Source organism: Myroides odoratus (genome assembly GCF_965118575.1).
GTDB lineage: Bacteria > Bacteroidota > Bacteroidia > Flavobacteriales > Flavobacteriaceae > Flavobacterium > Flavobacterium odoratum_B.
This window is the reverse complement of sequence record NZ_CBCPHW010000007.1, coordinates 1-115,343: the sequence shown is the minus strand read 5'-3', so window position 1 is coordinate 115,343 and position 115,343 is coordinate 1. Positions and strand designations below refer to the sequence as shown.

Annotated in this window: 105 protein-coding genes and 1 pseudogene (1 of these 106 running past the window's edge); 66 read left to right on the top strand and 40 right to left on the bottom strand. The window is 34.0% G+C overall.

Annotation, left to right across the window (positions count from 1 at the left end; genetic code table 11):
- From ACMHJ2_RS07760 to ACMHJ2_RS07745, 4 genes are all read left to right on the top strand, one after another.
- A protein-coding gene (locus ACMHJ2_RS07760; protein ID WP_413512384.1) for a thiamine pyrophosphate-dependent enzyme crosses the window boundary here: on the top strand, positions 1–1,040 show its end. Its footprint begins 1,366 nt before the window's first position; only the last 1,040 of its 2,406 coding nucleotides appear in the window; the start codon falls outside the window, past its left edge; its stop codon occupies positions 1,038–1,040.
- Between the two features lie 233 nt (positions 1,041–1,273).
- Positions 1,274–2,539 (top strand): aminotransferase class I/II-fold pyridoxal phosphate-dependent enzyme, encoded by a 1,266-nt coding sequence (locus ACMHJ2_RS07755; RefSeq protein ID WP_413512383.1) that lies wholly within the window; start codon positions 1,274–1,276, stop codon positions 2,537–2,539.
- 377 nt (positions 2,540–2,916) lie between these two features.
- Positions 2,917–3,921, top strand: coding sequence for a quinone oxidoreductase family protein (locus ACMHJ2_RS07750; protein ID WP_413512382.1), 1,005 nt, complete (start codon positions 2,917–2,919; stop codon positions 3,919–3,921).
- 418 nt (positions 3,922–4,339) lie between these two features.
- Positions 4,340–4,828 (top strand): hypothetical protein, encoded by a 489-nt coding sequence (locus tag ACMHJ2_RS07745; RefSeq protein WP_413512381.1) that lies wholly within the window; start codon positions 4,340–4,342, stop codon positions 4,826–4,828.
- A gap of 116 nt (positions 4,829–4,944) precedes the next feature.
- Here ACMHJ2_RS07745 and punC read toward each other — a convergent pair whose 3' ends face one another.
- A complete protein-coding gene (gene punC, locus ACMHJ2_RS07740; RefSeq protein ID WP_413512380.1) occupies positions 4,945–6,129 on the bottom strand; it encodes a purine nucleoside transporter PunC in 1,185 nt (394 codons plus the stop codon).
- A 337-nt stretch (positions 6,130–6,466) separates the two neighbouring features.
- Here punC and ACMHJ2_RS07735 point away from each other — a divergent pair, with 337 nt between their 5' ends.
- Complete coding sequence (locus tag ACMHJ2_RS07735; protein ID WP_413512379.1) at positions 6,467–8,893, top strand: YfhO family protein; 2,427 nt, start codon at positions 6,467–6,469, stop codon at positions 8,891–8,893.
- Positions 8,894–8,925: 32 nt separating this feature from the next.
- A complete protein-coding gene (locus ACMHJ2_RS07730) occupies positions 8,926–10,221 on the top strand; it encodes a glycosyltransferase family 4 protein (protein WP_413512435.1) in 1,296 nt (431 codons plus the stop codon).
- Positions 10,222–10,254: 33 nt separating this feature from the next.
- Here the strand turns inward: ACMHJ2_RS07730 and uvrA are convergent, their stop codons facing one another.
- Positions 10,255–13,065, bottom strand: a complete 2,811-nt coding sequence (gene uvrA, locus ACMHJ2_RS07725) for an excinuclease ABC subunit UvrA (protein ID WP_413512378.1) — start codon at positions 13,063–13,065, stop codon at positions 10,255–10,257.
- 224 nt (positions 13,066–13,289) lie between these two features.
- On the opposite strand from uvrA, the gene ACMHJ2_RS07720 reads away from it, so the two are divergent.
- Both ACMHJ2_RS07720 and ACMHJ2_RS07715 read left to right on the top strand, forming a co-directional pair.
- Positions 13,290–13,874, top strand: a complete 585-nt coding sequence (locus tag ACMHJ2_RS07720) for a sigma-70 family RNA polymerase sigma factor (protein WP_413512377.1) — start codon at positions 13,290–13,292, stop codon at positions 13,872–13,874.
- A 48-nt stretch (positions 13,875–13,922) separates the two neighbouring features.
- Entirely contained in the window at positions 13,923–14,078 is a 156-nt protein-coding gene (locus ACMHJ2_RS07715) for a hypothetical protein (protein ID WP_413512376.1), read from the top strand.
- An 18-nt stretch (positions 14,079–14,096) separates the two neighbouring features.
- Here ACMHJ2_RS07715 and ACMHJ2_RS07710 read toward each other — a convergent pair whose 3' ends face one another.
- A complete protein-coding gene (locus ACMHJ2_RS07710) occupies positions 14,097–14,768 on the bottom strand; it encodes an endonuclease III domain-containing protein (protein ID WP_413512375.1) in 672 nt (223 codons plus the stop codon).
- A gap of 325 nt (positions 14,769–15,093) precedes the next feature.
- Between ACMHJ2_RS07710 and ACMHJ2_RS07705 the strand changes: the two genes are divergently transcribed.
- A complete protein-coding gene (locus tag ACMHJ2_RS07705; RefSeq protein WP_413512374.1) occupies positions 15,094–16,188 on the top strand; it encodes a hypothetical protein in 1,095 nt (364 codons plus the stop codon).
- Between the two features lie 90 nt (positions 16,189–16,278).
- On the opposite strand, the gene ACMHJ2_RS07700 is transcribed toward ACMHJ2_RS07705, so the two are convergent.
- Positions 16,279–17,001, bottom strand: coding sequence for an FAD-binding oxidoreductase (locus tag ACMHJ2_RS07700; RefSeq protein WP_413512373.1), 723 nt, complete (start codon positions 16,999–17,001; stop codon positions 16,279–16,281).
- Between the two features lie 382 nt (positions 17,002–17,383).
- Between ACMHJ2_RS07700 and ACMHJ2_RS07695 the strand changes: the two genes are divergently transcribed.
- Together ACMHJ2_RS07695 and ACMHJ2_RS07690 are read left to right on the top strand one after the other, a co-directional pair.
- Positions 17,384–22,513, top strand: coding sequence for an MBG domain-containing protein (locus ACMHJ2_RS07695; protein ID WP_413512372.1), 5,130 nt, complete (start codon positions 17,384–17,386; stop codon positions 22,511–22,513).
- An 85-nt stretch (positions 22,514–22,598) separates the two neighbouring features.
- A complete protein-coding gene (locus ACMHJ2_RS07690; protein WP_413512371.1) occupies positions 22,599–23,459 on the top strand; it encodes an outer membrane beta-barrel protein in 861 nt (286 codons plus the stop codon).
- A 145-nt stretch (positions 23,460–23,604) separates the two neighbouring features.
- On the opposite strand, the gene ACMHJ2_RS07685 is transcribed toward ACMHJ2_RS07690, so the two are convergent.
- Positions 23,605–24,771: an MFS transporter gene (locus ACMHJ2_RS07685; protein ID WP_413512370.1), complete on the bottom strand. Its 1,167-nt coding sequence runs from the start codon at positions 24,769–24,771 to the stop codon at positions 23,605–23,607.
- A 97-nt stretch (positions 24,772–24,868) separates the two neighbouring features.
- Here ACMHJ2_RS07685 and ACMHJ2_RS07680 point away from each other — a divergent pair, with 97 nt between their 5' ends.
- On the top strand, positions 24,869–25,714 hold the full coding sequence (locus ACMHJ2_RS07680; protein WP_413512369.1) for a helix-turn-helix domain-containing protein: 846 nt from the start codon (positions 24,869–24,871) through the stop codon (positions 25,712–25,714).
- Positions 25,715–25,779: 65 nt separating this feature from the next.
- Here the strand turns inward: ACMHJ2_RS07680 and ACMHJ2_RS07675 are convergent, their stop codons facing one another.
- The 4 genes from ACMHJ2_RS07675 to ACMHJ2_RS07660 are packed head-to-tail and all read right to left on the bottom strand — an operon-like array spanning position 25,780 to position 30,453.
- Positions 25,780–27,354 carry a DHA2 family efflux MFS transporter permease subunit gene (locus tag ACMHJ2_RS07675; protein ID WP_413512368.1) on the bottom strand — a complete coding sequence of 525 codons (1,575 nt, stop codon included), beginning with the start codon at positions 27,352–27,354 and terminating at the stop codon, positions 25,780–25,782.
- A 10-nt stretch (positions 27,355–27,364) separates the two neighbouring features.
- Positions 27,365–28,510: an HlyD family secretion protein gene (locus tag ACMHJ2_RS07670; protein ID WP_413512367.1), complete on the bottom strand. Its 1,146-nt coding sequence runs from the start codon at positions 28,508–28,510 to the stop codon at positions 27,365–27,367.
- Position 28,511: 1 nt separating this feature from the next.
- Complete coding sequence (locus tag ACMHJ2_RS07665) at positions 28,512–29,834, bottom strand: TolC family protein (protein ID WP_413512366.1); 1,323 nt, start codon at positions 29,832–29,834, stop codon at positions 28,512–28,514.
- The gene (locus tag ACMHJ2_RS07660) at positions 29,821–30,453 is read right to left on the bottom strand and encodes a TetR/AcrR family transcriptional regulator (protein WP_413512365.1); all 633 of its coding nucleotides are present in this window, start codon (positions 30,451–30,453) and stop codon (positions 29,821–29,823) included. Before ACMHJ2_RS07660 ends, ACMHJ2_RS07665 begins: the two co-directional genes overlap by 14 nt.
- Positions 30,454–30,762: 309 nt before the next feature.
- Here ACMHJ2_RS07660 and ACMHJ2_RS07655 point away from each other — a divergent pair, with 309 nt between their 5' ends.
- The 5 genes from ACMHJ2_RS07655 to ACMHJ2_RS07635 all read left to right on the top strand — a co-directional run bounded on the left by ACMHJ2_RS07655 (position 30,763) and on the right by ACMHJ2_RS07635 (position 35,619).
- On the top strand, positions 30,763–31,473 hold the full coding sequence (locus ACMHJ2_RS07655; RefSeq protein ID WP_413512364.1) for an FAD-binding oxidoreductase: 711 nt from the start codon (positions 30,763–30,765) through the stop codon (positions 31,471–31,473).
- A gap of 105 nt (positions 31,474–31,578) precedes the next feature.
- The gene (locus ACMHJ2_RS07650; RefSeq protein WP_413512363.1) at positions 31,579–32,043 is read left to right on the top strand and encodes a hypothetical protein; all 465 of its coding nucleotides are present in this window, start codon (positions 31,579–31,581) and stop codon (positions 32,041–32,043) included.
- A 38-nt stretch (positions 32,044–32,081) separates the two neighbouring features.
- Complete coding sequence (locus ACMHJ2_RS07645) at positions 32,082–32,927, top strand: helix-turn-helix domain-containing protein (RefSeq protein ID WP_413512362.1); 846 nt, start codon at positions 32,082–32,084, stop codon at positions 32,925–32,927.
- A 92-nt stretch (positions 32,928–33,019) separates the two neighbouring features.
- A complete protein-coding gene (locus tag ACMHJ2_RS07640) occupies positions 33,020–33,670 on the top strand; it encodes an NAD(P)-dependent oxidoreductase (protein ID WP_413512361.1) in 651 nt (216 codons plus the stop codon).
- 599 nt (positions 33,671–34,269) lie between these two features.
- On the top strand, positions 34,270–35,619 hold the full coding sequence (locus tag ACMHJ2_RS07635; RefSeq protein WP_413512360.1) for a sigma-54-dependent transcriptional regulator: 1,350 nt from the start codon (positions 34,270–34,272) through the stop codon (positions 35,617–35,619).
- A 117-nt stretch (positions 35,620–35,736) separates the two neighbouring features.
- Here ACMHJ2_RS07635 and ACMHJ2_RS07630 read toward each other — a convergent pair whose 3' ends face one another.
- On the bottom strand, positions 35,737–36,150 hold the full coding sequence (locus tag ACMHJ2_RS07630; protein ID WP_413512359.1) for a hypothetical protein: 414 nt from the start codon (positions 36,148–36,150) through the stop codon (positions 35,737–35,739).
- A gap of 532 nt (positions 36,151–36,682) precedes the next feature.
- On the opposite strand from ACMHJ2_RS07630, the gene kdpF reads away from it, so the two are divergent.
- From kdpF to ACMHJ2_RS07595, 7 genes are all read left to right on the top strand, one after another.
- Positions 36,683–36,760: a K(+)-transporting ATPase subunit F gene (kdpF, locus tag ACMHJ2_RS07625; RefSeq protein WP_413512434.1), complete on the top strand. Its 78-nt coding sequence runs from the start codon at positions 36,683–36,685 to the stop codon at positions 36,758–36,760.
- Between the two features lie 102 nt (positions 36,761–36,862).
- Positions 36,863–38,557, top strand: coding sequence for a potassium-transporting ATPase subunit KdpA (gene kdpA / locus ACMHJ2_RS07620; RefSeq protein WP_413512358.1), 1,695 nt, complete (start codon positions 36,863–36,865; stop codon positions 38,555–38,557).
- 3 nt (positions 38,558–38,560) lie between these two features.
- On the top strand, positions 38,561–40,576 hold the full coding sequence (gene kdpB / locus ACMHJ2_RS07615) for a potassium-transporting ATPase subunit KdpB (RefSeq protein WP_413512357.1): 2,016 nt from the start codon (positions 38,561–38,563) through the stop codon (positions 40,574–40,576).
- A gap of 7 nt (positions 40,577–40,583) precedes the next feature.
- Entirely contained in the window at positions 40,584–41,144 is a 561-nt protein-coding gene (gene kdpC, locus ACMHJ2_RS07610) for a potassium-transporting ATPase subunit KdpC (protein WP_413512356.1), read from the top strand.
- 1 nt (position 41,145) lies between these two features.
- The gene (locus ACMHJ2_RS07605; RefSeq protein ID WP_413512355.1) at positions 41,146–42,237 is read left to right on the top strand and encodes a porin; all 1,092 of its coding nucleotides are present in this window, start codon (positions 41,146–41,148) and stop codon (positions 42,235–42,237) included.
- Positions 42,238–43,368 (top strand): sensor protein KdpD, encoded by a 1,131-nt coding sequence (locus tag ACMHJ2_RS07600; RefSeq protein ID WP_413512354.1) that lies wholly within the window; start codon positions 42,238–42,240, stop codon positions 43,366–43,368.
- Positions 43,365–45,077 carry an ATP-binding protein gene (locus ACMHJ2_RS07595; protein WP_413512353.1) on the top strand — a complete coding sequence of 571 codons (1,713 nt, stop codon included), beginning with the start codon at positions 43,365–43,367 and terminating at the stop codon, positions 45,075–45,077. The genes ACMHJ2_RS07600 and ACMHJ2_RS07595 overlap by 4 nt, the downstream gene beginning before the upstream one ends.
- Before the next feature lie 58 nt (positions 45,078–45,135).
- Here the strand turns inward: ACMHJ2_RS07595 and ACMHJ2_RS07590 are convergent, their stop codons facing one another.
- Entirely contained in the window at positions 45,136–45,495 is a 360-nt protein-coding gene (locus ACMHJ2_RS07590; protein WP_413512352.1) for a winged helix-turn-helix transcriptional regulator, read from the bottom strand.
- An 87-nt stretch (positions 45,496–45,582) separates the two neighbouring features.
- Here ACMHJ2_RS07590 and ACMHJ2_RS07585 point away from each other — a divergent pair, with 87 nt between their 5' ends.
- A complete protein-coding gene (locus ACMHJ2_RS07585; RefSeq protein WP_413512351.1) occupies positions 45,583–46,977 on the top strand; it encodes an MFS transporter in 1,395 nt (464 codons plus the stop codon).
- Between the two features lie 138 nt (positions 46,978–47,115).
- Here the strand turns inward: ACMHJ2_RS07585 and ACMHJ2_RS07580 are convergent, their stop codons facing one another.
- Positions 47,116–48,075 carry an LLM class oxidoreductase gene (locus tag ACMHJ2_RS07580; RefSeq protein WP_413512350.1) on the bottom strand — a complete coding sequence of 320 codons (960 nt, stop codon included), beginning with the start codon at positions 48,073–48,075 and terminating at the stop codon, positions 47,116–47,118.
- 80 nt (positions 48,076–48,155) lie between these two features.
- Entirely contained in the window at positions 48,156–48,455 is a 300-nt protein-coding gene (locus ACMHJ2_RS07575; RefSeq protein WP_413512349.1) for an ArsR/SmtB family transcription factor, read from the bottom strand.
- 577 nt (positions 48,456–49,032) lie between these two features.
- On the opposite strand from ACMHJ2_RS07575, the gene ACMHJ2_RS07570 reads away from it, so the two are divergent.
- From ACMHJ2_RS07570 to ACMHJ2_RS07560, 3 genes are all read left to right on the top strand, one after another.
- A complete protein-coding gene (locus tag ACMHJ2_RS07570; RefSeq protein ID WP_413512348.1) occupies positions 49,033–49,488 on the top strand; it encodes a DUF1801 domain-containing protein in 456 nt (151 codons plus the stop codon).
- Between the two features lie 16 nt (positions 49,489–49,504).
- The gene (locus tag ACMHJ2_RS07565) at positions 49,505–49,951 is read left to right on the top strand and encodes an SRPBCC family protein (RefSeq protein WP_413512347.1); all 447 of its coding nucleotides are present in this window, start codon (positions 49,505–49,507) and stop codon (positions 49,949–49,951) included.
- A gap of 85 nt (positions 49,952–50,036) precedes the next feature.
- On the top strand, positions 50,037–50,474 hold the full coding sequence (locus ACMHJ2_RS07560; RefSeq protein WP_413512346.1) for a VOC family protein: 438 nt from the start codon (positions 50,037–50,039) through the stop codon (positions 50,472–50,474).
- A 68-nt stretch (positions 50,475–50,542) separates the two neighbouring features.
- On the opposite strand, the gene ACMHJ2_RS07555 is transcribed toward ACMHJ2_RS07560, so the two are convergent.
- The 7 genes from ACMHJ2_RS07555 to ACMHJ2_RS07525 form a co-directional block, all read right to left on the bottom strand.
- Positions 50,543–51,877: a T6SS phospholipase effector Tle1-like catalytic domain-containing protein gene (locus ACMHJ2_RS07555; protein ID WP_413512433.1), complete on the bottom strand. Its 1,335-nt coding sequence runs from the start codon at positions 51,875–51,877 to the stop codon at positions 50,543–50,545.
- Positions 51,878–51,917: 40 nt separating this feature from the next.
- A complete protein-coding gene (locus tag ACMHJ2_RS07550; RefSeq protein ID WP_413512345.1) occupies positions 51,918–52,541 on the bottom strand; it encodes a hypothetical protein in 624 nt (207 codons plus the stop codon).
- Positions 52,542–52,544: 3 nt separating this feature from the next.
- Positions 52,545–53,315, bottom strand: a complete 771-nt coding sequence (locus ACMHJ2_RS07545) for a M15 family metallopeptidase (protein WP_413512344.1) — start codon at positions 53,313–53,315, stop codon at positions 52,545–52,547.
- Between the two features lie 29 nt (positions 53,316–53,344).
- Positions 53,345–53,863, bottom strand: a complete 519-nt coding sequence (locus tag ACMHJ2_RS07540) for a DUF2589 domain-containing protein (protein WP_413512343.1) — start codon at positions 53,861–53,863, stop codon at positions 53,345–53,347.
- Between the two features lie 11 nt (positions 53,864–53,874).
- A complete protein-coding gene (locus ACMHJ2_RS07535) occupies positions 53,875–54,066 on the bottom strand; it encodes a hypothetical protein (RefSeq protein WP_413512342.1) in 192 nt (63 codons plus the stop codon).
- A 2-nt stretch (positions 54,067–54,068) separates the two neighbouring features.
- On the bottom strand, positions 54,069–54,647 hold the full coding sequence (locus ACMHJ2_RS07530) for a DUF2589 domain-containing protein (protein WP_413512341.1): 579 nt from the start codon (positions 54,645–54,647) through the stop codon (positions 54,069–54,071).
- A 103-nt stretch (positions 54,648–54,750) separates the two neighbouring features.
- Positions 54,751–55,413 (bottom strand): DUF2589 domain-containing protein, encoded by a 663-nt coding sequence (locus ACMHJ2_RS07525; RefSeq protein WP_413512340.1) that lies wholly within the window; start codon positions 55,411–55,413, stop codon positions 54,751–54,753.
- Positions 55,414–55,590: 177 nt separating this feature from the next.
- Between ACMHJ2_RS07525 and ACMHJ2_RS07520 the strand changes: the two genes are divergently transcribed.
- From ACMHJ2_RS07520 to ACMHJ2_RS07510, 3 genes are all read left to right on the top strand, one after another.
- Entirely contained in the window at positions 55,591–56,271 is a 681-nt protein-coding gene (locus ACMHJ2_RS07520; RefSeq protein WP_413512339.1) for a hypothetical protein, read from the top strand.
- Between the two features lie 557 nt (positions 56,272–56,828).
- Positions 56,829–57,638, top strand: a complete 810-nt coding sequence (locus tag ACMHJ2_RS07515) for a sensor histidine kinase (protein ID WP_413512338.1) — start codon at positions 56,829–56,831, stop codon at positions 57,636–57,638.
- Entirely contained in the window at positions 57,628–58,296 is a 669-nt protein-coding gene (locus tag ACMHJ2_RS07510; protein WP_413512337.1) for a response regulator transcription factor, read from the top strand. The genes ACMHJ2_RS07515 and ACMHJ2_RS07510 overlap by 11 nt, the downstream gene beginning before the upstream one ends.
- Positions 58,297–58,381: 85 nt before the next feature.
- Here the strand turns inward: ACMHJ2_RS07510 and ACMHJ2_RS07505 are convergent, their stop codons facing one another.
- Together ACMHJ2_RS07505 and ACMHJ2_RS07500 are read right to left on the bottom strand one after the other, a co-directional pair.
- Positions 58,382–59,395, bottom strand: a complete 1,014-nt coding sequence (locus ACMHJ2_RS07505) for an NAD-dependent epimerase/dehydratase family protein (RefSeq protein WP_413512336.1) — start codon at positions 59,393–59,395, stop codon at positions 58,382–58,384.
- 64 nt (positions 59,396–59,459) lie between these two features.
- Positions 59,460–60,035, bottom strand: a complete 576-nt coding sequence (locus tag ACMHJ2_RS07500; protein WP_413512335.1) for a Crp/Fnr family transcriptional regulator — start codon at positions 60,033–60,035, stop codon at positions 59,460–59,462.
- Between the two features lie 244 nt (positions 60,036–60,279).
- Between ACMHJ2_RS07500 and ACMHJ2_RS07495 the strand changes: the two genes are divergently transcribed.
- The 3 genes from ACMHJ2_RS07495 to ACMHJ2_RS07485 all read left to right on the top strand — a co-directional run bounded on the left by ACMHJ2_RS07495 (position 60,280) and on the right by ACMHJ2_RS07485 (position 62,408).
- A complete protein-coding gene (locus ACMHJ2_RS07495) occupies positions 60,280–60,843 on the top strand; it encodes a lipocalin family protein (RefSeq protein ID WP_413512334.1) in 564 nt (187 codons plus the stop codon).
- Positions 60,844–60,880: 37 nt separating this feature from the next.
- A complete protein-coding gene (locus tag ACMHJ2_RS07490; RefSeq protein ID WP_413512333.1) occupies positions 60,881–61,753 on the top strand; it encodes a helix-turn-helix domain-containing protein in 873 nt (290 codons plus the stop codon).
- 103 nt (positions 61,754–61,856) lie between these two features.
- Entirely contained in the window at positions 61,857–62,408 is a 552-nt protein-coding gene (locus ACMHJ2_RS07485) for a cysteine hydrolase family protein (RefSeq protein ID WP_413512332.1), read from the top strand.
- A gap of 366 nt (positions 62,409–62,774) precedes the next feature.
- Here the strand turns inward: ACMHJ2_RS07485 and ACMHJ2_RS07480 are convergent, their stop codons facing one another.
- From ACMHJ2_RS07480 to ACMHJ2_RS07465, 4 genes are all read right to left on the bottom strand, one after another.
- Positions 62,775–63,746, bottom strand: a complete 972-nt coding sequence (locus ACMHJ2_RS07480) for an alpha/beta hydrolase (RefSeq protein WP_413512331.1) — start codon at positions 63,744–63,746, stop codon at positions 62,775–62,777.
- 103 nt (positions 63,747–63,849) lie between these two features.
- Complete coding sequence (locus ACMHJ2_RS07475; protein ID WP_413512330.1) at positions 63,850–64,359, bottom strand: cupin domain-containing protein; 510 nt, start codon at positions 64,357–64,359, stop codon at positions 63,850–63,852.
- A 5-nt stretch (positions 64,360–64,364) separates the two neighbouring features.
- The gene (locus tag ACMHJ2_RS07470; RefSeq protein WP_413512329.1) at positions 64,365–64,718 is read right to left on the bottom strand and encodes a cyclophilin-like fold protein; all 354 of its coding nucleotides are present in this window, start codon (positions 64,716–64,718) and stop codon (positions 64,365–64,367) included.
- Between the two features lie 150 nt (positions 64,719–64,868).
- Positions 64,869–65,432 (bottom strand): sugar O-acetyltransferase, encoded by a 564-nt coding sequence (locus ACMHJ2_RS07465; protein ID WP_413512328.1) that lies wholly within the window; start codon positions 65,430–65,432, stop codon positions 64,869–64,871.
- Between the two features lie 178 nt (positions 65,433–65,610).
- Between ACMHJ2_RS07465 and ACMHJ2_RS07460 the strand changes: the two genes are divergently transcribed.
- Positions 65,611–66,507 (top strand): helix-turn-helix domain-containing protein, encoded by an 897-nt coding sequence (locus ACMHJ2_RS07460; RefSeq protein ID WP_413512327.1) that lies wholly within the window; start codon positions 65,611–65,613, stop codon positions 66,505–66,507.
- Between the two features lie 90 nt (positions 66,508–66,597).
- Here the strand turns inward: ACMHJ2_RS07460 and ACMHJ2_RS07455 are convergent, their stop codons facing one another.
- Together ACMHJ2_RS07455 and ACMHJ2_RS07450 are read right to left on the bottom strand one after the other, a co-directional pair.
- Positions 66,598–67,227, bottom strand: a complete 630-nt coding sequence (locus ACMHJ2_RS07455; RefSeq protein ID WP_413512326.1) for a class I SAM-dependent methyltransferase — start codon at positions 67,225–67,227, stop codon at positions 66,598–66,600.
- Between the two features lie 85 nt (positions 67,228–67,312).
- Positions 67,313–67,693 (bottom strand): Fur family transcriptional regulator, encoded by a 381-nt coding sequence (locus ACMHJ2_RS07450; protein WP_413512325.1) that lies wholly within the window; start codon positions 67,691–67,693, stop codon positions 67,313–67,315.
- 184 nt (positions 67,694–67,877) lie between these two features.
- Here ACMHJ2_RS07450 and ACMHJ2_RS07445 point away from each other — a divergent pair, with 184 nt between their 5' ends.
- Together ACMHJ2_RS07445 and ACMHJ2_RS07440 are read left to right on the top strand one after the other, a co-directional pair.
- On the top strand, positions 67,878–68,786 hold the full coding sequence (locus ACMHJ2_RS07445) for an NAD(P)/FAD-dependent oxidoreductase (RefSeq protein WP_413512324.1): 909 nt from the start codon (positions 67,878–67,880) through the stop codon (positions 68,784–68,786).
- Positions 68,787–68,854: 68 nt separating this feature from the next.
- Positions 68,855–69,907: a succinylglutamate desuccinylase/aspartoacylase family protein gene (locus tag ACMHJ2_RS07440; RefSeq protein WP_413512323.1), complete on the top strand. Its 1,053-nt coding sequence runs from the start codon at positions 68,855–68,857 to the stop codon at positions 69,905–69,907.
- A 296-nt stretch (positions 69,908–70,203) separates the two neighbouring features.
- On the opposite strand, the gene ACMHJ2_RS07435 is transcribed toward ACMHJ2_RS07440, so the two are convergent.
- Together ACMHJ2_RS07435 and ACMHJ2_RS07430 are read right to left on the bottom strand one after the other, a co-directional pair.
- Positions 70,204–70,725, bottom strand: coding sequence for a GNAT family N-acetyltransferase (locus ACMHJ2_RS07435; protein WP_413512322.1), 522 nt, complete (start codon positions 70,723–70,725; stop codon positions 70,204–70,206).
- A 142-nt stretch (positions 70,726–70,867) separates the two neighbouring features.
- Positions 70,868–71,479: pseudogene (locus ACMHJ2_RS07430) on the bottom strand (FMN-binding negative transcriptional regulator).
- On the opposite strand from ACMHJ2_RS07430, the gene ACMHJ2_RS07425 reads away from it, so the two are divergent.
- The 4 genes from ACMHJ2_RS07425 (at position 71,460) to ACMHJ2_RS07410 (ending at position 72,816) form a co-directional block, all read left to right on the top strand.
- On the top strand, positions 71,460–71,654 hold the full coding sequence (locus tag ACMHJ2_RS07425; protein ID WP_413512321.1) for a GntR family transcriptional regulator: 195 nt from the start codon (positions 71,460–71,462) through the stop codon (positions 71,652–71,654). The pseudogene ACMHJ2_RS07430 and the gene ACMHJ2_RS07425 sit on opposite strands and share 20 nt — an antisense overlap.
- A 526-nt stretch (positions 71,655–72,180) precedes the next feature.
- Positions 72,181–72,345: a lmo0937 family membrane protein gene (locus tag ACMHJ2_RS07420; RefSeq protein ID WP_413512320.1), complete on the top strand. Its 165-nt coding sequence runs from the start codon at positions 72,181–72,183 to the stop codon at positions 72,343–72,345.
- Between the two features lie 57 nt (positions 72,346–72,402).
- Entirely contained in the window at positions 72,403–72,534 is a 132-nt protein-coding gene (locus ACMHJ2_RS07415; protein ID WP_413512319.1) for a hypothetical protein, read from the top strand.
- A gap of 87 nt (positions 72,535–72,621) precedes the next feature.
- Positions 72,622–72,816: a CsbD family protein gene (locus ACMHJ2_RS07410; RefSeq protein WP_413512318.1), complete on the top strand. Its 195-nt coding sequence runs from the start codon at positions 72,622–72,624 to the stop codon at positions 72,814–72,816.
- A 194-nt stretch (positions 72,817–73,010) separates the two neighbouring features.
- Here the strand turns inward: ACMHJ2_RS07410 and ACMHJ2_RS07405 are convergent, their stop codons facing one another.
- Together ACMHJ2_RS07405 and ACMHJ2_RS07400 are read right to left on the bottom strand one after the other, a co-directional pair.
- Positions 73,011–73,892 carry a helix-turn-helix domain-containing protein gene (locus ACMHJ2_RS07405; RefSeq protein ID WP_413512317.1) on the bottom strand — a complete coding sequence of 294 codons (882 nt, stop codon included), beginning with the start codon at positions 73,890–73,892 and terminating at the stop codon, positions 73,011–73,013.
- Positions 73,882–74,016, bottom strand: a complete 135-nt coding sequence (locus ACMHJ2_RS07400) for a hypothetical protein (RefSeq protein WP_413512316.1) — start codon at positions 74,014–74,016, stop codon at positions 73,882–73,884. The genes ACMHJ2_RS07405 and ACMHJ2_RS07400 overlap by 11 nt, the downstream gene beginning before the upstream one ends.
- Before the next feature lie 331 nt (positions 74,017–74,347).
- Here ACMHJ2_RS07400 and ACMHJ2_RS07395 point away from each other — a divergent pair, with 331 nt between their 5' ends.
- Genes ACMHJ2_RS07395 through ACMHJ2_RS07385 form a run of 3 tightly spaced genes read left to right on the top strand, consistent with a single transcriptional unit; the run spans position 74,348 to position 78,064 of the window.
- Positions 74,348–76,039 carry an acyl-CoA dehydrogenase family protein gene (locus ACMHJ2_RS07395; RefSeq protein WP_413512315.1) on the top strand — a complete coding sequence of 564 codons (1,692 nt, stop codon included), beginning with the start codon at positions 74,348–74,350 and terminating at the stop codon, positions 76,037–76,039.
- A 22-nt stretch (positions 76,040–76,061) separates the two neighbouring features.
- A complete protein-coding gene (locus ACMHJ2_RS07390; protein ID WP_413512314.1) occupies positions 76,062–77,603 on the top strand; it encodes a class I adenylate-forming enzyme family protein in 1,542 nt (513 codons plus the stop codon).
- An 11-nt stretch (positions 77,604–77,614) separates the two neighbouring features.
- Positions 77,615–78,064, top strand: coding sequence for a thioesterase (locus ACMHJ2_RS07385; RefSeq protein WP_413512313.1), 450 nt, complete (start codon positions 77,615–77,617; stop codon positions 78,062–78,064).
- Between the two features lie 145 nt (positions 78,065–78,209).
- On the opposite strand, the gene ACMHJ2_RS07380 is transcribed toward ACMHJ2_RS07385, so the two are convergent.
- A complete protein-coding gene (locus tag ACMHJ2_RS07380; RefSeq protein WP_413512312.1) occupies positions 78,210–79,028 on the bottom strand; it encodes a ZIP family metal transporter in 819 nt (272 codons plus the stop codon).
- 397 nt (positions 79,029–79,425) lie between these two features.
- Between ACMHJ2_RS07380 and ACMHJ2_RS07375 the strand changes: the two genes are divergently transcribed.
- From ACMHJ2_RS07375 to ACMHJ2_RS07345, 7 genes are all read left to right on the top strand, one after another.
- A complete protein-coding gene (locus ACMHJ2_RS07375; RefSeq protein ID WP_413512311.1) occupies positions 79,426–81,045 on the top strand; it encodes a serine hydrolase in 1,620 nt (539 codons plus the stop codon).
- 56 nt (positions 81,046–81,101) lie between these two features.
- Positions 81,102–81,590: a GNAT family N-acetyltransferase gene (locus ACMHJ2_RS07370; RefSeq protein WP_413512310.1), complete on the top strand. Its 489-nt coding sequence runs from the start codon at positions 81,102–81,104 to the stop codon at positions 81,588–81,590.
- 220 nt (positions 81,591–81,810) lie between these two features.
- On the top strand, positions 81,811–82,497 hold the full coding sequence (locus ACMHJ2_RS07365) for a GNAT family N-acetyltransferase (RefSeq protein WP_413512309.1): 687 nt from the start codon (positions 81,811–81,813) through the stop codon (positions 82,495–82,497).
- A gap of 1,031 nt (positions 82,498–83,528) precedes the next feature.
- On the top strand, positions 83,529–84,785 hold the full coding sequence (locus ACMHJ2_RS07360; protein ID WP_413512308.1) for a hypothetical protein: 1,257 nt from the start codon (positions 83,529–83,531) through the stop codon (positions 84,783–84,785).
- 488 nt (positions 84,786–85,273) lie between these two features.
- Positions 85,274–86,584 (top strand): gliding motility-associated C-terminal domain-containing protein, encoded by a 1,311-nt coding sequence (locus ACMHJ2_RS07355; protein ID WP_413512307.1) that lies wholly within the window; start codon positions 85,274–85,276, stop codon positions 86,582–86,584.
- A gap of 12 nt (positions 86,585–86,596) precedes the next feature.
- A complete protein-coding gene (locus tag ACMHJ2_RS07350) occupies positions 86,597–87,529 on the top strand; it encodes a type IX secretion system membrane protein PorP/SprF (RefSeq protein ID WP_413512306.1) in 933 nt (310 codons plus the stop codon).
- A gap of 11 nt (positions 87,530–87,540) precedes the next feature.
- Positions 87,541–89,502, top strand: coding sequence for an OmpA family protein (locus ACMHJ2_RS07345; protein ID WP_413512305.1), 1,962 nt, complete (start codon positions 87,541–87,543; stop codon positions 89,500–89,502).
- Between the two features lie 127 nt (positions 89,503–89,629).
- On the opposite strand, the gene ACMHJ2_RS07340 is transcribed toward ACMHJ2_RS07345, so the two are convergent.
- From ACMHJ2_RS07340 to ACMHJ2_RS07330, 3 genes are all read right to left on the bottom strand, one after another.
- Positions 89,630–90,757, bottom strand: coding sequence for a hypothetical protein (locus ACMHJ2_RS07340; RefSeq protein ID WP_413512304.1), 1,128 nt, complete (start codon positions 90,755–90,757; stop codon positions 89,630–89,632).
- Between the two features lie 12 nt (positions 90,758–90,769).
- Positions 90,770–91,918: an AraC family transcriptional regulator gene (locus ACMHJ2_RS07335; RefSeq protein WP_413512303.1), complete on the bottom strand. Its 1,149-nt coding sequence runs from the start codon at positions 91,916–91,918 to the stop codon at positions 90,770–90,772.
- A 261-nt stretch (positions 91,919–92,179) separates the two neighbouring features.
- A complete protein-coding gene (locus ACMHJ2_RS07330) occupies positions 92,180–92,812 on the bottom strand; it encodes a helix-turn-helix domain-containing protein (protein ID WP_413512302.1) in 633 nt (210 codons plus the stop codon).
- A 611-nt stretch (positions 92,813–93,423) separates the two neighbouring features.
- Here ACMHJ2_RS07330 and ACMHJ2_RS07325 point away from each other — a divergent pair.
- Positions 93,424–95,550: a tail fiber domain-containing protein gene (locus ACMHJ2_RS07325; protein ID WP_413512301.1), complete on the top strand. Its 2,127-nt coding sequence runs from the start codon at positions 93,424–93,426 to the stop codon at positions 95,548–95,550.
- Between the two features lie 1,351 nt (positions 95,551–96,901).
- On the opposite strand, the gene ACMHJ2_RS07320 is transcribed toward ACMHJ2_RS07325, so the two are convergent.
- Positions 96,902–97,519: a hypothetical protein gene (locus ACMHJ2_RS07320; RefSeq protein ID WP_413512300.1), complete on the bottom strand. Its 618-nt coding sequence runs from the start codon at positions 97,517–97,519 to the stop codon at positions 96,902–96,904.
- Positions 97,520–97,991: 472 nt separating this feature from the next.
- Between ACMHJ2_RS07320 and ACMHJ2_RS07315 the strand changes: the two genes are divergently transcribed.
- The 5 genes from ACMHJ2_RS07315 to ACMHJ2_RS07295 all read left to right on the top strand — a co-directional run bounded on the left by ACMHJ2_RS07315 (position 97,992) and on the right by ACMHJ2_RS07295 (position 102,134).
- Positions 97,992–99,206, top strand: coding sequence for a hypothetical protein (locus ACMHJ2_RS07315; protein ID WP_413512299.1), 1,215 nt, complete (start codon positions 97,992–97,994; stop codon positions 99,204–99,206).
- On the top strand, positions 99,203–99,631 hold the full coding sequence (locus ACMHJ2_RS07310; RefSeq protein ID WP_413512298.1) for a hypothetical protein: 429 nt from the start codon (positions 99,203–99,205) through the stop codon (positions 99,629–99,631). Before ACMHJ2_RS07315 ends, ACMHJ2_RS07310 begins: the two co-directional genes overlap by 4 nt.
- 620 nt (positions 99,632–100,251) lie before the next feature.
- Positions 100,252–100,701, top strand: coding sequence for a hypothetical protein (locus ACMHJ2_RS07305; RefSeq protein WP_413512297.1), 450 nt, complete (start codon positions 100,252–100,254; stop codon positions 100,699–100,701).
- Between the two features lie 12 nt (positions 100,702–100,713).
- Positions 100,714–101,412 carry a hypothetical protein gene (locus ACMHJ2_RS07300; RefSeq protein WP_413512296.1) on the top strand — a complete coding sequence of 233 codons (699 nt, stop codon included), beginning with the start codon at positions 100,714–100,716 and terminating at the stop codon, positions 101,410–101,412.
- 8 nt (positions 101,413–101,420) lie between these two features.
- Positions 101,421–102,134: a DUF1266 domain-containing protein gene (locus tag ACMHJ2_RS07295; protein WP_413512295.1), complete on the top strand. Its 714-nt coding sequence runs from the start codon at positions 101,421–101,423 to the stop codon at positions 102,132–102,134.
- A gap of 87 nt (positions 102,135–102,221) precedes the next feature.
- Here ACMHJ2_RS07295 and ACMHJ2_RS07290 read toward each other — a convergent pair whose 3' ends face one another.
- The 3 genes from ACMHJ2_RS07290 to ACMHJ2_RS07280 form a co-directional block, all read right to left on the bottom strand.
- Positions 102,222–102,530 (bottom strand): hypothetical protein, encoded by a 309-nt coding sequence (locus ACMHJ2_RS07290; RefSeq protein ID WP_413512294.1) that lies wholly within the window; start codon positions 102,528–102,530, stop codon positions 102,222–102,224.
- Positions 102,531–103,235: 705 nt separating this feature from the next.
- Entirely contained in the window at positions 103,236–104,693 is a 1,458-nt protein-coding gene (locus tag ACMHJ2_RS07285) for an FAD-dependent oxidoreductase (RefSeq protein WP_413512293.1), read from the bottom strand.
- Between the two features lie 318 nt (positions 104,694–105,011).
- Positions 105,012–105,911, bottom strand: a complete 900-nt coding sequence (locus ACMHJ2_RS07280; protein ID WP_413512292.1) for a LysR family transcriptional regulator — start codon at positions 105,909–105,911, stop codon at positions 105,012–105,014.
- Positions 105,912–106,031: 120 nt separating this feature from the next.
- On the opposite strand from ACMHJ2_RS07280, the gene ACMHJ2_RS07275 reads away from it, so the two are divergent.
- The 9 genes from ACMHJ2_RS07275 to ACMHJ2_RS07235 all read left to right on the top strand — a co-directional run bounded on the left by ACMHJ2_RS07275 (position 106,032) and on the right by ACMHJ2_RS07235 (position 114,651).
- Positions 106,032–106,799, top strand: coding sequence for a type 1 glutamine amidotransferase domain-containing protein (locus tag ACMHJ2_RS07275; RefSeq protein ID WP_413512291.1), 768 nt, complete (start codon positions 106,032–106,034; stop codon positions 106,797–106,799).
- On the top strand, positions 106,796–107,857 hold the full coding sequence (locus ACMHJ2_RS07270; RefSeq protein WP_413512290.1) for an SDR family oxidoreductase: 1,062 nt from the start codon (positions 106,796–106,798) through the stop codon (positions 107,855–107,857). The genes ACMHJ2_RS07275 and ACMHJ2_RS07270 overlap by 4 nt, the downstream gene beginning before the upstream one ends.
- A gap of 229 nt (positions 107,858–108,086) precedes the next feature.
- Positions 108,087–108,380, top strand: coding sequence for a thioredoxin family protein (locus ACMHJ2_RS07265; RefSeq protein WP_413512289.1), 294 nt, complete (start codon positions 108,087–108,089; stop codon positions 108,378–108,380).
- A 510-nt stretch (positions 108,381–108,890) separates the two neighbouring features.
- Complete coding sequence (locus tag ACMHJ2_RS07260; RefSeq protein ID WP_413512288.1) at positions 108,891–109,589, top strand: hypothetical protein; 699 nt, start codon at positions 108,891–108,893, stop codon at positions 109,587–109,589.
- A 23-nt stretch (positions 109,590–109,612) separates the two neighbouring features.
- The gene (locus ACMHJ2_RS07255) at positions 109,613–110,248 is read left to right on the top strand and encodes a hypothetical protein (protein WP_413512287.1); all 636 of its coding nucleotides are present in this window, start codon (positions 109,613–109,615) and stop codon (positions 110,246–110,248) included.
- Positions 110,248–111,741: a lectin-like domain-containing protein gene (locus ACMHJ2_RS07250; RefSeq protein WP_413512286.1), complete on the top strand. Its 1,494-nt coding sequence runs from the start codon at positions 110,248–110,250 to the stop codon at positions 111,739–111,741. The genes ACMHJ2_RS07255 and ACMHJ2_RS07250 overlap by 1 nt, the downstream gene beginning before the upstream one ends.
- Before the next feature lie 10 nt (positions 111,742–111,751).
- Positions 111,752–113,251, top strand: a complete 1,500-nt coding sequence (locus ACMHJ2_RS07245) for a hypothetical protein (RefSeq protein ID WP_413512285.1) — start codon at positions 111,752–111,754, stop codon at positions 113,249–113,251.
- 410 nt (positions 113,252–113,661) lie between these two features.
- Positions 113,662–113,862, top strand: coding sequence for a phage integrase SAM-like domain-containing protein (locus tag ACMHJ2_RS07240; RefSeq protein ID WP_413512284.1), 201 nt, complete (start codon positions 113,662–113,664; stop codon positions 113,860–113,862).
- A 60-nt stretch (positions 113,863–113,922) separates the two neighbouring features.
- On the top strand, positions 113,923–114,651 hold the full coding sequence (locus ACMHJ2_RS07235; RefSeq protein ID WP_413512283.1) for a GNAT family N-acetyltransferase: 729 nt from the start codon (positions 113,923–113,925) through the stop codon (positions 114,649–114,651).
- The last annotated feature ends 692 nt before the right edge of the window (positions 114,652–115,343 follow it).

Genomic DNA, 115,343 nt, shown 5'->3' with positions numbered 1-115,343 from the left:
TTGCTCCAACCTATGATGCGAATGCAGAGGAAGTAGATGCGCGTATTATCTTGAAAGACAACTTTGATTATATCTTAGGGAACAATAAAAAAGTAACCATTTTTGGGGAGGATTCAGGTACTATTGGAGACGTGAACCAGGGATTGGAAGGTTTGCAAGAAAAACACGGTGTAGAACGTGTAACCGATACAGGAATTCGCGAGGCAACGATTTTAGGCCAAGGAATTGGGATGGCCATGCGTGGTTTACGTCCAATTGCAGAAATCCAATATTTAGACTATTTGTTGTATGCGATTCAAATTATGAGTGATGATTTGGCTACGCTTCAATATAGAACTGTTGGACGCCAAAAAGCACCTTTAATTGTTCGTACACGTGGACACCGTTTGGAAGGAATTTGGCATTCAGGTTCGCCAATGGGAATGATTATCAACGCGATACGCGGAATGCATGTTTTAGTTCCTAGAGATATGACTAAAGCCGCTGGTTTTTATAATACACTATTGGAAAGTGATGAACCCGCGCTATTGATTGAGTGTTTAAATGGGTACCGTTTAAAAGAGAAGATGCCTAATAATATTGGCCAATTCAAAACGCCAATTGGCGTAGTTGAAACTATCAGAGAAGGAAAGGACGTAACGATTCTCTCTTATGGTTCAACTTTGCGTATTATTGAACAAGCTGCCAAAGAATTAATGGAAGTGGGTATTGATATCGAAATTATTGATGCACAGTCTTTATTGCCTTTTGATATTAATCACGATGTCGTGAAGAGTTTGGCTAAAACAAATCGCTTATTGGTAGTAGATGAAGATGTGCCAGGAGGAGCTTCGGCTTACCTATTGCAACAAGTTTTAGAAGTGCAAAAAGGATATCGCTATTTAGATAGTGAACCACAAACCTTAACTTCAAAAGAGCATAGACCTGCTTATGGAACAGATGGAGATTACTTTAGTAAGCCATCCGCAGAAGATGTTTTTGAAAAAGTATATGCTTTAATGCATGAAGTTAATCCAACTAAGTTTCCAAAATTGTATTAATATATAAGTGAAAACCTCTCAATTTGAGAGGTTTTTATTTATTTGATAATTTTAGTGTATGAATTGTGTATTTTAAAACTATTTTTTTAAATTGTATATTATAAAATTCTATTCGTTTTTGAGAAAAGAGGAGTAGAAAATTATCTATAATTGAATAAATTCTCTTTAATTTATTATGAAAGCATACAAAATATGAGTAATTTTGCATTTGTTTTTTTAAACATAGTTATATTATGGTAAATGATTTATTTGACAGAATACAGAAGAATAAAGGACCTTTAGGAAAATGGGCGTCACAAGCTGAAGGATATTATGTTTTTCCAAAACTAGAAGGACCTTTATCAAATCGTATGATGTTTCATGGAAAAGAAGTAATCAATTGGAGTATCAATGATTACTTAGGGTTGTCAAATCATCCAGAAGTAAGAAAAGTAGATGCTGAGGCAGCTGCTGAATATGGTGCAGCCTATCCAATGGGAGCTCGTATGATGTCAGGACATACAACGATGCATGAACAACTTCAAGATGAGTTAGCTGCTTTTGTACAAAAAGAAGCTGCTTATTTGTTAAACTTCGGTTACCAAGGAATGGTGTCTATTATCGATGCCTTAGTAACGAAGAATGACGTAATTGTATATGATGTTGATTCACATGCTTGTATAATTGATGGTGTGCGTTTGCATATGGGAAAACGCTTTACGTATAAGCACAATGATATTGAGAGTCTTGAAAAGAACTTAGAGCGTGCTACAAAAATGGCTGAAACCACAGGTGGCGGTATTTTAGTAATTACGGAAGGAGTATTCGGTATGCGCGGGCAACAAGGTAAGTTGAAAGAAATCGTTGCTTTAAAGGGAAAATATAACTTTAGACTACTTGTAGATGATGCACACGGTTTTGGTACCTTAGGGGCAACTGGAGCTGGAGCTGGAGAAGAACAAGGATGTCAAGATGACATTGATGTTTACTTTTCTACTTTTGCAAAATCAATGGCTAGTATTGGGGCATTCGTTGCTGCAGATAAAGCTATTATTGATTATTTAAAATACAATCTTCGTTCTCAAATGTTTGCTAAATCATTGCCAATGATTTTTACAATGGGAGCTTTAAAACGTTTGGATTTATTGCGTACACAACCAGAGCTTAAAGCTAAGTTATGGGAAAATGTCAATGCACTTCAAAATGGATTAAAAGACAGAGGATTTAATATTGGTGATACAAACACATGTGTTACACCGGTTTATCTAGAAGGAAGTATTCCTGAAGCCATGGTGTTGGTAAATGATTTACGTGAGAATTACAATATTTTCTTGTCGATTGTTGTATATCCGGTTATTCCAAAAGGGATTATCTTATTGAGAATGATTCCTACATCCATGCATACGATGCAAGATATAGAAGAAACCTTAGCGGCTTACGAAGGAATCCGCGAAAAATTAGAAAATGGGACGTATAAACAGATCGCTTCTGAAACGACAGTGGATGTGTCTAACGCTTAAACATACTAAAAAAACTCGAAACTTAGTTTCGAGTTTTTTTTTGTATAGGCCAAAGAGGGTTAAAACCGATGCTATGAAGTACTTTATAAAATAATAGTTAAGGACTGTAGGTTTGTGTATGTTGGCGTTTAGAATTGCTAAAAGCACGACTTACTAGATGAGAGTCTCTCTGTCACAATCTCTCCTTTTCCTATTTCTATCCACTAGGTTGTAACCCGCTTTCAAGGGTATTTGTTATTCCATTTGTTGTTTTAGAGGACCTCTTTTTTTCGCTATATACGATTGAAGAACGAGGCAAAAGAAGGTGTCCTTTGTTTGAAGCTGTTTTTAATTTATTAAATTTGTTCATCATAAAGACGAATTAAAAACCACTACAATTGAAAGCTATTACACTAAATAACTTTGGAGGTGTTGAAAATTTTGAGCTTCAAGAATTTGAACAACCAAAAGTCAATAATGAAGATGTTCTTATTAAAATTAGAGCAACAGCATTTAATCCAATTGATTATCAAATGCGACAAGGCTCTACGGAAAGTAAACTGCTAAAATCTCCAATTTTAGGGAGAGAACTTTCTGGAGAAATAGTGAAGCTTGGCAAAGAGGTGAACTTTTTTAGTATTGGTGATAAAGTTTCTGCTTATGTGGGAAGTTTAGCTTCCAATGGCACTTATGCAGAGCTTATCAGTGTACCTGCAAAATTAGTATCAAAGAATCCCGATAAACTAAGTTTTGAAGAGGCGGCGGCCATACCTATGGTCGGGATGACAGCTTTGCAAGGTTTTAATCGGGTCACTATTCCGAAAGATAAACCAATCTTCCTAACAGGAGGAGCTGGAGGCGTTGGAACTATTCTTATTAAGCTGTTATTAGCCAACGGAAATACAAATATCTATACAACTGCGGGCAATAAAGATAGCATCAATCATTTGAAAAATATTGGAATTAGCGAAAACAACATCATCAATTACAAAGAGGAAGATTTAATTGAGGTGTTACGTAATAAGGTTGGCCACTTTGAATATGTAATAGATTTGGTTGGAGGTAAAATGTCTGAAATAGCCGCAGAACTTGTTGCTGTATTCGGCATGTATATGGATGTAACTTTTCTTGCAACAGAAAAAGCCAAAGAGCAATTATTTGATAAAGCCACGACTATTCTAAATATTGCTAACTATGCACCAGCATTGAAAAATAGCGAGACAAGATTTGAATATTATGGAAATGCGTTACGGGAGCTTTTTGATAAAATCGAGAAAGATATCATAAGTCCAACAAAAATAAATATTGTCGGAAAATTGAGCGTTGAAACTGTTCAAAAAGCACATCTAATGATGGAAAATAACCAGACAAATGGGAAGAAATTAATAATGATAATCGAGTGAAATTGTTAGCTGATGTAGATTCAGATTTGCACTTTTCTTTTTTACTATCAATCCACAAGCGGTGCTTACCTGCTTTTTGATATTTAAAACAAGCATAAGGGGTTTATAAACGGTCATTGCATACCTAGATTTTGTTCTTTCTTTTTTTTGTTTTCTATTTCTATTTGTTTGTTTATGAAGTCAATACAAAGGCTATCGAAGTGATTAAATTTTTCGCAAGATATAGGAACTATTGTTTTAAATACATTTTAAGCGATATTAAAGGCGTTTGTGTAAAAATATAATTTAAAATAAGAACTAAAAATAATTATACTTATATTTGTTAACATAATTAAACTAATTTTAATTAAAAATAAAGAAACAAAGGTGGTTGATACACGTTTTCTGGTTTTAGGACGTTATAAGTATAAAGTAAAGGATGAAAAGGATATATTATTTTTTGATGTTGGGATTAAGTCTTGTATTGGTGCAATGCCAAGGAGATAAAAAACAAGAGACAACAGCATTTGCGGAGCAAAAGGATGAAATTAGACTTTATAAAGCAAATGAAATTCCCTATGAAGAAAACAAAGGGTATATACTAAAAAATCAGTTGCACAATAATGGAGTACAACATGTTAAAATTACCAGCAAAGCACAGTTTTCTACTTTGTTTGATCCAAATACAGCCTTAAAAGAGTTGAAAGAAATTGACTTTTCAAAGTCTTTTGTCTTGGCTTTGGTGGGGATTCCAAGTAAACTAGAAACTGCATTTTCTATTAAAAGTGTAAAAGAAAAACAAGATTCTATTGAATTGATGTATTGTTTAGAAGAAGAGGAAATAGAATTAACTAAGGCGATATATCCCTATACCATTCTGGTTTTAGATAAGAAATTCAATAAAGATGTTCATTTTTTAATTGAATAAAAAAATAGGGTGGTGAATAGAACAGAAAGCTAATTCCCTTTAAAAGCTGAATAAAAACGAGCAAAGGACTTTTCTACATAGAAAAGTCCTTTGCTCGTTTTTATGCGTTTGTAGTATTAGTTCCTTTTCTTTGTCCAAGTTAAAGCCCAAATAGCAAATGGAATTGTTCCAACCATGACTAAAGCAGTGGAAAATAAGGCTTCTTTCGAAAAGAAAGAGACAATAGCACTAGCAATGAAACACATACCCAATTGAATGGTGTTTTGAAGAGCAGCTGCTTTTCCAGAATGGTTTGGAAATAGTTTAAGCGCTTCAGCTACCACAATAGGATAACAAGCGCCATTGGCTAAGGCCATAAAACAGAAAGGAATTAGCAAGCTAGTTAGCGTAGGGGTAGTGAAGATGGCTAAAGCGGCAACTATTACAATCGACACGGAGAATAAGCAGATGAAATAAGCCACCAATTTTGTGCCGTCTATTTTTGGAGCTAGGGTTCGATATCCAAAACCACCAATTAAAAACGCAATGGTTTGCGGTACAAAGCTAAAGCCAATTTCTGCTTCACTATATCCCATTTCTTTTAAAAAGAAAGGTGATCCTGTTAACCAGGCAAAGAAGGCGGCTGAACAAACAGCAAAAATCATTACATTACCTAGATAGGATTTTGATTGTAATAGGGTCCAGTACGATAGCGGTTTCACTTCTGGACGATCATCCACAGTTGTTGTTTGTGGTTTTGTTTTATTCTGAATAGTTAATGTATACAGCATAAGTGCAATAGCAAGAATTGCGAGGGTAATGAAAATAGATCGCCATCCGAAGTGCTCCAGTAAATAAACGCCTAATAAAGGAGCTAAAGCAGGGGATAATGCAACCAAAGGCATGATGGTGGCAAAAACGCGATTGGTTTGCTCCGAAGGGTATCTTTCAATAACCAAGGCCTGCCAACTCACTGCAGCAGCACAAACACCGATAGCTTGTATTAAACGCAAGATTAAAAAAGCAGTAACACTAGATGTAAAATAGATAGCCAAGGAGGAAAGGGTAAAAATACTTAGCCCCATGAGGATTGTTTTGGGCTTTCCTACTTTATCCGAAATGGGTCCCCATAACAACTGAGCGATGGCATAACCCGCTAGAAACAAACTCAACGTGGCGCTAATATTGCTTTTTGTAGTATTCAAATCTAGGCGCATTTTTTCAAAGGCAGGCAAATACATATCTGTGGCTAAGAAACCAATAATACTTAGGCCTGTTAAGTAGATTAAAAAGGGTAAATTATTTTTGTTATTTTGAGACATAGCATTAAAATTTATCAAGGGGCAAAAGTACAGCAATTCTGGGGGCTTTCTGTCCTTTGTAAACGTTAAGTTTGAAAGAGTGTTTTTCTAATATTTAATTGAATCATACCCAGTCCTTTGCTTAAATTAAATATGAAATAAGAAGGAGTTCTCTTGGGTATATTTATAATTTTTACTAGAAATTAGTAGGGTGTACTCAAAAAAGTAAGGAGGAAATGCCCCCATTTTATTCTATTCCTTTGGGTAGTATTCTCAAAAAAATCTTGATATCTAACCTTAAAAATACTTACTTTAGCTAATTGAACAGAATTCAATCATCGCAAAGTAATTTTATAGCATGGATGCAGTAAAAAAGTATGTACCACATCTTTTAGTGTTGGTAGGTTTTATCGTAGTGGCTTTACTCTATTTTTCTCCTGTTTTACAAGACAAGGTTATTTACCAGTCTGATATTGTACAGTATACGGGAATGGCAAAGGAGCAAAACAATTTTAGAGCGGAATTTAACGAAGAGCCATATTGGACAAATAGTGCTTTTGGTGGAATGCCAACCTATCAATTAGGTGCTAAATATCCTTTTAATTTTGTTAAACACTTAGATTCAGCTATTCGTTTTTTACCGAGACCTGCGGATTATTTGTTCCTATATTTCTTGGGTTTTTATGCATTGATGCTCACTTTAGGTGTACGTCCTTTAAAAGCTTTTATAGGCTCTTTAGCATTTGGGTTTTCGACCTATTTAATTATTATTTTAGGTGTAGGACATAATGCGAAAGCGCATGCGATTGCCTATATGCCTATGGTGGTAGCAGGGGTGTTACTTGTATTTCGCAAAAAATATGTGATTGGAGGAATTCTAACGGTAGTTGCAGCGGCTTTAGAAATAAGTGCCAACCACTTCCAAATGACCTATTACTTACTCTTATTCCTTTTGATTTTAGCTGGAGCTTATACCTATCAATATATTAAAGCAAAAGATTGGAAAGGCTTAGGCATCGCTTATGCTATTTTAGTAGGTTCGGCTGTGTTGAGTATTGGAGCCAATGCAACCAATATTATGGCAACGGCAGAATATACCAAGTTTAGTACTCGTAGTTCAAGCGAATTGACGTATCAGCCAGATGGATCACCTAAAACATCAGCTAATGCAATGAGTTATGCTTATATTACGGAATATAGTTATGGCGTTTTTGAGAGTTTAAATGTACTAGTTCCTCGTTTAACTGGAGGAGCAAATAATGAAACGTTAGATAAAGACAACGCAATATATCGTTATTTTACTTCTATGGGCGCAGATCCGCAGCAAGCGACAGAGATGAGTAAACAAGCACCGACCTATTGGGGAGATCAGCCTATTGTGGCCGCTCCTGCCTATATTGGAGCTGTGGTTTTTTTCTTGTTTGTTTTGGGTATGTTTACAGAACAAAGAAAAATCAAATACATTTTCTTTGTAGGGGCACTTTTTGCTTTGGTTCTGTCCTGGGGTAAGAATTTTGCTTTTGTTACCAATCTCTTTATTGATTTTGTTCCCATGTACAATAAGTTTAGAGCCGTTTCTTCGATTCAAGTAATCCTCGAGATGTGTTTACCTGCTTTGGCGATTATGGGCTTATATAGCTTCTTTAAATTGGAAAAGCAACAACAACTAGATGCTTTAAAGAAAACAAGTCTTATTGCAGGTGGGGTTCTAGTTTTTCTATTCTTCATTAAAGGGACACTTTCATTTTCAGGTTTAAATGATGATTATTACCGCAATGCGTATGGTGAAATAGGACCTGGATTCATTCGCGCTTTAATAGAAGAACGCAAAGCGATGTACACAAGTGATTTGATTCGCTCTTTGTTATTGATGTTAGCCAGTGCAGTTGTCTTGTTTTTAATTGTTAAGGACAAATTGAAAGAGTTATATGCTATTGTAATTATTGGCCTTTTATTAGTGGGCGATTTGGTTATGGTAGATCGAAAATACGTGAATGATACTTCTTTTGTATCTGCAAGAAAAATGGAAGAACCCTTTGAAATTACACAAGCAGATAAGCAAATTTTGAATGACCCAACTCATTTTAGGGTATTTGATGCACAAGGAGGCTTAAACAGTGCGAAGGCTTCTTATTTTCATCAATCTTTAGGGGGATATCACGCAGCGAAACCAAGAAGAATACAGCAATTAGCGGATTATCAATTGAGCGCTAATCCGATGCCTATATTTAATATGCTGAATGTAAAATACATCATCCAGTCAGACGAAGAAGGAAGAAGTGTAGCTATGCTAAATAATGAGGTAAATGGAAATGCTTGGTTTGTCTCAAAAGTAGAAAAAGTAACAACCGCAGATGATGAAATGAAAACTTTAGGCACTATTGATACAAAAACGACGGCTATCTTTAATACTACAGCATTTACCCAGGACTTAAAAGATAGTTATGTGGTTGATTCCTTAGCCAGGATACAGTTGGTTTCTTATAAAGCGAATACGTTGAGCTATGAATCGACGAATACCCAAGCAGGGTTAGCTGTTTTTTCAGAAATCTATTATCCACACGGATGGATTGCTAAAGTGGATGGTCAAGAAGTGCCAATTGTGGCTGTTGATTATGTATTGCGTGCGATTGAATTACCGAAAGGAAAACATACTATTGAATTTACCTTTGAGCCACAAGTAGTAAAAACAGGAAGTAGAATTGCATTGGCAAGTTCAATTTTAATTCTTTTGTTTGCTCTTGGAGCCATTGGGTGGTCAGTGAAAAAGAAAAGAGAAGAATAAAAAATGCTGCATGACTTGACATGGAAAAGGAAATGAAGAAAGAAAAGAAAAAGGTATTAATCCTTTGTTATTATTGGCCTCCCGCAGGTGGGCCAGGGGTACAACGTTGGTTAAAATTTGTAAAGTATTTACCCGATTTTAATATAGAGCCCATTGTGTATGTGCCTGATGGGGCTACTTACCCTTTGATTGATACGCAACTGGAATTGGAAGTAGATCCTTCGGTTGTTATTTTGCGCAATAGGATTAAAGAACCGTATTCCCTTGCACAAAAAATGATGGGACAACGGGCACAAACGATGAGTTCAGGTATGATCCCACAAGTTCGAAATCAATCGAAATGGGATAAACTGCTCCTGTGGATTCGCGGCAATCTATTTATTCCCGATGCACGTGTGGGTTGGGTAAAACCTTCGGTAACCTATCTCGAAAACTATCTCAAACAAAACCCAGATATCGATACCCTTATTACAACAGGACCACCACACAGTGTTCACTTGATTGGTATGGAATTGAAGAAAAAGTTAAATATTAAATGGTTTGCTGATTTTAGAGATCCTTGGACTACAATAAGTTATCATAAGGAACTTAAACTATCGGTTAAGGCAAAAGAAAAACACCTGGCGCTTGAAAAAGAGGTTTTAAATACGGCGGATCATATTATCGTTACGAGTAAAACAACCCGTAAAGAGTTTGAAACCAAAACAGATAAGCCAATTGCTGTTCTAACCAATGGGTATGATATTAGTAATTTTGGCAAGGTACCCTTAGATCAAAAATTTACTTTGGCGCATATAGGTTCCTTTCTCTCTAACCGCAATCCTCGCGTATTATGGAAAGCTATTAGCGAATTGAGAAGAGAAAATCCAGCGTTTAAGGAAGCTTTTGAGTTGAAATTAATCGGAAAGATAAGCGAGGATATCCTAGCTACTTTAAAAGAGTTTAAGCTCCTTGAATGTACGGATAACAGAGGCTATGTCGACAATCAAGAAGCCTTGAGACAAATGCGTGCTTCTCAAGTTTTATTATTGGTGGAGATCGATTCAGAGGACACAAAAGCTATTGTTCCAGGAAAGTTATTTGAATATATGGCTGCTGAACGTCCGATTTTGGCCATTGGTCCTGAAGAATCGGATTTCTTTGAAATTATTCAACAAACCAATGTAGGGCGCAATGCTCTTTATAGTGAGAAAGATAAAATTAGCGAGATTTTAATGCAGTATTTTGAGCAATATCAAAAACAACAGTTGAATGTACATGCCATGGGTTTACAATATTTTGGACGTAAACGCCTGACTGAACGGCTTGCTAGTCTATTGGAAAAATAAAACAAAAAAGGAGCAATTTGCTCCTTTTTTGTTTTATTTTAATTTCTTTTTTAAGTATTTACCTGTACTAGATGCTTTGCATTTGACAATTTCTTCTGGTGTTCCAAAAGCAATCAATTGACCGCCATTTTCACCTCCTTCTGGACCAATGTCAATGATGTAATCGGCACATTTAATCAGGTCTAAATTATGTTCAATTACTAGAATTGAATGTCCCTTTTCGATGAGTGCATTCAAGGCGGACAACAATTTTTTAATATCGTGAAAGTGCAAGCCTGTTGTTGGTTCATCAAATACAAAAAGTACTTTTTCTCTGGTTGAACCAGCCAATAAGAAAGAAGCTAGTTTAATACGTTGTGCTTCACCTCCAGAAAGGGTAGAAGACGATTGTCCGAGCTGTACGTAGCCTAATCCAACATCTTGTAAGGGCTGTAAACGCGTAGCTATTTTGGTTTGGTTGTGTTGTTTAAAGAAGACTAAGGCATCATCAATCGTCAGGGTTAAAATATCATTGATATTTTTACCTTCAAAATTGACTTCTAACACTTCTTTTTTAAAGCGTTTCCCCTGACAAGTCTCACATTCTAAGTGAACATCTGCCATAAACTGCATCTCAACCGTAACGATTCCTTCTCCTTTACATACCTCACATCTTCCACCATCGACATTAAAAGAAAAGTGCTTCGGTTGATATCCTCTTAGTTTTGACGTATTCTGCTTCGAATATAAATCGCGGATTTCATCATAGGCTTTGATATACGTAACTGGATTGGAACGCGAACTTCTTCCAATTGGATTTTGATCAATGTATTCAATTTGTTTGATGTGATCAAATTTCCCCTCTAAAGCAGTAAATTGACCTGGTTTATCACTTAGTCCCGTCAGCTTTTTTTGCAAAGCGGGAAACAAAATACTTTTAACCAACGTACTTTTACCACTTCCAGATACACCTGTAATGACTGTTAAACAATCCAAAGGGAATCGAACATCAATATTTTTTAAGTTGTGCTCTCTTGCTCCAATGATATCAATATAATGTTTGTAATCGCGGCGTTTTTTGGGAACTTCTATAGCAATTGTTCCATTTAAATATTGAGCGGTTAAAGAATCCGATTTTAGGATTTCAGCAAATGTTCCTTGTGCAACGAGTTCTCCTCCAAAAGTTCCGGCTTCTGGGCCAATATCAATGATTTGATCTGCGGCTTGCATGATTTCTTCATCGTGTTCAACAATGATAACCGTATTACCTAAGGCTTTGAGCTCTTTGAGTACCTGAATTAACTTTTCACCATCTTTAGGATGTAAACCAATACTTGGTTCATCCAAAATATACATGGATCCCACCAAGCTGCTACCTAAAGAGGTTGCTAAATTGATGCGTTGAGATTCTCCTCCCGATAACGTAGATGAATTTCGGTTTAAGGTCAAATAAGATAAGCCAACATTAAGCAGAAATCCAAGGCGATTGTCAATTTCAATTAACAAGCGTTTGGCTACTTGCTTTTCGTATGCATTGAGTTTTAATTCTCGGAAGAATACCAATAGTTTTTCAATTGGCATATCCACTAAGTCAGAAATGGTAATTCCGCCAATTTTGATGTAGTTAGCTTCTTTTCTCAATCGTTTTCCCTTGCAAGTAGGGCATTTGGTTTTTCCTCTATATCTTGAGAGTAAGACTCTATTTTGGATTTTATAATTTTTGTCTTCTAGTTCTTGAAAAAAAGCAGTTAAGCCTGTAAAATATTCATTTCCTTCCCATAAGAGCGCTTTTTCTTCTGCTGTAAGCTGAAAAATAGGACGATGAATAGGAAAGTCAAATTTATAAGCATGTTGAATTAATTGATCGCGATACCAGCCCATGGATTCTCCACGCCACGGAAATATGGCATTCTCATACACTGATAATCCGGTATTAGGGAAAACAAGTTCTTCGTCTATGCCAATAACGTTGCCATAGCCATCACAGGTAGGACAAGCTCCATAGGGATTGTTAAAACTAAACAAGTGAATATTAGGTTCTAAGAAGGTAAGCCCATCTAATTCAAAGCGATTGCTAAATTCATATTGTGTTTCTCCTTCAAGGGATCGGATAAAACAGGTTCCTTTTCCTTCAAAAAAGGCTGTTTCTATTGCATCGCCCAATCGATTGTAGAATTCATCGGTATCTTTGACCACAATACGATCAATAATTAATAAGACTTCCTTTCGATCAAATTGATTGATGAGTTCTTCTTCTAAGTTGAGGAATTCATCTAAGCGAACCATTTCATTCTTTACATACAAACGCGCATACCCTTGTTTTAAAAGCACCGCTAAATAGTCTGCTAAGGAACGATCTTCATCAAATAGTAAGGGGGCTAATAAAAGCCATTTGCTATCCAAAGGAAGAGTTTTTACCCAATTCGTAACATCAGTAACAGAATCCTTTTTGACTTCCTGTCCAGAAATAGGAGAGAAGGTGCGTCCAACACGCGCAAACAACAATTTGATATAGTCATAAATCTCCGTGGATGTACCTACGGTTGATCGGGCATTGGTTGTATTTACTTTTTGTTCAATAGCAATAGCAGGAGCAATCCCTTTGATATATTCAACCTTTGGCTTATCAATACGGCCTAAAAATTGACGAGCATAAGAGGATAAGCTTTCTACATAGCGACGTTGTCCTTCCGCATATAGGGTATCAAATGCTAAGGATGATTTTCCAGAACCAGAGAGACCAGTTATTACAATCATCTGATTTCTAGGGATAACAACATCTATATGTTTTAAATTATGCAGATGTGCACCTTTGATAATAATATTCTTTTTCGGATCTAGTTTAGAAAAATCTATTTTAGACATAGGAGGTTCGTATATATAAGAGACAAAAATACGCTTTTATCTTTGTTTATGAAATGCTTTAACTGTGGAAAGAACAATTAAAATATTTAACATTTTTTTAAAACAAGTGCTTTTAACAATATATTTTACCTATATTTGCACAGTAAACTTATAAAAATCAATTGCCTATATAACACAAATACTTTTTAGAACGAAATAGAAAACAGCTATAAAAAGAATTTGTTATGGAATTAATTCAATTACCAGATGCTACGCTTGTGCAGCAGTATATAAAAGGCAATGAATATGCACTTGAAATTTTAATCAAGCGACATCAAGGAAAAATTTTCGGATTCATTTTTAGTAAATTGGATGATGTAGAATTGACAAATGATGTTTTTCAAGATACTTTTATCAAAGTAATCAATACCCTTAAAAGCGGAAAATACAACGAAGAAGGAAAATTTATTTCCTGGGTTATGCGTATTGCACATAATTTAATTATGGATCACTACCGACGCGAAAGACGTATAACGATTCACAATGATACAGAAGAAACTCCTTTTTTTAGTTTCTTAAAAGATGATTCAGATACGATAGAAGAGTCGCTAATTAACAACCAAATAATTGAAGATTTACAGCAATTAATATTGGAATTGCCTGAAGATCAGCAAGAGGTTGTCCGTTTGCGCTTATACCAAGATTTGAGCTTCAAAGAAATTGCAGAAACTACGGATGTCAGTATTAATACAGCATTGGGAAGAATGCGTTATGCAATTATTAATTTGCGAAGACTGATGGATAAAAAACAAATTTCGTTTACCCTATAATATATTCGCGATTTGTGCGTTTTAAAAGAGAAGCACAATAGATTTTTTATGAAAAAAAACTACATGACTCTTTTAACAGCAAAAGAAACCCAACTTCCAAAATCGGAGATCATTGAAAAACTAATGACCTATTCTAAAGTATGGTCTCAATTGGCACTCAGTGATTTCATGGAAAAGAAGTTACAAACTTCTAAATTAAATTAATAAAAAAAGCATCGAGACTTATTTCGATGCTTTTTTTTCTTGTTTTTTATAGTATTCGTTGAGTACTGTTTTACGGCCAATTACACTGGTTATGATATCGAGTTCTAAGTTCCATGCTCTTGCTGGAGAATATTGACGACCATACCAAACCAATTGTAGGTGTAATTTGTTCCATTGGTCTTTGGGAAATAAACGTTTGGCATCTTTTTCTGTTTGTTGCACATTTTTGCCATTAGAAAAGCCCCAACGATATAATAAACGATGGATGTGTGTGTCTACTGGAAAAGCGGGTATATCAAACGCTTGAGCCATCACTACGGAGGCCGTTTTATGGCCTACAGCAGGCATGCGTTCCAGCGCTTCCATATCAGCGGGTACTTGTCCCTGGTGTTCCTCGATCAAAATTTTAGATAAACCATAAATTCCTTTGCTCTTCATTGGCGATAAACCACAAGGGCGAATAATGTCTTGAATTTCTTCTACCGTCATTTTTACCATATCATAAGGATTGTCCGCTTTAGCAAATAAAAGAGGCGTGATTTTATTCACTCGTTCATCTGTGCATTGGGCAGATAGCAGAACGGCAATTAATAACGTATACGCATCTTTGTGATCTAAGGGTACTGGAATTTCTGGGTATATAGCATCTAAAGTTTCAAGAACAAAAGTTACTTTTTCAGTTTTAGTCATAATCAATCGTTGAATAGATAAAAAATTGTAGATGAGTTAAAGAACAAATATCGTTAAAAAAGATTAGATAGTTAGCCTTTAACTTTCAAAGCTTAGGCGCATAATTTATTCTCTCTTGTCCGTTTTTAGGAGAAGGGAGAAAACTTTATTCCCAAAGCTTGCATTAAAAGGAGAGAATTATTTATTCAATGTCATATTAATTTAACTCTATTTAATATGTTTTTGATAAAAAAAACACCTATTTAGTTCTTTTTAGTATATTATTTATTTGTTTATTATGGTTTTCTTTTAATATGTTTGGCTTATCAAATTTAAAATAAAAGTTATGAAAAGAAGTTTTCAAATTGCAGTAAGTCTGACTGTACTGTTAGGTGTTTTGGGCTTAGTCTCTTGTAGTAGTGATGACAATAAATCGGAACCTAATCCTCCAGAGCAAGGAATTGAGGTACCTACGTCTACTGAATTTAGTCAGTTGAGAACTAATGTTTTAGATAATGAAAAGCAATATACTAAAACTACAGTTGATGAAAATGGTGGATTTGGTTTTGTAAGTAAAAAAGGAGTAAAGGTTCGCGTTACTAGTTTAGGTGCGCTTACCGATTGGGCGGAGCCTGGAGATGAAGTGGAATGTACTTTTATTGAGTTGTATGATAAAGGAGTAATGGCTTTGGCTAATCGTCCTACTATGGGGATTTATCCCAATCGCGATGAATCTGGGTATTTTGAAATAGTAAAAGATGAATATGGTCGTATTTCAACCGAAGGACATCGTGCCTTTATTATTACAGGTGGAGAGTTTTACTTTGATATTAAATTGAAAGGAAAACAGGTTACGAATTATAATATTGCTATGGAAGTACCTGTTAAAAACACAAGAGGATTTCAAGAAGATATGCTTGTTTGGCAAGGGAATGTCAATGAAAAAGATGATTTGACCTTTACTGAAATTCCTATTCAAACAGAAATGGGATTTTTAAATGGAGATGAAACCAATGGAAATTATGAGTTTTTCCTAAACGGATGGAATGAATTACCTTCAGAAATTGGTTGGTCTAATATTGATAAGTATTCGGTTGTTGAAGGAGAAAAGACACAATTTTTTGTAAAAGTACCTCAAGGTTATAACTATAGCAATGCAGCTATTTATCTAGGCGTTAAAAATGAAGAAGGATTGGCTCATTTGGATGTGTTTTTAAATCACCCTGAAATTGGAGATGTATTTACAGAGCATTATGGATGGGTACCTATTGGATTGGAAGGCTATGTGTTCTTTATTTCAGTAGATCCTACTACCAAGAAGGTTGTTTATGCTATAAAAGATATTAAAGTAGTTAAAAATCAAGTTGTAGTGATTAAAGCTGAGGATTTGAAAACGGGGACTACAGAAGACGTAATTACTTTATTAAATCAAATGAGATAAGGTATTTAGTATTGATTATTTGTTTTTATTTGAAAGAGGCACAGGCATTTTTGTTTGTGCCTTTTTTTATATGATAGGCTCTATTTCCATTTATAGCCCCTCAATGCCTTCTGTCCAATACGCTCGAGTGTAAACCTTACTCTGCGTTTTATCGTTAATTACTTTTTTAAAAATTTCAATTGATTTGGCATTGCCTGTCAAGAGGAATGTTGCATTTTCCCATGCATTGGATTGAATAGGAGCCAATTGATTGATTCGTCTTTCATTGCGAAAGGTTTGATTCTTCGAAAAAACGATACTCTTCTCAATACCTAAACACGCGGGAATATCTTTATTTTCCTCCTCCAATTCAAAGAGAAATAAAAATTGATACGCTTCTTTCTGCCATTTAGGTAGTAGAGAAAGTGCTAGTCCTAACGAACTTTCATCGCCAAAGAATACATATTTGGTTGTTTGTAGCTTTAAATTAGCACTGTTTGCGCGCAAGTTGCTTATATTCAGGGTGTTTCCTAGGCGAAGCTGATTGATAAACTGTAGGCCAGGACCGCCATTTTTATGAAGATAAACAATCAATTCAAGAATATTTCTTTCTCTATCTACCTGGGCAATCGTATAGGTTCTAACTTGAGTATAGTTGAGTTTAAAACTTAAGTAGGATCCGCTAGTTATCTTGATTTTAGAAAAATTTCCTTGTAGTTGTATTTTTTTCAAAGAAGGAGATAAAAGGGCTATACTAACCACTTCTGTTAACGGTAGTTTTAAGGGTAGAATGCCTAAAAAATCGAGTATTCGTCGAAGAAGATTCGCTATCATAACTACTTTTTATTTGTTGCAAAATTAAGGTAAAAACGACGAAATAACACCAGAATAAAAGCTGTTACTAGTGGACAAAACACCGCTTTTAATTTTCTAGTTTAGACTAAACGTTTCTTTTGAATGCTTTTTTTTTATTTTAATTAACAAAACTGCGTTTCCTTATTTTCTATTTTTTATTATATGTTGTAATTTTTATTATAATAATTGATGCTATTTTATTAAAATTACTATATTAGTGTGTATTTTAAAATGATAAGCAAATAATATATTCTTCCATTCTTGTTTTTTATTAAATATTGTAAAAATTATAACTTGAATTGACCGAATCCCTTGTGTTTATTGTGTATTAAACCTAATGAAACTAACCAACAAACCGATTATGAATAAACAATTACTTTTTAAATTATTTTTGACTTTCCTGTTATTCTCCGTGCAAGTAACCAGCGCACAAACGTATACACCGCTGGTTGTTACTTCTGGTTTCAATGAGGATGTCATCGCAGAAAATAGTCCTGCGGCTACTTTTACTACGGCAGCTGTAGACGCAACAAGTACGGGTGCGAACAATGCTTTTATGACGAGGGATTATCCTGGAGCTACAGTTGGACTTCCTGTTACGGGATTAATTTCTTCAGTAGCAACGGTTACACCTGGATTAACGTTTCAGTTAGCTCCTTTTAATGGAAGTAATGCCTTGCGAATAAATGAAAATGGAGGTACAGGTACTTTTGTGCTTCAGACTCATACCTCTAAGTTAAGTAAACTATTTATTTTAGCTACTTCAGGAAGTTCTGTCTCTACCTTTACAGGAACGATTACTTTTACGGATGGTACAACACAAGCAATTAGCAGTCAGTCCGTTCCAGATTGGTATCAAACAGGCACCCCTCCAGTGGCGATTCAAGGAATAGGAAGAGTTCCACGTAGTGGAGGAAATCCAGATAATAATGCAAGCAATCCTAAGATGTTTCAAGTAACGATTGCAATTGCAGCAGTGAATCAAACTAAATTTATTCAACAAGTTGCCATTACAAAAACAAGTGCTACCAGTGGCTTTTTAAATATTTTTGCTCTTTCAGGAGAAGTAACGCCAAATTGTATTCAACCCGAAGCCTTAGGTGTAGATAATATTACACCAGCCACAGCTGATTTGAGCTGGGAAGGACTCGGAGATACCTTTGACGTCAAGTGGGGAGTTAGAGATTTTAATTTGGAGACAGCGGGTACCTTAGTCCCTAATTTTGAAAATGGGGGAACACTTTCAGGTTTAACTGCAGATACGAATTATGAGTTTTACGTTCGTCAGAATTGCGGAACTTTATTAGGAGTAAGTAGATGGTCTGGTCCATTTCGATTTTTTACGGGTTACTGTATACCAACGGGTTCAGCTAATAATGCAGATGAGATCCGAAACTTTACCTTGAGTAATTTGAATAATAGTTCGACTGCCTCAGATGGTGTTGCTGGATATAAGAATTATTCGAGTACTGTAGCACCTGCTGTTCTTGAAATAGGAACTCCATATAGGGCTTCATTAACAAGTGGTTCTGGATCTGGAACTCATGGTGCTACTATTTGGATAGACTACAATAGCAATATGATTTTTGATGCTAATGAAAGAGTTGCTTCTATCAATAATACCATTACAAGCGACGCAACGGTTAACTTTCCAGCATTTACGGTACCAGCTACGGTTCAACCGGGAATATATCGATTAAGGGTACAGTATCAACACAATAGAAATGGATCGGAATTGAATCCTTGTGGAGCATTTTCAATCTATGCAGAGATAGAAGATTATGCGGTTGAAATTAGATCGCTAGAAACTTGTTTTTTCCCTTCTAATATTCAAGTCACAGCAGTTACTAAAAATGCGGCAAAACTAACTTGGCGTGTTCCCACTCAAGGGGATACCCCAACTCTAGGATATAAAATAGAAGTTAGAACGAGTGGCGTACCGGGTGATGCAACAGGTTTAGTGAGTACGAGTACAACAACCGAACTAGAAAAAATACTATTGGCTCTAACGCCATCAACTGCATATTCTATTTATATTCAATCCCTTTGTTCAGCAACGGATTCAAGTACTTGGACTACCTTAACTTTCACTACGTTATGTAATTATCCAGAGGCTGAATTAGCTACACCAACTGAGGTATTAAGTCGTTGTGGTACAGGTTCAATTGATCTTGAAGTAACAACGCAAGGTGTAGTTCATTGGTATACATCGGCCACTTCGAATACACCTATATATACAGGAAATACGTATACAACTGGGGTTTTAACTCAATCTACTTCTTTTTGGTACGCAGTGGCAACACCTGCATCAGCACCAATTTTGACTGGGCCTCTAACCCCGTCTGTTGTGGGTAGTTCTCAAGACACTTGGACTACTGCATCTGAAGTTTATTTTACCATTATTCAACCTACTACTTTACAATCAATGGATATTTTTCCCTTAACAACCGCTCAAACGGGAAGAATGACTTTTAAGCAAAGAGGAGGAGGAGGATCAACCGTTGGAATTGTGAATTATACTACTTCGGTTAGTGGGGGTACAACTGCTCAAACGGTGGCTGTTAATTTGGAATTTCAACCAGGAACTTATGTCATTGAAACAAGTTTACCAACTGGCGGACTAAAAATAAATGCATCAGGTGCCACTTATCCTTATAGTTCAACCGTAGCCTCAATTACTGGAAATGCACAATCTTCTATTTTTTATATGGGGTATTACAATTGGAATTTTACCACAGCTTGTAAAGCACCTCGTGAAGAAGTAGCGGTTACGCTTGTACCATCTGTTGCTATAACGAATGCTGAAGTCGACGTGATGATGGGAGCTATTGCTACTTTGACGATAGAATCAACTGCGACTTCTTTTGCTATCGAATATGGTGAAGCAGGTTTTGAACGAGGAGACGGAATAGCTGTATCCGATATTACTTCGCCTTATAATTTCTCAAATTTACAAGGAGATGTTAGTTATGATGTTTATATTCAAGCTTTACCTTGTGGATCTTGGTATGGGCCTGTTACTTTTACAACCATATCAGCGGCACAAGAACAAACCATTAGCGTCAGTGATGTCGAAAAAGTATATGGTGAGAATGCTTTTGTTTGGGGTAGTTCAGATAGTGGTTTAGCTTTGAGTTATGCTATTGAAGATGAGTCTATTGCTGTTTTTAGAGAGGGTAACCTTGTAATTAAAGGGGTAGGTCAAACTAGTATTACGGCTAGTCAAGCGGGTAATGGAAGGTATTTACCAGCTCAAGAGGTCACTTTTGACTTAACCGTTACAGCGGCAGAACTAACGGTAACCGCTGCTAGTAATCAAGATAAGGAGTATGGAGCGAGTGATCCAACGTTAACCTATGCAATTACAGGGTTTAAGTATTCGGATACTTCGAGTAGTATAACAGGCGCTTTAACACGAGAAACAGGTGAAAATGTGGGTACTTACCCTATTCTTTTAGGTACTTTAAGAGGGAATACTAATTATCGTATTCGCTTTGTATCGGCTACTTTTGCTATTACAGCTGCGGAGCTTCATGTTTCTGTTGATGCTCAAACGAAAAGCTATGGAGATTCTGATCCTACTTTAACTTATCAGGTAACAGGATTAAAAAACAATGAAGCTGCAAGTGATGTATTTAGCGGAACACTTTCGCGTCTAGCAGGTGAAAATGTGGGCTTATATGCGATAGGGCTAGGTACTTTAGAAGTAGTAAATAATTATACCTTAACATTTAATGCAGGTGAATTAGCAATTACGGCAGCAGAATTATCTATTGTTCCAACTGTAAATCAACAAAAGATCTATGGGCAAGTAAATCCGATTTATTCATTTACAGCTACAGGATTTAAATTTGAGGATACGATTGCTTCTGCAATTCAGGGAACATTAGGTAGATTAAATGGAGAAAATGTAGGCTTATATTCCTATATCCAAGGGAGTATACAAGCTGTATCAAACAATTACACCTTTAGAATAGTTGGTGAAGAGAAATTTAAAATCACACCCGCTGCTTTACAGGTTGTAGTTAATGAGAATCAACAAAAATTATATGGTCAAGCGGATCCTGTTTTCACGTATTCAGTGGAAGGATTGCAACGTGGTGATCTTCCTTTTCAGGTATTTACAGGAAATTTAACCCGTCTGCCTGGGGAAGTATTGGGCTTATATCCAATTGGTCAAGGAAGCTTAGTTCCTCGAGCAAATTATACGTTAGCTACTTTTAGTGGTGCAGATTTCAAAATTATAAGTGGAACTATTCAAGGATTGACGCTACCTTCTAAATCGTATATTTATGATGGAAACCCTAAAGCCTTAGTTGTGGAGGGAACCCCATCTACTGATGTAACAATCACGTATACAAATAATAATCAAACGGATGTGGGTAGATATGCAGTAACTGCACGAATTGAATCGGGTTCAAATTATGAGCCTTTGATACTAACAGCTGTATTAACAATAACTAAAGCAGATCAATCTATCGCTTTTGAAGCTCCTTATCAAGTAATTTTAGAAGATACACCAACACTGCAACTAACCGCTACGGCAAGTTCTTCTTTACCTGTATCTTATACCATTAACGAGGAACAAACGGTTGCTACAGTTACAGCATCAGGACTTGTACGTTTCTTAACTCCTGGAGTAGTTACCCTAACGGCCAATCAAGCGGGTAATGCCAATTACAATGCTGCAACTCCCGTTTCTAGAAAGATAGAAGTAATTAGCAAAGATGCGTCGATTCTAAACTTAATCATCGATGGGGTTTCCTATGGTAAAGTGGAAAAGGAAGTACAGGTTATTATTGGTTGTGATACGGCACAAGACAAAGTTATTCTCGAGGTAGAAACAGTGCTAGGAGCCGAAGTTACACCTTCAAATTACATTGAAGTTCTCGTTCCTGAATATGGTCAATATGAACAAATAATCAAAGTTAAATCCATGTATGGCACGGAGGAAACGTATCGAATTCTTATTGAAAAACGCATACCAACAGACCAAATTGTCTATCAGAAATACGATAATGTATTGTTGGTAAATAACAACAAACAAACCAATGGCGGCTATGTATTTAGTGCCTATCAATGGTTTAAGAATGGAGAAGTAGTTGGCAATCAGCAAGCGTATTCAGCTGGAGATGATAAAGCGAATACGTTAGAAGTAGGTGCAACCTATCACGTTGCATTGACTTTACACAATGGCAAGAAAATAATGAGTTGCCCGATTTACATTGAAGCATCATCCCAAGAGAGTTTAAGCGTATATCCAAATCCAGTGCGAAAGAATCAGCTCTTGTATGTTAGTTTGGATCAAAAAGAGCAAGAAATAACAAGCTATGTGATTTACAATTTAAAAGGACAAACGATTAAACGTGGAGAATTACAACCTGGAAATTCAAGTATTGAAATTCCTACAACGGTGTCTTCTGGTTCTTATTTCTTAGTGTTAAAGGGCAGTGGAAAACAACAAAGCGTTCAATTTATTGTTAAAGAATAATTGATTTAACTTGTACTAAAAGAAGGGTTCGAACGCTACTGAACCCTATCTTTTAAAGCTAATTTATAATCTAATAAGATAAGATATGAGAAAATATATAAGTGTTTTAGCCTTTGGTCTTTTACTGGGAAGTTATCAGCACGCACAAGCGCAGTTTAGCCGTTACTATTTTAAAAAACACGAAGTAGGTGTGAGTTTAAAAGCAGGTGTTCTCCAAAATTATGGCAGTTTACCAGATCAATTTTCAGCAGATTTTAAATTTAATACCGCTGTAGGCCTCCAATATGATTATTATGTAAATCAGAAATGGAGCTTAGGACTAGGGGCACAATACGCTATGCAAACGGTTGATTTTACAGCGACTAATTTAAAAGGTCAAAGTGAAAAAACCGATTGGGAGAATCAAAATTTTATCTTTCATTATGACGGTAAAAACTACAAAGAACAATGGAAAGTAAATCAAGTGAATATTCCACTTACGGTTCAATATGTTGGAGAAGGAGAGATGAGTTTGTATGTGCGAACAGGTATCCAGTACTCTTTAGTTATGAGTAGTAAATCAACACTTACTTGGAATAATTTAGAGACTTATGGGTTTTTTCCACAATATAATTTAGAATTGCATAAACCTCCATTTGCGGGCTTTGATTCTCAAGATGAAGCAGAATACAAACCTGATTTAGATTTAAAAGATAGATGGGCCTGGATTGCTGAAATAGGCTTTAAATACAACATCAAGGACAATCAAAATTTGTATATAGGTGCCTATTTTGATTTAGGTTTAAACAATCAAAAACCGTCTGTTAATGAAACGAAAGAAAAAGTAATTGATTATAGACCAATAGAAAATGATGCACTTGAATATAACAGTATACAACAAGGTTCCAAAGCTGTTTTTAAAAACTATAACTTTGGTATTCAATTGCGTTATGGTATTGGATTATAATATATATAAGGAAAATAGCTTTTAATTGGCTAGTAATAAAAAGAGAGGCAACTAAAACACTGTTTTAGTTGCCTCTCTTTTTTTATCTCTCCAACAGTCGTTATAAGTAGCTCTATCACATGGATAAAAATACAATACTTCTATGTTACAATCGTTTTTTGCTACTTAACCAAACAATCGCCAAAGCGAGAATACTCCAAGTTATCATTTGCAAAAGTGCGAGATTCCAACCGCCTATAGACCAGCTCCATAAACCAAAAAAAGTTCCAATTCCAGCTCCTAAAAAATAAGTGGTCATATAAATGGTATTTAAACGACTATGTGCGGTTTCATCTAAGGAGTAAATACGCGTAAAATTGGTGATTTGTGTAGCTTGAACCCCAATATCTAAAAAGAAAATGGCTAGGATTAATACAAAAATTGAATGGGGAAAAATAAGAAGAGATACTAGACTAAGTAGAATCATTCCCACGGTAAGGGTCAGATTCTTAAAGATACTGCCTTTTTCGGCTAATTTTCCGAAATAGGGAGCTACTAAAGCCCCTCCAATCGCTATTATACCAAATCCCCCAATGGTTGAAGCAGAAAAGGAGAAAGGTTCACCACTAAGGTGAAAGGTCAAGGTTGTCCAAAAAGAGCAGAAAACCCCAAAAGTAAATGCTCCTAATAACGCAGCTTGTCGTAAAACTTTAAATTGACGAATTAGGGCTAAAGTAGATTTTAATAAACTGAGATAAGTTCCTTTAAAAGCACCTGGAACTTCGGGCAATATTAGCCATACTAAAATACTACTGCAAGAAACAAGGACAGCCGAAAATAGAAATACACTGGGCCATCCCCATAGATCCGTTAACCAACCACTCAATAGGCGAGAACCCAGTATACCGCATAAGATTCCACTAAATACAATACCCACATTTTTCCCTCTATTTTCTTTGCCTAACGTAGCAGACATAGGCAAGATGATTTGGGCGGGTGTAGAACCTACTCCTAGTAGAAAGCTTAAAATTAATAATAGCGTCAGATCTTTGGTATTGGCTATTACTAGTAAGGTAAGGATTAAAAAGAAAGACAAGAGTAAAATTAATCGCTTGCGATTTAATTTATCCCCTAAAGGCAATAGAAAAAACATCCCTAATCCGTATCCCAGTTGAGCCAGCATGGCCATTTTACCAACGGACTCTTCCGATTTTCCTAAATCTTCCGCTATATTTTTTAAAATAGGTTGACTGTAATATACATTGGCTACAATAGCACCTGCACAAAAGGCCATACTGGGAATTATCCATTTATTGGTTCTGTTTTTAGACATAGATCAAGATTGAATTTGGGAACAAAAGTAGCAGAGACACCTTACTTATAAATGTATAAATAGTTCTATTTTTGGTATTTTTAGCTATTTTTGACACATGAAACTCATTCAATTTGAACCTTTATTTTTTCGGGATTTTCAAACGGATACTTGGCCATTTCCCTTACACAACCACAACCATTATGAGTTGATGTATATTCGCTTTGGAAAGGGCGAACATTGTTTGAATGGCATAATTTCTACGTATGATACGGGGGATATTTTTTTCTTAAGTCCAGAAGATGAACACCGTTTTACTATTCAAGAAAAAACGCACTTTAGTGTAATTAAATTCCTCCCAGTTGTACTGAAAGGAGGGATGAATACTTGTCCTACTGATTTTTGGGACAATTTGCTTACTACTTTAGCAAGAGGTATACAAGGTCAGTTAAAAGCAAGCACACAAAATTCGAATACAGAAGTACGACATATTGTTGAAATTTTAATTGCTACTTGGCGAGCTGCTAATGAAAAGCCTACCGAGTTGCATGCCAATTTATTGCGCAGTCTCTTATTGCTTTTAGCTAAGGATATACCTAGTGCTGTTGAAAATTCAATTGATGACTTAGCACAGTCGACACTTAGTAGGATCCAAAATTACATTCACTCTAACATCTATCAGCCAGAAAAACTCACTGTGCAAGCCTTAAGCCTTACCTTTAAACGGTCAGAATCAGGGATAAAAACGCGCTTTAAAAGAGAAATGGGAATGTCCTTACGCGATTATATTAGTGCTTTAAAAATACAATTAATTAAGGAGCAGTTGGAACACAGCGGTCATACAATTACTGAGATCGCACAAGATTTTAGTTTTACGGATTCGAGTCATTTGTATCGTTTTTTCTTTAATCATGTGGGGATGGCACCCAATGAATTTAGAAAAAAAGTAAAGGCTAATAGCTAAATTAGCCCACTATTTATACACAAACAGAGCCCCTAGGAGCTCTGTTTGTGTATAGTAGATTAAGATTAATGTCCTGCGCCTGCAATTATTTTTCCTGCACCTTTTTTGATTAAGATGAGAATAAAGGGAATACAAATTAAGAATAAAATACCTAAAAACATGAATACATCCATATAGGTAAGTACTGATGCTTGTTTGGTAACTCCTAAATCTAACAGGGTATAGGCCTTTTGTAGGGCTTCATCTGCTGTAAATCCTTTGGTTATAAAAGATTGCTGTAAGGTAGCCACTCGGTTTTGTACTTCTAAAGAAGCGGAGTCCAAATGACTGACTAAATTTAAACGATGATTTACGGTCCATCTGGAAATAAAAGTAGTAATTAAAGCAATACCAAAAGAACCTCCTAATTGACGCATCATTCCTGTAAAGGCTGCTCCTTCGCCAATTTGTCTGTTGCGCAAATTCGATAAGGAGAGCGTTGTAATCGGTACAAATAATAACCCTAAACCAATACCACGCATCACTAAAGGCCAGAAAAAATGTTCACTTCCTGTATCTGGTGTTAGAATATTATGTGCCCAGAAACTATAGATAAAAAACACTAAGAATCCTCCGGCTACTAAGTATTTTGGTGGAACTCCACGTTGCAACATTCGCGCAATAAAAGGCATCATTAGAGCGGTCATTAAGGAGCTAGGAACCAATAGCATACCTGCATCTGTAGCTGTCCATCCTAAAATGGATTGGGTATAGATGGGAATGATAAAAGTAGATCCATAAAGTCCAAATCCCAAAATAAAAGATAATACGGTACCAATTGCAAGGTTAGAATCTTTTAAAACACGCAGGTTTACAATAGGCTTTTCACAGGTTAATTCTCTCCAAATAAAGAAAAAGAATCCTAGAACGGAGCTTATTGACAAAGTTAGAATGGTTGTATTTTCGAACCAATCATCTTGTTGGCCATGTTCAAGTACGTATTGGAGCGAACCAACGGCAATTGCTAGTAAGATAATACCTAAAAAATCAACCTCTCTTAATTTGCTCTTTTCAGCATATCTTGGACTTTTTACATAGAGTATCGTTAAGATAGTTGCTATAATACCTATCGGAATATTAATGTAAAAGATAAAAGGCCAAGAGTAGTTGTCGATAATATAGCCTCCTAAAGGGGGACCTAAAGTAGGACCAACAATTACTCCCATACCGTAAATTGCTTGTGCGACACCTCTTTTTTCAACGGGATAACTTTCTGTAATAATCGTTTGAGAAGTAACCAATAAGGCTCCTCCACCTAAACCTTGAATAAAACGAAAGAGAATAATCTCCCAAAGTGTGGTAGAATACCCACATAAAAAGGAGGCAACCGTAAAGATGATGATCGAAGCGGCAAAGTAATTGCGTCTTCCGAATTGTTGTGAGAGCCAGCTCGTCATCGGCACAACAATTACATTGGCAATGGCATAAGCAGTAACTACCCATGCAATATCGGTTAGTGATACTCCGATACTCCCTTTCATATCATTCATGGCTACATTGACAATTGTAGTATCTACAATTTCTAGTAAGGCACAAAGAATGGCTGTAATGGTTATGATTATTCGACGATAGCCATGTTCTACTAAGCTTTCTTCATTCATAATTTCTTATTTATCTACCGCTCTTAATATTGACATCAATATCCACATTCATTCCTGCTTTTACATGGGTTAGCATTTCATCTTCTGGATGGGTAAATGTAATTTTCACTGGAATTCGCTGTACTGTTTTTACGAAGTTTCCTGAGGCATTATCGGGAGGTAGTAATGCAAATTTAGCTCCTGTAGCTGGAGACATCGAATTGATGATTCCCTCAAATTCGTGTTTTGGAAAAGCATCAACTTTAATCTGTACCGATTGTCCTTCGCGCATGTACTCCATTTGGGTTTCTTTGAAGTTGGCAACCACCCATATTGCATTCTTTTGTACCGTATTAAATAAACCTTGCCCAGGTTGAATGAGTTGGCCAATTTGCAAATTGATTTTTGAAATTTGTCCCTCTTCTTTTGCTGTGATAACGGTATAAGAAAGATACAATTCAGCATTGTCTAAATTGGCTTTGGCTTGATCAACCATGGCTTTTGCTGCATCAATTTGAGAGGTAGAAGCAACGGCTTGTGACTGGCTAACCTTAATTTGTTGAGAAACAGCATTGGCTTGTTTTTCAGCAGCTTTCATCTGCTCCTGCAATACAATCACTTGTTTTTCAGCTGTTTCTTTTGCTGCTAATGCTTGTTCATATTGTTGCTTGGTAATAGATTGACTTTCATATAAACGATGGTATCTCTCATAATCGTTTTGTGCTCTCCATAGTTGTGTTTTTGCCGATTCAATATTTGCTTTAGCTGTTCCAACATTTGCTTGTGCACTAGAAGCACCAGCTTGAGCAGATACAATTGTTGATTCACTTGTATGGTGTCCTGCTTCAGCAATTTTTAACTGACTCAAGGCCGCTTGATAATTCGCTTTTGCCTGTTCCACTTTAATTGCATATTCAGTTTCATCCAAACGAAGTAAAGTATCTCCCTTTTTAATGAGTTGATTGTCTTGAATATAAATAGCTTTAATATACCCTGGCACCTTAGATACAATTGGTGTAATTTTTGACTCTACTTGTGCATCATCCGTAGTTTCATGCGAACGGGAATGTATATACTTGTATATGCCATACCCACCACCAAATAAAACAATAGCGCTTAAAGCAATAATAAATTTTTTATTTAGTGGTTTTTTATATTCGGTATTATTTGTTTCCATCTTATTTTTTTTCTTGTACGTTCTCTATTAATTTACCTGTTTTGTACGCATATTGATATAAGGCTAATGATTCATCTGTTTGGCCTAATACATAATCAATTTGCGCTTGAAGTTGCTGTACATCAGCCTCTAAAAGATGATCTGTATCGGTTAGCCCATTGTCGTATTTATCCTTTACGATGCGATAATTTTCAGTGGCCTGAACGATTGCTTTGGTTAAAACAGCATTTTTCTTTAGCGCTAATTCATACGTATTATACGCTTCTTCAATTTCAACTTTGGCTTGATCTTCAACTAGTTGTATTTGATAATCACTCTCTACTTTTTTCGCTTTCGCTTTGTGTACTTCTGATCTATTTTTGTAAAGCGAAGAGAGGTCATATTTTAAACCAATACCTACACTCGTTGCATTAGTTATATCAATCACCTTGTCTAACTGTAGGGCAGAATAACCTGCTGTTAAACCAATGGAAGGTAGGTAGTTACCTTGTGCAATTCTAATAGCTGATTGTGCAATTTCATCCAATTTTTGTATGCTTTGTACATCCTTACGTGTTGTAATATCTCCCTCTCTTGTTGGAAAAATAGCAATTGGACTTACTTTTTCAGCAACAATAGCTTCTTCCGTAGGAAGATCAAGTAAGACACTTAAACGCAATGAAACATTTTTACGCGTCGTATTGGCTTCTTCTAGGGAGAGTTCAATATTTGATTCTTGCAATTGGGTTCTCAAAAAATCATTGCGCGCAATTAACCCATGGGCTAGGAATTGTTCAAAATCAAGGGTACGTTGATGCGCTCGTTTTAGATTTTCGCGCAATAAATCAATAGATGCTTGCGTTTTGTATAAGGCAAAATAGAGGTTAATCGTTTGATAAACAACATTTTCAGTTGTTGATTCTTCCGTTAATTTAGCTAAAGCATAGTATTGTTTGCTCTGCGTAATGGAGTTTGTAATTTTGAATCCATTAAATAACGGAAGATTAGCTTTAGCTTGACCAATCATCAGGTGATTGGGTTTAACATCAGGCATTTTAGCATCTTCAGATGAAGCGGGTAAGGGTATTTTGAGGTTCATATCTGTACCATCAAAAAGGCGATTGTAACTTCCTGAAAGTTCTAAATCAGGATATCGCATAAGCTGTGTACTACTTACTTGAAGTCTTGAAGCTTCTGTACTGGCTTTTACTTTTTTTATCTCTTTGCCATTTTGCAAACTCAATGTGATTGCTTGTTCAATGCTAAGTGCTTTATGAACAGGTGTTTGAGCGAATGTTTGGCAAATAACAAAGGAAGCAAGTAAAAGATAATTACTTTTGTTCATTGTAACTTAAAATTGATTTAAAGGATTGTACTAAATAAGGGTAAATCTGTTGTTTGATATATAAACTATAGTCTTCGTGATTTTCCGCTCCCCAATATAGAGATAGTGAACGCTCATGTTGGATGACATAGCTAATAATTCCTTGTGTAAAAACAAGCAATGCAATAGGATCTGGTTGGGTTTGAAACAATCCCATTTGATATCCTTCTTTGATAAATCCACCCAGAATAGCTAATATTTCTAACTGAAGGGTTCGAATGGCATCACTCACTATAATTTCCTGATCCTTTTTAGATAAATGCCCCATCAAAACAATATGGAAGGCGGCATTTTGTAATTGAACCGTCAACATATGCTCTGTAAAAGCAATTAATTTATCCATGGGGTTTAGGTTAGCATCACTAGTTATAGATGCTAGCTTTTCGCGTATTCGCGTAAGTCGAATTTCAAAAAGAGCACTAACCAATGCACTTTTTGATCCAAAATAGTAGTTAACCATGGCGACATTTATTCCTGCTGCTTTTGATATGTCGCGAATACTCGTTCCTTCAATTCCTTTTTGAGAGAACAATTCCTCTGCAATTTTTACAATCTCTATCTGCTTATCTGATAACGCCATGATGTACTTATTTTCGATTGCAAAATTAAACAAACGTTTAATTGGTTTTTATTTTTTTGTCATTTTTTTTACAATATTCTGAGGTTAATCCAATCATTACCCTTTTTAATTACATTAAGTTTAATTGTAACTTTTTGATTGACTGATTTTTAGTTGTTTTGGGTATAGTTAAAAATAATCTCTTCATCCCTTTTTATACAAAAAACCTCAATTCATCCAATAGCCTCCTTCGTTAGCGCTTGTTTCGTTTTAGGTTATGCGGTTGCTTTGTTTCAATAAAAAGTACAAACTTTAAAACGGCATAATCGGATGATTTCAACAATACCAAAATGGCTAACTAGTTTATTTGGTCAGGCGCTACAGCCCAATGTAAAAAGTATTGAAATAGATGCTTTAAGCCCTGAGATTAAAAGAATTCGCTTCAAAGGAGATCTTTCCAAGTGGAATATGCAATTGGGGTATGCAAGTGTTATTCGAATAAGTGAAACTGAATTTAGAAATTATACTATTGCCTCTTATGATCAAGTGCAAGGTATATTTGATGTGATTTTTTATATCAATGGCAAGGGAATTGGCAGCCAAAAGATAGGAACCTTGCAAAAAGAAGAGGTTCTTTTTATTTCACCTCCTAGAGGAAAAAGGATGTACGAATCTTCGGTGCACCAACAGGTATTTTTTGGGGATGAAACTTCTTTGGGATTGGCTTATTCTCTTTTTCCGCTTTTAAAACAAAACAACCATCAGTTTCATTTTTATTTTGAATTGAACCCTGCGAACAATCATTTACCAGCTGTATTAGGATTAGATAATTATACAGTTAAAACTAAAGATAAGAATTTGGATACTGAAAAATGGAACCATCTACTTGATTCAAGTACATGGATTGATTGGGAAGAAGCTGCTTTTATTTTGACAGGTAATGCCATTACAATTCAACAACAAAGAAAAATTTTAAAGGAAAGGAAGGCAGGAAAAATTCTCTCGCAAGGTTATTGGGTGGAGGGGAAGAAAGGGGGGTAAATTAGAACCTAATTTAGTCTAAGCCCTTTTCTTATTTTATCTTTAAATGTGTAGTTTATATTATTTAATTCGCTTAATTTTAAGGATTATTTTAACTTTTAAAAGATGAGAAAAACACTTGTTTTACTAACACTATTAATCAGTTTACTTGCTTGCTCTACGGATGACAATACTAAAAGAGTTTATCAAGCTGCTATTCAAGGAACTTGGCAAGAATCAAGCGTCGTTTTTTTAAATGTAAATAATAAAAAATTAGAGGAACGAAAGGCGAGTAATCAAGATGGCTGCGATTTAAATGAGATTGAGTTTAACAATGCAACCTTTTATACGCATAGATTTTATAAATTCGATAGTTATGAATGTAAGAAATCAACACAAAAAAAGGCATATGTTTTAAAAGGTAATACGTTTGAAACTGAATTTGTAAGAGATGATTATATTGAATTAAATGAGTATGAAATAATCCTATCAACTTCAACTAAATTGATTTTAAAAACAACGGTAGATTGGTATTATGGAGGGAAACCTAAAGATGCCTTTTATATGGAAACGACCTATATCAAAAAATAAAGCTTTTAATTTACTACTTGTACTTGGTATGGATAGTTATGAATAGAGAAATCAAAACGTACAACTTTAGCCCTTTGCCTGTTGAAATAGAGGTAAAGGATTTATCTTTTGTCAAAAGTGTGCCTCACATTTTAGGCCAGCCTCATAAAGCTAAGTTTTATCAACTTATTTGGGTAAAAGAAGGTGTTTTTAAAGGGCGTATTGATTTTAAAGACGTTGCAATACACGCCAATGAAGTTCTCTTTATATCCCCAGGGCAGGTTTGTGAGTTTGATGTCTCACAGGCGTATTTGGGTAAATTAGTACTTTTTACAGCTAGTTTTTTTACTCGAACAGAGGAAGATGCCAATTTTTTGTATACCGCCGAAATTTTAAACCCTATAAATAGCAATCACATTGTTCTTATTGAGCCCTGTCTTCTTTCCCCTTTATTTACTTTATTAGAAGAAGAACTAAAAAGAGCAAACACGCATTTTCAAGTGGCTATTGCACAAAATTATTTGCGTATTGTTTTACTCGAAACAGAAAGACATGTACAACCTGCGTATGTGCTAGGTATTAAAAACACAGCTAGAATATTCTATCATGCACTTGAGAAGCATTTTAAAATAAATAAAAACACAAGTTATTATGCTGATTTAATTGGTGTTTCAGAAAAAATATTGACCAAAGAATTGAAGTCTTTAACCGGAAATACACCCAAAGTTTGTATTGATGCCCGTGTTATTCTCGAGGCCAAACGCTTATTGAGCTTTAGTAATTTATCGATGAAAGAAATTGGATTTGAACTCGGCTTTGAGGAACCAACCAATTTTACGAAGTATTTCCGCAAGCATACAAACCTTACTCCAAATGCATTTCGGGATAGTATGCAGCACAAATAAAAGGCGGAGATTTACCCTAATCAGGCGGAGATGTATTAGTTCATTTTTGCTAAGTGAAATTACTTTTGTTCCTATATCTAAACTAAAAAAATATGAAAAATATCGTATTACTAGGAGCTAGTGGATTTGTTGGATCTGCACTTTTAAATGAAGCTTTAAATCGCAATATAAAAGTTACAGCTGTGGTTCGCCACCCAGAAAAGATTACTATTTCAAATGAAAATCTAACACTTGTTCAAGCGGATTTATCCTCGATCGATCAAATTGCAGCGCTAAGTAAAGGCAAAGATGCGGTGCTAAGTGCTTATAATCCTGGATGGACAAGAGCAGATATTTATGAAGAAACATTAAGAGTCTATCCCTTAATTTTGGAAGGTGTAAAAAAAGCCGGAGTAAAACGCTTACTTATTGTAGGAGGCGCGGGTACTTTATTTGTAAAACCAGGGCTTCGCGTGGTTGATTCAGGTGCTATTCCTCAAGAAATACTAGGAGGTGTACAATCATTAGGCGAGTTTTATTTAAATACACTTATTCCAGAAAAGGAGATAGATTGGGTATTTTTCTCTCCAGCAGGTCATCTTGAACCTGGAGAAAGAACAGGTATCTATCGCTTAGGAAAAGATGATTTACTAGTCAATGAAAAAGGAGAAAGTAAAATATCTGTTCAAGATTATGCCAAAGCCCTAATCGATGAATTAGAAACACCTGTGCATCATCAAGAACGCTTTACTATTGGGTATTAATAATTTATTTATGCACTAAAAAGGGGTTAGATAACAAAAATAGACTGCTTGTTTATGGTGGTCTATTTTTGTTAAGCATTTAGGATAAAAGAGTCATAGTAATAAAGATATAAAAAATAAACTGTAAAATAAAGTCTAACTTTACTATATGTTGGTTCATATGCATCATAAAGACTATTTAAAATATCGTTTACTACCCTAAAACCCGCACATACAGTTTCCTCATAAATAATAGTGTTAGTTAACTTATCAATTACTACAATTCTGTACTGTCTTTTGTTATCAGTCCTTTCTACTGAAATAGGTGTTTCAACTTTTTCAGTTGTACGCGCTACTATGACCCCCTAAGAGTAATAGAGAAGCAAGTAAAAGAAATGTTTTTTTCATCATGTTATAGTTTCAATTGGTAGTAGAAAACAACATCAAAAGGAAGATAAATAAAAACAAGTATAACTACCTAAGGCGTCCTTCAAATAGGCCAAAATTTTTTAATTGAATTTTTCAAAAAAGCCCAGGTAAAAGCGTATTGTTTCTACAAATCAATCGAACATTGTTTCAGATTGTTTCATACCTTTAGCGTTCTTAAATGCAATAGAGTTATGGCACAACAAAAAATTCTTGTAGTTGACGATGAAGAAAAGTTAAGAAAATTACTAGCTCGAATAATCGAATTAGAAGGATTTGAGGTTCATCAAGCCCCAGATTTAAAAACAGCTAGTAAAAAGTTAGAACAACTAGAAATTGATTTGGTATTATGTGATGTCAAACTTCCCGATGGCAATGGCGTGGCTTTTGTGGAGCAAGTGAAAGTAAAGTATCCGCTTGTAGAGATTATTTTACTAACGGCTTATGGCAATATACCTGATGGGGTACAAGCCATTAAGAATGGCGCTTTTGATTATATTACAAAGGGCGATGACAACAATAAAATACTCCCTTTATTATATCGAGCGTTAGAACGTGTAGCGCTTAATCGAAGTTTAGCCCAAACGCAGATTGAAGTAGAAACCAAGATAACGGGTTTTGATCAGGTGATTGGTATTTCTGCTATTTTTTTAGCAACCATTCACTTAGCTAAACGGGTAGCACCTACTAATGCAACGGTTTTATTAACAGGTGAAACGGGAACAGGAAAAGAGGTTTTTGCCCAAGCAATCCATCGCGGTAGTACGAGGGCTAAAAACAATTTTGTGGCAGTCAATTGTTCAGCTTTTAGTAAGGAATTATTAGAGAGTGAATTATTTGGTCATAAAGCAGGTTCTTTTACCAATGCGATGAAAGATCAGAAGGGATTATTTGAAGAAGCGCATCAAGGCACTTTATTTTTAGATGAAATAGGAGAGATGCCTATTGAATTACAAGCTAAATTACTACGTGTATTAGAAACAGGTGAATTTTTAAAAATTGGCGAAACACGACCTACCAAAGTTGATGTACGCATTATAGCTGCTACGAATAGAAATTTAGAAAAAGAAATAAAAGAAGGACAATTTAGAGAGGACTTGTATTATCGCATATCCGTATTTGAAATTTATTTACCTGCTTTAAGAGAAAGAATAGAAGATATTCCATTACTAGCGGAACGCTTTAGAAAGCAATTTGCTTTTGAACAAGGAATGTCCATACAAAAAATAACACCTGAGGCTTTAGAAGCAATGAAACTTTATCAGTGGCCGGGTAATATTAGAGAGTTGAGAAATGCGCTAGAGCGCGCTATTATTTTATGTACAACTGCCAGTATAGATCTTTGTGACTTACCTTATGAAGTACAGCAAAAAGCAGCTCCTTTAGGTGGAGGAATCACTGCATTAGATTTAGCTTCAGTGGAAAAACAGCACATTAAGAAAGTACTTGCACACACCAATGGCAATAAAACTAAAACAGCTGAACTCTTAGGAATTGCACTTACTACTTTATACCGCAAAATGACAGAATATGCTATTAATTAAAAATAGTACTCCTTTTTTAGATCAAGTACAACTCAGAGAATGTGATAGAGGAAGGGATTAAATATCATAAATAGAATAGGGAGGACTAAAAAGCCTCCCTATTCTATTTATCTAGGATTAATGAGGATATTTTTTCAAATCGCGTTTTAGTACAGGACTTCCAAATTCTGTTGGAGACAAAGTGAATTTGTTTGATCTACCGTATTCTATTTTTAGTGGTTGACCGATTTGATAGGCATAGTTTATTTGCATGGCCTCTGAAATTCCATAATCTGAGAAAACAATAATTTCCTTAATCATTTTAGATGGAATCAGAAACGCCTCAGAAGTTCCTGTAAAATCACCTAAGTCGATGATCAACTTGCAGAACCCTTCCGCATCATAGTAACCAATTTTTGTATTTGGATATCTTGTATTACCTGCTTCTAGGGTTACTAAGGTTTTGTCGTTCTCACCATCAAATTCGTCGTCACTGCTACTTGAACATCCCAAAAAGGGAAAAAGCAGTAAGATCAATACTAATTTTTTCATGTACTAGGTATATTAGAGATAAAAAATAAATAATACTAAATATTAACGTTTTTTAATTCGATATATATTTAATATTCTATAATAATATTGGGCAAAAATAGTGTTTTTAAAGTAAATATATTTATTATGTACTACATTATTAAGATTCCTAACAAAACACACCCTTTCACTTTGAAAGGCTCCAACAACTGAAACCCTATCATTTTGATAGGGTTTTTTTGTTTAGTGTATTTGGTTTTTGATTTAATTCACTGATTAGTAGTGATTTGTGATTTGTGCCAAAAATTGGTATACCATTCGCTTATACTAAGCAAAAATCACACATAATGAAAACTCAGTATTCTTTACCAAGTAGGCGTAGCACTAGATTACTCCCAAAACTAGAAGTAGCAATATGCTATAACAAACTATCAAACCTAATTTTAAAATTAAATCAATGACAATTTTAGCGTGTATCGTTTTAGGCGTTGTGTGCTTTGTTTTGTTTTACAAAGCCATTCATTTTTTTGATAATCTATAATTCAACAACTCCATGATTTTATTATTAATTATTGCTTTAGCAGTATTTGTCTATCTGTGTTATGTCTTACTTAAACCAGAGGAATTTTAAAGACACCATACAAGATATAGGTGTCATTCTATTAGTCTTTGCGATGGTCTATGGCATCGTGTATCTAATTCATAAAATTTTATTATTAATTGATTAATTAAAATGAATACAGAAATTGTCGGAATCTTGATCACTTTTTTAGTGGCCATTGGAATTTCCATTCCCTTAGGGAAATATATAGCTAAGGTTTATGCGGGGCAATCTACTTTTTTAGACCGTATAATGACTCCTTTAGAAAATTTATTTTACAAGAGCAGTAAAATTAAGTCTGAGGAAGGAATGAATTGGAAACAGCACCTGGTAGCTTTGCTAACAATCAATGCTGTTTGGTTTGTGTTGGGTTTTGTTTTGTTATTAACTCAAGGATCCTTGCCGTTCAATCCAGATAATAATCCAAGTATGTCTCCTGATTTGGCGTTTAATACGATTATTTCCTTTTTAGTAAACTGTAATTTGCAACACTATGCAGGAGAAACAGGGGTAACGTATTTAACTCAGACGTGGTTGATGTTTCTTCAATTTGTCAGTGCCGCAACTGGTATGGCAGCAGCAGCAGTTGTATTTGAAGCGTTTAGGAACAAAACAACAACACTCTTAGGTAACTTTTATGTGTATTTTGTAAAATCAATCACTCGTATTTTATTGCCTTTAAGTATTATCGTATCAGCTATCTTGATTTTTCAAGGTACACCAATGACTTTTGAAGGAAAAGATACCCAAACAACTTTAGAGGGGCAACAAGTAGAAGTATCACGTGGTCCAGCCGCGGCTTTTATTGCCATTAAACACTTAGGAACAAATGGGGGAGGTTTCTTTGGAACAAACTCTGCGCATCCTTTTGAAAATCCTACATATTTAACCAATATGACGGAGATGATTGCTCAGTTAATTATTCCTTTAGCAATGGTATTTGCCTTTGGATATTACATTAATCGCAAGCGTTTCTCTTGGATGATGTTTGGCGTAATGACTCTAGGATTCTTGTGTTTGGCTATACCAAACATTATAATGGAAGCGGGAGGTAACCCTAATATTGCTGCGATGGGCATAGATAATTCTATGGGCGCAATGGAGGGAAAAGAAGTGCGAATAGGGGCTGCTGCTTCTGGTTTTTGGAGTATCGTAACTACAGTTATATCAACGGGTTCTGTAAACTCTATGCACGATAGCTCCATGCCTTTATCTGGAATGAATCAGTTATTAGCCATGATGATTAACTCCTTCTATGGAGGTGTCGGTGTCGGAATTTTGAACTTCTTTGTCTTTATTGTCTTAGCTGTTTTTATTAGTGGATTGATGGTTGGAAGAACACCTGAATTATTTGGTAAAAAAATAGAAGCTAAAGAGATGAAAATAGCCATGATCGTTGCTTTGATTCATCCCTTATTGATATTGAGCAGCACAGCATTGGGTACAGCCTTTCCTGATTTGACTAGAGACACCTTAAACAATCCTTCTTTTCACGGTTTTAGTGAGATCTTGTATGAATACACTTCATCAGCAGCTAATAATGGTAGTGGATTTGAAGGTTTAGGGGATAATACGCCTTGGTGGAACTTCTCAACAGGGATTATTTTATTACTAGGACGCTTTTTACCTATTATTGGGCCACTAGCCTTAGCGGGCTTTTTAGCTCAAAAAAACTATGTCCCCGAAGGTTCTGGTACACTAGCAACGGATACGGTAACATTTGGAACTATCGTGTTAACTGTGATTTTAATCATAGCCGCTTTAGCTTTTTTCCCCGTATTAACTTTAGGTCCAATTGCTGATTATTTTACATTACTAAGTTTATAAAAAATGGCAACTCAAAATAACAATACTCTTTTTCAAAAAGAGGTCGTACTAAAAGCCTTAACGGAGGCTTTCGTTAAGTTAGATCCAAGAACCTTATTCCGCAATCCTGTTATGTTTACAGTAGAGATAGGAACAGCTATTATGCTTGGGGTTTGTATATGGATTTTGTTTGGTGAACAGAGTCAAGGGAGTTTTGGCTATAATTTTGCCATTTTCTTATTGTTGTTTGTAACGCTGTTGTTTGCCAATTTTGCAGAGGCTATTGCCGAAGCAAGAGGAAAGGCTCAAGCAGATAGTTTGCGCAAAACAAGAGAAGAAACGCCTGCTACTTTAGAAAATGGAACACAAGTATCGTCTTCTAGTTTACAAAAAGGAATTGTATATATCTGTGTCGCTGGAGATATAATTCCCGCAGATGGAGAAATTATCGAAGGATTAGCAACTATTGATGAGAGTGCCATTACAGGGGAAAGTGCTCCTGTAATTCGAGAAGCAGGAGGAGATAAAAGTTCTGTTACAGGAGGAACAAAAGTATTATCTGATCGGATCAAAGTACGCGTAACGGCGCAAGCAGGTGAGAGCTTCTTAGATAAGATGATTGCCTTGGTAGAAGGGGCAAATAGACAAAAGTCACCCAATGAAATAGCACTGACTATTTTATTAGCTGGATTTACTTTAGTGTTTACGATTGTGATTATCACATTAAAACCTTTTGCAGATTTTGCTAATGTAAGTCTTACTATTGGAGCTTTAATTTCCTTGTATGTATGCTTAATTCCCACCACCATAGGAGGTTTATTATCCGCTATTGGTATAGCAGGTATGGATAGAGCCTTAAGAGCAAACGTGATTACTAAAAGCGGTAAAGCAGTAGAAACAGCAGGAGATATCGATGTATTACTATTAGATAAAACGGGAACTATAACCATAGGGAACCGCAAGGCAACCAATTTTCATCCTGCCAATGGAGTTGATAAAATGGAGTTGATTAAAGCTGCTGTTTTGAGTTCTTTAAGCGATGATACACCAGAAGGTAAATCAATCATTGAATTGGCTAATGTAGATCCAACGGATTTTACAGTAAATCAGCCCCGGTTCATTTCATTTTCAGCAGAAACAAGAAGTTCAGGTATTGATTATGACGATATACGCATACGCAAAGGAGCCGTAGATGCAATTAAGAATCTATGTGTGAATACAGGGAATGCATTTCCTGCAGAAGTAGCAGAATCTGTGCGAATGATTGCAGAAAATGGTGGAACACCTTTAGTTGTCGCACAAAATGAGCAAGTATTAGGGGTTGTAGAGTTACAAGATATAATTAAACCTGGTATTCAAGAGCGTTTTGCTCGATTGAGAAAGATGGGGATTAAGACCGTTATGGTAACGGGAGATAATCCCATGACAGCTAAGTTTATTGCTACAAAAGCAGGGGTAGATGATTTTATTGCTGAGGCTAAACCGGAAGACAAAATGAACTATATCAAACGCGAGCAAGCAGAAGGTAGATTAGTTGCCATGATGGGTGATGGTACAAATGATGCACCTGCTTTGGCTCAAGCTGATGTTGGTGTAGCCATGAATAGCGGTACTCAAGCAGCGAAGGAAGCAGGAAATATGGTAGACTTAGACAATGATCCAACCAAATTAATTGAGGTAGTGGAAATTGGAAAACAATTACTGATGACCCGCGGTACTTTGACAACTTTTAGTATTGCCAATGACGTAGCAAAATACTTCGCCATTATCCCCGCTTTATTTATTACAGCGATTCCCGCTTTACAAGGACTAAACATAATGAAGCTATACAGTCCTGAGAGTGCTATACTTTCTGCTGTTATTTTCAATGCTATTATTATTCCATTTTTAATACCCTTGGCCTTAAAAGGGGTAGCTTATAAGCCTATTGGAGCAAGTGCACTCTTGCGTCGTAATTTGTTAATTTATGGATTAGGTGGCGTGATTGTACCCTTTATCGGAATCAAATTAATTGACCTTTTTGTCTCACTATTTATGTAATAAACCAATGAAAACAAATCTATTACCCTCGATTATATTAACTATTACTTTACTAGTTTTACTGTGTGTAGCTTATCCTGTACTGATGTGGGGAATTGCTAAACTAACTCCAAATTCAGGAGCTGGATTTACCATAGAAACGGCTCAAGGAAAAAACTATGTAAACCTAGGACAGGCTTTTACTTCAGATCAATATTTTTGGTCTCGTCCCTCTGCGGTAGATTATAATGCTGCAGGTTCAGGTGCTAGCAATAAAGCAACTACGAATGCAGCTTATCTACAAGAAGTACAAAAGCGCTTAGATAATTTTTTAGCTAAAAACCCAACGGTTGCTAAAGAAGATATTCCGGTGGATTTGCTTACCGCTAGTGGTAGTGGTTTGGACCCTAATATTTCAGTTCAAAGTGCACGTGTTCAAATTGCGCGTATTGCTAAAAATAGAGGAATTGAAGCAGGTCGCCTAGAGCAATTGGTAACGGAGCAAACGCAGCAACCGCTATTTGGCATACTAGGACCACAAAAAATAAATGTATTAGAATTGAATCTGGCCTTAGACGCCTTACAATAATATGAAAGAGAGACTATCTTTAGTAGGTGCACTTGTCATCGGTGCACTTGCTCTTTCATCTGTTCAAGCCCAAGAACGCCCATGGACAGATGACTTAAAAGTACAAGCTTATGGTGAGTTATACTATATGTATGACTTGAACCAGCCTAAAAAAGGACAAGTAAACAACTTCCTATATTCTTATAATCGTCATAATGAAGTAAATTTAAACTTCGGTATGGTCAAACTAAATTATGAAAAAGAGCGCCTCCGAGCCAATCTTGCTTTTATGGCTGGAACCTATGTAACTTCTAATTTAGTCAATGAATCCGATGGTTTGAAAAATATATACGAAGCGAATGTTGGAGTAAAGCTATCTCCTACAAAAGAGGTATGGTTAGATGTGGGGATTATGCCGTCGCATATTGGGTTTGAAAGCACAATTGGGGCAGATCTTATGACGATGACACGCAGTATAATGGCAGAGAATTCGCCTTATTTTTCTTCTGCAATAAAATTATCCTACTTAACACCGAATCGCAAATGGATGCTCGCTTTAAATGTCATGAATGGTTGGCAGCGAATTCAGCGTCCTGAGGGGAATTCTACCTTAGCTGTAGGACATCAATTGACGTATACACCTACAAGTAAATGGACCATTAACAGCAGTTCATTTGTTGGTAGTGATACGCCAGATATAGAACGTAAAATGCGATATTTTCACAATTTATACGCCTCCTATCAGTTGCATGAAAATTTCAAAATATTGGCAGGTTTTGATATCGGAGTTCAACAAAAAGAAAAAAATGGACAAGCATACAGCAATTGGTACGCTCCTTTGATTATGGGGCAATATGCTTTATCTGACAAATGGAGGATTGCCGCTAGAGCAGAATATTACTATGATAGAGATGGGGTAATTATTTCTACTGAAACGACCAACGGATTTCAAACATGGGGATATTCTACCAATTTAGACTATCAAATTACACCGGAGGTATTATGGCGTCTTGAAGTGCGGTCTTTAACTAGTAAAGATGCTATCTTTATGAGAAACGACAAAGAAGTAACAGGACAAACCTTTATAGGTAGCAGTCTATCAATTCGATTGTAAATGGAAAGAGAAACTCGTCAAAGTGCAGAAGATTTTTTAGCTCTTATCCGCCGTTCAAAACGCGGGAAGTTTAAGGTTTATATAGGGATGAGTGCTGGAGTAGGTAAAACCTACCGCATGCTTCTGGAAGCAAGAGACTTAAAGCGAAATGGAATAGATGTTAAATTAGGATTTATCGAAACCCATAATCGCAAAGAGACACACGCTTTATTAGAAGGATTATCTATTATACCCAGAAAAGAAGTTTTCTATAAGGGAAAAATGATTGAAGAATTGGATCTAGATGCCATTCTAAAAGATCATCCTGAAATTGTTATTATTGACGAATTAGCTCATTCTAATATTGCAGGCAGTAAAAACGCAAAACGCTGGCAAGATGTAATGGAAATATTAGAGGCAGGTATCAATGTGATATCTGCCCTAAATATTCAACACATCGAAAGCTTGAATAATGCAGTAAAAGAAATTACCTCTATCGATGTAACAGAGCGCGTACCGGATAAAGTATTACAAGAAGCAGATGAAGTAGTCAATATCGATCTTACTTCGGATGATTTAATAGAGCGATTAAAAGAAGGAAAAATATATCCAGCAGATAAAGTACCAGCTGCCTTACAAAATTTTTTCACTTCGGCTAATATTCTTCAATTGCGTGAGTTAGCTTTAAAAGAAGTAGCCTCTCATGTTGAAAACAAGGTGGCTACAGAAGTCAGTATGTCTATTTCGGCTAAGCCCAATCGCTTTATGGCCTGTATCAGTTCCAATGATAAGAATGCGAAAATTGTAATTAGAAAAACGGCCCGCTTAGCGAGTTATTTAAATACCAAATGGTATGTGCTTTATGTACAAACGCCTAAAGAACATCCCAATAAAATTGCCTTAGATAAGCAACGACATTTAATTAATAATTTTAAATTAGCCACTGAATTAGGAGCGGAGATTATTAAAATTGAACATCAAAATACAGCCAAAGCGATTATTGATCAGGTAGAACTGCGACAAATCACTACGATTTGTATCGGAAAACCAAGATTGCGGTTGTATCAAATTATTTTAGCAACGAATGTCTTAAACCAATTGTTGAAGAAACTCACTTCTTTGCCTATTGATATTATAATTTTTTCGAAATGAGAATTAAAACAAAACTAACGTTAGGTCTTGGGTTACTCGTTACTTTAATTGTCTTTTTAGGGGCAATTGCAGCCGTGTATATTCATTTTCTAAAGCTTGATACGCGTAATATCCTTCATGATAATTACAATTCACTTCTATATGCCAAAAGCATGCTACGCGCTTTAGACCTATCGGGAGATAATCGTTTGGCTCAATTCGAGGAACAGCTAAAAAAGCAAGAAGGCAATGCAACTGAAGTAGGGGAACAGGAAATGAATAGCACTTTGCGCACGTATTTCGAAGCCTATATAAATAAAGGACAGCGCCCTGAAGATTTATTGCAAATTAGAGAATGGCTCATTGAAGTCATGGAAATGAATATGCATGCCATTGAGCTTAAAAGTGAATTGGCAAATAAAACCGCTATTCAAGCGACAATATGGATTGCTATTGCGGGAACGGCTTGTTTTATGATTGCCTTGAGCTTGTTTATAAACTTGCCTTCAAACATAGCGGATCCCATTCAGAAATTAACGGCGAGTATTAAACAAATTGCGGCAAGTAATTATAAAGAGCGCGTTTTTTTAGATAAACACGATGAATTTGGTGAATTAGCCCAGTCTTTTAATAGCATGGCTCAAAAGTTAGAAGAATACAATAGTAGTCATTTAGCCAAGTTGATGCGTCAGAAAAAGAGAATTGAGGCTTTAATAAATAATATGTCGGATGTCGTTATTGGTTTAGATGAAACGATGCAGGTTATTTTTGTCAATGAAGAAGCGTGTAAAGTTTTGGGATTAGAGGAACAAGAAATGGTAGGTAAGAGCAGTAAGGATATTGCTATTTACAACGATTTAATGCGTTTATTACTCAAAGAAATCCACAGCGAGCAAATGGATAAAGAATTGCTGAAAATTATTTATAACGACAAGGAAAATTATTTTGATAAACAGTTTTTACACATAGAAATAACTCCAACAGGTGAGGAACATAAAGAATTAGTAGGACATGTAATTATTTTAAAGAATATTACTGAATTTAAAGAATTAGATACGGCTAAAACACATTTTATTGCAACAGTATCGCACGAGTTTAAAACGCCAATAGCATCGATGAAGATGAGTCTTCAACTCTTAAAAAATGAACAAATAGGTCTCCTTAATGAAGAGCAAACTATCTTGATTGACAGTATTCAGGACGATGCAGGAAGACTCTTAAAAATAACGGCTGAATTGCTAAATCTAACGCAAATAGAAAGTGGAAAGATTTCAATGAATATGAAACCTTGTGAAGTAGAGCAAATTGTTCAATATGCAGTGGAGACAAACCATATGCAAGCTGAACGAAAAGAGATTCAGTTAGAAGTTAAACTGCCAGAAACCTTACATACAATTAAAGTTGATGCAGAGAAAACAACGTGGGTATTGACTAATTTAATTGCCAATGCTATTAATTATTCTCATGAATCTTCGGTAGTAAAGGTTTGCGTTTCTCAAGATGAACAAGGAACAACAACTATTAAAATTATAGATGACGGTATGGGAATACCTCCTGAATATCTAGGACGGGTATTTGATCGTTATTTTAGGGTGCCTGGAACACATAGGGAAGGCACCGGATTGGGGCTTTCCATAAGTAAAGAGATTATAGAGGCGCAGCAGGGAACTATTCGTGTACATAGCGAATATGGCGTGGGAAGTGAATTTATACTTACTTTTAATAGTTAATATTGATACGATTAAAGGGGAAGATGAATAGTATTTTCTAAACTTTATACTTCTGTTTTTACTTTGTTGTATACCAAGTTTCCAATTCTTCTAATATAGGCAATAACCTAATTCCTTTTTCTGTGAGTTTGTATTCTACACGCGGAGGTATTTCGGCATATACTTCTCGAAGTAATAAACCGTCATTTTCCAAGTCTCTCAATACAGTTGTCAACGTTCCTTGCGCAATGGTATCTAGATTTTTTTTGAGTATACCAAATCGCTTTGGACAATTAACGGCAATGGTTTTGATAATGGATATTTTCCATTTTCCAGTAATTGTTTTTAAAGCTTGTTGAGTAAAATCGTTATTTTCAAAATATTCTAATTTTTTTTCGACCGTAGTGGGCTCATTTTCAGTATTGGTATTGTTTTTCATACGTAGTCTCTTTTTTTTACCTACTTGACTGTAAGCTAGATATCGCTGACATTTGCAAAGATAATTATAAAATATCGGAAGCAACGAATGAATACAACAATAGCTCCATTTAAAAAAAGAGTAACGCTAGTCTTACTCTCTATGTCCATTTTTCTAAGCGTATTAGATTTATTTATTGTCAATGTTGCGATTCCTCAAATACGAGAGGCTCTAAACGCCAACGTAGCAGATATACAGTTTATTATTGTGTATTATGTCATTGGGTATGGTGCTTTTTTAATTACTTCAGGCAAAGTAGGTCTAAAATATGGGCATAAACGGGTATTTATTCTGTCTATTTTCAGTTTTGGCCTATTTTCTTTCTTATGTGGAATCGCTTCAACGGTAGAACAACTCAATCTCTTTCGGCTACTTCAAGGTATGAGTGGTGCTTTTATGGTACCTCAAGGGGTAACTTTATTAGCAACTGTATTTACGGAAGAGCAGGAGAGACGACGCGCCTATGCTATCTATGGGGCAATAGCAGGTATAGCCTCCGTATTAGGACAAGTTCTAGGTGGATTTCTACCTGATTTAGCTTATGATTTTGGTGCCTGGCGATTAATTTTTCTTATCAATGTACCGCTGGCCTTTTTAGTGGGTTTGCTATCCTGTTTCCTTTTGGTAGAAGTTGAGCGCAAAAAAACGATACAGATTCAACCGTTATCTCAACTAACCCTAATTGCTTTGCTTGTTCTATTCTTATATAGTTTAGTACGAGGCGTAGATGCGGGATGGACAACCTTTTTACTCCTAGGTTTTGTCTTTTCTGTTCTAGGTATTCTGATGTTTTTCTACTTTCAATTTAAAAAATACAAACAAAATAAATCCGTACTTATTGATTTTAAACCCTTTAAAAACAGTGCATTTAAAGTAACACTTCTTGCTTTAGTATTTTATTCTTTCGTACAAGATTCGTATTTCTTTATCTATGCCAATCACTTTCAGTTACAATTACATTATACCGCTACCGAAACGGGTCTATTATTTGCCTTTCAAGGTATTGGCTATGTTCTTGCCTCTTTGCTGTCATTCAAGTTTTTAGCACAGTATCAAGAACGTTTTATGCTATTGGGGTTACTCTTGATGGTAGTTGGACTAATTACACACTATCTTCTATTAAGAACAGAACAACTGACTTTCTACCAAGTATCCCTTTTATTATTTGAATACGGTGTAGGATGCGGTATCATTTTGCCTTCTATGTTTACCTATGCTTTGAGTACTTTACCAACCGCTTATACTTCAGCAGGATCCAGTTTATATTTAACCGTACAGCAATTGAGTATTGCGTTGGGTGTAAGTTTAGTTGGGCAAACTTATTTTAGTAGTACAAATGGCTTTTTATATGCAACTATTTTGATGCTTATTCTCTTGATTTTAACCGGAAGTGTATTTTTATTAAGTTATCAAAGACGGCTTACAGCATTCATGCAGAATTAATTAAAAGGTTTAAATAAAAAAGCATTTTAAGGAATGAAAATGCTTTTTTATTCTATTATCTTTCGATAAAGAGATAATTAAACCTAAAAAAGTGTAACTCTCGTTTACCACTGATTGAGGTAAAATTAAATCGAGTACTTAATCTAAGGTTGGAAAGTAAGGCAATATTTCGGTGGCTAATTCATCCAAAGTTTCACCTAGATTTCTTTTTCCAAATTGAATTCCTAATGCCGCGTGGTTGACTCCAATTTCTTGCCATTTATGTAAAAGTTCAAGTAAGCCATATCTTCCTGTTTGTAAAATAAATCCACCTTGTAATGGAGTACGCGGAAAATGAGGATCCTCATGTAATTGGATCCATTCATTCGTCATATGTGGCTTAAAAATAGGAGTAGGGATAAAACTCCTAAAAGTTTTAATTTTTTGTTCTAAACCAGCGGTGTCTTTATTTGTGGTTGTCGGACCGGGATAACTCATCCATCCATCTGCATGTTCAGCAATCCATTGCAGCGATTGTTGACTAGCTCCGGTAATAAGTGTAGGTACAAAAGAATGAATGGGCTTAGGAATAAGGTCTAACTCTTCATTTTGGGTTAGAGAGGAATTCATTTTAGGAAAATGATCGCGATGAAGTATTTTCATATCGTTTAAGACCTCTCTAAATAAAGCGGAACGTTGTTCATAAGGTTTGCCAAAGGCCTTATACTCTGTAAAACGATCGCCAGAACCAATTCCCAAAATTAACCTTCCGTTGGATAGTTGATCAATAGAAGCGGTTATTTTAGCTAAAGCAATCGGGTGGTGTAGGGGAAGAACAATACTGCCCGTTCCCAAAGCTATATTTTGGGTTTGTCCAGCAAGATAAGCAAGATAGGTTAAAGGATCATACCCTTGTCCTACATCCCTGAAATTTGGGTCATACATAGGAATATCCCTTACCCATAAGGAAGCAAAATTAGCTTGATCTATTTGTTTAATATACTGCATGTGTATATTAAAGTTTAGATGAGGTTCCTTATAAACCTCCAGAGGAAGAAAAATCCCAAGGGTTAGTTTATCTTTTTTAAAGACTCGATTAAATGTTTGATGATTATTCATTTTTATTTAATTAGATATTTAGATATCTAAAATTATAGATATGTTTGTTTTAACGTTTAGAATTAAAGAAGTTTTTATTTTTAAAGCTGATTTTTAATATAGGCTGCTAGTTCAGCAATTTTTAATTCATTGCGTTTATAATACGTCCATTGCCCGTTTCGAATAGAAGTCAATAAGCCAATTTGAACCATAGCGGTTAAATAGGATGAAATGGTTGATTGAGATAAGCCTGCTTTCTTTTGAATCACACTCATACAAACCCCAAATTCATGTACTTCAGGTTCAATATCATCTAATTCAAAATAAGCATGGGGTTTTTTCAACCACGTTAATATTTGAATTCGATGTTCATTGGATAAGGCTTTGAAAAAATCTACCATTTCTATATATCTAGAATTAACGATACAAAAGAAAGAAATAAAAATTAATTAAGCAAGAGGAGTTGTTTAAAAGTTAGATCTACAATTATAGTTATCTAGGAACTCGCTGAAACAGCAAGGAGCGCACTAGAAGATGAGATGCCTTAGAGCATTTATAATAGCTATTTTTAGTAAATCATAGTTCTATCAAAACAAGAAGGACTGTTTCATTTGACAACGTAGAATTCTAAACATCAATACAATTAAGCTTTAATTAAGAGCAAGATACGCTTCGAAATGTTTGTAAATTTTATTTATTGAACTAAATAAGTTAAATAAGTACTATTATAGTATAATGATGTGTAAAATATATTTTATATTCTTATTTTTTATAAATTAGTAGTAGGAAAGGTTTGTGCTTCTTACAGTTTTAAATAGAAGATTTTTTATCTAACTGTTAGTTTTGCTCCTACTTTTTTAAAGTCATAAAATTAAATAATAACTGAAACGGAAAGACATACCGCTTGAATTGTAAAATTCCTTCTGTATCTGTCTCTCTGTCGTATAGTACCCAAGCACAAGTAACCCTTAGTTATTTATGAAAGCAGTAGGTAATACCGTAGAGCAAATCTTATCAAACGTACCAACGGAACGCAAAGAGGCGTTTACAAGACTTCACAACATTATTGTTGAAAATCTGCCCAAAGGTTTTGAACCAGCTATAAGCTATGGGGGATTGGGTTATGTGGTTCCACATAGTATTTATCCCGCAGGTTATCATTGTAAACCGATAGAACCTTTACCTTTTGCTGGCATCGCTTCTCAAAAGAATTCTATTAACTTATATCACATGGGTATTTACTCTGATCCTACATTATTAGATTGGTTTGTAGCAGAATATCCGAAACACAGTAAACAAAAATTGGATATGGGCAAAAGTTGTATCCGATTTAAAAAAATGGAAGAGATTCCCTATACTCTTCTTGGTGAATTGATGCAAAAAATGAGCGTAAAACAGTGGGTTGATTTGTACGAAAGTAAATTGAAGAAATAATTCTAAAATACTAATTATGTCCAATAAAGTAACTTTACACAGAGTGCTTACAGTTAGCCCAGAAAAGGTTTTTAAAGCTTTTTCTGATGCAGATGCACTAGCTTCTTGGTTACCGCCATATGGTTTTACAGCTAAAGTTCTACAGTTAGATTTTAAAGTTGGCGGTTCTTATGAAATGGCATTCACTAATTTTTCAACCGGTAGTAGTCATTCCTTTAGCGGAGAATATATTGAAATAGTTCCCAGTGAATTTCTGAAATACACCGACCGTTTTGACAATCCAAATTTACCTGGAGAAATGACCACAACTATTGTATTTAAAAAAGTAAATTGTGGTACTGAAATTACGGCTACACAAGAAGGAATTCCTGATGCCATTCCTGTTGAAATGTGCTATTTAGGCTGGCAAGAAAGCTTGGAAAAACTGAAAAAGTTAGTTGAGCCTAACATTCCTGATGCTTAATGAAGCAATGCCAATTAAGGCGGTAGGTATCTGCTTTCCGAAGAAGAATAAAATCTATAATTTTTTCTAATATTTAAATTAAACTATGGCAACAGTACACACTTATTTAACTTTTGATGGAAATTGTGAAGAGGCATTTAACTTTTACAAATCCGTTTTTGGGGGAGAATTTACTTATATAGGAAAATTCGGTGAAATGCCTAACGAAGAAGGATTCCCAGTGCTTGAAGCGGATAAAAATAAAATAATGCACGTGAGTTTACCAATTGGTAATACCGTTTTAATGGGAAGTGATACAGGGGGAGAATGTGGTCCTACTTTTATGCAAGGCAATAACTTTTCAATTTCCATTAATGCGGAGAGCAAAGAAGAAGCAGATAAATTATTTGCGGGTATTTCAGTAGGTGGACAAGTTATCATGCCTATGGAAAATACGTTTTGGGGTGCTTATTTTGGTATGTCTACGGATAAATTTGGCATCAATTGGATGGTTAATTTTGACGTTGAACCCCAAGAGAACTAATAGCTGGAGCAGAAGATATTTACTCGTATAAAAAAGTCAAGCCTAAATTTTTAGGCTTGACTTTCTATTTAGACAAATTTAATTTCTCTTTGCCAATTTGGCGTGGGTCTATGAACGATAAGATGTTTGGTCGGAGCACTAAAGCGAGTCGATGATTGCAGTGTTTTTTGTAGGATTGGTTCTGGATTCTCAGAGTTATCTTTCGTATCCTCGCTGCCAAAAAAGGTACGCGTTGAAACTGAAATATGCACATACTTCTTGAGAATTTCATCCAAGTGTACTTCTTTTTGTTCCAATTCTTCCGTAATTATTTTTTTGGTTAAAAGTTGTTCGCTTTGTTTTTTAATTCCTGTACGAAAGGCTTTTAGATCTTCTGGAATGGGATGTTTTTCTTCAAATAGAGCTGCATTAAAAGGGACATTAAATTTTCGTGCTATTTCCAGCATTAGGTGCCCATAAACATATTGTAAATGTCCTTGAACAGGGTTTCTTCTGCTTATCGTATTATACCCAAGGGATTTTTTTTCAAATTCAAAAGACAAATTATGTAGGATATTTTTAAAATCGGGATTGTCCTTTTTTATTTTTTCTGCATCAGCCATAGCCCCCCCTTGCGTATAAGTAGCATTAAGGTTAATCGTTTTTACTTCGTTTTCACTGGTATTATAGCCTCCACCAATATCAGAATGCGCGCCAGGTACGCGTAATTCAAAATAGTTTTTAGATGTACTTTTGTGATAGCCTGCTCCTGTTTTATGAGCATTTGCATATTGGTCTGCTGTAGTAAAAATACTAGTTAATGGAAAATTTTCTCTACACTCATGTAGAGCAGTTAAGTGAAAAATTCCTTCTGCTTTCACCTTAGCTAAAGATAAATTCAGCGGACTTAATTTAATACTTTCAACGGTATCAAATAATCCTATAAAACCAAGATTTAAATTACTTAAATGATGTCCTTCATTTTGCAAAATACGCTTAAATATCGTTTCATTTTCAAGGGCTACATTGGCAAAATTTCTAGCTAAGGAGGCACCTCTACTGAACCCAAATAAATCGAGGGTTATGGAAATATCAAGCGTCTGTTGGTAATTTTTGATTGCCAATTCTTCAAGATAGCTATATAAACTCTCAAAAGCTCTTTGTGTTTTAGCATTGGCACTATAGCCTTCCCAAATATCATGCCCACTAGCCGAAGAGGTTGTCGAATCATCACAGTGATCTAAAGTTCCTATACCTTCAATATAGATGGCTTTGGTTTGATCTGTACCGTTTTGGGTATAGTTTTTAAATAGTCGATAAATATTGGTTGGAGAGATAGCATAACTGCCAGTGGGTTCTGAACAATCCGAAGTAGTTCGCTTTAATGCATTTTGGGCATTATTTCCTGTTCCATCAAAGAAAATGCCAATTCTAAGTTCTTTTTTAAGGGTAGTTTTTCATTGTTTAATTAATAGGTTGATAGGCTCCTAAATGTTCATTCCATCTATAATAGCCTTGTTTAATTTGAGCATCTAAATATTCTATTTCTTTGCCAAACCCCGTACGCATGAGTTGGTTATTGGTCGTAAAGTACTTATATACAATAGGTCCCTGCGGATAAAAATAAATAAATTGATACTTCAATTGATCTAGGGTTGCATTACTGAGTACATAGATGGTCGTTTGTGTTTCTATGAGTTCTTTCAACCAAGGTAAGTTGTATTCTTCCCAGAATTGGGTGTCATTTTTATACACAGCGTTATCGAGATTTAGAATTTTAAACCCTCTATAGGTATGTTGTTTAAAGCTGCTAGTCTCTACTTGCGGAAAGTTTAAATACGCAATTGAATTGTAAATATCTTGTATGGTATCTGTGGTATTTACAATTTTTTTATAGACCCCAACTAAAGCCACAGGTTTAGTTTTATCACCAACAATGACTCGGTTGGGATACCAACTTAGTTTAATTTTTAGCGTATCCCTTTTAGAGTCGGGGTCTTGAAAGGCAAAAGATCGTTCTTGAGCAACTCCTTGGATACCTAAAAAAGTACATAACGTTAAGAACAGTATAGGGAGGATTGATTTCATATACTACAAGAATTTAGCTATTTCGAAATGCATTCCATCCTTTCTACTGAAGTGACCTCCCCAATAAAACCCATATTCATGGGCTAAGGGAACTAATTCGCGAACAGAACCGGTCAATCCCAATGCGGTAGGATCTGCATTTAAAGAATTCCACTGCATATTAAAATCAAATGCTGTTCCAAAGGAATGATTAGAAAGGGAGGTTTTGGAGCCCCTAATTAAACGTGGATTATAACTTCCACCATACGTAAGGAGCAGAGGTAATAGCCCTTTTTTTTCGATTTCATTAAAAAAACTGCGCAATTGTTCTGCTCCCTTGCGATGAAAACGCATGGCTTTATATATTCCTTTAGACATTTTATTCAATTGTGGAAGCTCCACGCGAACAATATTTTTAGTTTCAAAATCATTGAGAATAACAATATTCTCAGGATTATCCTTCGTAGGACTAGGTGCAAATTTTAATTCTCCAAATGTTTCAAACTTAGTTTGTTGCGCTACGACAGGGGAAAAATTGGGTTTCATAGGAAATTCCATTTTTTGTGTATCAGAAAACACCATCCCTTCTTTATAGGCTTCTAACCAGGTTTTATTGCCTATAAATCCATCGGGAGGTAGCTGTTTTTCACGTTGGTATTTTTGGATGGTTTCTAAAAAGTTTATATCGTAGAATTCATCGATTTTACCTTGGTAATTTCCCAAGCTATTTTGGAATTCCTTCCACTGCTTTATAGCTGGATGGGATACATTGGGTTTTAGTAGTTCAATTTTCATACCTTTTTTTTTTAGTAGTTTGACTCGCGCTATGTAATTTGTCGCTTTAAGAAATTTTCATAACTCTCAGTGATAAGTCTTAGCCCCTCGGCTGTTTCTTGAGGGCTTAACGTAATTTCCAGTTTGCCCCAATTAGTACCAGGCGTCTTTTTAAGCATGGCAGAAGAGGGTTTTCCAAATAAAATCTGCAATTCATCTTGTATGATTTGCATTTGAAATTCAGTGGTAAATTTGGCTTTTTCAATCCCGCAATTATTCATAGGAACCATAGCAATCAATGGAACCTCTACAGGTGTCATTACCAAAGAAAAATTGTCGGAGTTTTCATTATTTGGCACTGTATTTTGTACAGGATATGTAAGCGTTACTGTTTTTGGAATGAGGGTCTTTTTGGTTGTTATTTCTCCTTTTTCATTAGCAACTTCTACTTCTTGTTCTTCAAAGTATTCCTGTAAAAGGGATAAGTTCTGTTTCACTATTTGTTCACTAGACAGCAAGATAGCTGAATGTATAGCCTGAATAAATTTTTTAAAACTAATTAATGCCATGAGAGAGATATTTAGAGGTTAAACGGAGCTTTTTCATAAGATTTGACTGCTTGCTCAAGAATGCTTTTACTGTCAGTTGATAAACCAACAGCTGCTTGGCAAGTAGGACAAGTAAATTTCGTTCCTTGTAGCAATTGAACTATTTCAAGTAGAATAGGTGTACTGCAATTAGGACAAGCGATGGTTGATGTTTTGGGTTGCATATTTACTTAATATTTGAAGGTTGAATATTTTTACTATAGAGATCTAGAATATTTAAAATTCCCAAAGGAAGGGGCAATGAACCAGCCTGAATATCGATTTTTAATGCCCTTTGGCTCGTTTTTGTATATTTATTTTCGCCCGAATCATGGGGAGTGACGTTTGATATTTTGCCATTTAACTGGGCTTTCCGTTCAATTATTCCATTGGGTTTATTAATGTAACTGGTTGTAGAAGTGATATCTAAATTGAAAGACAATTTCATTTTTTCTATAGCAATAGAATTGATCGGCGCAATCGATAAGAGTGGAACTTGAAAAACGACTTCATGATTACTAACTTCTCCTTCGAAATCAATGCGCTTCGTAAAAGTCATATTTATCATTTTAGGCTTGTATATCTTTTTCCCCTTTTTCTTTTTTGTTACTTCTATAAAGTATTGATCAAGAATAGATTGTGCCTGTCCATTTAACATCATGGTATTGGCCTTAGATAAAGCGATTAAAGGTGCAGAGATAATCGATTCTATATTAAGCTCTGAATCTTGGTCTCTGGTATAGGCTTGTTGTTTTATTGGAGTCATACTATCACTTTTTTTAAGTGAGCTCTAGAAGTAGAGCTCACTTGAATTGTTTTTAATCTTTCAAAATCATCTATTAGATGCACTTTTTAATGAGCAATCGCTTTTAAACTTCTTTTTTAGGAAGAATAATAGGATCAATGGATTTAGAAAAAACATCAATAATAGTTGCTACACCAGTAGGAATAGGTAATTGTCCGGCATGTACACTCACGTGATATTTAGCCGAATTACTTTTCTGGTAATGCTGACTTTCTTTGCTTGTTTCACTGCTATCGTAACTTGCTTTTCCTTTGATTGTAGCAGAAAAACAACCAAAGCCAATCTTAGCTTCTAAAGAAGCTTCTCCTGCTTTTGCTTCTTTCTTTTCTTTAGAAGTTTCTTCAGCAAAACTCGAGTTCACTTCCATATCAAACGTGATATCCACAGAATCCACAGCTAAAGAATTAATGGCTATAATCGTCATTAATGGCAAATTGAATGATGTTTTGACAATTTCTATGGTAGGTTCTTTGGCAGGATCTTCAGACTCTTTAATAAAAGGGCGTTCTAATTCCATTTTAATCATAATAGGCTGAAAACTTTCACTAATAACTCGATCACCCTCTTTTTCTATTTTTTTAGAAAAACAAGTGTCTAAAAGAAACATAGTTTGTGTCATTGCCATTTTTGCATTGGCATCTGCGGCAGCATTTAAAGGGCCTCCGATTAAGGCATCCATTGGTAATCCCGAAAATTGTTGGGAAATTGATAATAAATTTGATTCCATAACTTTTAAGTTTTAAAGTTTGATACAAATCTAGGTTCGAATCTAAAATCTATTTAGGGTGAAAACACCCTATTTATAAGGTAATTCTCCCTTATTTACTTAAAAACTATACAATGCAATTCCCAAAAATGTTAGTTAGTTTTAACTATATTTGTGTATCTGTTAACCTATTTAGATATGAAAAAAATCACTTTTAAAGAAGTCAAAGAAGGAGTAACTAATTGGTATCAAATAGCGAAGTCTTTGGAGAAATCGAACTTATTGTTTAATCATTTACTCAAATTTGAGCTTATTGATGTTTTTTATGATGTATTAAAAGCAGAAAAGGAGCTAAAAATATATTTGGGATATAAACAAAAAGATATCGATCCAAAGAGCGATATAAAAGAAATTGTCAGTAATTTTTTTATAGTAGTTATACCTGATTCACTGGATAAGCAAAAAAACTATGAAAAGGATCAATTACCTGAAGGGGTATTGAGTTTCACCGCTTTATATGCGCCCTTAGTATCTACAGAAATCTCGAGTAAAGAAGCTTTAGAGCGAATGAAACATTGGCATAATGCTGAAACAAGAACGCATACCTTTGCTAATCTAAAATCATCACCTCTTCTTTTTCAAATTCCCAAAGAAAATATTTCTTCCAAGGCTGAAGCTAACTTTATCTACTTAGGTTTGGTAAATAAAGCAACAAAAGAAGAAAAAGACAGTAATTTTCAATATGATTTACTTGTCGAGCAAGTGTTTCCAAAACTTGAACAAAGCCAGTCTTTTTATGATACAGCTAGACCTGTACCTCCTTTTAAACCAACATTCGACGCCGGTTTATATAAATATTTAGAATTAGATCTTCAGTAATCTAATATGGATATATACACCCTTGCAGACCTTATTACCAAGGCTTTAACGATTAATTTAATGGTATCCATAGTAATCTATGGATACTTTTTTTTAACCAAACAGCGCTTAAACACTCTCCTTTGTCTTTATGTACTTGGTTGTCTTGTATTTGATGCATCGAGCTATTTACTTGGAAAATATTTAGGTTATAATCACTTTCTAATTCCCTTATTTGGTCTTTTTGAATTTGTAATCTGGCATCATTTCTTTTTGACAAAAGAAAAAAGAAAAGCGTATCAGTATAGGGCAATCTTGGCTTTCTATATGGGTATTATAGGTATCGAAATATTGTTTTTGTTTTTTGAAGCTTCTTTTTTACCTATTCCGAGTCGCTCGTTAGGTTATGCCCTCTTATTGTTTAATCTAAAAAAATTTAGTTTAACAGCAACCTACCAGCAGCTTAAAAAATATAAGTGGCTACTACCTTGTGTTCTGTTCTATATTTCATTTAGTTGTATTTATTACCTATTACTAACCTTTTCTGTTTATTGGAATAATAATTTGAAGTTTATTCTATGGCTGTTACATTCAACTCTATTGCATCTCTTTTATATAGCAATCACGTATTATCAATTGAACCCTGGAAAGATCCGTTGAATTTATTTATATGGTTCATTTATGCTTTACTTATTGTTAGCGGTATTAGTTATTCCTCGATTTACTTACTAAAAAAAAATCACCGCAATGAAATAAAAAGAAAACAACAAGTCGAGCAAATAGAAAAAACACACTTAAAAGTCTTGATTCAAAAGCATATTGAAACACAAGAAGATGAAAGAATACGCATTGGCAGTGATTTACACGATACAATATCAAACAAATTAAGTCTTATTCTGTTGAAATTAAACTTAGGTTATTCAGTAGAGCAAGTAGAATCGGATATCAAAGAAACATTGCTAACTGTAAGAGATATCTCACATAATTTAAATCCTCCTTTTTACAAGGACACGCCTTTACCTGTTTTACTACTCAATCAATTGGAGAAAGTAATTCCAAAATATACACTTCATAAATGGGTTAGTTTGCACCGACAAAAAGATTGGTCTGCTAATTTTAAAATGCAGCTTATTAGAATTGTTCAAGAGTTGATTACCAATATTGTGAAACATGCAAAAGCGACAGAGATAAAAATGGAGCTACGAGAAAGTCAAAAAGGGATTTACTTCTCCTTGGAAGATAATGGAATAGGCTTTTTGGGGAATACTAAAGGGTTGGGGTATCAAAGCATTCAAAATCGACTTTTTTTAATTAATGGTCAGTTTAAGATTAAGAGCAAAATAAATTGTGGAACTAAAATAATAGTACTTGTACAAAATGAAATATAAAATTACACTGGTTGAAGATGATACTTTAATCTTAGAACTAATTAAAGACTTTCTTAATGCTTCGCCAAATTTAGAAGTTGCTTATACTTTCGAAAATGGAACACAGTTTAAAGAAGCCTTAGGGACCATTAGCAAGGATACTGATCTGATTATTATGGACTTTCAATTAGGAGATACTACAGCAGAAAAGTTAATGGAAATTTTAAAATTGGAACATATTACTATTCCTGTTATCGTGCTAACTTCTCATTATAACGAATCCTTAATTGGCTATATGATTAAATTAGGCGTTGCGGGGTATTTACCAAAGTATATTAAACTAAATGAGTTTGTTCTTATTCTACACGAAATCTTAACTAAAGGGCATTATATTACTAAAGAGCAATTTCCTTATTTAAAGAATGCTATTCAGGATAATAGTAGTGAACTTGCCCTCAAAAAGCATGATATTTCTACTAGAGAATTAGACATACTTTATTTATTAGCCAAACAATGTACGGCTAAAGAAATAGGAGAGAAGCTTTTTTTGGCGCCCAAAACGGTTGAGAATTACAAAAACACACTCTTTTTAAAAACAGGCACCAAAAATATTGTAGGATTAGTTCTGTGGGCTATCCAGCGGAAATTAATTTCAATGGATTCATTTAACGCTATATAAGCGATTATTTCAAACGTAAACACGAAGGCGCTTGCTTTCGTGTTTATCGTATTTGAGATGCGCTAACGAGCCGTTCTTTTCTTTTTTATTTTAGTAAATCCGGGTGTTCTATCAAGTATTGAAAGGCCTCTTTTACAGCTACTTCTGGAGGTTTTGGAGCAAATCCCAATTCGCTCTTTGCTTTTGAAAGGTCGAAATTTTGCTGTAACCCTGAGAACATCGCAATGTCTTTGCGTGTCAATAGAGGGGGTTTACCATTTATTTTGGACGAAAACTCCATTAGAGCTGCTAAGGTAGACAAGACAAATCTAGGCACGCTTTTAGGGACTTTAATTTTCAAGGTAGGATACAAGCTTTGGGCTAACTTTGTTGTATGCGTAATGGACATACATTTTTCATTTGCAAGAATGTATCGCTCACCTGAACGACCTTGGTTTGCTGCTAGATAACAGCCTTCGGCGACGTCTCTTACATCAACCCAATTGAGTGTAATCTTTGTGTCTACAGGAATTTTCTTATTCAAAATTAGTTTTAATATGCCATAAGATACATTTAAAGGAGCAAAGGCTTCACCGCCAATCATGGCACTCGGTAGGACAGCTACAAGTTCAATTCCCAGTTCATTCGCCAATTGAAAGGCCAGTTTTTCGCCGTCGTTTTTGGAATTGTAATAGCTATCTCTGCGATCTGGATTATAGCCTTTACTTTCATTCGTAGGTAGATGCGTATAATCTAATGCAGCAATCGAACTGACATAAACAATTCGCTTTACACCTGCTTGTGCAGCTGCTTCTATCGTGTTGCGTGTCCCTTGCATATTCACCTCATAAATTTCTTTTTGAGGATCTTTAGCCCATAATTTAAAAGAAGCTCCAACAGCATAAAAAGTATGTACACCTTGTAAGGCGGCAATAAAGGAAGCTTTATTTGTAATATCAGCTTGTACAACTTCACAAGCTAACCCTTCAAAACAGGCTTTGTGTTTGTGGTTGCGAACGGAGGCTCGCACGGGAAATCCTTTGGCTAACAAAAATCGAACTAAGTTATTACCTAAATGACCATTGGCTCCTGATACTAATACTAAATTTTGATTTGTCATATTCCTTTGTTTTATATACAAGGGCAAAAATGAAACTTAAATACCAAGAACTACTTCACAAATGTTACCTAATGATCTGTTTGCGAATGCGACTAAGACTCTTGGGATTCATCCCTAGATAAGAAGCAATGTATTGCATGGGCACATGATGTACTAGTTCGGGGTATTCTTCTAAGAGCTTTAAATACCGCATTTCGGCACTAAGGGTGGCTAATTCTCGTGCTCGCTTTTCATTATAAGTGAGCGCTTCTTGAAATACGGAAATGCTAAAGTCTTTAAAACTAACACTTTGTCCGATAAGAAAGTCTAGGTTTGCTTTTGTTATTCGCAAAAGTTTACAATCCGTAATACATTCTAAATTCTCTTCGGATGGGGTTTGATTACTGAAATTAGAATAAGAAGTAATAAAACCAGGAGGGCAATTAATATGGGTTGTCAGTTGCTCACCTTTATCATTGTAATGATAGAGTCTTACAAAACCTGAAACTACAAAATAGAGATACTGGGGTATTTTTCCTTCTTCTTCGATTCGCTGGTTTTTGGAATACTCCACAGGTTCAAAGTAATCCTTACCTAATTTTTTTTCTGATTCTGATAGATTAACTTTTTGACTTAGGAGTAAGAGGAGGGGATGATCCATACAATTCTATTTAACGTATATAATTTATATAAATGTAAGGCTTTTGCCTCTTTTTAGAATTATTTTCTTAAGAAAGTCGACTTTATTTCCAATAATAACTCAGAGTTCTGATGGGCTCCAAAAACAAAATTATTTTTAGTAAATTTAAGGTATCAATTCTAGAAGAAAATACGTTATTTAAAATAATTCTAATTAGGCCTTTTTTTAAGTAAAGATTGTTTAAATTTGAAATAAACATAAGACCATGATGATACACTATTTTGATAGATTTTGGATTTGCTTCTGTTTATCCTTTCTTTTTTTATCATGCAATTCAACGGTTATGCCAGAAAAAGCGGAGCCTATTGCTAATTTTGATGTCAACCAGTATTTAGGGACTTGGTATGAAATTGCGCGTTTTGATTTTTATTTTGAAAAAGATTTAGATAATACTTCAGCTCAATATAGCTTAGATAGGCAAGGAAATGTTCAGGTTTTAAATAGTGGATACAATACTAAAAAAAGTACATGGAGCAAGGCGGATGGAACAGCTAAATTTAGAGGCGATACCAAAATAGGGGCATTAAAAGTTAGTTTTTTCGGCCCTTTTTATTCTGGATATAGTATAATTGCTCTTGATGAACAGTACAAATATGCGCTAATAGCAGGTAAGAATCTAGATTATCTATGGATTTTGTCAAGAGAAAAAAGTATTCCTAAAGAAGTGAAGGAAGAATATCTTAAGAAAGCCAAAGAAATTGGCTATGATACTTCGCGTTTACTTTGGATTAAACACGATAGAGATGATAATCCCTACTTTAAAAAATAAATTCTAGGGAGTTCAATAAGTAAAAGAATACTTGTAGATGAAGATTTTAAAATTTCATAAAACCGAATGTGGTGTTGAGTTCTTATTAAATGTTATTCACCTAACTGATGTTGATGAATCGTATTTAAAAGCGATGCCCTTTACTACGGATTTCTTTGAAGTTCTATTTTTCAAAAGAGGAAAAGGACAAGTAAGCCTCAATCACGATACTATTGATCTTGTTGATGCTAGTATTGTTTTTATTTCTCCTTTCCAAAAACGACAGTGGATGTTTATTGGGGATGAGCAAGAAGTAACCATCTTACTCTTTCAGGAAGATTTTTTAAATGAATTTTTTGAAGATAAATTGTTTGCTTATCGACTTTTGTATTTTTATCAATTGAATTATCCGTTGCATATTTCATTACAAGAGAATAGTTTTGAAAATTATTGGAAAATTCTGCAAGAGATTAAAGGCGAATTAGTAGATACGCAATCGGATAGCATTCATATTGTACGCTCTTTATTATATTATATCCTTCAGAAACTCAATAGAGAATATGCAATTCAAAATGCATTAGCCATAGAGAGAGATGAGAACCATTATGCCTTTCAATTCAAATTATTAATTGAAAAGCATATTCGTGAGAAGCAAAGAGTAGGTGAGTATGCGGTTCTATTGGGTATTAGTCGAATATCCTTAAATAAAGCAGTTATGAAGCAGTTCCATGTTACGGCTACTCATTTAATAAAGCAACGCTTATTACTAGAGATAAAGAATTACTTAGTGCATTCCTCTCTAACGGTAAATGAAATTGCTTATCAACTCCATTTTTCAGAATCCAATCACTTGATGCGTTTTTTTAAAAAACAAACGGGTTATACAACAAGTGAGTTTTTAAAAGAACATCAAACTGCTACAGCGGATTAGTTAAGTTATCAATAAGGTAGTTTACTATTGCTCTTTGGTAGTCTTTTTTTTGTTTTATTTTAAGACTTTTGTACCTAGTATTAATCAAATAAAAAAATGAAAAATGAAAAAAGCATTGTTACTAGTTGATATTCAAAATGATTATTTTGAAAACGGAGCATGGGAATTAGTTGGTGCAACTGAGGCAAGTATACAAGCGAGAAAAGTACTCGATCATTTTAGAAAAGAAAACGCATCAATTATCCATATTCAACATTTGGCTGTTGGAGAGGAACTTCCTTTTTTTAAACCCGATACTTATGGCGTTGAAATACATCTAAATGTACAACCTCTAGAAGGAGAAAAGCTCATCGTAAAGCATCATCCCAATAGCTTTAAAGAAACTGATTTACTAGAGTATCTTAAATCTGAAGGAATTACAGAACTGGTTATAACCGGTATGATGACACATATATGTATCGATGCAACAACTAGAGCAGCTAAGGACTTCGGTTTTGATTGTACGGTTATTGCAGATGCTTGTGCATCTAGAGACCTAGAGCTTGATGGAAAAATAGTAAAAGCTTTAGAGGTTCATACTGCTTTTCTTTCGGCTTTGGGTTTTGCTTATGCTTCAGTAATTTCAGCAGATGCGTATATACGCTCTCAAAAATAATGCTAGAGACTTGATGTTCTTTATTTCATAAAAAGAATCTCAATTGAAAATAAATATCCCCCAATTAGTTAAACACGGATTGGGGAATATTTTTTTTGCAATAAGCAATTGCTATCGTCTTTTATTAGGTTTATTCTACTGATAAATAGGAGAGAAGTAGCTTTGTTTGTTATACCCTTGCTTTTTCGAGTACTAAAAGCAATAGATCGTTGTTTTCTTCTTTCAAAAATAGCACTCCTCTTTAATGAACTCTTTTTACTTCTATTGAATTACAGTTCATATTCAATAGAAAAGTAAATGTAAGGAGGAATCAAATATAGAGGTTATGGATATTAAAATTTACTGATAGTATTGCCCCATTTACTGCTATTTTAAATGCTCTTTAAAGAATGCCTCTAACTTCTTGAATGGGATTACATCAACTTTATCATATAGATCCACATGAACAGCTTTTGGAATAATCATTAATTCTTTGGGTTCTGTGGCCATTTGATAAGCATCTTCACTGAAATAACGAGAATGTGCTTGTTCCCCAGCAATTAAAAGTATAGGCCTTGGAGCAATCTCTTTAATGTACGTCAAGATTGGCATATTCATAAACGATAGGGCATTGGTAGTATTCCACGCGCTTGTTGAATTTAAAGAACGCTCATGGTATCCTCTGGGCGTGCGATAATAGTCATGATAGTCTTTGACAAACTGTGGTTCATCTCCTTTTAGTTGTTCGGGATTCAATATCGCTCCTGAGGCAAATGTTCCTTTTTCTGCATCTTTCCAACGTTGTTCGCCCAATTGTTCTAATATCCTGGTCCGTTCTTCTAACGTAACAGCATCATTATATCCTTTGGACATTACGCGGGACATGTCGTACATACTTGTTGTAACCACGGCTTTTATTCGTTTATCAATTGCAGTAGCATTTAGAGCAAAACCGGCCCAACCACAGATACCGATAATCCCAATTTTGTTGCGGTCGATATTTTTTTGTATGCCCAGAAAATCGACTGCAGCACTAAAATCCTCTGTATTAATATCGGGAGAGGCAACGGCACGAGGCTCGCCTCCGCTTTCACCTGTATAAGAAGGATCAAAAGCCAATACTGCAAAGCCCCGTTTAGCCATTTGATTGGCATATAATCCAGAAGCTTGTTCTTTTACTGCTCCGAAAGGGCCACTAATAGCTATAGCCGACAAAAGTTTATGGTTCTGCTCTTTAGGTAGATATAAATCCCCAGTAAGTACTAGTCCATATCGATTTTTAAAGGTTACTTTTTGACGAGTAACCTTATCACTTAATTCAAAAATATAGTGTTCCATTGTATGAGTTGTCTTGTTCATATTAGCTGAGTTTTGTGGGTCTGCATTTTGTTTTTGTTTACATCCGCTCATTATCATAAGCGAAGTGACTGCAAGAATTAATACATTTTTCATCCGTTTGTTTTTACTTCTTTGTTTTATTGCTTTCTGCAAATTCTTGTTCTGTTACTGGCTGTAACCAAGTTACCTGTATATCCTCTTTGTAATTAGTGATAGCAATATGAACTAGGGTATCATTTGCTGTAGCTCCATGCCAATGCACTACATTTTCAGGGATATTTACAACATCACCTTTTTTAATTGATTGTGCAGGTTTTCCTTTTTCTTGATAAAAACCCTTCCCTTCAATCACAAGCAAAACCTGCCCTTTGGGATGGGTGTGCCAATTTGTTCTTGCTCCAGCTTCGAAAGTTACACTTCCTGCTGAAAATTCATTGTTTTTGTCTTTGGTTACTAAGGGCTCTAAAAAAGCATTTCCAATAAACCATTCATTTGATAATTTATCTCCTTTGGGATAAATTGAAGTAGTAAGGGGTGTTTCCATAATAGCTGATTTTTTGTTGCTTTCACCTTGTTTTTGTTTACAAGCTTGTCCGATAAATAAAAGCAAGATTAATACTTGTATTTTTTTCATATTTCCTATAAAGCTTCAAATTTTACTTTGACATTCTCTGTGCCTAAAGCAGCCTCCAGTTCATCTAGATTATCGATGGTACCCAATTTTACATAACTATAGGAACTAGTAACTGTTTTATAAAATAGAACCAGACTTTTGTAATCGGCATTCCAAAGCATTAAATCGCCTGCGTGAATGGTATCTTGTCTGATGGCTTGTCCAGGTAGTTTATTTGGTAGTTGGCCATACTTCTCGTTATTGTGAAGCTCGGTCATTTCGATTGTTAAGGGAAGTAATTCCATAAATGCCCGTGTGGTGTTAGTATGTATCATTGTAGCAGTAAGTACTTTATGGCCAATTGTAATTTTTACTTTCATCTTTTTTGAATTTAGAATTACATCCCTTGGATTTTCAATTTCTATTTGACTACTAGCAGTAGGTGATAGTGTAGAGGCCTGCGTCTGTAAACCAACCCAAACACATAGTAAGAGGTAAATAAATTTTTTAATAACAGTTCTATTTAGAAGTTAGATTATTTTTATAATTTTCGCAGGAACTCCACCTACTACAGCATTGTCAGGAACATCTTTTGATACAACAGCACCTGAAGCTACAATTGCATTTTCACCTATAGTTACACCCGCTAATATCGTTGCATTGGCTCCAATCCAAGCGTTTTTTTTAATGTGAATGGGAGCAGGAACAAGTGAATGCCTATTTTCGGGTAGAACAGGATGTGCTTCGGATAGCAGATTTACTTTGGGAGCAATCAATACATGGTCTTCAATTGTAATTCCTCCTAAATCTAAAAATACACAATCAAAATTGATGAATACATTTTTACCAATCTTGGTATTTTTACCATAATTGATTTGCAGGGGCGTAAAAACAGCAACACTATCGTCAATTTCACTCGCTGTGATTTCGCTTAACAGCCTCCGAATTTCCGCAGGGTCTGAAGCATTATTCATCTGTACAAGTATTTTTTTTGTTTTAGATGAAGCCTCGCGCATTTTATAAGCTTCAGGATCATTCGGAGAAATCGTTTCTCCCGCTCTCAATCTTTCAAAAATATCTTTTGTAGGTTCCATTTTTTTCTATTTAGTTTAAGGATATTACTATTAACTTCTTTTCTAATACAAATTTCGCCCGTTTGTGTCTGATACATTTATACAGCTTACGGATTAATTTACCATTTTCACTGATTTTAAGGCAAATACAGAATACTCAAGTTTATATTTTCTAAATTTGTAAAGAAAAAGTTTAGAAATGGAACATTTTGAAAAAATCGATACTGTAAAAAATTACAACGACTATACAGGAGTGGATACTTTACATCCTTTAGTGAGTGTAGTTAATTTTAGTGAACTTCGAGATGTACCTAATTTCAAACGGTACATGGGAATTTATGCTATATTTCTAAAAGATACCAATTGTGGAGATATAAGGTATGGAAATCAGCCCTATGATTATGAAGATGGGACGCTTGTTTTTGTATCACCAGGGCAGATTTACGGAATTGATAATCACAGTGTTGTTAAAAGCCCCAAAGGATATGGTTTAGTTTTTCATCCGGACCTACTTGTGGGAACAAACTTGGGGAAAACAATAAAAGCGTATTCTTTTTTTTCGTATGAAGTAAATGAGGCGCTGCATCTTTCTAAAAAGGAGCACCAAACAATTGTAAGCTGTTTTGAGCAAATAGCTGTTGAAATTAATCAAAATATTGATACGCACAGTAAAACCTTACTTGTGTCAAATATAGAGCTGCTTCTCAATTACTGTATGCGTTTTTATGATCGTCAATTTATTACTCGGAATCATATAAATACAGATATACTAACAAGATTTGAGAGCCTTCTACACGCATATTTTCAATCCAATAATGCCCAGGACTTAGGATTACCAAGTGTAACGTGGTGCGCAGAACAGCTCCATCTTTCACCTAATTACTTGGGTGATTTAATCAAAAAAGAAACAGGCCATACAGCTTTAGATCTCATCCAATCTCGCCTGATTGAAGAAGCTAAATTGAGAATATTTGATGCAAATACCTCAATTAGTGATCTAGCTTTTCAACTGGGTTTTAAATATCAGCAACATTTTAGCCGTTTGTTTAAACAAAAAACAGGGATGACTCCAAATGAATTTCGCCATTTAAATTAAATAGGCTGTTTTATAATTCAAAAATATGCGGTCTATCCCTATTCAAAAATAGTTGAAAATTGTATTTTAAATAAGAAAGTTCTACTTGTTCTATTCCTTCTTTTTTTGAGCGATAAAACGAATCACACTTCCTTGTCCTTGGTGATAAATACCTTCATTAAGATCAATGACAACTTCTTCGAGTTGCAAAAAACTACAAGTTGAAAAATCAGCTTCTATTTCATCTATTGAAAATAAATCATCAATATCAGAAGGACCACCTACCTTAGGATTTTCCTCTTTTAGTTTGATATGATTCTTGCTAAAAGCTTCAAACACAACTAATCCACCAGGTTTTAAAAGAGAGAGTAGTTTTTTGTGATAACTTGATTTTATAGCCGCCGGAAAATGGGCATAAATCAGTGCAATAACATCAAATTGATGCGTTGTAAAATCCAATTCAAAAAGATCACCTACCTGATATTCGATAGTAACCTCCTTTTTAGTAGCCAGTTGAATGGCTTTTTTATAGGCTTCTGTGCTAATATCAAAGGCAGCTACTTCCCAGCCTTTACTAGCAGCATAAACCGCATTTCTTCCTTCACCTTCTGCAGCAAAAAGTATCTTTTGAGGTTCTACTTTTTGTAGCTTGTCTTCTAAGAAAAGATTTGGTTCTTCTCCATACGCATAGGCTGAAGAACTATATCTGTCATTCCATTTATCTAACCAGTTATTTGTCATTTTTTTATTTATAGTAAAATTAAGTCTTGTAAGGTATTATAAAGTGAAAGGGGCAAAGCACTAAACAATCCAATTCATTTTAGATCTACAAACATGCTGGGCATAGGCCAGAGATTGTAAAGTTTGCGCTCTTTATTTTGTAATTCGGCGGTAAGGTAAAAGAGGGTTCTACCTCATTTAAACAAGTAGTGGTTTGACAACGTTCACACGTAAAATGCACATGGTTATGCTTGTGTTTTTTTTCGGTGCAATTCTCACAGATGGCATATTTTATAGTTCCATCTACTGTAGCAATTTTATGAATAGCTCCTTCATCAGATAAGCGATCTAATACTCTATAAATAGTGACTCTGTCACACAATCCTTGTACTAAAGAAAGTAGTTCTAAAGGCGATAAAGCAACCTCAGAATTTTCTATTAACTTTAAAATCTCTGTCTTTGCTTGTGTATTTCTTGTTTGTTTCATGGGATAAAATAATATTGCAACCTTGTTGCAATTACAAATTTAATCATTATTATTGCAACTTAATTGCATTAATTAAAAAAACACAAAAATAAAGTTATAGAAGCCTCTTCTTTGATGCACAAAGTTGCGAGGGGGTGTATTGATTCATCACTTAAAGATTTATTCCACCTAATTTTCTACTACCATGACAAATCAAAAGCAATACGATGTACTAATCCTTGGAGGAAGTTATGCAGGACTTTCAGCCGCTATGGCATTAGGGCGTTTACAGCAAAAAGTTCTCGTAATTGACAGTGGTTTGCCTTGTAATAGACAAACCCCACATTCCCATAATTTTCTTACGCAAGATGGAGAAACTCCTTTGGCTATTGCTAAAAAAGCTAAAGAGCAAGTTTTAAACTATCCAACGGTTGAATTTTATGAGGGTTTAGCCCTTACAGGCGAGAAAATACACCATGGATTTCAAATTACAACAGAAAAGAAGCATTTCTTTCAAAGTAAAAAATTAATTTTTGCCAGTGGAATTAAAGACCTCATGCCCGATATCAAAGGGCTATCCGTTTGCTGGGGTATTTCTGTCATTCACTGCCCTTATTGCCATGGCTATGAGTTTAGAGGAAAGAAAACCGCTATTTTGGCTAATTCAGATAAGGCGATGCACCTTGCTTCTTTGGTTAATAATCTTACTGCTCATATTACTGTATTAACACAAGGCAAAGCCAATTTTAGCCAAGAGCAATTACTCAAACTTCAACAAAAGAATATTGAGGTAATTGAGACGTGTGTAACTGACCTAAACCACAACAAGGGCTACGTTCAATCGGTTGTATTAAAGGACGCAACAAAATTAGATTTTGATGTAATCTATGCTCCACTGGCATTTGAGCAAAATACTACTATTCCCATGCTTTTAGGTTGTGAATTAACTGTAAACGGACATTTAAAAATAGATGCTTTTCAAAAAACAACCGTAGATGGTATCTATGCTTGTGGTGATAATTCTAGTAGCATGAGATCTGTAGCTGGTGCAGTAGCTAGTGGATCACTAGCAGGAGTAATGGTTGTTAAAGAGCTTACAGATGAACGATTTTAACTTAATAAGTAGAAAATTAAAAATCAGAAAAGTTATTTTTGTAGAATTAAGAGCTATAAAATATAAACATGAGAAAAGTAGTACCAACCTTAGTTTTGATAACGATGCTTATGTTCACTATATCAACGTTACATGCCCAAAGTATTGCAGAAACTTTGCATACTATGAAACAAGGAGAGCGCCTTGACAAAATAATTACTCTGGATCAGGAACAAGAACTGGGGTATATTCCTGTAAGTCTTATAAAAGGAAAGTATCCAGGTAAGGTATTCACTATTGTTGCAGGTATTCACGGCTATGAATATCCGCCCATTACAGCCGTTCAAGAACTCTTGAAAGAACTTAAACCCGATGAGCTTCATGGAACTTTGATTGTATTACCTTTGGCCAATGTAGCTTCTTTTTACAAGCGATCTCCTTTTGTTAATCCAATTGATTACAAGAACCTAAATACAACCTTTCCTGGATCCGAAACGGGTAGTCTAACAGAAAAGATTGCGCATTGGATTAGCACAGAGGTAATCCTCAACAGCGATGTCTTCTTGGATATTCACGGAGGAGATGCAGGAGAGGACCTTATCCCTTTTATTTGTTATTACAACAATGAAAGTAATCCACAAACAACCAAAGAAGCGCATTTATTAAGTGAAGCCTCTCAAATGGAATATATTGTTTCTTATCCTTATGATCTAAAGAAAACAGATAAAGCCAAGTATGCATTTAAACAAGCCGTACAAAATGATATTGTTGCGCTAAGTATAGAAGCAGGTAAGTTGGGAACCGTTCAAAAAGAAAATGTAGAATTGATCAAAAATGCGGTTTATCATATGTTGGCGTATGCAACATTGTATAAAAATGAGCCAAAGATAGAAATACCAAACCAAACCAAAACCTATTTAAGGAACCAAACGTATGTAAAGGTTGAACAAAAGGGCCTTTTTTATAGTTCAATTGCTGCTGGAGACAACGTTATTCAAGGACAAGAAATAGGCACTATTACTGATGAATTTGGTCAAGTTTTAAACCAAGTTAAATCTCCAGTAACAGGTATTGTTTTGTATAAAACGGGAACCCCTCCTGTCAATAAAGGAGAAACTTTGTTTTGCATAGGTCATTACTAACGAATCACTAATCGATATACAACTCCCTGAATAAAAGCTAATTCAGGGAGTTTTTATTTTGGAACTAAGTAAGCGTAACTACTAAGGAATATTTTTTTTTCTCAATCGAAGACTTTCTTTCAGTTAACCAATATGAGACCTACGCCATTTAAGGAAATAGCAATAAAACAATTCGTAGTTTACAACATAAATAGCTCATGCCATGGTAAAATTGATTTGACCATGGCTACTTTTGTATTTTACCTTAAATGACTGTTGAAATTTGTTTATTTTCCTATTGAATCTGTACATTTAAATCACTCTATGTTTTTCTTCATCATCCAATCTGTTTGTAAATCATCCCCCAATTGAAACTGGTGTTGATCAAACACTTTAAAACCATTTTTTTCATAAAAGCGTATAGCTCTTTGATTTCTTTCCCAAACGCCTAACCAAACAGAAGTAACCTTTAAATTTTGTGCAACTTGTAGGGCTTGTTCTAATAGAATTTGACCTATTTTCTTGCCGTGATAGGCTTGGTGAACATAGATACGTTCAATCTCTAAAGAATTTAAGAGTAGATGCTCTGTTTGTGCTGTTCCTGTATTTAGCTTTAAGTAACCAATCGTTATTTGACCTAAATTGACAAAATAAAACATTGATTCCTCTTGATCTAGTTCTTGTATGAGTGTTTCAATACTCAAATTCTCTGTGATATATTTATCCATATCCTCCTTTTTATTGTAAACGGCAAAAGTCTCTATAAAAGTTTTTATACTTATTTCTTGAAGTAAATGAACTTCTTTGGAGGTTATCCTTTCAATTGCAATCAATTCCATTTTAACTATTTTTGATGTAGTGAGCTAATTCTTTTTCTGTTGTAATATCACTATTTTCAAGATGATGTACAATTCTATCTCGTTCTATTTGTGTTTTATTCTGGCTTAATTTTTTTATTCCTTGTAAGTCTGAAACTTCTATTTAAAAAGCAATAATGCCCTTAGTAATTCCCAGTTTGAACTTATCAGACAAATTCTCCCACTGGGTCATATACTCCTTTTCATAGTATTGTATCATCTGTTCCAGCGCTTGTATTTTTAAAGCAGTATCTTGGATTATTTTTGCTTTTCCATAGGCATGAACTGCAATATAATCCCAAGTTGGAACACTTTCAATTTTATCATAGTGCTTCGGGGAGATATAAGCATGGGGTTCACTAAAGATAACTAAAGATATTGTTTCCTCAATATACTTTGCCTGAGTATTTGCTACAGAAAAATGAGCACTTAAAATTTATCTATTTGTTTGATTGTCAATAAAAAAAGGCAATTGTGTAGCTAGAGGAATACTTCCATCATAGGTAATAAGAGTAGCAAAACTATATCGCTCTATAAAGTCTATTTTTTCTTTTTCAGATGTAAATTTGAAGTATGTATGAATTATTTGTATTAGATGAATTGCAAAAATAAAGCTATATCGGACTATTGAAATAAGCCAATTTAAAAATAATGAACAGACCCTTTTATTAGAAACTTTTAAAAAATTAAAAAGAGATACTTCAAAGAATAAACCAATGTATTTACAATTGGCCAATCTCCTCCTTGCTCGGATTAAGATGGGCAAATTTAGTCCAGAACAAAAATTTCCAAGTTCTCTCGATTTAGCTTATCTATTAAAATTAAATAGACTAACTGTATCCAAAGCATATCAAGAACTTTACATGGAAGGATGGTTAACAAGTGCAGTGGGAAAGAAGTTGAACCTTTAGTTTATGAGGGTGAAAACCAAGATGCTATTATTGATAATATTCTAATTTTTAATCCTAAATTAATTTTTAGCCCGTCTATTTATTTCATATAAAAAAATGAGGTATGTGTGCTTAATTTCAATATTCATTTTTAACTTAAAACCGCACTTATTTGTGTATTTATTGGGTAAAAAATAAACAAAATGTGGATTATATGTACAAATTGTTTATTTCAATAATTTCAGGTTGAATAAATATACCCTACTTTCTCAATCTCAGTATTCGCCTATTGCGAAGTATTTACAAGGAGCTAAAATTGGAATCTAATTATACATTTATCAGTAAAATGAAAAAAAAAGAACACTTTTTGCAACTCTACTAAGTAATAACATTCTATTTATTTAGTAATACAAGACAAATACGCACATATAATAAAAAACGAAATATCTATTTATAAAAAATTTGGACTGTAAACTTTACTCCAAAAAAATGAGCTAAAATGGAGTAGAAGTAGAGAGAATTAGCCTAACTATTTAAAAGGAAAAAGATGAGAAATATTTTTTGGTTAATACTTATAATTCTTCTAATCGGATGGGGAATTGGTTTTTTTGCCTTTGGGCAAATACTAGGAGCAGCCATACATATATTATTAGTAGTAGCTTTAATTATGTTAGTACTAAGACTCCTTCAACCGACACGAAATAGACCGTAAAATACTGTGAAATATCACTACAACGAGTCACATATCAATTAGTAAAAAAACTCAACTATGAAAAACGAAAAAATGTACAAATTTGGAAAAATGCTAGGTTGTGCTGCTTTAGGAATTGCAGTTGTAGCTTTAGTCATAAAGAAAGGTTTACTTGATAAGGGAGCTTTGGAGGAATGTACAAAAGATTAAAATAGAGTTCTTCATTTAAGCAAAGTTTAAGCTTTATCAAAGCCAAGAGAAAATCAAAAATAATATAAATCAAAAATATATAGAGATATGAATAAGTTAGAACTAGAAGGAAAATGGAAACGCATTAAAGGAGCTGTAAAACAAAAATACGGTCAATGGTTTGACAACGACGAAGTCTTTGCAGAAGGTAAATTTGATGAGATGGTAGGAAAAATGCAGGAAAAAAGCGGAAAAACAAAAGAAGAAATAGAAGATCTCATTAAAAACTGGAAAGAGGATTAATTAATTCTGTTATATTTCAACTAAATCTTAGTCTAATACTAAGGTAAACGCAAGGGGCTATATTTAAGGAAATCTTAAATATAGCCCCTTTTTCTGTAAGATTTTACATCAAATATAATAGTATAAAAAAAGGAGACCTCCTGTTAGGCCACCTTAACCTGTAATAAATAATTTAATTACGATAAAGTACTCCTTTAGCTTTTTAAATATTTTGAAGGAGTTAAAGTCGTTTTCTTTTTAAAAAAACGACTGAACTCTTCTATATTGTCATAATAGAGCATGGATGCTACTTCGGAGATATTGTATTTCCCCATTTTTAAAAGGTGTTTAGCTTGTAGCAATCTCATTTCATCAATGTGTATTTTAGCTGTTTTCCCTGTTGTTTCTACTAACAATCTACTTAAATGTGCCGGAGAGGTATGTAGTAAATCTGCATAAAAAGAAACTTTTCGCTCTTTATAAAAATGTTTAATAAGTAAATGCTGAAAGTTAGAGAGCTTTTTTTCCTTCCCCTTATGTCTTTTTGTATACTTAATTTCTTGGTTCTGATTCAAAAAAATGTTTTCAAGTTCATAGAGTAAAATAATCAATTCACTTCGGATAATATCTCGCTTAAAATGATGTGTATTTTGATTTGTTTTTTTGGCTATTCTTTTTAATTTGGCTTCAAAGAGTTCCATTTCACTCTCTTCCAATTGCATATGAGAAACCCCTTGATTTCGGAGGATCTGAAAGCGTTCAAGAAAATATATATTGTTTAAAGTTTCCAAGAGAAAACCCTTTTGGAACATCATCATCACACAACTAAAGTCGTCCGATACATCCGTTACATCTAAAGTATTAAAAGGACTAAAGGATGTAAAGCTATTTTTGGTATACTGTACATTTTCTCCAGAAAAATTCAGGGATATACTCCCAGATAAGCAAAAGGCAAATTGGTATCCATTAAGACGTGTTGGTTTGCGCAAAAGATTGTCTGTCGTTACTCTTGTAATGTCATAATCAATAGCCTCCCTTATAGGCTTGCCAACTATTTCACTTCTATTTTCACTTCTATTTTTATTTCTATCCAGCATAATCATCTTCCCTGTATAAATCAAATTTAGTCAAATTTAGCATCAATACTGTCAAAAAGGTATCATTTATTGTCAATAGATTTGGTTCAAGACAAATTTCTACTGCTTTTCTTACTTCACTCATATTTATGCTTTCAGGAACACAATGAGTCATTCAATGTTGTAAAAGTGACTGAATAGAACCTTTACTTACCCTATTACTGCCTCCCTTTTAAAAAAGCGCTTAAATAGAACAACAACGCTGTTTTTTGAGTAAAAAGAAAAGCTTTCTCAAAGCGGAGTAAGGCTAAGGCTAAAGAGGGAAAATATGGGGATTTGGAACATAAATCGGTCCGTAATACAAGGAAGTTTACTCTCTCAAATTAAAGATTGAAGATAAAATCGACTGCAAAAAAATTAATTTCAATCTTGTATTTATACTTTAAAATAATATTAATTTAAAACTAGAAAATAGTATGGAAATAACTTGGAAAACCCATGAAGTAACCAATCAGGTTTCAGAATTAGAAAATTATAATCTATTTACCACAGATGCGGTACTTACAGCCTATTTTACAAAAAATAAGGTAGAATGGGCTAATCAGAAGTTAGTAGAGACTGGGGAGCGTATAGGTACAACCTTTGCTTATCATCAAGCCTTAGTAGCAAATCAAATTACTCCTGTTTTAAAGGCTTTTGATACGAGAGGTAATCGAAAAGATTTTGTGGAGTTTCACCCTGCCTGGCATTGGTTTATGCAATTTTGTAAAAAAACTGGAATGATTTCCATTCCAGTTGGATCTGATAAAAAGCACCGTTGGCCTTATTTTGCGACTACATTTATGCTGTTGTCTCAAGTAGAAGATGGATCTATGTGTCCTACTATAATGACGCTAGGATCTATTCCTTTACTACAAAAAGAACCCAAACTATGGGAGATACTAAAAGATAAACTTTTAAGTCAAGAGTATGATGAGCGCGATATTCCAATTGCTGAAAAGACATCCATTTGGATAGGAATGGGTATGACTGAAAAGCAAGGAGGTTCAGATGTTCGCTCTAATACTACGGTAGCCTTTCCAATGTCTAAATCAGGAAGAGGAGAGGCTTATCAAATAAGAGGGCACAAATGGTTTTTTTCGGCACCGATGAGTGATGCACATCTCGTAGTTGCCCGAACGAGTGATACGGATTCTTTAGCTTGTTTTTTTGTTCCTAGATGGAAATTGGATGGAACAAAAAATCCAATTCTTATACAACAACTAAAAAATAAAGTTGGAAATAAAAGTAATTCTAGTAGCGAAGTTGAATTTCAAGACGCTTGGGGCATTATGATAGGAGAGGAAGGCAGAGGAATTCCAACCATCATAGAAATGGCCAATTATACTAGATTAGCTTGTGTTTTAGGCGCTTCTGGTATCATGCGTCAAGCAACAGTTCAAGCCCTATATTATGCGCGTAATCGCGATGTTTTTGGTAAAAAATTATACGACCAACCTTTAATGAGGAATGTATTAATTGACTTTGCTCTAACGTCTGAAGCCACTCAACATCTTGGATTAAAACTAGCAGAAGCTTTTGAAAATGGAGATACCGATCTTTCTTCAAAAGCCTGGAAAAGAATCGTAACACCCGCAGCCAAATATTGGTGTTGTAAACGTTCAGAAAGCCTTACTGCTGAAGCGATGGAAGTTTTTGGTGGTAATGGATATGTAGAAGAAAGTGTGATGGCAAGATTATTTAAAGAGGCCCCTGTTAATTCTATTTGGGAAGGGTCTGGAAATGTAATGTGTTTGGATGTATTAAGAGCAATTAATAAAGAACCCAAATTAGTAGAAATTCTCTTTGCTGAGCTCTCAGAAATTTCTGAGAATAATCAATATCTCGTAAAGGCTTTATCTCATGTAACGGCCTTACTTTCTAATCCTCAAACTCTAGAGACTCAAGCAAGAACCTTAACCGAAAAATTAATTTTAATTGTTCAAGCCTGCTTGTTGCTTAAAAATGCACCTTCTTTTGTCAGTGATGCCTTTATAAAAACTAGAATTGAAAAGCCGCTTTCTGTGCATTACGGTGCTTTAGATCTTGAAACTATAGAAGAAACTAAAATTTTAGAACGAGCTTTTCCTTTAAATTTTTCGATGAATATAAATGTAGAAAAAAAGTAGTAATTCTTATACCTTAATTAGTATGAATTTATTAAATGTGTTTGATGCCAATGTTAGAAAATTTGGTGATAAAGATTTTATCCGATACAAAGGGAAGAAGGAAACTTATTTAGAAACTCAATACAAATCCCTTCAAGCAGCTCAAATTTTAAAAGGGTATGGTATTCAAGCAAATGATAAAGTAGCCCTTTTTTGTTATAATACACCGTCCTTTCTATGGATACTTTTTGGTGCGTGGCGATTGGGTGCCATAGTAGTGCCGATAAATCACAAATTAAAATCTCGAGAACTAATTTATATTTTAGAGGATTCAGAGGCTAAATTTCTCCTTTTTGATGCTCAACTTGCAGCTGTTGTCAAAAATACAACTATCGATATACCTAGCCTATCTACGCAAGGAAATGGAGATACAGGAGAAGAAATTGAAGCTATACTACAAAATACGCAACCATTAGCTCTCGAAGATAAGGCTATTTTAACCTTTGAATCTGTTGGTGAAATTCTATATACTTCAGGGACAACAGGGCTGCCAAAAGGATGTATTATGACCCATAGAAGTATCTATATTGCGGCTCAAATTGCAGCTGTTGCTGTTTCCTTAAAAAAAGATGAGCGTTTACTGATGGCAATGCCCATTTGGCATGCATCCCCTTTAAACAACTGGTTTGGAGGTACTTTGTATGTTGGAGGTACTGTGGTTTTACTCCGAGAATATCATCCGCTATATTTTTTACAAACCATAGAAAAAGAAAATATTACTCTTTTTTTCGGTTCCCCTATTTCTTATACACTACCTATGAATACCATTTCTAATTTTTCTGATTTTGACTTGAGTAGTGTTCGTGTTTGGATTTATGGTGCAGGACCAATAGGAGAAGAATTGAGTAGAAAAATTAGTACTAATTACAATTCTGGAGCCTTTTATCAAGTTTTTGGCATGACAGAAACTGGACCAACTGGAATAGCCTTATATCCTGAAGAACAACTTATTAAAGCAGGTTCTATTGGCAAATTTCCATTGCCGACAGTTAGTATTAAAGTAGTAGATGAAAATGGAAATGAAGTAGGTAAAGGGGAGATAGGTGAAATTTGGATGAAAGCGGATAGTTTGATGTCAGGTTATTATAAAAAACCCAAAGAATCAAAAGAAGCTTTTACGGAAGATGGTTGGTATATTACTGGTGATATGGTAAGAATAGATGAAGATGGATATCTGTTTATAGTCGATAGAAAAAACGATATTATAATTTCTAGAGGTGGAGAAAATGTATATTCAAAAGAAGTAGAGGATATGATACTCTTACATCCAGATATTGCGGATGTAGCCGTCATAGGTATACCGAGTGAGGAATGGGGCGAAACGGTTACTGCTATAGTAGTTTTAAAACCTAATACAGCATTGACTTCAGAACAATTAAAATCCTTTTTAAAGGAAAATATGGCCGATTATCGAGTACCTAGAATTTATTACTTTACGGATATATTACCACGTACTCCGTCTGGAAAAGTTCAAAAATTTATTCTTAGAGAAGAGATTGTAAAGAACGAAAAAGCAAACTCATAAATAATAAACAAATGAATCAAGAAACATTTAATGAAATAGTTCAAACACAAGTTCCTATTGCTTGGTTTGCAGGTGTACGTTTAGAAAGTGCTAACGAGAATGAAACTAAAACGTATGTAGAATTAGATTTTGTCAATCAAAACCCTTTTAAAAGTATGTTTTGGGCGGTTGAGGGCATGGCAGCTGAGTTTGCTGGAGGCATGATGTTACTTAGTAAAATTGAAAGGACAAGAAAAAGTTTAGCAAGTTTAGTAATAAAAAATGAAGGACACTTTACAAAAAAAGCAGTAGGTAAAATTGTTTTTTCTTGTTCAGAAGGAAAAAAAATAGATCAGGCTATTGCAAAAGCCATTGATTCTAAAGAAAGCGTTTTGATTGAGCTTACGACCCTTGGTACGGATGAAATAGGAGATGAAGTCGCAAGGTTTCTTTTTACCTGGAGTATCAAACTCAGGGAATAATTCTCTTTAGATTGCATGCGCGCAAAAAAATAGTGAAAGTTTAAAAAGCGTTAAACTTTATCCTATGGAAAATCCTACAGACCTATATATACCCTTAAACAGCATGCTGTTTAAGGGTATATTGCATTTAAATATGTTTTTTAATTTACCCTAAAGCTACATCTAAAGTCATCATGACAATAAATCCACCAATAAATCCAAGGGTAGCTATATCCGTATTATTATTTTGTTGAGATTCAGGTATCACTTCTTCTACAACAACAAAAATCATAGCACCAGCAGCAAAAGCTAAAGTATAAGGTAAAATTGGAGTAAAAGTTGTAACCGCTACTGCACCTAAAACTCCAGCTATCGGTTCGACAATTGCTGAAAGTTGCCCATAAAAAAAACTTTTTCGTCTACTTAATCCCATGCGTCTTAAAGGCATTGAAACCGCAATACCCTCTGGAAAATTTTGTAACCCTATGCCAATGGCAAGTGTTACTGCTCCAGCTATAGTGGCTTGTGGAACATCTGCAGCAACCCCTCCAAATAAAACTCCCACTGCTAATCCTTCAGGAATGTTGTGAAGGGTAATGGCTAAAATCAATAAAGTTGTTTTTTGCCAAGGAGATTTTATCCCTTCTACTTGTTTGAAATTGGCATGGAAATGAGGCAGTATTTTGTCTAACATAAAAAGGAAAGCTGCCCCTGCCAAAAATCCTATTACAGCAGGTGTTACTTTCACAAAACCTTCGCCATCACTCATATCAATGGCTGGAATTAATAAACTCCATATACTTGCAGCAACCATTACCCCACCTGTAAAGCCAAGCATTCCATCTAATATTTTTTTATTTTCTCTTTTAAAGAAAAATACTAAGGCTGCCCCTAATGCAGTAACTAACCAAGTGAATAGTGTAGCATATAAAGCAGCTAGAATAGGGTTAATAGATTCAAAATAGCTAATTATAGATTCAAACATGTATTTTTGTATTAATAGGCACTATATTATTCTACTTTATTCTATAGAGATTACCGCCCTGTAGCAATCTATGCCTACTTTGAGGTAAGCAAGTTTAAGAATAAACAATTCAAATTATTTTTAGCAAAATTAATAAAAATTACAGGAAACTAATCCTTTATTTAGTTGTGGCTAATTTTTGTAGTTAGGCTCAGAAAGGAAGTGTTATTTTCCTTTTAATTCATACAAGCTATACTTACAAAATTAAGGTTTTAAGGGCATTAATTCTGTCTCAAGTTATTACAGACCAATTTCAAAACAACTAGGAGAGGAGAGGGTATATTAAAATGAAATTTAGAGACTTTCTTTGAGTCTGTTTTATTCTTAAAATTATGTATATTTAAATCAAAAAAATAGAATGAATACTAAAATACTTATAACGTTCACTTTTTTGTTAGTTCCATTAATAGGGGGTGCTTGTACGCTTAAGGCTGACTTAGATAAGGGGCTTAAAGAAATTTATTCAGAACTTGATAATTGGGATAATAGGATTAAAAGCTATACTAAATTCCAGTTGCTTGCCTCAGAGAATAAACAAGTGGTAGAAGTCAAAGACAAAAAAGAGCAAGAACACAATAAATCCTTTAAAGAGCTTAGCAATATAATAGATCAATATGCAGCTAATACGCTACAAAAAGGCAATATTAATTCCTTGGCAATAGCGATTTATAAAGAAGGTGAAGTCTATCAACAATATTATGGTGAGTTAGATAAAAAGTCTAAACAGAAGCCGAATGATACGACACTTTATGAGATCGCTTCAATTTCAAAGGTTTTTGTGGGTTCATTAGCCGCACAAGCAGTTCTTGAAAAAAAGATACGGTTAGATGATGATATTAGAATGTATCTTAAAGGAGACTATGCTAATCTACAATTCGAAGGAACTCCCATTACGATTCAAAATTTAGTGACGCATACGCTAGGATTTAAAACTAAGACGCCTAAAAAACTTGAAAAAATAAACAAACAGACAAATGAAGGGTATTATGAAAATAGACCTTTTACTTATACAATGTCTGATTTATTACAAGAACTTAGAACGGTTAAATTAGATAAAAAACCAGGTACATTCTACGATTATAATTCTGTAGGTCCGGAGCTTGTTGCCTATATTTTAGAACAAGTATACTCTAAATCCTATAAAGAATTACTCCAAGATTTCTTAAACGAAGTGGAATTACAACATACTTATTTACAAGCTTATAATACATATAAAAAAGAATTAGCTGTAAGTTTTGGTGAAGATGGTAAAGTAGCTCCCTTAGATAAGAATCCTTTACTGGGAGGTGCTTATGGCATGATTAGTAGTTTACCAGACTTAACAAAATTTATGCAATTTCAGTTAGAAAGTGGTCATCCTCTAATTAAAGAATCTACCCGTTTATTATTTAAAGAAGAGCAAAATGAGGATGATAAGGGCTATTTGTGGGATGTAGGGTATGGTCAAAAAGAGGGTTTTTATTATGGAAAAACCGGAACATCAAATGGTGTTCAAAGTGGTCTATTAATTTGTCCAGATTCTAAGTATGGTCTGGTTTTAATTATGAATAACAAATCTGAAGCAGCGCTAAACGATTGGGGAAATTTATACAATAAAATAGAGACCGAATTAATTCTGTATCCAAAAATTAATTTAGTTTCGTTATTAGCAAGGGAATTTCAAAACAACTTTGACCTTGCAGCAGTAAAATATCGAGAACTAAGAGAGGATACAGCTCATTATCTATCAGGATCTTTTTATCTAAATAATTTTGGCTATGAATTAATTCATACTAATCAGATAGAAAAGGCCATTGCGGTATTTGAATTGGCTATTTCAGAGGATATAAGTAATGCTAATTTATACGATAGCTTAGGTGAGGCTTATTATCTAAATAAAGAGTACAAAAAAGCCTTAACGAATTACAGTAAATCACTTGAGCTAGATCCCCACAACGAAAATGCTAAAAAAAGTATAGAAAAAATAAATCATTTATAGGTAAATCACCCTTAGTTCTTATTGCAACTTTTTAAAACCATTTAACCAAGAATAGCATGCTTAGAAAAGCACTTCCAAAAGATATAATACAAGCATCAAAAGTACTAGAAGAAGTAAAAAAACATATGATAAATCAAGGTATTGATCAGTGGGATCAAGCTTATCCAAACAAATTTGTATTGATCCAAGATATTGATAAAGAAGAAGCCTTTATTTATGAAGAGGAAGGCGAATTGTTAGCTTATATGGTATTAAATGAGAGATGCGATGAAGAATACAAGGAATTAGACTGGAAAACAGGGCTTCCCTTTCTTGTTATTCATCGGTTATTCGTAAAACCAACGGCACAAGGAAAAGGAATTTCAAGCAAAATGATCCGATATGCAGAACAATACGCTAATGAAAATAAGTATCAATCTATTCGATTCGATGCCTTCGCTTTGAATGATACGGCCAATGCAGTGTACTTAAAAAAAGGATATGACCTCGTAGGTACTGTCAATTTTCGAAAAGGAGTTTTCAACTGTTATGAAAAAGCAGTATAAAACAACTTTAGGATATCAAATCAATAGTTTACATTTTTCAATTGAAAGTATTGAAGAGCAAATCTAGCTTACAATTCTGGTAGGTATACTGCTTTTATTTGCCTTTGTAAATGCAAGTAGCTAACTAGGTAACGATCTGCGCACCTGATTATAAGAGTGTATCAAATAGAATAGCTATCAAATTTAAATGAATAAAAATCTTTAAACCAGTATCATAAAAATGAGAATAAATAAACTAGATAACCCTGCTTGGTATTCTTTGAGCGAAACGCATCAAAATTTTGCCCTTGAGTATGAAGGTATAAAATTTTATAACCCTACTAATTGTCCTTTCGGCGGGATAAAAAATTCTGACAAAATACAAACGGGAATTGACTTATATGCTGCATTGACCAACACCTTTTTTGTAGTGGGTACCCAGCCCGATATTAATTCTAAAGTTCAATTGAAAAGTGAAATAGTTTGCAATCAAATGGTGCTTGACAAACGAATTGATATTGAAATAAAGGAACCTATAATTGAACTTCAAACAGAACAGCATAAGGATGATCTGTTTAGACTTGTTAATTTGATTCAACCTGGTTATTTCAAAAATAAGACCGTAGATCTGGGAAGTTATTATGGTATATACAAGGAAAATAACTTAATTGCAGTGACTGGAGAACGAATGAAAATGAAGGAATACACCGAATTAAGTGCTATTGTAACACACCCTGAACACACAGGCAACGGCTATGCAAAACAGTTGATAGCGTACACAAGCAATAAAGTATTCAATGAAAACAAAATTCCTTATCTACACGTCGTGCATACTAATTTTGGTGCTATAAAACTCTATGAAAAACTTGGTTTTGAGACAAGAAAACAACTAAGTTTTTGGCAATTCGTTACAAATGAAAATAAATAAAAGAGAACAACTACACTAATACATCTCAAAATCGCGCGATACATCTCACCATTTTGATGATCGCTATTCCTCTATTCTTATATATCCCCAATAGCAACATCAATACTTCCTCTTACGGAGTCAATTGAAAAAGGGGCGATTATTCTTGACCTATCATTAGAAAAACTTGGTATTTGTGTTGAAAAAAGTAGTATTAATTAGATTTTGTACTACTAAGTAAAACTTTATCATTGGTTGCTAATTTCTTTTAGTCTTTAAAAAAAGAGAAAATAGATCGGGCCATATTTTGGATAAGGGACCAAAAGATAAAAATAACTTTTTCATTATATTCAATTAGTACATAGAAACGCCACCACTTGGCTTTAAGTTACTTAACTATCGAAGAAGGTAACAAAATATAAAAAGGGTACTGAACTGGTATTCCAAATTTTATTGAGAGATGCAGTCAATACTCCACTATACTGTACAAATATTCGAGTTCAATAAAAAATAGAGAAAAAACCTCTTTTTTTTTATTGAACTCGAATATTTTGCAATTTGAAGATGATTATGTTCTATCTCTATTCATTTAAATAACAAATTTGGGCTTATATCCTGATAAAATCTCACTTTTTTGACCTAATAAGTATAAAAAAACAGCTTTTTTTAACCCGAATTGAAGAGCTTTACTTTTGGTAAATTTACTTTTTAATTTAACAACTTGTTGTTTTACAGTATTTTAAATTTGAAAATAAAAAAGGTAAATGGATGGTTTTTACTTTTAAAACCTATCTATGATGGATTGTCATCTAAGTTTGTACAAATTACTTGAAGTCTTCTTGTTGTTCTTAGTCTATTTGCACTGTAGTTAAGTGAAAAATCCTTTTAGAAGTTACTAACTAACTTCTTAAACTTTAGGATAAGATAAAAGTTTCTAACCCACTAAAGGTACTTAATTCTACTATTTAGTATTAGATGTAGAGGGGTTTAGTCCGCTACAATTTAAGCTTAAAAAACAAAATGTAAATAATTAATAATTTAAATACAAAAAGATGAAAAGAATTCTATTTTATGCCTGTTTCTTAACTATTGCGTATACAGCTAATGCCCAGGTTGGTATTGGAACACCAAACCCAAAAGGTTCTGCCATGCTGGATGTAGAAGCAACAGATAAAGGTATTTTGATACCAAGAGTTACTTTAACAAGTAGAACCGTTTTCGCGCCTATAACTGGGGAACAAGTAGACGGATTGCTTGTATATAATTTGGGTGGGCCTGCAAATGCTCCTGAAAAAGCAATGCCATCCGGGTTTTACTTTTGGAAGAACCAAGAATGGAATCAAGTTGTGGATCAAGTTAATCTTGAAGAGACCATCACTAATTTAGTTTCTGGAGATATTGGAGAGGCAAAAAAAATCGTTGATTATCTAGTGCCTACGAATCCATCGAGTTCAGATAAAACAATTCCACAAGGTGTGCTAGTGTATGATACTGAAAATAATAAAATCTATCATGTAGTTTATGATGCTGTAAATCAAAAATATACTAAGGTTGATGTTGATTTAACAGATTTTATACAAGGATTTGAGAGCGCAACTTTAATTAAAAGAGCTAAAGTGGCTACTGCTGGTGCTCCTCTTGAGTTTCATGATACAGAAGCTGTTGTACCTGCTGACACAAAACTAGGTGAGATTTATTACCAATATACAGGAGAGAATGGACGTGTTGATTATCTAAATCTAACAGAAGACATTCAACAGATTTTTAATGAGAGTGATATCATTAAAAATGAAATTACAAATATTATCAACAATGATGGAGGAAACGTTTACTTCACGAATGTGGAAATAACGGAAGGTAATATTCCTGCAAATAGTTTATACCAAGTTGACCCAGTAACAAAAGAAAAGAAAATCATTGATGTTGAAGCCAATATTAAGAATTTCTTTGAAGAAAAATTGGAGTTTATTAAACAGGAGATTGGCGACAAAGTAACGAATAATATTTCTGTCAATACAGGGAATAAGATTGATGGGGATGATGTTTTTTTATTTAAAAACAGTGCGAGCTTTACAAATGCAGGAGCTAAGATTGATGAAGTTACGATCACATTACCTACAAATACAACCACTATAGACCGAATTGTTTCTATTAAGTTATTTAGAGATAAGAAAATTATTTCAAGCTCCGTAACTGGCGTTAGTATAACAGGATCTAAAATTAACTTTTATATGGGTGAGGGATCCATGTATTATCCACAGACAGCAGGAACTAATTATGAAGTTATGATTGAATTTACAGCGAGATAATACTTTTTAATCTAGGAGGAGGTTTTCTCCTAGATTCTTTTTTTCTATGTTTTAATTAAGAATAGAAAGATCGTACTCTAAGAGTAACTCAAACAAAAAATATTCCTAATTACTTACAATTTTACTTCTCTTATACACAATCAGTAAAGTATTAAATGAATCGTTGGAGCAAAATCTAACTCAAAAATACTTTCTACGCTAGTAAAGTAATAAAGTATAAAAAAACAAATAATATGGAGTAGATCATTTGCTCTATACTACTTATACCATCCTATAGGTATCAAAGGGAATAATTCTAAAACCTCTCTTTTCTTTAAAGACAATCTCTTTTTACCCCTTAATGAACGATCAGATTTTGCTTCAATACCGAATTCAAGAGATTTAATCTTCCTTTTATAGTATGGCAAAATTTTGCTTGAGCAGTAATACTTCTTTTTACAATTGATTTTGTAAGAAGAAGTATTCAAAATAAAATTAAAAAAACCAACATGAAAAAGAACTATTTATATACTATTTTTATTTTGAGCTACACCCTTTTAAATAGTCTTGTACTTAAGGCACAAAATAATGTTTTTTTAAACAAAGGAATATTTCAAATTGAGAACCAGACTATTTTAAGTTCCTATTCAAACTTTATTAATGATAGCAAGGGGCAATTGATCAACGATGGTGAAATACACTATTATAGAACAGTCACCAATCATGGATTATTCAGTTTTAGTAAGCGATTAACTTCGGGTAAAGTTTATTTTTTTTCAGATAACGGGACGAACCAAGTCATAGAAGGAGATAACAGGTTCGAATTTAATAATCTCTCTTTTAACACGAATCAGAAAGAAGTTTTTTTTGATCTTAAAGCCAATATTGATATCTGGGGTGCGCTAGATTTTAAGCATGGAATTATTAAAGTCGATTCCACCAAAAATAACACAACCAATTTAACCAAAGGGATGATTAGTTTTATGCCCAATGCGAGTCATATCAATGCTAGTAATTTAAGTTTCATAGAAGGTGAAGCTGAAAAAATTGGAGCAACGGAATTTGTATTTCCAATTGGAGCAAAAGGAATTGTAAGACCCCTAAAAATTAGCGCTTCAGGAGCTGAAAAAAATATTTACCAAGCAAAGTATACAGTAGGCGATAAGGCTTTTTTTGATAAAAACAAAGCCAAGTCAGGAATCATCAATCAAGTCAATGAGCGTGAATATTGGACGGTGCTAAAGGGAAAGGATAATGCCGAGAAGGATATTAAGCTTACGTTAAGCTGGGATGAAGCGGTTACCCCCCTAGAATTACTTCAAGACCCAGAAACGGAATTGCATATCGTTCGTTGGGATGACAAGCAACAGTTGTGGGTTGATGAGGGAGGTGCTGTTGATATGTCTACCAAAGAAGTTACCACCATATCAACGGTAAAAGGCTATGGTTATTTCACCTTAGCGACAATTAAGAAAAACTGGCTTTTAGATGGTGATGTAGTTATTTACAATCTTGTTACTCCAGATGGGGATGGAAAAAACGATTACTTTCTTATTGATAACATCAACAAGTACCCCAACAATCGCGTCGAGATTTACAACCGTTGGGGAATTAAAGTATATGAAACGACCCAATATGATTCCAATGGAGATGGTAGTATGAATGTATTCAAAGGTTATTCAGAAGGTAAAATCACCGTGGATAAAAGCAAAAAATTACCTAGTGGTACATACTATTATGTTCTTACCTATGAGTACAAAGATGCAAATGGCAGCCGTATGATTAAGAAAGCCGCTAATTTACATGTAGAGACCAATTAAACCAAAAAGGCGATGAAATTAAATAACACAATAAAAAGAATCATTTTAGGTGGTGTAGGTCTATTTTGTATAGAGCAAAGTTACAGCCAACAAGACCCTCAATATACGCAGTATATGTACAACCACTCCAATATTAATCCTGCCTATGCAGGGAGTAGGGAAGGCTTGAATATCTTTGGCTTATACCGCACCCAATGGGTTGGGCTTGAAGGAGCTCCAAAAACGGCAACCCTATCTGTTGATACGCCCCTAGGTAATTCGGGATTGGGATTAGGCGTGAATTTCAGCAATGATCATTTGGGGATAATGGATGATAATACGCTATCTATTGATTTATCTTATGCTATTGATTTGAATTATCAATATAAATTAGCTTTTGGACTTAAGGGATCCGCCAATTTATTGGATGTCAATTACAGTAAATTAAGTATTTATAATCCAACAGATCCAGTAGCACAGGAAGATATTAAAAGTGAATTTACACCGAATATCGGAGCTGGATTATTCTTGTACTCCGATAAAACCTATGTTGGATTATCCGCACCTCGTTTGTTAACACGTCATCGTTATGATGATGATAAGGTAAAAACACTGCGTCAAAACGTACATATATACTTAACTGGAGGGTATGTATTTGATTTGAATCCCAATTTAAAATTCAAACCAGCAGCTCTAGTAAAAATAGAGCAAGGATCTCCTTTACAAGTAGATTTAACAACGAATTTCATGTTTATCGATACGTTCACTATTGGAGCTGCTTACCGCTGGAATGCCTCGGTTAGTGGACTTGTAGGATTCCAAGTATCAGATCATCTCTTTATTGGTTATAGTTATGATGCCGAAACAAGTAAGCTCGCCAATTACAACTCAGGATCTCACGAAATTTTTATGCGCTTTAGTTTGTTTAACGTTTTCAAACGCGTTTCGACGCCAAGATTTTTCTAAAAATAATAGGTATGAAAAAACAGATGATACAGGTAGGTCTCCTGTGTTTAGCTTTGAGTTTTGGAACCTCAGGATACAGTCAGCTAAAAAAAGAAAAACAAGCCATCCAAAGTTTTAACCGCATGGCGTATGTAGACGCCATAAATAGCTATGAACGCATTGTAGAAAAAGGGTACATCAATGTCAAGGTCTTACAAAATCTTGCCGATGCCTATTATTTCAACGGTAAACTGGTTGAGGCAAACAAATGGTATGCTATGTTATTTGAAGGCCACTATGCAAATAAAAACCTATCGAAACTTTCTTCCGAATACTTTTACCGTTATGCACAAACGCTAAAATCTGTAGATAACTACACGAAATTTCAAGAGATGATGGATCAATTTGGGGTTTTAGAACAAGAAGATCACAGAGTTATCTTATACAATAAGAATCGCAATTACTTAGCAGCGATAGAAAATAAATCCGATCACTATGCTCTTACATTATTGGATATCAATACCCCTTATTCTGATTATGGAGGAACACTACTTGGAGATGCATTTATTTATACATCCACCCAAGCAACAGCCAATCCAAAGGAAAATGAAAGGAATAGCAGAACCCAAGAGAGTTATACCAGTTTATACCGCTCTACACTAGATGCTAAAGGTTTTGGAACCCCAACAGTATTTGCTCCAGAAATCAATTCTAAAGTAAATGATGCCAATGCTGTTTTTACCCAAGATGGAAATACGATGTACTTTACGCGTAACAATTCCACATCCAAGGGCAAGAGTAAGCAAAATAAAGCAAATACCTCTGTATTGAAAGTATACAAAGTGATAAAGCAAATGGACGGGAAGTGGGGACAAGTGAAGGAGTTACCCATCAACGGCGATCATTTCAATACGGCTCATCCAGCTTTAACACCCGATGATAAATGGTTGTATTTTTCTTCCGATCGCAATGGAACAATCGGTCAATCGGATTTATTTCGCGTCGCCCTATATGAAAATGGAGGCTATGGACCTATAGAAAATTTGGGGAAATCAATCAATACGGAAGGAAGAGAGAACTTTCCGTTTATCTCCTCCGACTTTCATTTGTATTTTTCATCGGATGGACATCCAGGCCTTGGTGGCTTGGACGTATTTGTGTCCAAAATTTACCCAGATGGTAGCTTTGGTTCTGCAGTAAACTTAGGGGAACCAATCAATAGTCCCCTGGATGATTTTGGTATCTATTTTGATTCCAAACAAGGGAAAGGTTTTGTTAGTTCCAATCGAGCAGGAGGTAAGGGGTCCGATGATGTCTATTTTTTAGCTGAGAAACCCTGTATACAAAACGTAGAAGGAAACGTATATGATAAAGATACGAACGAAAAGTTGACCCACGCATTAGTTACGATTTATGATGCACGGTATCAAAAATCAGACACGCTTCGAACGAATAACGAAGGGTATTATATCACTTCGGGATTAAATTGTGATTACAAATACCGCATCAAAGTTGAAAAGCCCTTATACAACACAGTTGAAGTGGCCTTTAATGTGCAACGTGAACCTGGAGGTAAGACGATAAACATCGGCTTAGAAAAATCAGAAAAACCCCTACAAGTCGATGATGATTTATTTGAGAAATTAAATCTTCAGCCGATTTACTTTGACTTTGACCAAGCCAATATCCGAAGGGATGCAGCCATGGAACTGATACAGTTAGTAGAGGTGATGAAACAAAATCCCACGATGAAAATTGATGTACGTTCTCATACAGATAGCAGAGGAAATGATACCTATAACTTGACTTTATCAGATCGCCGGGTGAAAGAAACGATTAAATGGATGATTGAACAAGGAATCGATCCAATTCGATTAACAGGTAGAGGCTATGGAGAAACACAGGTGCTAAACACTTGTACAAATGGGATACAATGTACAGAGGCTGAACATCAATTAAATAGACGCAGTGAATTTATAGTTAAAGAATTATAGATGATGAATCTTAGCTATCTTAGCTAGCTTTATAGTTTCTTTGGGTATTAAATTCATACTATAAAAAAAGGATATTAATGGGCTATAGATTGATAATCCTACAGCAAAATCTAATACTATATATACATCACATAATAGGAATCCAATTGGTTTTTTTATAATACTGATTTTCTGTGCGTTTAAAACTTTCATAGCTTGTGAAACCACTTGCCAGTATGATTTCACCTTCAACTTGTTGCGCTTGATCTAAGGATTCTTTTAATTCCAAGTACTCGTTAAATCTACATTTATTTATAAACTGTGAAAAGTTCATCTCATAAGTTGTATTAATAAAAGAAGATAAATAAGTTCTATTCGTCATTAAATCCGCTAAAAGATCGGTAATTTTTAATTGAGGATTTAAATACGGTTTATGATTTCTAATGTACGCTTCAAAATCCGCTTTGTTAATAGGATTTCCTTTTTTGTTTTCCTGCTTCTTTTTATCCTCGATAATATCTTCATAAACTAAGGCGAAATTTTGGCTAAAAATATTGTAACAAAGACTAATATTAAAAAACATAAATAAAAAGTTAGGTATCAATTGACCAAACATTAAACTATGTTTTATATCAGGTATAAAATAAAACAGTAGAGGTCCAGGATACAATAAAAAGACAATAATAAAAATACGATACAACCATCTTAAAGAATTTTGACTTTCATCAGAAGAATAGTTGCTAATGTTTCTTCTGTATCGAATTAATCGATAAAGCCCTAATGACAAATAAAAAGAGTTGTAAATAATTCTTGCTACGATTCTCCCATTATCAAAGAAAAGTGTGTTTTTGATGTTATCTTCTTTGAAGATAGTGGAAGCAGGATCTAGTAAAAATTCCGAATAAAGTAAATAAAATAGACCCACTAAAAAACAAACTAAATAGTGGTAATACTTGAATTTTTCTTCCTTTCTTAATCTAGAAAGTTTAAAGACAATATGGTAAAATATCACTGGAATCAATAGAACCGATTGAAAGTTCAGTGCTTTAAACCACCAAAAAAGTTTTACATCAAAAACATATAATAAAATGGTAATATTATATAGAATACTAATGAAATAAAAAATGACAAGTACTATAGATAATCTTTTTGTAAAATAATCTAATGAATCCAAGTTTGTGTTGATTAATTTCAATGCAATTAAAATTAAGCAAAACAAGGCTGAAAAAATAGAGGCTGAAAAAGATACTACTAAAAATAAATATTCGAAATCCATATTATGCTTGTGTTAAATCGTTTTATTTTTTTGTTCAACGCTTTGTTTTGCTCTCAGGTAATGGCGTAAATTTGAAAATCCTGCCCTTTGAACTAAATTTTCCAGAAGCATCTCTTCTTTATTTTTCTGCAATTCTTCCACTTCTTTTATTCTCCATTGATTGATATACTGACTTACATTGGAATTAAAGGTTACATTGATAAATTTTGAGATATACGTTCGATTAACGCCAAAGTGTTTCACTAAATCATCTAATTTAAAGTCTTGGTTTAAATAGGGTTTTTCAGTTGAAAAATAGGCAACTACATCCTGTTGCGTTAGTAAACTATTTGATTCATTATGGCCTGGTAGATATGCTGAATTATGGGATATATTTTCTACTTGTCCTTTGTTATCGACTGAAACAATTTGCCCCGAGGGAAGCATGATATTGGTTTTATATTCTGCTCTAATCTTATCGATAATATTTTTCTGTAAAACATTAAATATTAATATAATATGCTGCGTTGCAATCAGAACAACTATGGTTGTATCAATTAGAATAATCCGCTGATTATTGAAAATAAATAGAATGGAAAATAAAGTTCGCAACAAGAGTAAAACATGAATCCAATTAAAGCTACTTCTCGCAAATTGCCTGTTGTATTTTTCCTGATTATATTTATAAAGTCTAATCCAACATAGTGCCGTATAATATACCATATTTAAGGAAGTATATAGATACAAATATTGATAAAAAAAGTAATTGAAATCAAAGTCACTATAGTCTTTAATGCTGGAAATGACATAAACTAAAATACTAGCCATGATAAAAATAGCTATAGCTATTTTATAGTGGAAAGCATTAAATTTTTCTTTTGTGGGGACGATATAGCATATAAAGTGATAAAACACGACTTGGGTTAAGTGTATCAATAAAAAGAAAAAAGGAACTACGATTAACATGTTCTTATAATGCTCTATTGAAATATTTGTAATCAACCACAAAAGTGTCATTAAAATATAATAACTTCCAAGTGTTTGTCTAATTCTATTTTCTGTTAGGGAAAGACTCTTATGAAATACGACCATAAAAATAAGTCCACAGGTCATGGATGAAATGAGTGGAATTGAGATCAAGATGTATTTAAAGAGATCCATGGCTGTTATATGATTAATCATTAGAATTAATTCGAATTTAGCGATTTATTGTTTTATTAGCAACTAATACATTACATTAAGTTTTGTTTATTTTTGATGCAAATAAATAACACAAATCAAAGTTTTTCTGTTATATTTTTAAGTTAAATAAATACCAAATAAATATAAAATCAGGCTTATACAAAGAATTTCTTCTAGATCCTTGTATGAAGCTTTTCAGTACAAATGAGGTAAAAATTGGGAGGCTATTAAAGCAAGTGAATGAAACCAGATAAATCCGGCTTAGCTATCGATATAAAATCCTTTACATAGAAATAATTCCAAGCAATCTTTAATTTTCACTTCTATAATTCTTTGGCTATCACAATCAAGTTGTAAAGTATTTAAAATAAAATCGATAGAAATCAATTTGGCATATAAGAAACCTATGTCTTTGACAATCATCACATAGGTTTCTCCAATACTTAATTCACTTACTTCTACTCTTTTACAAAAGGTAAAAAGAAGCTTACTTTTTCGATCTTTTTCATTTTCTGTCGCTATCTGTATAATGAGATCAAAATCGATATTTTCAGGAAAATAAACCCAAGGTAATACGGTTGTATTTTTGAAATTAGGATTGAAATAGTAATCCCAATACTTACTGATATATAAAATGGGAACTTGAATGTAGCGCTCCATGGGCTTATCTTTTGAACCGTGCTCAAAAAATAAATCATTTAAGTCAATATTATATTCCATGCATATAGCTAATAGGCGATGATAAGGCATTGAATCTCTTACTTTCCAGGAAGACATGGTATTGGGTTTTACACCAATAAGATTCGCTAATTCATATCCCTTTTTCAATCCTAATAAAAGCTTGAGCTTTTTTAGTACATCCGTTGGCGATGATAATTCTACTTCATTCTTCATTTTTTTTCGTTTTTATTATTAAACCATAAACTCCTCTATTTTTAGATTCTAGGAAAGAATATCTGGAGTTAAATCTTCTCCTTTAAGCCTTTCTTAATTTATTAGTGTTTTTTTAGAAAATATGATATTTAGCGCTTGTAAATACCATAAATAGGCGCATTATGAGATTATTTAAGTTTTATGGGACAAAGAAATTGATGATTCGTCAGATTGAATCGCTAAAGTGTAAAAAAGTATGCGCTATTTTAATTTTTACCTTTTTTGTATGGTAAAATAGAGGAAAATGTATCAATTATTATTTTTATGTTTTTCGCAAAACCTTGATTTTTAGTAGTTTGTATTTTATTTTCTTCTGTGTCAGAAAAATAGAAGGATTTTCTTCTACCTTACTTTTAAGAAAAAAAAATAGATGTTTCATACTAAAAAAGATTTTGATCCATGATTTGTATCGCAGGAAGAATAAAATAAGGATTCGTTTTTTTAAATCATAAATAGTTCCAAATTATAAACAGATATATTGTTGTTTTTACTTTACTTTTTTATCCTTTATCAACCTGTATTAGGCTTATTTCGTGAATTTTGTTTCGAATTAAGAATAAAAAAACAGAAAGATGAAACAAGTAAAATATATACTAAGTCTAGTAATCTATTTAAAAATATTCGCTATTTATGGACAAGTTGGAATTAATACACCTCAACCACATCCTTCAGCAGCTTTAGAAATCGCTTCATCCAATCAAGGTTTTCTACCTCCCCGCGTTCCGCTAAAAGGTAAAAAGGATCAGATTACTATTGATCGACCTGCTATAGGCTTACTTATCTATAATACGGTAGATGCAGGGACTCTTGATACTCGCGTTTTACCAGGATATTACTATTGGAACGGGACGAATTGGAATGATTTTCAGTCTAATACCGATTCATGGGATATAAAAGGAAATGATAATATTAATGACAAGCTGCATTTTATTGGAACGAAAACCGATATGGATGTACTATTTAAACGAAACAATATAGAATCAGGAAGATTGTCCAATATGAATACTTCCTTTGGTGTTAGTGCTTTGTCTAATTTAATTTCTGAAGGACAATATAATACAGCAATAGGGATCAATACTTTAAGAAGATTAGAAGGTGGTACAATGAATACTGCGATTGGTTTTAGTGCTTTAGAAAATAATAATTATTATTCTAATATAGGTATTGGAGCATATGCCTTACAAAATTCAACTCAAGGTTTTGGAAATGTAGGAATTGGCAATTTTACAATGCGCCGTAATTCACAAGGGGTTGGCAATAGCAGTTTAGGTAATAGTTCCTTATCTAGTATGCAAAGCGGAAATTGGAATATAGGCATAGGTCAGTATGCGGGAAGTAATCTTTTGTCTGGCGATTATAACATATTAATTGGTGCCTCAACTGATGTATCTGACATCAATGGAAGTAATCAATTAAATATTGGCAATAGCATCTATGGATTGAATATAAATACTGGTAAAAGCAAGCCTGCTCGCATAGGAATTAATACAAAAACCCCTCATAGTTCCGCTGTACTAGATTTAAGCGCAAACAATATGGGTTTTCTACCTCCAAGAGTTAGTTTAAAAGGGATTGATGATTTAGAAACGATTTTGAATCCTGCAAAAGGTTTACTTGTATTTAATACTTCACTCGTTCAAAACGAGACCAATCCCGTTTATTCAGGCTATTATTACTTTAATGGCAAGCAATGGGTTATGCTCTCCACTGCAGACAATACTTGGAGTACGAAAGGAAATTCTAATACAGATTCCAGTCAAAATTTTATTGGCACAACGGATAATCAAGATTTAATTTTTAAACGTCATGGGGTTCAAGCAGGCTTGTTGAGTGATATAAATACGTATAATACTTCTTTTGGTGTTGGTTCTTATAAAGGTACACCAAAGGGTACTTATCACGGAAGATGGAATACGGCTATTGGTTATAATAGTTTAAATGGAGAAAATCAAATTATTTCAGGACATGATAATACGGCAGTAGGAGCGAATAGCTTAAAAATGAATTCCACTGGAGAAGCGAATACGGCTATTGGTTCTAGTGTGTTAAAAAACAATACCAAAGGATTAAATAATACGGGGGTAGGAATGGAAGCCTTAGTGAGCAATAGTTATGGAAATTATAATGTTGCTATGGGGAGAAGTACTTTACTAAGCAACACCTATGGAAGCTCTAATACAGGAATTGGATATAGGGCTTTGAATACCAATATAAATGGTTCATTTAATACCGCTATAGGATATGGTGCCAGTATAGATGCGCTGGATCTTACGAATACTACTACAGTGGGAAATGGGGCTAAGGTGTATCGTTCGAATCACATTCGATTCGGAAATGAAAATGTGGTTTCCATTTATGGGCAAGTTCCTTTTTCTGCTATAAACGATAAACGATCGCTCGAGAATATTTCACTTTTACCCGTAGGACTAGATTTAGTAACTAAATTAAAACCCATGCAATACACTCGTATAGGAGATAGCACGCAAAAAAAGGAGTGGGGTATTGTAGCGCAAGATTTACAGCAAACTTTGACTGATCTTGATCTAACCCATACGGGAATTATTCAATCCGATAACACACAAGAGCAGGTTTTAATCTTGCGATACACCGATTTAATAGCGCCCATGATCAAAGCGATTCAAGAGCTATCCCAAGAAAACCAAGAGCTAAAAGCGAGACTTGATCGTTTAGAAAACTAACTTTTTTTTTATTGTTGGAGGAGAATGTCCCAAAAGGCAGTCTCCTTCATTTTTTTACCAGACTTTGTCTATTTTCCTTCTGTCTACAAAATGAGTGCATCCTGTTACTAAGAGGGGTATTAAAAAAGATTTGCTTTAATGGACTCACTATGGACTCATTTCCCATCAGTAAAGAGGTATAAGAAATAAGTAGAGAATAGGGCATATGCTTTATCTCGTAAAATTCTCTTCTTCCAAACCACCCCATTGAAATACAAACCACAGGGTATTCCTAGCCCTCTTTGTCGTTTAGTTTGGCTTGTAATGGATTAAAATATAACGCATTAAAAAGCGTAGCGCAGAGGAATAAATTCCAATGTGAGTTAATTGTAAAAGTCTCCCTTAAAGAACAACAAGTTTAAGTTTTACTATTTCTTTGAGATTGCTTCATTTCCTGGATTTACCCCTGCAGATAGAAATAAAAAAGTAAAACTTTAAAATAGCTTGAATAGTAAATCGGTCTTCTAAATTGACAAAAGAGGTACTAACTCAAAAGCTAAAATTAAAGTTTTACGGATTAAAAGACTAGCATTGTAAACGAAATAAGCTAGACCATACTTAAAAGAAAGATGAGGACGACTTCCAATTTGCGAATCGTGATAAACCAATACAATCGATTCAATAAGCAATAGTTCAAGTCTATTGTCCCCACAAACCCCACCTTTCTAATTATGAAAAAAAAGTAACGTAATGATTCTCTTATTTAGATGTATTCTTTTAAATCAAACAGCAATAGCTATTTTTTTCATTTCTTCATCATTTCTGTGGCAAAGAAAGAACGGTTTTGGAATAATCTTATTTTAAAAGATAAAAAGTTTTAACAAGGAGGAATAGGATGATTTAGTAAAAGTAAAAAATCGAGTTATTTTATAAATTAAGATAAAACAATTTAGTTAAAATATATTGATGTACAGCGTATTAGGTTTAAATAAAGATAAATTTTACTTTATAACTATAAGTCTTTTACTAGAATAAAAAAACTAAATTCCCTTTACTTCAATAGGTCTTTTTATTGAGTAAAGGGAATTCTTTATTGGAGGTTAATCAAATAAGAGGATCGGTCTTATTGCTTCTCCGTTTGCTAGTCTTTCAAAACCTTCATTTATATCTTCAAGTTTCAGTCTATGTGTAATGAGCTTGTCAACCAGTCATAACGGCACAACCAAATAAAGCAGCGATTTCAAAGGGATAAGACTTGTCTATTTTTACTAACGAATAAATAGAGGCAACGCTATATTGAGCAAAATTAGACAAAAACGGATGCCTTTTTTATGAATTAAATACTACCCCTAAAATAGAGGTTTTGAATCTTCTAGTACCGATTTGGAATTTTGACTTCTATCTTTTTAAAATGTCCATTTTCCTCTTCTTCCCATTTGTTATCGCCTAGTAAATAATACGATCCATTTTCCTTCTTTATTCTATGTTCAAAGTCCTGGGGTTCTGAAACAAATGCTTGGGTTTCTGCCATTTTACTCCATTTGTCTTCACGATACGAAAAAACATAAAGCGCATTCCACCAACCTTCATTTGTACGAGAAAAAACGAATAGTTCATTTGCATTATCCTGATTTAAGTCTTCGGTTTTAGAAATATAAACCCCTAAACTCCCTTCAATTGTTAAGGCTGCTATATTTCCTGAAAATTTAATTGTTATAGCTTGCAAATTTTCTTCCATTTCTAATTCATTCGCTGCGCTGTTCTTGGAATGTATAAAAGCCGTATCCTGTATTTGGTCCTTATTTAGATCACCAACGAGGAATATTTTACTTTCAACAGGATATTTTTTAGGATCCACACTTTGATTGTCTTTCTTTTTTTGATAGGGATGACAAGCCCCAATTAAGATCACCCATCCCCCCAATAGGACAGGTACTATTTTTTTGAATATTCGTTCCTGTGGGATACTCAATTTTTTTTCAAGTTTCATAAAATTTAAAAAAAGGTTAAACAACCTTGATTGGCTCTTGTAAATATATTCAATTTTCAGCGTATTGATTGCGGTAATACTTCTGTTTTAGTTTGGAATAGGATAAGGAAAGAGAAGTAGGTAAGCCATATTTCGACAGTTGATAGGACAACTTGATAAGATAAGATTATGAAATAGTATCCCAAAAAAATGGAGTAAGCTATTTTTATTACAGAATTATTGGATACGTATAGCAATTTAAACATGAAGATACTTTACATTCGTGGATTGAAAATACAAAGCTCTAAATCATATTATTTTTTCAGTAATTTGCTTAATACACTTAAACAAATACAATGAAACGTTGAATAAAACAAGAATATGAATAGATTAGGAAGCAATATTAAAAAAGAATATTTCTAGCAAAATTGAGGTTTATTTTTAAAAACAATAGGAAGTAATCATTTAAATAAAAGAAACTAAGTAATTGAAGATGAATAAAAAAGAACAAATTTTAAAACATATTGCAAAATCTATTTTACTTGCTTTTATCCTTGCTATTGTCTATTTTTTCCTTGGCACTGCTTTACTAAAAGGGGCGTATGCCGAACTTTTTCATTTTTTTGTTGCCTTAGGTGTATTCATCGCAAGTATTGTTTTTTATTTTCTATTTATTTATTTCAAATCAATTCAAAAATTAAAATGGCTCTTTGGTGGACTTGTCATTTACTTTGCTATTACAACCCTAGCGAATTCGAATCTTGATCTTTATTTTAGAAACTTATTTACGAGTACTAAGTTACCGAGAGCGTATATTGACTATCAAGATATAAATGAGCCTGTATTGCATTTCAAGAATAAAGAAATGAGTCTCCTAATGGAAGGCGATCTTCCCTTGAATCCTTATCTCACACCCCAAAATAACCTAATCCTAACTAAGGCTAAATATGAAGGCGGAGAGAGGGAACAAAGATTAAAAATGGAATATTATAAGTTGGATAACTACGGTAATTTATTTGCGCAATATAAACCATCGACGGAGGATGAATTGTTTTTTGAAGGTTATCTGATCAATCTAGAGGAAGGCTATTATAAAACCTGGGCATTAGATGGGGATACGATAAAAAGAAAAATTGAAATACACAACGAGGATTTTAGTTTTGATAGCCAAAAGCAAGTTGAATCGATTAAAAATATAGAGAATAAGGCTACTTTTTTCTTTGCTAAAAACTATTACAGTCTAGCGGATGGAACCTATAAGGTTTTTGAAAAGGTGGTATTTTGGCAAGACAACAAGTGGAATATCCTTTTTAATGATACTAAATCGTTTCGTGAGATTCAAAAAAAAGTTAGTAAAGAATTGTTTCGATACTATTCAACAGACAAATATGAGTGGGTAGCTAATGATAATCCGAATATCCAATACCAGTATTTTCAAAAAATAACATTGGAAGAGAATCACTTGTGGGAGGGGTTCTTATATACTACTGTACGTATCGATCAAGATACGTTAAAAATTAAAGAGGCTGTGAGGATGAGTGATAAGTGGAAGAATGACAAAGTAGAAATCAACAATAAACTTGTAGGTAATCTCTCTCGAGCGGGGCAATCAGATTTCTTACCTTATTTATATTATACACATCCAAACCTACACTATCACTTGTTTACCAACAATTTAGGTAAACTATATTTAATAAAAAATAAATGAAAAATTTAAAATTAAAGCACTTGTCGCTTGTGTTTTTACTGCTCTTCGCTTTCAGTTCTTGTTCTTCGCGCTATATTAAATTGGTAAGCCCTGAAACAAAAACAGAATTTGGCATTACAGTAATAGCACCTTCTACAGCTATTTTCTTTGTTGAAAATCTAAACGTTAAGGGTGACAATGAAGTACATACCAAACTAGCCAATTCACTATACAATCAATATGGACCAGCTACTGATAAAAGAGTGGTGGGTAGAACGGATGCCAGACAGCTAAAATTTAGATTGAAAGACAAAACATATTTAATCGATATTACAAAATTGAAGAAAAGAACAGCAATGATTTTGTTTGATGGGAAAAGTAAACCGATCATTGAATACAAGACTAAAAAGTATAGGTCTTTGATTCAACGTTATTTCGGTTCTTAGTAAGAATACGTAGGGTATTGGATAACCTTCTTTTTAAATGCATATTGTTCAAAAATGGCTTCCAAATAAAAGCAAACGTAAAAGGCTTACGAGATAAATGAAAACAGTCCACAACCAAATTTTGCTCTAATCGCATATGAACATAAATTAGCCCAAGCCCTTTTAAAAGGCAGTATATATCAAGAATGCTTCACATGATACTCCTTTTGTAACCCCCTGAGGCTAACTATGAAGCAATTAAAGCTTTTTTTGGCAGCACAATTAGATACCCAAAAACTGTACCTAAAATAGATAGATATAAACGCTCTACTTTATATCATTTTATTTCTATCATTGAGACTCCTTTTAAAGGTAAGCGTTTCACTTTCAATAGGAAGTAGTTAGTATTTCTCATACTTCAAGAAATTTTTTATACCTGAGACAACAATAAACGTATGCGAAATAGACGTATAAAATCTTATTTAGCAAGACTATCAAGCCTTATTTTTAAATATTTTACAATATAATTATAAAATATTTAAGAAAATATTAAAAAATAATTTTATTAAAATAATTAAAATACTACTTTCGTCGCTGAAAACTCTCTAATACAAGAGGGAAATAATTTAAAAAAAATGAATATGACAAAAAAAGTGTTTTTAATTACAGTTATTGCTTTTTTCACCATCAATATGGTATCTGCAAAAGCAAAAATTCCAGTTTGTTTACCTTGTGAAACAATAGAAACAACAATGGAGTTACCTACCGATTCTGAAATTCAAAAGATAGTAGGTCAAAAAGTAAACGTAGCTTATCTCAATACGGAGTACGGCGCATTGACAATGTCTGTTTGGAATGAGAATGGAAGATATGTGTTGGCTGATATTTCAAATAATACCTACGTTGAAATTGACGATCAAATAGCTGAAATATTAAAAGAAAAACATGATTTTGATGTAAAAACAGCGGAAAGTCCTTTGTCTTTCTGGAAGAAAATTGGAGGAAAACTTGTTTTTATACTTATAATAGCCTTGGTAATCTGGGGATGTCTTCCATCGAAAAAAGAGAATATAAAACCAACTAATATTTAAATTCAGTAGGTTATGGATCCTTTATTTCTAATACCTCTTGTCCTGGTAATTGCAGGCGTGTGTTTTATGCTTTATATGAATAAAAAACACAAAAAAGTAGCAGCAGAAATCGACTTAGATGTTGAAAGAAGTAAGTACGAGGTTTATAAACAAGCGGTATTAATGCACGATTTTCCACAACTAAATCAGGGGATGAAAGGAAAATCAATCGATGCTTTTACTTCAGCATCGATTCCAGAATCAACCGCCAACAAGGTTCAAAATCTTTTGAGTGATGGACTTCAAAATGTTGCTTTATCTGCTATTGGAATGAAACTAAAAAGAAGTGAAATGAACTGTTTTTGGGTTTTAAGTGGAAATGAGTTACATTTTTTTAGTACGGATACAGCTGGTGAGTTAGATGAGCATATTATCTTCGATACATTTAGAATTGAAGCAGCTAAACTTCACTATACAGGTATTTTAAAAGCCGGATTAGGCATATATACAAAATCATCAGAACAGTATTTACCTAAAGTACATACTATTACATTTGATATAGATGGCCATGCGTTGTCTCTTGAAATTCACGATAGATTGAATTATGTACCTGATCCTACTGACCTTTTTAATTTAGAAAAACAGTTTGCAACAAGAGCTAAATATCAAGTTGTTGGGGAGCGATTTATAACAACACTACAAGATAAGTTTTCTAACTTAACTTTAAACTAAGCGCAAATATGAATGTGTTTTCGAAAATTTTAAATGCGTTTAAAAGTATTCAGTTAAATTCAAAAAACGCAGTAATAGGACAGCGATTAGATCACTTATTACTCAGTTCAATGTATGCCGAGCAGCAATCCGCTTATCTCAATTCATATGAAACGGGGCTTAGTAAGGCGACAATAAAGACCCTTTTAGAAGATTATTGGCAACTATTTGACAAGGAAGATGCCCTTGATATTTTATCGGATTTACAAAATAGAAATCAAGATAAATATATCGATATCGTCTATTGTGCATTTGAAGATAAGGAAAACTATGTGGCTATTTTAAAGGCAAACTTACCCGCTGAAAAAGAGGCTTTTAATCATTATCTAGAGATTTATAGAAATTTAAATAAGCTAGTACCTGAGCTGATTGAAGAGGGTGTAGTGGATAATTTTACCTCTTTGCGAAAAGTAAAAGATGCAGGTTGGAATTATGGAAGAGGAGCATTTATTGCTCGCTGTTGTTTTGACATGGGTTATCTTACTGAAGAGGAATTAAAAGCGTATTTAGAAAAATCCTATATTGGAATTAAAACTTATTGTGGTTCTTGGAAAGAGTATACCATTAGTTATATTTTTGGAAGAGCCTTGTGGGGGAGTGCTACTAACAGTGGAATGATTCAAATTGCCCATGATTTATTGGAAAATGAGAAAAGTCCATTGAAAAATAAAAAATATTTGTAATCAATTTTTTGACAAAAAGTAAGCGGGTGACCTTTTGGGACACCCGCTTACTTTTTTATACAATTTCTAGATAATAAGTGGAGCAATTTAAAGTGTACATGGTTCTAATCGCGGTGATGGATTAGCTGAAAATCTTCCAGGGGGATAAATACTATCATATAGATCTTGTAATTCTATAGCCTTTTCTACTGCTCTATCGAAGCCACAGTACGGCCCTTCTTCGTAAACAATGGTATTATTATTCCATAAATCAATCACAACAACTGCATATGTGACATCTGAAAACTTGTCATCAGTTTCTGTTCTAAATGTTGTTTCAGTTGGCTTAGTTTTCGCAAATCCAACAGTTCCTCCTAATAAAAAAAGAGTGAAGACTAATAATAAAATTTTTTTCATAATACTATAGGTTTAAATTAATAGTAGAAAATTAAAAAATACAAATTTGAGTAGCAGTATAATTAACTGATTGGCAACATGATATGAAGTTTAAGTGTAATTAATTTTAAAGGAAATCTATAAAATTATGAAAGCGATAGAAATAATATAATTAAAAGTCTGTTCTTTTATTATTTTATTTATTTAAATAAACACAAAAAACGGTTTACTTATTATTATTGCGATTTAAAATAATAATCCTATTTAAAAATGTTAATATTTTAGAAAACAAACCTATACTAAATTTCGGGAATAAGGTTCTCACCTTGTGGTTATTGAGAGTGGTTGGAAATAATCTATTGAGCATCAAATGGATAAAAAATATACTACCTCAGAATTTACGCTCTCTGAAGAAATTGTTACTAAGGTTGGTATAAGAAAGGAGATACACTTTAGAAGTCAGGGAGAAATCATCAGAATTAAAGAAGCTATCTATTGAATTTATTTAAAAATAAATATAGGTGTTTTAGTAATAAAAAACGAAAGGATTTGCCTTTGTATAGGGCCATGCAGAAGCTTATGTTTCTATCCGAGTACAGCAGAAGCTTTCTGGGAGGATGATACATCGTTTTAAAATAGTAATCTAGGAGAGATAGAATTTTTGGTATTGATTAATAGATAGAATAGTATTAGTGATTAAGTTTTGCAAAAAAACGACTTGTTTAGCTACTTTTTTAATAAAGAACCTCTTGGCTCATCTCGCTCTTCTAGTACAAGATTAGAGTGAAGAAATTTAGCAGCCTCTGCCGAGTCTTTAACTTTAGAAGCACTGCGTTCAAACATGGCTGATTCAAATGCAGCTAATACACTTTCTCTCAAACCATTTTCTTTCCATTGTAATGCGGAAGTACTCCCTTTTGCTAGGGCACGAGCCAATAGCAAGGCATCTAACAAAGCCTGGTTTGCTCCTTGTCCTTTAAAAGGACTCATGGGATGAGCCGCATCTCCAATTAAAGTAATCGAGTTCTTTTTTTCAACTAAATTTAAGTTTACTAATTCACGATCATAAACAGGATAACCTGAAATTTGAGCGGGCAATGTAGCCTTTAAAATCTGAGGAATTGGATCGTGCCATTGGGTTCTACGACAGGCTTCTTCTTTGAGCGCATCACTCCCTAAAGCACTTAAGGCAGTAGCTTCTTTTTCGGAAATAGGAAAACTAAGTTGCCACATAACTGAATCAATTGTGTAAGGCATCACATAGATACGCTCATAGCCATTCGCTGTTTGAAACACCGTTGCCGAATCGAGTAAAACATTTTCTGTCACCCCCTGTACGGCTGTTAGAGGGCAAATCCCCAATATAACCATGCATCCCAAATAACGCAAAGGTGCCACTTCTTCACCAATTAATAACCTTCTCACTGAACTGCGAATACCATCAGCTCCAACGATAAGATTAGCTTTGGTTGTTTTAATCTCACCCTTTACTTGAAAACTCAATTCGAAGTTATCTTCTGTAATTTGCTTATAATCAATCAACCGATGCCCCCATTGTACAACTTGATGTCCTCCAAGTTGATTGAGTAGGGCTAGACGCAAAGATTGACGCGCTATATGTATATTTGTTTTTTTTGTAGCTTTATTTGGTGCAGATGGATTCCATTTTCGGAGTCCCCATGCTCCAAGTACTTTTCCTTCTGCATTGTGAACCACATGTTTCGTAGAAATTACTTGATCCTCTAGTGCTAAAATCCCCAACCCCTTAATGGCTTTACTCGCTTGTTGTAAGGTAAGTCCATACCCTTGTGCACGGGCATAAAAATTTTCATCACGTTCATAAAGCGTAAAGGGAATTCCACGGTGCAAACAAGCTACTGCTAGCGCTATTCCGCCAATACCACCACCAATTATAGCAACATGTGGGTACTTGTCATAATCTGCAACTAGGGGACGATCGGAAGGGAGTATACCAGAGCCTAAACACTTCGAACAAGTATATAGGTGAGGTGCAGAAACACTTGTTTCTTTGCTTATTTCTAGGTCTACTTCTCCTTTCAATTGATTCGTTAGCTCCTGCTGCTTGTATTTTGATTTTTTGCTGCGTCCTTTGCTTTTTTTTCCAAACCCTTGACATGCTTTGCATATGATCCAACTTGCTTGATTTTTCCCCTCTTTTTCCATATTCTTCTTATTTCATTGGATTCCATTTCTTAAATGAAGAAAAGAACGCAGCTGACGCTATTTCAGTTTTTTATAGGGTACAAATTTACTATAAATCAGCAGCAAATAATCAGGTTGGAAAAGTAAATTAATTAGAAAATTAAAAAGGACACGACAATGTGCTATGTGCTTTATGAACCTTGTTTTCTATAGTTGCGCCATCTTTGATAAACCTAGTTATTTAATATTAACAAAATTAGTATTAAGCCTAGAAGAGTTCATCCTGACAGTAATTTTCTTTCTATATCCTTCTTACAAACCCCAACTAGAGAATATAGTTTATTTTAGTTCACTAATATCAACTAGGTTCCTTGCCTTGCTAATTTGCTTGGTAGTAACCTGTGTTTTATCATAAGCTAAATACAAGGTATTAGATGTAGTAGTGTTTCCTCGCCAAATCTCTTTTAACAACCCCTTGTCAATATATTTTTTAGCTAAATAATTAGCTGTAATAGTTATACCTTGCCTTGAGGTTAATGACTCTAAAATAATATTCAAATCTGGAATAATATAGGTAGGTCTAATTCCTGAACGTTTTCTAAAATTCTCCAACCAAAATCGACGGATTATCGTAAGCATAGGATCATAGGTAAACCAAATCTGCTCTTCCAGCCATCCTTCAACGGCTTTCCAATCTTCATTTTTGATGTGAATGTCAAATTCCTCTGTTTTCAACAATGGATGGGCTATAAGGACAAATTCCTCTACGAAAATAGGTTCATATACCATATTTGTACCTTCAATAAGCTGCGCGGCAATAATAAAATCAAGTTCCCCTTTTTTTAGCTTTTTAATAAGCTCAGCTGTTTGTCCAAATGTTATCTGAAAACAAGTTGTATTAGTATCAATTTGTTTGGAAATAAAAGAATGAAAAAACTCTCTCACACTTCCTATTCGTAAAGTCTGTACTTGTTTTCCAATACACTTTCGGTTAAATTCTTCCTCTACACCTTCTAATTTCTCTAAAGCTTCTATTACTTGTGTATAAAATAATTTGCCGTATTCTGTCGGAATTACCTGAGGTTTTCGCTCAAATAATTGCTTTCCAATATAGGCTTCTAAAGCATTAATATGCTGACTCACATTAGGTTGAGATACAAATAATATCTTAGCAGCTGCTGTAAGAGAACCCGTCTGATACACTGCTTTAAAGGTTCTATACCATTCTAAATTTACCATACCTGCAAGGTATAAAAATATTTATAACACCCTATAAATCATGTTATTAAACTTAGCTAAGTTACATCAATAGAAGGCATACCTTTATAAAGTAACAAAGAAGAAGAAAAGAATAATATTATGAAAAGAATAATTTTAGCTCTATTGCTTGTTACATGCACTACGATTGCACAGCATAGAGTTCACAACAATTATAACAAATACACCATGAAGAAAAAAGTATTATTTGTACTAACCAGTCATAATGAACTTGGCGATACTGGAAAGTCAACAGGATTTCACCTAGGTGAAGTTTCACATCCTTGGAAAGTTCTAGTTGAAGCAGGTTTAGAAATAGACTTTGTAAGTCCTAAAGGAGGGAAAGCACCTGTGGATGGTTTTGATTTAGAAGATCCGATCAATAAAGAATTTTGGGAAGATGAAGTATATAAGCTCAAGACAAAAAACACGTTAAAACCCTCTGAAGTGAAAGTAGAAGATTACAATGTAATATACTATGCGGGAGGACATGGCACAATGTGGGATTTTGCTGATAATATAGAGTTACAAACGATTGCTCGAAAAATTTATGAGAACAAGGGTATAGTCGCTGCCATCTGTCATGGCCCAGCAGCTTTGGTTAATATAAAATTGAATGATGGTAAATATTTAGTAGACGGTAAAAAGATAAATAGTTTTACAGATGCTGAGGAAAAAGCTTTAGGACTGGAAAAAGTTGTTCCTTTCCTTTTGGAAACCATATTGAAAGAAAGAGGGGCTAAGTTTGAAAATTCCGATTTGTGGCAAATTCATGTAACCAACGATCAAAGAGTAATTACAGGTCAGAATCCCATGTCTGCAAAAAGGGTAGGAGAAGCAATTTTACAAGAACAAATAAAATTAAAATGAATATAAGAAAAACAGCCTTGATAGTAGGAGGAAATGGGATTGTAGGACGCAACTTGACAAGTTATCTAGAAAGTTCTGATTTATGGCATGTGATTGTTACTTCTCATTCTCCATTGAATTATAAAAGCAATGCAACATTTGTACAGCTAGATCTAACAGATACTAATGCAATTGACAAGCAAAAAGAAATACTTAAAAACGTGACTCATGTATTTTATGGAGCCTATATAGAACGAGAGAGCTTGGCTATGCAAACGCAGTTAAATTCTCAATTATTAGAAAACCTGATTATAGGTATCGAAAAAGTAGCACCTAATTTTAAACACATTAGTTTTATACAAGGAGCCAAAGCTTATGGAGCACATTTAGGTATGTACAAAACTCCTGCTAAGGAAACCGATGCACGGCACTTTCCTCCAAATTTCTACTACAGTCAAGAAGATTTTTTGAGAGAACATTCTAGGAATAAGAATTGGACCTGGACAGCACTTCGCCCTGATATAGTGATAGGTATCGCTATTGGAAATCCAATGAACCTTGCCACTTTGATAGCCGTTTATGCTACTTTGTGTAAGGAATTAAATATCCCCATGCGATTCCCAGGAAACAGCCGAGCGTATAAGGCTTTGGTCAATGTAACTGATGCAACTTTATTGGCTAAAGGAATGGAGTATACAGCCCTGAATGATAAATGTAACAATGAGATATTCAATGTTACAAATGGAGATATATTTAGATGGGAAGAACTGTGGCCAAAGTTTGGGAAATATTTTAACATTGACATCGCTGAACCACAAACATTTTCCCTATCAGAGTATATGAAAGATAAAGCAGACCTTTGGAAAAGTATTGTAGATAAATATGATTTAATAGATTCTAATTTTGAAAGCTTAGCACATTGGAAATTTGGGGATTTTATTTTTAATAACCAGTATGATGCTTTTCAAGATGTAAATAAATTCAGACGATTTGGATTTCACGAAATGCAAGTAGATACTTTTAGTTGTTTTAAAGGAGTTTTTAAGCAACTAAAAGAGGCTCGTATTATAAGCGAATAGAATTTTCCTGAAAGCAATAGCCTTAAAATCAATTTTATGATATAACAATTTGTTTAACTTAAAAATAAAAGCGTACAAATTTGAGTATAAAAAATCCTAACTATTTGACTATAAATAGTTAGGATTTTTTTCTTGGGAGTCGCTGTGTTTTGTACTATTTCATCTCCTATTAGAACAAGGTATATCTCTAAAAGGATACTTAGTTTTGTTCAGATAAAAAATTAACAAGATGAATATACAAGACATTTTGAAAGAAACAGACAAACCAGTTCTATTACAATTTTATGCAGAGTGGTGTGGTCCATGCAAGACTTTATCAAAGATGATCGATGAGTCAATAAACGATATTACAACACATGTTGAACTAAAACGCATTAACGTGGATGAGCATCATGATATTGCTGCTGAATTTTTTGTAAGAGCAATTCCTACTATGGTACTAGTGAACCAAACAGGAGAAATTAAATGGAAACACACAGGTGTGATGCCAGTAAAAGATATTGTAGCTGAACTAATCAAGTAATTAAAAAGCATAGTTAGAGATAGTTATCCTGGATTATCCGCATTCTACCTCATTACCAAAAATCATAAAACGGCTTTAAAGTATTTATATACAACCATTTCACCAATTTTTTATCTTTGATTTTTTTTTTACTGAAACTTTATTTAAAATAAATAAGCCTATTTTTAATTCCTATATATTGTAAATTTATTTATTTTCAAACTATAAGTTTATTTAAATCAAGACATTATGTTTTCTTCTCAAGAAGGCATAATGTCTTTTTTTTTGACAATTCTACTTTTGTAAAATCGTATTTTACTTAGTTGCTACTATGTTTTTATGATTTAAAAGCCTTTTGTTTGTTTTTGTCTGTCTATTTGTAGTAGAAAATTCCTTAGAACGTTTTATCCGTTGTGAAAATCATACCGTTATGATTAATAATCCTCTTGATATTTTAATAGAGAAATTATAGGAATAGGGATGCGTTATTCTACCACAAATAAAATGTATCATAATTAAATTATAAAAAATATGAAAAAAAAAATTTGGATAATGTTTTTTTTATCAAGTTGTGTTATACCTACTGTGATGGCACAAGAAAGTATTGGTATAGGAACTGCTAATGCTCATAGTGCTGCAATGTTAGATATAGAATCTTCTAATAAAGGAGTTCTATTTCCAAGGCTTGCTTTAAATGAAACCACGGTGTTAAACGGGGGATCTAATCCTTTAGGTATAATCGTTTTTAACAATGGGGAAGGAGATATAAAAAAGAAAGGCTTCTATTTCTGGCAAGGAGGAAGTAAGTGGGAACTCTTGTCTTCCGATTCGGATTTAGCAGATAAGTTTTTACAATTGGATAATGAATTAACGGAAAAATTTAAAAATTTAAAAGTAATTATAAATAATCCTTCCGTGTCTACAAATGAAGTTATAGATAATAAGCTTGTTTATATAGGGCGTTATGATATTAAGGTTGTAAATCCTATTAATACCAATCTAAGTTATAATACAACTATAGAGACACCTTTGGCGATTGCTAATTTTGAAAAAGTAGTGGATGCTAAGATTTATGACTCTTCCGGTGAATTGGTCTTGCAGAATGTTACAAATGTAACCAGTAATGGAGGAGTATCATTTTATTTCGGATCTAAGAACATATATTCTACGTTGCCTATTGGGGATTATCAAGTAATCCTTAAATATGTTTCTAATGTAGTAGCTAATTAATTATTGATTTTAAAAGAATAGATATGAAAAAATATATACTAATAGCTTTAATCTTAGTTATATCAAATATTGGATTGTCTTATGGACAAGTTGTAATTGGGGGGGCTTCTTATCCTGTAGAAGGTGCAATATTAGATTTAAAGGAACACAATGCCAATTCAGAAAATGTAACAGGAAATAAAGGATTTTTATTACCTCGTGTTAAGTTACAAAATCCGAAAAGCTTGATTCCTTTGGTTCATACAGATACTGATGCGAATAAGCTTGAACATACTGGCGTTCAGGTTTATCATGTTGGAGGTGGAGAATTAACATCTGGATTAAAGGTATGGAATGGAATACAATGGGAGGATTTATATAGTAGTTCAAAAGAACAGTGGTTTTACATGCCTCCTTTCCCAATTAAAATGTTTGTAGCAGAAGAGCAAAAAGTTGACTTATATGCTGAGTATGAGAAACAAATGGATACTACTAGGAGTGGTATTTCTTTATGGAAAGAGTCTGAGGTTACTTTTGCTATAATTGGATATGATTCAATTGCATTTGATGGAATACCAATAGTGAGTGTTGAAAACAGCAAACAAATGCTTGTTTATAAAGCTGCTCTAGGAAAGATGTCAGCGTCGTCCTATTTAAATATAATTGTAGTTAAGAAATAATGAGAAAGGATTTTATACATTTTTTTTGTTTACTCTTTTTTGTGCTTTTTTCTTTTTCCAATGCACAAGCACAATTTCCCTATAATAATTCTATAGTGCTAGGTGATGATTTTTCTGATTTTCAAAATGTTGGAGGAAATGTTAGTTTTACTCCATATGGAGCCGAATTAACAAATAATACGAGTCAAACCAGAGGAATTTATTTAAATGATTTAGCCTTTACTATAGATCGAGGTTTTATTATCAGTTTTGATTATATAATGACCGGTAGAGGAAGTAATGGATTTGGATTTGGAGATGGATTAGCGTTGGTACTATTTGATGGAAGCGTGATAGATCCTGTTATGGGAGCTAATGGTTCCGGTTTGGGTTATAGCTATTCTAGAAGCCTTTATTCAAATGGAAATGTTAATGGTTTGTCAAAAGGTTTTTTAGCTGTTGGACTTGATTTATATGGAAATTTTAAATATCGTATGGCTAATTATACTGAGTTTCGCAATGGGATTCGTACTCTTACAGGTGAAGATAATCATGTTACAATTAGAGGGCAAGGGGATTTGCAGAAAGGCTATCCTGTCTTGATTTCCCAGAGTGTTTCTGATATTAATAAGAGATATAAACTCGATATTTCAAATGGTGAATATACTTCTAATTTTGAAGCTCCAGATACTGATTTTTCTTTTTCATTAAGAGAAAATAGGGGAAATGATTTAAGTGATATTGACGCTGGTTTTGGACATCCTTCTTATAGAAAAGTAACCGTTAGTATGTATCCTGGATTAAAAGAGTCTGTGAAAGGTTTTTTTATAAATGTTGAAATTATTCATGGAAATCAAATGAATCGTATTATTAAGGATTATTTTATCCCTAATAGTAGTTCTATCGTTTATAAAGAAGCAAAGACTGAAGGAACAGATGAATATGTAACTAAAGTTTTGAAAGCACCTAAAACTTTTAAGATTGGCTTTACTGCTGCTACTGGAGGAGCTATGCAAGTTAATATGGTGAGAAATCTAAGTGTTTATTTGCCTTTTTCTCCCGTAGTACAGGATGTTTTAATGGATGATGTGTGTAGAGATAAACCAACAGTTATAGATGTTTTAGCCAATAGTGTAGGATTTGATACAAATCTATATGAGGAAGAAGGGGATTTACATCCTTTAGGAAAGAAAGAATTTTTAGATCCCTATAGTTTCAATTTTATGACTTTAATTAATGGAATCTTAGAAAATACGGTTAATCCTTATCTTGCAATTACTGCGGCTGGAGTGTATGAATATGATCCCGTGACAAGTAAAGTTGTATTTATGCCAAACGATGAGGGAGTTTCACAAGCGAGTGATGTCGTTTATTTTAGCATTAGAAATAAGAAAAAAATAGCCAATAATTTTGATTTAGGAAATGAACAATTCAGATCAAAGAGCGCTACTGTAAAGTTGAATTTTGGTCATAACTGTAATGATATCCTTATAATTAATGGTAATGCTATCTAAAAAAAGAAGAATGAAGAAAAACAAAACAGGAAAATTTATTTTTCTATTAGCCAGTTTATTGAGTTGTCAATTATTCTATGCTCAATTTCCATATTATAATTCAGGACAAAAATCAGAGGGTTTTAAAATACTAGGAGAGAGCAATCCGGGGCTTATTACCTTTAGTAATGGGGGAATAAAATTGATTGATAATACAAATCAATATTCAGGGGTGTCTTTGGATAATTTAAGTTTTAGTACAGAAAAAGGTTTTATTCTAGAGTTTGAGTTTGTTTTAGATAGGGGAACTCTTTTGGAGAATAAATATGGAGATGGTTTCTCCATCGTTTTATTTGATGCTCAAGCTACTGAACCTAAAATAGGCGATAAAGGAGGCGCATTAGGGTATGCTTATACCAAAAAAACAGGTAATAATAATGTAGAGGGATTTAGTCAAGGTTTTTTGGGGTTGGGATTTGATTTATTTGGTAACTACAAAAACATCAAGAAAGATTATGATGAAATTAGAAATGGAATTGTTAATAATTCTGATGGGGATTTTATTGTTTTAAGAGGACCTTATAATGCAGTGGATAAATTTCAAGGATACCCCGTTCTATTTGCAATAGGGACACTAAAGAATTCCAATTTTCATTTAGACCGTTATAGTGGTAATACTGTTGTAAAGAAAAAAGGGTTAATAGGTCAGCGTTTTAGCCTTAGAGGAAATCGCTTAGATGTATCTCCTGGAGATGTTGAGTATAGAAAAGCGAAAATTTCTTTAATACCAGGTAGAGAAGAAATTAATGGAGAATTGGGTTATTTTATTTCGGTGGAGATTGTTAATGGTATGTACAACTCTTCCATTATCAAGAATTATTTTATTCCTAAAGAAGGTCAGATTAAATACATTGAACAAACATCACAGACCCATTATGAGCATGTAGATTTAAGTATTAAAACACCTGAAACTTTAAAAATGGCTTTCACAGGAAGTACTGGAGGTGCTTCAATACGGGCTCATATTCGCAATATTGCATTGAGTTTACCTTTTTCTCCACTAGCGAATGATGTGGTTATAAATGATGTTTTACGCAATAGAGAACATAGTATAAAACCGTTATATAGTGCTTATGGTTATGATACCAATGTTTTTTCGATTTTAAGGCCACCTAATAAGTCTACTTTGTTTTTAGATAAATCTTCTTTTAGGTTTATGATATTTGATGAGGCTACTCAAAAATTTAGGGTGAGTCCCGATCCTTTTAAACTAAGTGTCCCTAATGTTGGAGAATTTGATTACAATGTTAATAGTGGAGAGGTCCTATTTAAACCAATAGAAGGGATTGAAGGGGATAGATATATTTTTTATTATGATATAAAAAATCAACAATCAACAACTGGTTTTGTTGATATAAGTGCTGAGGAATATAGATCAAGAGTGACTTCGGTTACACTGAATTTTACAGATAAAACGTCTTTAAATAATAGTAATTATCTTATTATAAATAAAGGATTGAAGAAAAATTAGTATTTCTAAATCAGTTTGTTGTTATATATTGCAAGAGGGTGTCCCAAAAGGTCACCCTCTGTTTCTAAAATATCAGTTTTCTTAACACAATTTAAAGAATACTATTCTCAGTAGATAGTACATCATAGTACTAGGAGAACAGTTGTTTTTTACTTCATTTTTATGACAAAAAAAGCCTTAAAACCACTTTTATGGTATTTTTTAAACTTATTTGATTAATAACGTATAATAGAAAAAGTTATAAAAAAGTATAGTTTTTGGACAAAAAAGCAAAGATAAAAATTCGTTCCTTTTTCAGAAAGGAAAACGTTGATTATCAGCTGGGGACTTATACTAAGTTAACTGTTACTAGAGAATACTAGGAAAAATATCATAGTGCGGTGCGTATTAAAGATATTAAGTTTAGAAATATGCAAAATGAAGTTCATAATGAACTAAATGCAATTGCAACACTTCGAAAAGTAAATGTAGTGAAGCTGCTTGTTGATCGATACCAAAAGGATAAAAGGAAGAAGTTACTTGTTAAAGATGTCGATGTCAAATTCTGCACTAAGTTTGAAGAATATTGTTATGAAACATTTGTTGGAAGGGGAATTCGCTCTTTTCTATAGAAGTATTCATTAGTCCAAATAGTATAAAGATTGCCTAGTAAGTTAAAAAAAGTAAACGAAATGAATAAGCAACACGAATTCTCGAAAATAGTAAATACCTATTGGCAAGAGCAATCAGGAACAAAAATAGCCTTTAAAAATGCTTCTTTTGAAGTTTTTATAAATGAAAATCTAGATGAGGATTATGAGGTAATGCTATTGGAATTCTCTGAAGATAAAAATTGGGTTATTATGCGCTTAGCGCTTTTAGAGCGCTTAGGTAAAAAAGAGATACAAAAGCTTGATTTTGTACAATTAAAAAGTGTTTTAGAAAAAGAAGGAATCATCTTACATGGTGCGGATTATGTTTTTTACTTTTCGGAAGAAGAAAAAACAAGAATTAGACATTTGGAACTTCCAGAAAATATTCGGGTATTAACTAAAGAAGATGCCGTTTATTTTGCTGAATTCGAGTCCAGGGCAACAGAACAAGATTTAGATGATGCATCTGTAGATCTTGCGCACTGGAAAGTGTATGGCGTATTTGAAGCTGGTAAACTTGTTGCAGTAGCGAGTATGTATCCTTGGGATGAAGAGAGTAAAATAGGAGACGTGGGAGTTCTTACTCTACCAAACTATAGAGGGAAAGGGTATGCGAAGAAATTAATAGAGATTTGCAGTAAAGCGGCTTTACTACAAGGATACGAGCCTCAATATCGTTGTCAATTAGATAATCTAGCATCGGTTAGACTCGCCAAAAAGCTTACTCTGGATTTGTTTGCCTTGTGGAATGTGAGTATCAAATTATAAACAAAGTATGGAATTAGAATTAAAAGAGGTCGGTATTGACGAAGAATAGCAAAAGATAATACTAACTATTGGATACTTCGATTTATAATAGACTATAAATATCAAGGCAAAGGCTTTGGTAAACAAGCTTTTTTAGTTTTTATTGCGCATATTAAGATTAGTCTTCGGGTTAAATAAATCCAATAAAAAGGCCTGTGACTCTATGAATCTTGTAGCTTTAGATTCACTGGTAAAATTAAAGACGGGGAGTTGTTTATGTTTTAGATACAGCAATATAATTCTATAAAAATAACGGTTTAAATGAGCTATTTTTTTTATAAATAGCCTTAACTTTACGTTACTAAAGGTAATAATTTATCTATTTTTTTTTGAATTTGGTATTTCTCCGTTTTAGAACTCGTTAGTTCCAAAGCTCGTTTATAGTATTCTATAACTTTCTCTTTAGTATCATTTTTAGATAAGTAAGCTAATAACTCATAATAGTAAGATAGTTGAGTTAGATTTAGCTTTTCTGCCTCTTTAATTCCTTCTTTAAACCCATATACTTTTGCAAAAGCAAAAGTTCTATTTAAGGCTGTAATAGGAGAATATTCTATAAGGATTAATTGATTGTATAGATCTAAGATAGGTTTGGATATCCTAATGAAATTCGGACAATTAGTTAAGCAGCTTTATTAATATTTATTATTTGA

Coding starts and splice junctions, on each gene's coding strand:
- ACMHJ2_RS07755 (WP_413512383.1), top strand. CDS start 1,274: ATGGTAAATGATTTATTTGACAGAATACAGAAGAATAAAGGACCTTTA.
- ACMHJ2_RS07745 (WP_413512381.1), top strand. CDS start 4,340: ATGAAAAGGATATATTATTTTTTGATGTTGGGATTAAGTCTTGTATTG.
- punC (WP_413512380.1), bottom strand. CDS start 6,129: ATGTCTCAAAATAACAAAAATAATTTACCCTTTTTAATCTACTTAACA.
- ACMHJ2_RS07735 (WP_413512379.1), top strand. CDS start 6,467: ATGGATGCAGTAAAAAAGTATGTACCACATCTTTTAGTGTTGGTAGGT.
- ACMHJ2_RS07730 (WP_413512435.1), top strand. CDS start 8,926: ATGAAGAAAGAAAAGAAAAAGGTATTAATCCTTTGTTATTATTGGCCT.
- uvrA (WP_413512378.1), bottom strand. CDS start 13,065: ATGTCTAAAATAGATTTTTCTAAACTAGATCCGAAAAAGAATATTATT.
- ACMHJ2_RS07720 (WP_413512377.1), top strand. CDS start 13,290: ATGGAATTAATTCAATTACCAGATGCTACGCTTGTGCAGCAGTATATA.
- ACMHJ2_RS07715 (WP_413512376.1), top strand. CDS start 13,923: ATGAAAAAAAACTACATGACTCTTTTAACAGCAAAAGAAACCCAACTT.
- ACMHJ2_RS07710 (WP_413512375.1), bottom strand. CDS start 14,768: ATGACTAAAACTGAAAAAGTAACTTTTGTTCTTGAAACTTTAGATGCT.
- ACMHJ2_RS07705 (WP_413512374.1), top strand. CDS start 15,094: ATGAAAAGAAGTTTTCAAATTGCAGTAAGTCTGACTGTACTGTTAGGT.
- ACMHJ2_RS07700 (WP_413512373.1), bottom strand. CDS start 17,001: ATGATAGCGAATCTTCTTCGACGAATACTCGATTTTTTAGGCATTCTA.
- ACMHJ2_RS07695 (WP_413512372.1), top strand. CDS start 17,384: ATGAATAAACAATTACTTTTTAAATTATTTTTGACTTTCCTGTTATTC.
- ACMHJ2_RS07690 (WP_413512371.1), top strand. CDS start 22,599: ATGAGAAAATATATAAGTGTTTTAGCCTTTGGTCTTTTACTGGGAAGT.
- ACMHJ2_RS07685 (WP_413512370.1), bottom strand. CDS start 24,771: ATGTCTAAAAACAGAACCAATAAATGGATAATTCCCAGTATGGCCTTT.
- ACMHJ2_RS07680 (WP_413512369.1), top strand. CDS start 24,869: ATGAAACTCATTCAATTTGAACCTTTATTTTTTCGGGATTTTCAAACG.
- ACMHJ2_RS07675 (WP_413512368.1), bottom strand. CDS start 27,354: ATGAATGAAGAAAGCTTAGTAGAACATGGCTATCGTCGAATAATCATA.
- ACMHJ2_RS07670 (WP_413512367.1), bottom strand. CDS start 28,510: ATGGAAACAAATAATACCGAATATAAAAAACCACTAAATAAAAAATTT.
- ACMHJ2_RS07665 (WP_413512366.1), bottom strand. CDS start 29,834: ATGAACAAAAGTAATTATCTTTTACTTGCTTCCTTTGTTATTTGCCAA.
- ACMHJ2_RS07660 (WP_413512365.1), bottom strand. CDS start 30,453: ATGGCGTTATCAGATAAGCAGATAGAGATTGTAAAAATTGCAGAGGAA.
- ACMHJ2_RS07655 (WP_413512364.1), top strand. CDS start 30,763: ATGATTTCAACAATACCAAAATGGCTAACTAGTTTATTTGGTCAGGCG.
- ACMHJ2_RS07650 (WP_413512363.1), top strand. CDS start 31,579: ATGAGAAAAACACTTGTTTTACTAACACTATTAATCAGTTTACTTGCT.
- ACMHJ2_RS07645 (WP_413512362.1), top strand. CDS start 32,082: ATGAATAGAGAAATCAAAACGTACAACTTTAGCCCTTTGCCTGTTGAA.
- ACMHJ2_RS07640 (WP_413512361.1), top strand. CDS start 33,020: ATGAAAAATATCGTATTACTAGGAGCTAGTGGATTTGTTGGATCTGCA.
- ACMHJ2_RS07635 (WP_413512360.1), top strand. CDS start 34,270: ATGGCACAACAAAAAATTCTTGTAGTTGACGATGAAGAAAAGTTAAGA.
- ACMHJ2_RS07630 (WP_413512359.1), bottom strand. CDS start 36,150: ATGAAAAAATTAGTATTGATCTTACTGCTTTTTCCCTTTTTGGGATGT.
- kdpF (WP_413512434.1), top strand. CDS start 36,683: ATGATTTTATTATTAATTATTGCTTTAGCAGTATTTGTCTATCTGTGT.
- kdpA (WP_413512358.1), top strand. CDS start 36,863: ATGAATACAGAAATTGTCGGAATCTTGATCACTTTTTTAGTGGCCATT.
- kdpB (WP_413512357.1), top strand. CDS start 38,561: ATGGCAACTCAAAATAACAATACTCTTTTTCAAAAAGAGGTCGTACTA.
- kdpC (WP_413512356.1), top strand. CDS start 40,584: ATGAAAACAAATCTATTACCCTCGATTATATTAACTATTACTTTACTA.
- ACMHJ2_RS07605 (WP_413512355.1), top strand. CDS start 41,146: ATGAAAGAGAGACTATCTTTAGTAGGTGCACTTGTCATCGGTGCACTT.
- ACMHJ2_RS07600 (WP_413512354.1), top strand. CDS start 42,238: ATGGAAAGAGAAACTCGTCAAAGTGCAGAAGATTTTTTAGCTCTTATC.
- ACMHJ2_RS07595 (WP_413512353.1), top strand. CDS start 43,365: ATGAGAATTAAAACAAAACTAACGTTAGGTCTTGGGTTACTCGTTACT.
- ACMHJ2_RS07590 (WP_413512352.1), bottom strand. CDS start 45,495: ATGAAAAACAATACCAATACTGAAAATGAGCCCACTACGGTCGAAAAA.
- ACMHJ2_RS07585 (WP_413512351.1), top strand. CDS start 45,583: ATGAATACAACAATAGCTCCATTTAAAAAAAGAGTAACGCTAGTCTTA.
- ACMHJ2_RS07580 (WP_413512350.1), bottom strand. CDS start 48,075: ATGAATAATCATCAAACATTTAATCGAGTCTTTAAAAAAGATAAACTA.
- ACMHJ2_RS07575 (WP_413512349.1), bottom strand. CDS start 48,455: ATGGTAGATTTTTTCAAAGCCTTATCCAATGAACATCGAATTCAAATA.
- ACMHJ2_RS07570 (WP_413512348.1), top strand. CDS start 49,033: ATGAAAGCAGTAGGTAATACCGTAGAGCAAATCTTATCAAACGTACCA.
- ACMHJ2_RS07565 (WP_413512347.1), top strand. CDS start 49,505: ATGTCCAATAAAGTAACTTTACACAGAGTGCTTACAGTTAGCCCAGAA.
- ACMHJ2_RS07560 (WP_413512346.1), top strand. CDS start 50,037: ATGGCAACAGTACACACTTATTTAACTTTTGATGGAAATTGTGAAGAG.
- ACMHJ2_RS07550 (WP_413512345.1), bottom strand. CDS start 52,541: ATGAAATCAATCCTCCCTATACTGTTCTTAACGTTATGTACTTTTTTA.
- ACMHJ2_RS07545 (WP_413512344.1), bottom strand. CDS start 53,315: ATGAAAATTGAACTACTAAAACCCAATGTATCCCATCCAGCTATAAAG.
- ACMHJ2_RS07540 (WP_413512343.1), bottom strand. CDS start 53,863: ATGGCATTAATTAGTTTTAAAAAATTTATTCAGGCTATACATTCAGCT.
- ACMHJ2_RS07535 (WP_413512342.1), bottom strand. CDS start 54,066: ATGCAACCCAAAACATCAACCATCGCTTGTCCTAATTGCAGTACACCT.
- ACMHJ2_RS07530 (WP_413512341.1), bottom strand. CDS start 54,647: ATGACTCCAATAAAACAACAAGCCTATACCAGAGACCAAGATTCAGAG.
- ACMHJ2_RS07525 (WP_413512340.1), bottom strand. CDS start 55,413: ATGGAATCAAATTTATTATCAATTTCCCAACAATTTTCGGGATTACCA.
- ACMHJ2_RS07520 (WP_413512339.1), top strand. CDS start 55,591: ATGAAAAAAATCACTTTTAAAGAAGTCAAAGAAGGAGTAACTAATTGG.
- ACMHJ2_RS07515 (WP_413512338.1), top strand. CDS start 56,829: ATGGCTGTTACATTCAACTCTATTGCATCTCTTTTATATAGCAATCAC.
- ACMHJ2_RS07510 (WP_413512337.1), top strand. CDS start 57,628: ATGAAATATAAAATTACACTGGTTGAAGATGATACTTTAATCTTAGAA.
- ACMHJ2_RS07505 (WP_413512336.1), bottom strand. CDS start 59,395: ATGACAAATCAAAATTTAGTATTAGTATCAGGAGCCAATGGTCATTTA.
- ACMHJ2_RS07500 (WP_413512335.1), bottom strand. CDS start 60,035: ATGGATCATCCCCTCCTCTTACTCCTAAGTCAAAAAGTTAATCTATCA.
- ACMHJ2_RS07495 (WP_413512334.1), top strand. CDS start 60,280: ATGATGATACACTATTTTGATAGATTTTGGATTTGCTTCTGTTTATCC.
- ACMHJ2_RS07490 (WP_413512333.1), top strand. CDS start 60,881: ATGAAGATTTTAAAATTTCATAAAACCGAATGTGGTGTTGAGTTCTTA.
- ACMHJ2_RS07485 (WP_413512332.1), top strand. CDS start 61,857: ATGAAAAAAGCATTGTTACTAGTTGATATTCAAAATGATTATTTTGAA.
- ACMHJ2_RS07480 (WP_413512331.1), bottom strand. CDS start 63,746: ATGAACAAGACAACTCATACAATGGAACACTATATTTTTGAATTAAGT.
- ACMHJ2_RS07475 (WP_413512330.1), bottom strand. CDS start 64,359: ATGAAAAAAATACAAGTATTAATCTTGCTTTTATTTATCGGACAAGCT.
- ACMHJ2_RS07470 (WP_413512329.1), bottom strand. CDS start 64,718: ATGAAAGTAAAAATTACAATTGGCCATAAAGTACTTACTGCTACAATG.
- ACMHJ2_RS07465 (WP_413512328.1), bottom strand. CDS start 65,432: ATGGAACCTACAAAAGATATTTTTGAAAGATTGAGAGCGGGAGAAACG.
- ACMHJ2_RS07460 (WP_413512327.1), top strand. CDS start 65,611: ATGGAACATTTTGAAAAAATCGATACTGTAAAAAATTACAACGACTAT.
- ACMHJ2_RS07455 (WP_413512326.1), bottom strand. CDS start 67,227: ATGACAAATAACTGGTTAGATAAATGGAATGACAGATATAGTTCTTCA.
- ACMHJ2_RS07450 (WP_413512325.1), bottom strand. CDS start 67,693: ATGAAACAAACAAGAAATACACAAGCAAAGACAGAGATTTTAAAGTTA.
- ACMHJ2_RS07445 (WP_413512324.1), top strand. CDS start 67,878: ATGACAAATCAAAAGCAATACGATGTACTAATCCTTGGAGGAAGTTAT.
- ACMHJ2_RS07440 (WP_413512323.1), top strand. CDS start 68,855: ATGAGAAAAGTAGTACCAACCTTAGTTTTGATAACGATGCTTATGTTC.
- ACMHJ2_RS07435 (WP_413512322.1), bottom strand. CDS start 70,725: ATGGAATTGATTGCAATTGAAAGGATAACCTCCAAAGAAGTTCATTTA.
- ACMHJ2_RS07425 (WP_413512321.1), top strand. CDS start 71,460: ATGTATTTACAATTGGCCAATCTCCTCCTTGCTCGGATTAAGATGGGC.
- ACMHJ2_RS07420 (WP_413512320.1), top strand. CDS start 72,181: ATGAGAAATATTTTTTGGTTAATACTTATAATTCTTCTAATCGGATGG.
- ACMHJ2_RS07415 (WP_413512319.1), top strand. CDS start 72,403: ATGAAAAACGAAAAAATGTACAAATTTGGAAAAATGCTAGGTTGTGCT.
- ACMHJ2_RS07410 (WP_413512318.1), top strand. CDS start 72,622: ATGAATAAGTTAGAACTAGAAGGAAAATGGAAACGCATTAAAGGAGCT.
- ACMHJ2_RS07405 (WP_413512317.1), bottom strand. CDS start 73,892: ATGCTGGATAGAAATAAAAATAGAAGTGAAAATAGAAGTGAAATAGTT.
- ACMHJ2_RS07400 (WP_413512316.1), bottom strand. CDS start 74,016: ATGAGTGAAGTAAGAAAAGCAGTAGAAATTTGTCTTGAACCAAATCTA.
- ACMHJ2_RS07395 (WP_413512315.1), top strand. CDS start 74,348: ATGGAAATAACTTGGAAAACCCATGAAGTAACCAATCAGGTTTCAGAA.
- ACMHJ2_RS07390 (WP_413512314.1), top strand. CDS start 76,062: ATGAATTTATTAAATGTGTTTGATGCCAATGTTAGAAAATTTGGTGAT.
- ACMHJ2_RS07385 (WP_413512313.1), top strand. CDS start 77,615: ATGAATCAAGAAACATTTAATGAAATAGTTCAAACACAAGTTCCTATT.
- ACMHJ2_RS07380 (WP_413512312.1), bottom strand. CDS start 79,028: ATGTTTGAATCTATAATTAGCTATTTTGAATCTATTAACCCTATTCTA.
- ACMHJ2_RS07375 (WP_413512311.1), top strand. CDS start 79,426: ATGAATACTAAAATACTTATAACGTTCACTTTTTTGTTAGTTCCATTA.
- ACMHJ2_RS07370 (WP_413512310.1), top strand. CDS start 81,102: ATGCTTAGAAAAGCACTTCCAAAAGATATAATACAAGCATCAAAAGTA.
- ACMHJ2_RS07365 (WP_413512309.1), top strand. CDS start 81,811: ATGAGAATAAATAAACTAGATAACCCTGCTTGGTATTCTTTGAGCGAA.
- ACMHJ2_RS07360 (WP_413512308.1), top strand. CDS start 83,529: ATGAAAAGAATTCTATTTTATGCCTGTTTCTTAACTATTGCGTATACA.
- ACMHJ2_RS07355 (WP_413512307.1), top strand. CDS start 85,274: ATGAAAAAGAACTATTTATATACTATTTTTATTTTGAGCTACACCCTT.
- ACMHJ2_RS07350 (WP_413512306.1), top strand. CDS start 86,597: ATGAAATTAAATAACACAATAAAAAGAATCATTTTAGGTGGTGTAGGT.
- ACMHJ2_RS07345 (WP_413512305.1), top strand. CDS start 87,541: ATGAAAAAACAGATGATACAGGTAGGTCTCCTGTGTTTAGCTTTGAGT.
- ACMHJ2_RS07340 (WP_413512304.1), bottom strand. CDS start 90,757: ATGGATTTCGAATATTTATTTTTAGTAGTATCTTTTTCAGCCTCTATT.
- ACMHJ2_RS07335 (WP_413512303.1), bottom strand. CDS start 91,918: ATGATTAATCATATAACAGCCATGGATCTCTTTAAATACATCTTGATC.
- ACMHJ2_RS07330 (WP_413512302.1), bottom strand. CDS start 92,812: ATGAAGAATGAAGTAGAATTATCATCGCCAACGGATGTACTAAAAAAG.
- ACMHJ2_RS07325 (WP_413512301.1), top strand. CDS start 93,424: ATGAAACAAGTAAAATATATACTAAGTCTAGTAATCTATTTAAAAATA.
- ACMHJ2_RS07320 (WP_413512300.1), bottom strand. CDS start 97,519: ATGAAACTTGAAAAAAAATTGAGTATCCCACAGGAACGAATATTCAAA.
- ACMHJ2_RS07315 (WP_413512299.1), top strand. CDS start 97,992: ATGAATAAAAAAGAACAAATTTTAAAACATATTGCAAAATCTATTTTA.
- ACMHJ2_RS07310 (WP_413512298.1), top strand. CDS start 99,203: ATGAAAAATTTAAAATTAAAGCACTTGTCGCTTGTGTTTTTACTGCTC.
- ACMHJ2_RS07305 (WP_413512297.1), top strand. CDS start 100,252: ATGACAAAAAAAGTGTTTTTAATTACAGTTATTGCTTTTTTCACCATC.
- ACMHJ2_RS07300 (WP_413512296.1), top strand. CDS start 100,714: ATGGATCCTTTATTTCTAATACCTCTTGTCCTGGTAATTGCAGGCGTG.
- ACMHJ2_RS07295 (WP_413512295.1), top strand. CDS start 101,421: ATGAATGTGTTTTCGAAAATTTTAAATGCGTTTAAAAGTATTCAGTTA.
- ACMHJ2_RS07290 (WP_413512294.1), bottom strand. CDS start 102,530: ATGAAAAAAATTTTATTATTAGTCTTCACTCTTTTTTTATTAGGAGGA.
- ACMHJ2_RS07285 (WP_413512293.1), bottom strand. CDS start 104,693: ATGGAAAAAGAGGGGAAAAATCAAGCAAGTTGGATCATATGCAAAGCA.
- ACMHJ2_RS07280 (WP_413512292.1), bottom strand. CDS start 105,911: ATGGTAAATTTAGAATGGTATAGAACCTTTAAAGCAGTGTATCAGACG.
- ACMHJ2_RS07275 (WP_413512291.1), top strand. CDS start 106,032: ATGAAAAGAATAATTTTAGCTCTATTGCTTGTTACATGCACTACGATT.
- ACMHJ2_RS07270 (WP_413512290.1), top strand. CDS start 106,796: ATGAATATAAGAAAAACAGCCTTGATAGTAGGAGGAAATGGGATTGTA.
- ACMHJ2_RS07265 (WP_413512289.1), top strand. CDS start 108,087: ATGAATATACAAGACATTTTGAAAGAAACAGACAAACCAGTTCTATTA.
- ACMHJ2_RS07260 (WP_413512288.1), top strand. CDS start 108,891: ATGAAAAAAAAAATTTGGATAATGTTTTTTTTATCAAGTTGTGTTATA.
- ACMHJ2_RS07255 (WP_413512287.1), top strand. CDS start 109,613: ATGAAAAAATATATACTAATAGCTTTAATCTTAGTTATATCAAATATT.
- ACMHJ2_RS07250 (WP_413512286.1), top strand. CDS start 110,248: ATGAGAAAGGATTTTATACATTTTTTTTGTTTACTCTTTTTTGTGCTT.
- ACMHJ2_RS07245 (WP_413512285.1), top strand. CDS start 111,752: ATGAAGAAAAACAAAACAGGAAAATTTATTTTTCTATTAGCCAGTTTA.
- ACMHJ2_RS07240 (WP_413512284.1), top strand. CDS start 113,662: ATGCAAAATGAAGTTCATAATGAACTAAATGCAATTGCAACACTTCGA.
- ACMHJ2_RS07235 (WP_413512283.1), top strand. CDS start 113,923: ATGAATAAGCAACACGAATTCTCGAAAATAGTAAATACCTATTGGCAA.